At 45.4% G+C, this 115,343-nt stretch carries 97 protein-coding genes and 1 pseudogene (1 of these 98 running past the window's edge); 43 read left to right on the top strand and 55 right to left on the bottom strand.

The window, feature by feature from the left end:
• Nucleotides 1–161: 161 nt before the first annotated feature.
• Nucleotides 162–1,754: a bifunctional phosphoribosylaminoimidazolecarboxamide formyltransferase/IMP cyclohydrolase gene (purH, locus tag OCV30_RS14570; RefSeq protein ID WP_065679752.1), complete on the bottom strand. Its 1,593-nt coding sequence runs from the start codon at nt 1,752–1,754 to the stop codon at nt 162–164.
• 323 nt (nt 1,755–2,077) lie between these two features.
• On the opposite strand from purH, the gene zntR reads away from it, so the two are divergent.
• Nucleotides 2,078–2,518, top strand: a complete 441-nt coding sequence (gene zntR / locus OCV30_RS14565; RefSeq protein WP_009844687.1) for a Zn(2+)-responsive transcriptional regulator — start codon at nt 2,078–2,080, stop codon at nt 2,516–2,518.
• Between the two features lie 47 nt (nt 2,519–2,565).
• On the opposite strand, the gene OCV30_RS14560 is transcribed toward zntR, so the two are convergent.
• The 10 genes from OCV30_RS14560 to OCV30_RS14515 all read right to left on the bottom strand — a co-directional run bounded on the left by OCV30_RS14560 (nt 2,566) and on the right by OCV30_RS14515 (nt 13,516).
• Nucleotides 2,566–3,525, bottom strand: a complete 960-nt coding sequence (locus OCV30_RS14560) for a GGDEF domain-containing protein (protein WP_065679751.1) — start codon at nt 3,523–3,525, stop codon at nt 2,566–2,568.
• A gap of 167 nt (nt 3,526–3,692) precedes the next feature.
• Nucleotides 3,693–3,989 (bottom strand): DNA-binding transcriptional regulator Fis, encoded by a 297-nt coding sequence (gene fis / locus OCV30_RS14555; protein ID WP_004729744.1) that lies wholly within the window; start codon nt 3,987–3,989, stop codon nt 3,693–3,695.
• Nucleotides 3,990–4,012: 23 nt separating this feature from the next.
• Entirely contained in the window at nt 4,013–4,981 is a 969-nt protein-coding gene (dusB, locus tag OCV30_RS14550) for a tRNA dihydrouridine synthase DusB (RefSeq protein WP_009844689.1), read from the bottom strand.
• A gap of 140 nt (nt 4,982–5,121) precedes the next feature.
• A complete protein-coding gene (gene prmA / locus OCV30_RS14545) occupies nt 5,122–6,009 on the bottom strand; it encodes a 50S ribosomal protein L11 methyltransferase (RefSeq protein ID WP_012604987.1) in 888 nt (295 codons plus the stop codon).
• Nucleotides 6,010–6,215: 206 nt separating this feature from the next.
• Nucleotides 6,216–7,559 carry an acetyl-CoA carboxylase biotin carboxylase subunit gene (gene accC / locus OCV30_RS14540; protein ID WP_009844691.1) on the bottom strand — a complete coding sequence of 448 codons (1,344 nt, stop codon included), beginning with the start codon at nt 7,557–7,559 and terminating at the stop codon, nt 6,216–6,218.
• A 15-nt stretch (nt 7,560–7,574) separates the two neighbouring features.
• A complete protein-coding gene (gene accB / locus OCV30_RS14535; protein WP_004729736.1) occupies nt 7,575–8,027 on the bottom strand; it encodes an acetyl-CoA carboxylase biotin carboxyl carrier protein in 453 nt (150 codons plus the stop codon).
• Between the two features lie 74 nt (nt 8,028–8,101).
• Entirely contained in the window at nt 8,102–8,551 is a 450-nt protein-coding gene (gene aroQ / locus OCV30_RS14530; RefSeq protein ID WP_009844692.1) for a type II 3-dehydroquinate dehydratase, read from the bottom strand.
• A gap of 323 nt (nt 8,552–8,874) precedes the next feature.
• The gene (gene acs / locus OCV30_RS14525) at nt 8,875–10,824 is read right to left on the bottom strand and encodes an acetate--CoA ligase (protein ID WP_009844693.1); all 1,950 of its coding nucleotides are present in this window, start codon (nt 10,822–10,824) and stop codon (nt 8,875–8,877) included.
• 218 nt (nt 10,825–11,042) lie between these two features.
• A complete protein-coding gene (locus OCV30_RS14520) occupies nt 11,043–11,675 on the bottom strand; it encodes a 3'-5' exonuclease (protein ID WP_065679750.1) in 633 nt (210 codons plus the stop codon).
• A gap of 11 nt (nt 11,676–11,686) precedes the next feature.
• Complete coding sequence (locus OCV30_RS14515) at nt 11,687–13,516, bottom strand: DUF294 nucleotidyltransferase-like domain-containing protein (RefSeq protein ID WP_065679749.1); 1,830 nt, start codon at nt 13,514–13,516, stop codon at nt 11,687–11,689.
• A gap of 277 nt (nt 13,517–13,793) precedes the next feature.
• On the opposite strand from OCV30_RS14515, the gene OCV30_RS14510 reads away from it, so the two are divergent.
• Nucleotides 13,794–14,990: a 3-phenylpropionate MFS transporter gene (locus tag OCV30_RS14510; RefSeq protein WP_009844696.1), complete on the top strand. Its 1,197-nt coding sequence runs from the start codon at nt 13,794–13,796 to the stop codon at nt 14,988–14,990.
• A gap of 117 nt (nt 14,991–15,107) precedes the next feature.
• Nucleotides 15,108–18,539 (top strand): hybrid sensor histidine kinase/response regulator, encoded by a 3,432-nt coding sequence (locus OCV30_RS14505; protein WP_065679756.1) that lies wholly within the window; start codon nt 15,108–15,110, stop codon nt 18,537–18,539.
• Between the two features lie 85 nt (nt 18,540–18,624).
• On the opposite strand, the gene OCV30_RS14500 is transcribed toward OCV30_RS14505, so the two are convergent.
• The 4 genes from OCV30_RS14500 to OCV30_RS14485 all read right to left on the bottom strand — a co-directional run bounded on the left by OCV30_RS14500 (nt 18,625) and on the right by OCV30_RS14485 (nt 22,596).
• A complete protein-coding gene (locus OCV30_RS14500) occupies nt 18,625–20,010 on the bottom strand; it encodes a class II fumarate hydratase (protein WP_065679748.1) in 1,386 nt (461 codons plus the stop codon).
• 12 nt (nt 20,011–20,022) lie between these two features.
• Complete coding sequence (locus tag OCV30_RS14495) at nt 20,023–20,406, bottom strand: hypothetical protein (protein WP_083994622.1); 384 nt, start codon at nt 20,404–20,406, stop codon at nt 20,023–20,025.
• A gap of 209 nt (nt 20,407–20,615) precedes the next feature.
• Nucleotides 20,616–22,319, bottom strand: coding sequence for a sodium:solute symporter family protein (locus OCV30_RS14490; RefSeq protein ID WP_065679747.1), 1,704 nt, complete (start codon nt 22,317–22,319; stop codon nt 20,616–20,618).
• A 10-nt stretch (nt 22,320–22,329) separates the two neighbouring features.
• Entirely contained in the window at nt 22,330–22,596 is a 267-nt protein-coding gene (locus tag OCV30_RS14485) for a DUF4212 domain-containing protein (RefSeq protein ID WP_009844701.1), read from the bottom strand.
• Nucleotides 22,597–23,023: 427 nt separating this feature from the next.
• Here OCV30_RS14485 and OCV30_RS14480 point away from each other — a divergent pair.
• Nucleotides 23,024–24,775, top strand: a pseudogene (locus tag OCV30_RS14480) (potassium/proton antiporter).
• Here OCV30_RS14480 and OCV30_RS14475 read toward each other — a convergent pair.
• The 11 genes from OCV30_RS14475 to aspA all read right to left on the bottom strand — a co-directional run bounded on the left by OCV30_RS14475 (nt 24,772) and on the right by aspA (nt 39,482).
• Entirely contained in the window at nt 24,772–25,401 is a 630-nt protein-coding gene (locus OCV30_RS14475; RefSeq protein WP_004729724.1) for a response regulator transcription factor, read from the bottom strand. The pseudogene OCV30_RS14480 and the gene OCV30_RS14475 overlap by 4 nt on opposite strands.
• A gap of 212 nt (nt 25,402–25,613) precedes the next feature.
• Nucleotides 25,614–27,461, bottom strand: a complete 1,848-nt coding sequence (locus OCV30_RS14470) for a protein-disulfide reductase DsbD (protein WP_065679746.1) — start codon at nt 27,459–27,461, stop codon at nt 25,614–25,616.
• A gap of 175 nt (nt 27,462–27,636) precedes the next feature.
• Nucleotides 27,637–28,125 (bottom strand): arginine repressor, encoded by a 489-nt coding sequence (locus OCV30_RS14465; RefSeq protein WP_065679745.1) that lies wholly within the window; start codon nt 28,123–28,125, stop codon nt 27,637–27,639.
• Nucleotides 28,126–28,452: 327 nt separating this feature from the next.
• Nucleotides 28,453–28,917, bottom strand: a complete 465-nt coding sequence (gene pyrI / locus OCV30_RS14460) for an aspartate carbamoyltransferase regulatory subunit (RefSeq protein WP_009844706.1) — start codon at nt 28,915–28,917, stop codon at nt 28,453–28,455.
• A gap of 15 nt (nt 28,918–28,932) precedes the next feature.
• On the bottom strand, nt 28,933–29,862 hold the full coding sequence (pyrB, locus tag OCV30_RS14455; RefSeq protein WP_004729720.1) for an aspartate carbamoyltransferase: 930 nt from the start codon (nt 29,860–29,862) through the stop codon (nt 28,933–28,935).
• Between the two features lie 515 nt (nt 29,863–30,377).
• Nucleotides 30,378–31,388, bottom strand: a complete 1,011-nt coding sequence (locus OCV30_RS14450) for an ornithine carbamoyltransferase (RefSeq protein ID WP_009844707.1) — start codon at nt 31,386–31,388, stop codon at nt 30,378–30,380.
• Between the two features lie 195 nt (nt 31,389–31,583).
• Nucleotides 31,584–32,495 carry a carbamate kinase gene (arcC, locus tag OCV30_RS14445; protein ID WP_009844708.1) on the bottom strand — a complete coding sequence of 304 codons (912 nt, stop codon included), beginning with the start codon at nt 32,493–32,495 and terminating at the stop codon, nt 31,584–31,586.
• Nucleotides 32,496–32,567: 72 nt separating this feature from the next.
• Nucleotides 32,568–33,791, bottom strand: coding sequence for an arginine deiminase (gene arcA / locus OCV30_RS14440; RefSeq protein ID WP_009844709.1), 1,224 nt, complete (start codon nt 33,789–33,791; stop codon nt 32,568–32,570).
• 791 nt (nt 33,792–34,582) lie between these two features.
• Entirely contained in the window at nt 34,583–36,031 is a 1,449-nt protein-coding gene (locus tag OCV30_RS14435) for a YfcC family protein (protein ID WP_012604975.1), read from the bottom strand.
• A gap of 510 nt (nt 36,032–36,541) precedes the next feature.
• A complete protein-coding gene (locus tag OCV30_RS14430; RefSeq protein ID WP_009844713.1) occupies nt 36,542–37,849 on the bottom strand; it encodes an anaerobic C4-dicarboxylate transporter in 1,308 nt (435 codons plus the stop codon).
• Nucleotides 37,850–38,030: 181 nt separating this feature from the next.
• Complete coding sequence (gene aspA, locus OCV30_RS14425) at nt 38,031–39,482, bottom strand: aspartate ammonia-lyase (protein WP_009844714.1); 1,452 nt, start codon at nt 39,480–39,482, stop codon at nt 38,031–38,033.
• A gap of 284 nt (nt 39,483–39,766) precedes the next feature.
• Here aspA and OCV30_RS14420 point away from each other — a divergent pair, with 284 nt between their 5' ends.
• Nucleotides 39,767–40,291, top strand: a complete 525-nt coding sequence (locus OCV30_RS14420) for an FxsA family protein (protein WP_012604974.1) — start codon at nt 39,767–39,769, stop codon at nt 40,289–40,291.
• Between the two features lie 139 nt (nt 40,292–40,430).
• Here the strand turns inward: OCV30_RS14420 and trmL are convergent, their stop codons facing one another.
• From trmL to OCV30_RS14400, 4 genes are all read right to left on the bottom strand, one after another.
• Nucleotides 40,431–40,910, bottom strand: a complete 480-nt coding sequence (gene trmL, locus OCV30_RS14415) for a tRNA (uridine(34)/cytosine(34)/5-carboxymethylaminomethyluridine(34)-2'-O)-methyltransferase TrmL (RefSeq protein WP_009844716.1) — start codon at nt 40,908–40,910, stop codon at nt 40,431–40,433.
• A gap of 77 nt (nt 40,911–40,987) precedes the next feature.
• Nucleotides 40,988–41,605, bottom strand: coding sequence for a superoxide dismutase (locus OCV30_RS14410; protein WP_012604973.1), 618 nt, complete (start codon nt 41,603–41,605; stop codon nt 40,988–40,990).
• Nucleotides 41,606–41,681: 76 nt separating this feature from the next.
• Nucleotides 41,682–43,061: an envelope stress sensor histidine kinase CpxA gene (gene cpxA, locus OCV30_RS14405; protein ID WP_065679743.1), complete on the bottom strand. Its 1,380-nt coding sequence runs from the start codon at nt 43,059–43,061 to the stop codon at nt 41,682–41,684.
• The gene (locus tag OCV30_RS14400; RefSeq protein WP_009844719.1) at nt 43,061–43,750 is read right to left on the bottom strand and encodes a response regulator; all 690 of its coding nucleotides are present in this window, start codon (nt 43,748–43,750) and stop codon (nt 43,061–43,063) included. The genes cpxA and OCV30_RS14400 overlap by 1 nt, the downstream gene beginning before the upstream one ends.
• A gap of 179 nt (nt 43,751–43,929) precedes the next feature.
• Here OCV30_RS14400 and OCV30_RS14395 point away from each other — a divergent pair, with 179 nt between their 5' ends.
• From OCV30_RS14395 to pfkA, 3 genes are all read left to right on the top strand, one after another.
• A complete protein-coding gene (locus tag OCV30_RS14395) occupies nt 43,930–44,439 on the top strand; it encodes a CpxP family protein (protein ID WP_012604971.1) in 510 nt (169 codons plus the stop codon).
• Nucleotides 44,440–44,602: 163 nt separating this feature from the next.
• Complete coding sequence (fieF, locus tag OCV30_RS14390) at nt 44,603–45,511, top strand: CDF family cation-efflux transporter FieF (protein ID WP_009848870.1); 909 nt, start codon at nt 44,603–44,605, stop codon at nt 45,509–45,511.
• 316 nt (nt 45,512–45,827) lie between these two features.
• Nucleotides 45,828–46,790 (top strand): 6-phosphofructokinase, encoded by a 963-nt coding sequence (gene pfkA / locus OCV30_RS14385; RefSeq protein WP_009848871.1) that lies wholly within the window; start codon nt 45,828–45,830, stop codon nt 46,788–46,790.
• A gap of 150 nt (nt 46,791–46,940) precedes the next feature.
• On the opposite strand, the gene tpiA is transcribed toward pfkA, so the two are convergent.
• Nucleotides 46,941–47,711: a triose-phosphate isomerase gene (gene tpiA, locus OCV30_RS14380; RefSeq protein WP_012604968.1), complete on the bottom strand. Its 771-nt coding sequence runs from the start codon at nt 47,709–47,711 to the stop codon at nt 46,941–46,943.
• Between the two features lie 249 nt (nt 47,712–47,960).
• Between tpiA and OCV30_RS14375 the strand changes: the two genes are divergently transcribed.
• Both OCV30_RS14375 and OCV30_RS14370 read left to right on the top strand, forming a co-directional pair.
• Entirely contained in the window at nt 47,961–48,308 is a 348-nt protein-coding gene (locus OCV30_RS14375; protein WP_004729703.1) for a 5-carboxymethyl-2-hydroxymuconate Delta-isomerase, read from the top strand.
• A gap of 86 nt (nt 48,309–48,394) precedes the next feature.
• A complete protein-coding gene (locus OCV30_RS14370) occupies nt 48,395–48,817 on the top strand; it encodes a DUF805 domain-containing protein (RefSeq protein ID WP_009848873.1) in 423 nt (140 codons plus the stop codon).
• Between the two features lie 117 nt (nt 48,818–48,934).
• Here the strand turns inward: OCV30_RS14370 and OCV30_RS14365 are convergent, their stop codons facing one another.
• The 3 genes from OCV30_RS14365 to glpX form a co-directional block, all read right to left on the bottom strand.
• A complete protein-coding gene (locus tag OCV30_RS14365) occupies nt 48,935–49,282 on the bottom strand; it encodes a DUF3135 domain-containing protein (RefSeq protein ID WP_065679742.1) in 348 nt (115 codons plus the stop codon).
• A 136-nt stretch (nt 49,283–49,418) separates the two neighbouring features.
• Nucleotides 49,419–50,045: a helix-turn-helix transcriptional regulator gene (locus OCV30_RS14360; RefSeq protein ID WP_065679741.1), complete on the bottom strand. Its 627-nt coding sequence runs from the start codon at nt 50,043–50,045 to the stop codon at nt 49,419–49,421.
• Nucleotides 50,046–50,245: 200 nt separating this feature from the next.
• Nucleotides 50,246–51,253 carry a class II fructose-bisphosphatase gene (gene glpX / locus OCV30_RS14355; protein WP_009848876.1) on the bottom strand — a complete coding sequence of 336 codons (1,008 nt, stop codon included), beginning with the start codon at nt 51,251–51,253 and terminating at the stop codon, nt 50,246–50,248.
• A gap of 324 nt (nt 51,254–51,577) precedes the next feature.
• On the opposite strand from glpX, the gene zapB reads away from it, so the two are divergent.
• A complete protein-coding gene (gene zapB / locus OCV30_RS14350) occupies nt 51,578–51,820 on the top strand; it encodes a cell division protein ZapB (RefSeq protein ID WP_009848877.1) in 243 nt (80 codons plus the stop codon).
• A 109-nt stretch (nt 51,821–51,929) separates the two neighbouring features.
• Here the strand turns inward: zapB and rraA are convergent, their stop codons facing one another.
• The 7 genes from rraA to priA form a co-directional block, all read right to left on the bottom strand.
• Nucleotides 51,930–52,448, bottom strand: a complete 519-nt coding sequence (gene rraA / locus OCV30_RS14345; protein ID WP_065679740.1) for a ribonuclease E activity regulator RraA — start codon at nt 52,446–52,448, stop codon at nt 51,930–51,932.
• A 73-nt stretch (nt 52,449–52,521) separates the two neighbouring features.
• Nucleotides 52,522–53,439, bottom strand: coding sequence for a 1,4-dihydroxy-2-naphthoate polyprenyltransferase (locus OCV30_RS14340; protein ID WP_065679739.1), 918 nt, complete (start codon nt 53,437–53,439; stop codon nt 52,522–52,524).
• 155 nt (nt 53,440–53,594) lie between these two features.
• The gene (hslU, locus tag OCV30_RS14335; protein WP_065679738.1) at nt 53,595–54,935 is read right to left on the bottom strand and encodes an HslU--HslV peptidase ATPase subunit; all 1,341 of its coding nucleotides are present in this window, start codon (nt 54,933–54,935) and stop codon (nt 53,595–53,597) included.
• A gap of 58 nt (nt 54,936–54,993) precedes the next feature.
• The gene (gene hslV, locus OCV30_RS14330; RefSeq protein WP_004729692.1) at nt 54,994–55,542 is read right to left on the bottom strand and encodes an ATP-dependent protease subunit HslV; all 549 of its coding nucleotides are present in this window, start codon (nt 55,540–55,542) and stop codon (nt 54,994–54,996) included.
• A 228-nt stretch (nt 55,543–55,770) separates the two neighbouring features.
• A complete protein-coding gene (locus tag OCV30_RS14325) occupies nt 55,771–56,310 on the bottom strand; it encodes an SPOR domain-containing protein (RefSeq protein ID WP_009848881.1) in 540 nt (179 codons plus the stop codon).
• Between the two features lie 122 nt (nt 56,311–56,432).
• Entirely contained in the window at nt 56,433–57,437 is a 1,005-nt protein-coding gene (gene cytR / locus OCV30_RS14320) for a DNA-binding transcriptional regulator CytR (protein ID WP_009848882.1), read from the bottom strand.
• A gap of 240 nt (nt 57,438–57,677) precedes the next feature.
• Nucleotides 57,678–59,879: a primosomal protein N' gene (gene priA / locus OCV30_RS14315; protein WP_065679737.1), complete on the bottom strand. Its 2,202-nt coding sequence runs from the start codon at nt 59,877–59,879 to the stop codon at nt 57,678–57,680.
• A 330-nt stretch (nt 59,880–60,209) separates the two neighbouring features.
• Here priA and rpmE point away from each other — a divergent pair, with 330 nt between their 5' ends.
• From rpmE to OCV30_RS14300, 3 genes are all read left to right on the top strand, one after another.
• Complete coding sequence (rpmE, locus tag OCV30_RS14310; protein ID WP_009848884.1) at nt 60,210–60,428, top strand: 50S ribosomal protein L31; 219 nt, start codon at nt 60,210–60,212, stop codon at nt 60,426–60,428.
• A 331-nt stretch (nt 60,429–60,759) separates the two neighbouring features.
• A complete protein-coding gene (locus tag OCV30_RS14305; protein WP_065679736.1) occupies nt 60,760–62,067 on the top strand; it encodes a malic enzyme-like NAD(P)-binding protein in 1,308 nt (435 codons plus the stop codon).
• A gap of 143 nt (nt 62,068–62,210) precedes the next feature.
• Complete coding sequence (locus OCV30_RS14300) at nt 62,211–63,533, top strand: IS4-like element ISVbsp1 family transposase (protein ID WP_009845967.1); 1,323 nt, start codon at nt 62,211–62,213, stop codon at nt 63,531–63,533.
• A 146-nt stretch (nt 63,534–63,679) separates the two neighbouring features.
• Here OCV30_RS14300 and metJ read toward each other — a convergent pair whose 3' ends face one another.
• A complete protein-coding gene (gene metJ, locus OCV30_RS14295; protein WP_004729686.1) occupies nt 63,680–64,000 on the bottom strand; it encodes a met regulon transcriptional regulator MetJ in 321 nt (106 codons plus the stop codon).
• 208 nt (nt 64,001–64,208) lie between these two features.
• On the opposite strand from metJ, the gene OCV30_RS14290 reads away from it, so the two are divergent.
• The 3 genes from OCV30_RS14290 to metF all read left to right on the top strand — a co-directional run bounded on the left by OCV30_RS14290 (nt 64,209) and on the right by metF (nt 69,022).
• Nucleotides 64,209–65,390, top strand: coding sequence for an O-succinylhomoserine (thiol)-lyase (locus tag OCV30_RS14290; RefSeq protein ID WP_065679735.1), 1,182 nt, complete (start codon nt 64,209–64,211; stop codon nt 65,388–65,390).
• Nucleotides 65,391–65,392: 2 nt separating this feature from the next.
• Entirely contained in the window at nt 65,393–67,804 is a 2,412-nt protein-coding gene (locus OCV30_RS14285) for a bifunctional aspartate kinase/homoserine dehydrogenase II (RefSeq protein ID WP_065679734.1), read from the top strand.
• A gap of 318 nt (nt 67,805–68,122) precedes the next feature.
• On the top strand, nt 68,123–69,022 hold the full coding sequence (gene metF / locus OCV30_RS14280) for a methylenetetrahydrofolate reductase (RefSeq protein WP_009848888.1): 900 nt from the start codon (nt 68,123–68,125) through the stop codon (nt 69,020–69,022).
• 123 nt (nt 69,023–69,145) lie between these two features.
• Here the strand turns inward: metF and OCV30_RS14275 are convergent, their stop codons facing one another.
• The 3 genes from OCV30_RS14275 to argE form a co-directional block, all read right to left on the bottom strand.
• Nucleotides 69,146–69,685, bottom strand: coding sequence for a PadR family transcriptional regulator (locus OCV30_RS14275; protein WP_009848889.1), 540 nt, complete (start codon nt 69,683–69,685; stop codon nt 69,146–69,148).
• 347 nt (nt 69,686–70,032) lie between these two features.
• Nucleotides 70,033–72,669 (bottom strand): phosphoenolpyruvate carboxylase, encoded by a 2,637-nt coding sequence (gene ppc / locus OCV30_RS14270; RefSeq protein ID WP_170962733.1) that lies wholly within the window; start codon nt 72,667–72,669, stop codon nt 70,033–70,035.
• Nucleotides 72,670–72,920: 251 nt separating this feature from the next.
• The gene (argE, locus tag OCV30_RS14265) at nt 72,921–74,057 is read right to left on the bottom strand and encodes an acetylornithine deacetylase (protein WP_009848891.1); all 1,137 of its coding nucleotides are present in this window, start codon (nt 74,055–74,057) and stop codon (nt 72,921–72,923) included.
• A gap of 153 nt (nt 74,058–74,210) precedes the next feature.
• Here argE and argC point away from each other — a divergent pair, with 153 nt between their 5' ends.
• The 4 genes from argC (at nt 74,211) to argH (ending at nt 79,563) form a co-directional block, all read left to right on the top strand.
• Entirely contained in the window at nt 74,211–75,215 is a 1,005-nt protein-coding gene (gene argC / locus OCV30_RS14260; RefSeq protein ID WP_017099991.1) for an N-acetyl-gamma-glutamyl-phosphate reductase, read from the top strand.
• Nucleotides 75,216–75,227: 12 nt separating this feature from the next.
• Nucleotides 75,228–76,016 (top strand): acetylglutamate kinase, encoded by a 789-nt coding sequence (gene argB / locus OCV30_RS14255; RefSeq protein ID WP_065679733.1) that lies wholly within the window; start codon nt 75,228–75,230, stop codon nt 76,014–76,016.
• Between the two features lie 113 nt (nt 76,017–76,129).
• Entirely contained in the window at nt 76,130–77,341 is a 1,212-nt protein-coding gene (locus OCV30_RS14250) for an argininosuccinate synthase (protein ID WP_009848894.1), read from the top strand.
• Nucleotides 77,342–77,688: 347 nt separating this feature from the next.
• Nucleotides 77,689–79,563, top strand: coding sequence for an argininosuccinate lyase (gene argH / locus OCV30_RS14245; protein WP_009848895.1), 1,875 nt, complete (start codon nt 77,689–77,691; stop codon nt 79,561–79,563).
• A 255-nt stretch (nt 79,564–79,818) separates the two neighbouring features.
• On the opposite strand, the gene OCV30_RS14240 is transcribed toward argH, so the two are convergent.
• Nucleotides 79,819–80,067 (bottom strand): DUF3624 domain-containing protein, encoded by a 249-nt coding sequence (locus OCV30_RS14240; RefSeq protein WP_065679732.1) that lies wholly within the window; start codon nt 80,065–80,067, stop codon nt 79,819–79,821.
• An 87-nt stretch (nt 80,068–80,154) separates the two neighbouring features.
• Here OCV30_RS14240 and OCV30_RS14235 point away from each other — a divergent pair, with 87 nt between their 5' ends.
• Nucleotides 80,155–80,502 (top strand): RidA family protein, encoded by a 348-nt coding sequence (locus OCV30_RS14235; RefSeq protein WP_004729674.1) that lies wholly within the window; start codon nt 80,155–80,157, stop codon nt 80,500–80,502.
• 370 nt (nt 80,503–80,872) lie between these two features.
• Here OCV30_RS14235 and OCV30_RS14230 read toward each other — a convergent pair whose 3' ends face one another.
• Entirely contained in the window at nt 80,873–82,339 is a 1,467-nt protein-coding gene (locus OCV30_RS14230) for a dihydrolipoyl dehydrogenase (protein ID WP_065679731.1), read from the bottom strand.
• A gap of 306 nt (nt 82,340–82,645) precedes the next feature.
• Nucleotides 82,646–83,374, bottom strand: a complete 729-nt coding sequence (locus tag OCV30_RS14225) for a glutathione peroxidase (protein ID WP_065679730.1) — start codon at nt 83,372–83,374, stop codon at nt 82,646–82,648.
• A gap of 221 nt (nt 83,375–83,595) precedes the next feature.
• Between OCV30_RS14225 and oxyR the strand changes: the two genes are divergently transcribed.
• Nucleotides 83,596–84,489, top strand: a complete 894-nt coding sequence (gene oxyR / locus OCV30_RS14220; protein ID WP_065679729.1) for a DNA-binding transcriptional regulator OxyR — start codon at nt 83,596–83,598, stop codon at nt 84,487–84,489.
• Between the two features lie 108 nt (nt 84,490–84,597).
• Here the strand turns inward: oxyR and OCV30_RS14215 are convergent, their stop codons facing one another.
• On the bottom strand, nt 84,598–87,156 hold the full coding sequence (locus OCV30_RS14215; RefSeq protein ID WP_065679728.1) for a penicillin-binding protein 1A: 2,559 nt from the start codon (nt 87,154–87,156) through the stop codon (nt 84,598–84,600).
• 151 nt (nt 87,157–87,307) lie between these two features.
• On the opposite strand from OCV30_RS14215, the gene pilM reads away from it, so the two are divergent.
• From pilM to OCV30_RS14125, 18 genes are all read left to right on the top strand, one after another.
• Nucleotides 87,308–88,333 carry a type IV pilus assembly protein PilM gene (gene pilM / locus OCV30_RS14210; RefSeq protein WP_065679727.1) on the top strand — a complete coding sequence of 342 codons (1,026 nt, stop codon included), beginning with the start codon at nt 87,308–87,310 and terminating at the stop codon, nt 88,331–88,333.
• Nucleotides 88,317–88,931, top strand: coding sequence for a PilN domain-containing protein (locus OCV30_RS14205; RefSeq protein ID WP_065679726.1), 615 nt, complete (start codon nt 88,317–88,319; stop codon nt 88,929–88,931). The genes pilM and OCV30_RS14205 overlap by 17 nt, the downstream gene beginning before the upstream one ends.
• A complete protein-coding gene (locus OCV30_RS14200; protein WP_012604947.1) occupies nt 88,924–89,553 on the top strand; it encodes a type IV pilus inner membrane component PilO in 630 nt (209 codons plus the stop codon). Before OCV30_RS14205 ends, OCV30_RS14200 begins: the two co-directional genes overlap by 8 nt.
• Nucleotides 89,540–90,058, top strand: a complete 519-nt coding sequence (locus tag OCV30_RS14195; protein WP_065679725.1) for a pilus assembly protein PilP — start codon at nt 89,540–89,542, stop codon at nt 90,056–90,058. Before OCV30_RS14200 ends, OCV30_RS14195 begins: the two co-directional genes overlap by 14 nt.
• A 35-nt stretch (nt 90,059–90,093) precedes the next feature.
• On the top strand, nt 90,094–91,812 hold the full coding sequence (locus OCV30_RS14190) for a type IV pilus secretin PilQ (RefSeq protein ID WP_017103612.1): 1,719 nt from the start codon (nt 90,094–90,096) through the stop codon (nt 91,810–91,812).
• Nucleotides 91,813–91,988: 176 nt separating this feature from the next.
• Complete coding sequence (gene aroK / locus OCV30_RS14185; protein ID WP_009848907.1) at nt 91,989–92,507, top strand: shikimate kinase AroK; 519 nt, start codon at nt 91,989–91,991, stop codon at nt 92,505–92,507.
• A gap of 24 nt (nt 92,508–92,531) precedes the next feature.
• Complete coding sequence (gene aroB, locus OCV30_RS14180; protein ID WP_009848908.1) at nt 92,532–93,620, top strand: 3-dehydroquinate synthase; 1,089 nt, start codon at nt 92,532–92,534, stop codon at nt 93,618–93,620.
• 79 nt (nt 93,621–93,699) lie between these two features.
• The gene (locus OCV30_RS14175; RefSeq protein WP_065679724.1) at nt 93,700–95,217 is read left to right on the top strand and encodes an SPOR domain-containing protein; all 1,518 of its coding nucleotides are present in this window, start codon (nt 93,700–93,702) and stop codon (nt 95,215–95,217) included.
• A 69-nt stretch (nt 95,218–95,286) separates the two neighbouring features.
• Entirely contained in the window at nt 95,287–96,147 is an 861-nt protein-coding gene (locus OCV30_RS14170; protein WP_012604942.1) for a Dam family site-specific DNA-(adenine-N6)-methyltransferase, read from the top strand.
• 188 nt (nt 96,148–96,335) lie between these two features.
• The gene (rpe, locus tag OCV30_RS14165) at nt 96,336–97,010 is read left to right on the top strand and encodes a ribulose-phosphate 3-epimerase (RefSeq protein ID WP_009848911.1); all 675 of its coding nucleotides are present in this window, start codon (nt 96,336–96,338) and stop codon (nt 97,008–97,010) included.
• Nucleotides 97,011–97,112: 102 nt separating this feature from the next.
• The gene (locus tag OCV30_RS14160) at nt 97,113–97,799 is read left to right on the top strand and encodes a phosphoglycolate phosphatase (RefSeq protein WP_009848912.1); all 687 of its coding nucleotides are present in this window, start codon (nt 97,113–97,115) and stop codon (nt 97,797–97,799) included.
• A 175-nt stretch (nt 97,800–97,974) separates the two neighbouring features.
• Nucleotides 97,975–98,991 (top strand): tryptophan--tRNA ligase, encoded by a 1,017-nt coding sequence (gene trpS, locus OCV30_RS14155; RefSeq protein WP_010435234.1) that lies wholly within the window; start codon nt 97,975–97,977, stop codon nt 98,989–98,991.
• 384 nt (nt 98,992–99,375) lie between these two features.
• Nucleotides 99,376–101,970, top strand: coding sequence for an ExeM/NucH family extracellular endonuclease (locus OCV30_RS14150; protein WP_065679723.1), 2,595 nt, complete (start codon nt 99,376–99,378; stop codon nt 101,968–101,970).
• A gap of 200 nt (nt 101,971–102,170) precedes the next feature.
• A complete protein-coding gene (locus OCV30_RS14145) occupies nt 102,171–102,749 on the top strand; it encodes an aminodeoxychorismate/anthranilate synthase component II (RefSeq protein ID WP_065679722.1) in 579 nt (192 codons plus the stop codon).
• A gap of 465 nt (nt 102,750–103,214) precedes the next feature.
• A complete protein-coding gene (locus OCV30_RS14140) occupies nt 103,215–104,426 on the top strand; it encodes an aspartate aminotransferase family protein (protein WP_012604934.1) in 1,212 nt (403 codons plus the stop codon).
• A gap of 106 nt (nt 104,427–104,532) precedes the next feature.
• Nucleotides 104,533–105,552: an arginine N-succinyltransferase gene (gene astA, locus OCV30_RS14135; RefSeq protein ID WP_029223029.1), complete on the top strand. Its 1,020-nt coding sequence runs from the start codon at nt 104,533–104,535 to the stop codon at nt 105,550–105,552.
• Nucleotides 105,553–105,591: 39 nt separating this feature from the next.
• Nucleotides 105,592–107,049, top strand: coding sequence for a succinylglutamate-semialdehyde dehydrogenase (gene astD, locus OCV30_RS14130; RefSeq protein ID WP_012604932.1), 1,458 nt, complete (start codon nt 105,592–105,594; stop codon nt 107,047–107,049).
• Between the two features lie 258 nt (nt 107,050–107,307).
• Nucleotides 107,308–108,099 (top strand): DUF1338 domain-containing protein, encoded by a 792-nt coding sequence (locus OCV30_RS14125; RefSeq protein WP_065679721.1) that lies wholly within the window; start codon nt 107,308–107,310, stop codon nt 108,097–108,099.
• 184 nt (nt 108,100–108,283) lie between these two features.
• On the opposite strand, the gene crp is transcribed toward OCV30_RS14125, so the two are convergent.
• The 6 genes from crp to OCV30_RS14095 form a co-directional block, all read right to left on the bottom strand.
• Nucleotides 108,284–108,916 carry a cAMP-activated global transcriptional regulator CRP gene (gene crp, locus OCV30_RS14120; RefSeq protein WP_017036097.1) on the bottom strand — a complete coding sequence of 211 codons (633 nt, stop codon included), beginning with the start codon at nt 108,914–108,916 and terminating at the stop codon, nt 108,284–108,286.
• A 241-nt stretch (nt 108,917–109,157) separates the two neighbouring features.
• Nucleotides 109,158–110,027 carry a phosphoribulokinase gene (locus OCV30_RS14115; protein WP_012604929.1) on the bottom strand — a complete coding sequence of 290 codons (870 nt, stop codon included), beginning with the start codon at nt 110,025–110,027 and terminating at the stop codon, nt 109,158–109,160.
• A gap of 77 nt (nt 110,028–110,104) precedes the next feature.
• The gene (locus OCV30_RS14110; protein ID WP_010435208.1) at nt 110,105–110,317 is read right to left on the bottom strand and encodes a YheU family protein; all 213 of its coding nucleotides are present in this window, start codon (nt 110,315–110,317) and stop codon (nt 110,105–110,107) included.
• A gap of 95 nt (nt 110,318–110,412) precedes the next feature.
• The gene (locus OCV30_RS14105; protein WP_065679720.1) at nt 110,413–111,405 is read right to left on the bottom strand and encodes a hydrolase; all 993 of its coding nucleotides are present in this window, start codon (nt 111,403–111,405) and stop codon (nt 110,413–110,415) included.
• Nucleotides 111,406–111,681: 276 nt separating this feature from the next.
• Nucleotides 111,682–112,152 carry a TIGR02444 family protein gene (locus OCV30_RS14100; RefSeq protein ID WP_009848923.1) on the bottom strand — a complete coding sequence of 157 codons (471 nt, stop codon included), beginning with the start codon at nt 112,150–112,152 and terminating at the stop codon, nt 111,682–111,684.
• Nucleotides 112,149–114,071 carry an ABC transporter ATP-binding protein gene (locus tag OCV30_RS14095; protein WP_017096560.1) on the bottom strand — a complete coding sequence of 641 codons (1,923 nt, stop codon included), beginning with the start codon at nt 114,069–114,071 and terminating at the stop codon, nt 112,149–112,151. The genes OCV30_RS14100 and OCV30_RS14095 overlap by 4 nt, the downstream gene beginning before the upstream one ends.
• A gap of 174 nt (nt 114,072–114,245) precedes the next feature.
• Between OCV30_RS14095 and kefG the strand changes: the two genes are divergently transcribed.
• Nucleotides 114,246–114,830: a glutathione-regulated potassium-efflux system ancillary protein KefG gene (gene kefG, locus OCV30_RS14090; RefSeq protein WP_009848925.1), complete on the top strand. Its 585-nt coding sequence runs from the start codon at nt 114,246–114,248 to the stop codon at nt 114,828–114,830.
• Nucleotides 114,817–115,343 carry the 5' portion of a glutathione-regulated potassium-efflux system protein KefB gene (kefB, locus tag OCV30_RS14085; RefSeq protein WP_029225383.1) on the top strand. Its footprint extends 1,270 nt past the window's final position, so only the first 527 of its 1,797 coding nucleotides appear in the window; the start codon lies at nt 114,817–114,819; the stop codon falls past the right edge of the window. Before kefG ends, kefB begins: the two co-directional genes overlap by 14 nt.

The following is a 115,343-nucleotide window of genomic DNA, read 5'->3' as shown; positions in this document are numbered from 1 at the left end:
ATATCTAAATATTTAAAAAAACAAAGTTATAAGTCTTGCTCAAAGTAGTTGGTGATGTGGCTAGGCAGCAATTGAGCCCATCCCCGGGAGCATAGATCGCTATGTGACCGGGGTGGGCGAAAGCAGCTAACGACGCCACAGTGCCAAATACGAAGAGGAAATTAGTGGCGGAAGTGACGCATGCCAGTAAAGATCATCGCCATGCCGTGTTCGTCTGCTGCTGCGATAACTTCGTCATCACGCATAGAGCCGCCCGGTTGGATAACACACTTGATGCCAGCTTCCGCTGCCGCGTCGATACCGTCACGGAATGGGAAGAATGCGTCTGAGGCCATCACACAACCTTCAACCTGTAGACCTTCGTCTGCCGCTTTGATACCTGCGATTTTCGCAGAGTAAACGCGGCTCATTTGGCCTGCGCCTACACCAATAGTCATGTCGCCTTTCGAGTAAACGATAGCGTTAGATTTAACGTACTTCGCTACTTTCCAGCAGAATAGAGCATCTTTCAATTCTTCAGCTGTTGGCTGACGCTTAGAAACCACTTTCAGGTCATCTTCAGACACCATGCCTTGGTCGCGGTCTTGAACTAGCAAACCGCCGTTAACGCGTTTCACGTCAAAACCAGTTGTCTTAGTTGTCCACTCACCGCACTCAAGTAGGCGTAGATTTTTCTTAGCCGCTACGATTGCTACTGCTTCAGCAGAAACTGATGGTGCAATGATAACTTCAACGAATTGACGTTCAGTGATAGCCGTTGCTGTTGCAGCGTCTAGCTCACGGTTGAAAGCGATGATGCCGCCAAATGCAGACGTTGGGTCTGTTTTGAATGCACGGTCGTAAGCTTCTAGGATGTCTTCCCCTAGTGCTACACCACATGGGTTAGCGTGCTTAACAATCACACATGCTGGCTGGTCGAACTCTTTCACACACTCAAGTGCTGCGTCAGTGTCAGCGATGTTGTTGTAAGAAAGTGCTTTACCTTGAATTTGGCGAGCAGTCGATACTGATGCTTCTTCAGGGTTTGCTTCAACGTAGAAAGCGGCTGCTTGGTGGCTGTTCTCACCGTAGCGCATGTCTTGCTTCTTCTCGAACTGTTGGTTGAACGTACGAGGAAATTTGCTCTCTTCATCGCCTTCCTTGTTCGCGCCGTAGCTAGGAACCATAGTGCCGAAGTAGTTTGCGATCATGCCGTCGTAAGAAGCGGTGTGCTCGAATGCTGCGATAGCGAGGTCGAAGCGAGTCTCTAGCGTTAGAGATTTCTCGTTCGCGTCCATTTCAGCAACAACGCGCTCGTAGTCGTGTGCGTTAACAACGATAGTTACGTCTTTGTGGTTTTTCGCTGCAGAGCGAACCATTGTAGGACCGCCGATGTCGATGTTCTCAACAGCGTCAGCAAGGGTACAACCTTCTTTAGCAACGGTTTCTGCGAATGGATATAGGTTTACAACAACCATATCGATAGGGTTGATACCGTGAGTTTCCATCACGTCATCATCTTGGCCACGACGGCCTAGAACACCACCATGAACTTTTGGGTGCAGAGTCTTAACACGGCCATCCATCATTTCTGGGAAACCAGTGTAATCAGATACTTCTGTAACAGAGATGCCTTTTTCAGCAAGCAGGCGAGCAGTGCCACCGGTAGATAAGATATCTACACCACGGTTAGCAAGAGCTTGTGCAAATTCAACGATACCAGTTTTGTCTGATACGCTGATTAGAGCGCGGCGAATTGGACGAGCGTTATTCATGCTTCCATTTCCTCAAATTCATGGGGTTAAAATAAAGATATTTGCCAAAAAAGAACTTGTTTCTATCTTCTCAGCGTGGAGTATCTTAGATACCAGTAAGAGATAAAATATTGGCCAGTTTTGGTAAAGACCTTTTGGGTGTTCTTATAATCAAGCTATAAGATAACCAACTCCAAATTTGATGGCGCAGATTCTAACTAATTTATTACAAAAAAGCTCGCGCAATCGTTTGGCATCTCAAAATTAATTATGAAAAGTGCCATTTCAGCCTGAAAAGTAACAACAAGGTTAATTGTGGAATGGACGGAACAGTAGGAAAAAACATGTTTCAGATCGGTGAATTAGCGAAAAGATGCGGTGTGACAGCCGATACCTTGCGGTTTTATGAAAAAAGTAACCTGATTGCTCCTGCCAGTCGCAGTGACTCAGGATATCGCTTATATGATGAAAACAATCAAAAACAGGTGACCTTTATTCTTAAATCTAAAGCGTTAGGGCTGAGTTTAGATGAAATTAAGGAATTGCTCGAGATTCGCTTGGAAGCAACGCAGCACAGTTGCTCGGAAGTGAAAGCCATCACAACGGCAAAGCTGACACTTATTGATGAAAAAATCAGTGAACTTGGCAGAATACGCACGGCATTAAAGAAGATTAATGATGCTTGCTGCGGTCATGTAGATGACGATGCGAGCCATTGTTCTATCTTAGGTGCTTTGGCGAGCGAAGATAAACAAAGCTCATGCTGTGCTGCTGATGGTAAATAGCTGAAAAGGTCCCCGTTAGGGAGAGAGGTTTACTACGGTTGATAACCCTAGGAAGCTTGCAGTATTTTGGCTCTTAGTTGAGCGTCAATTTTTAAAGTGGGTAGGTTATTATGGTAAAGCGTGACTTGGTTGCGACCAGTCTGCTTTGAAGAGTACATGGCTCTATCAGCTTGAGCCAATAGTTCTTTTATGGTTTTAAGGTGTGGTGTGTATTCAGCAACACCGATGCTGACTGTTGGGTAGATGATGTGGCCGTCTACGGTACACGGCGTTGATTCAATCGTTTTACGAATCGTCTCCGCAACGTAATAAGCTTCAATGGCACTGGTGTGTGTGAGAATGACACCGAATTCTTCGCCACCCAAGCGACCTAGATAATCATCGCAGTCTATTGACTGTTGGCATAAACTCGCGACTTGAACGATTACCTCATCACCAGAAAGGTGGCCAACTTGATCATTGATCTCTTTGAAGTGGTCTATGTCTATCATCAAACACGTTAAGCTTTGCTTAGGCGATTGACTGAACTCTTTTTCCAACCCAAGTAAAAAGGCACGTCTATTTAAAATCCCAGTTAGCTCATCGATTTCAGCGAGTTCTATCAGCTCAGCTTCACGTTGCTGTGCTTTAGTAATATCTCGCTCTTGCCACAGCACGTATTGCTTTTCTGGCGAGAGATACAATGGCTTTAATGTCGATTCAAAATATCGATCGTCTGATTCTGCAGACTCTTCCCCTTGAGCGAAAAGTTGTTCAATAGAAAGCTGAAGTTGCTGACAGGGCGCAAGAGAGTATTGAATGTATTGAATTTCGCGACTGGAATAAGCTTGCTTTGCCGCCTCTAACAGCTGCTTTTCAACCGCGAGAGGCAACAGTTCTGAAACTGTGTGGTGATTTGGATTGTCAAAGTTTTCAACAATACGTCCGGATGTATCCAACAGAAGATGACGATCAGGCAGTTCACGGATCAGTGTGCTAAGCCATTCTTCCCTTTTCATATCAAGCATGTAGCTTCCAGACGATTAGATTAATGGGTCATTATATCGGTAGTGATTAGGTTATCAATCGTTACATCTAATTAATTGATAATTGTTCGCTTGTTGCCATATAAACAAAAAAAAGCCGAGTTCAATAAAGAGCTCGGCTTCTAATTCAATAAATTACGAAAGAACGATTAGTTCATGCCGTATTTTTTAAGTTTCTTGCGAAGAGTACCGCGGTTAATACCCATCATGGTTGCTGCGCGAGTTTGGTTACCGCGAGTGTACTGCATGATAGTGTCTAGTAGTGGCTGTTCAACTTCAGCTAATACTAATTCGTATAACTCGCTGACTTCTTGACCGTTTAATTGAGCAAGGTAATTTTTCAATGATGCTTTAACTGAGTCACGTAGTGGCTTCTGCGTGATTTGGTCTTGTGATGTAACTGTAGTTACTGTCAATGCTTCTGAAGTCAGATTTTGTTCGAACATATTCGGTCTAGCTCTTCTCGTAATTATGGTGCAACGTTATCAAAAAAACCTTCTAGCGCTTCAAGCTGCAGATCACCTGCTTCGAATGCGTTGAAGGTACGGCGAAACTCACTCGCTTGTTCATGCTCTTTTAGATACCAACCCACATGCTTACGAGCGATGCGAGGGCCTAAAAACTCTCCATAAAATTCATGTAGAGCGAGCACATGACCAAGCATGATGTCTTTCACTTCCGAAATCGGGAGTGGGTCCATCGTGGTGCCGTTTTCCAAATAGTGTAGGATTTCGTTAAAAATCCAAGGACGTCCTTGGGCAGGTCGACCTATCATTAAAGCATCAGCGCCGGTGTACTCCAGCACAAACTTCGCTTTTTCCGGACTATCGATATCACCGTTAGCGATAACCGGAATAGATACTGCTTGTTTCGCTGCTTTAATGTGTTTGTATTCTGCCTCACCTTTGTACATACAAGCGCGAGTTCTCCCGTGAAGGGCAAGAGCTTGTATGCCGCAGTCTTCGGCTATTTTCGCGATTTGGACACAGTTTCTATTGTCTGTATCCCAGCCTGTGCGCGTTTTCAACGTTACTGGAACGTCGACAGCATTTACCACAGCCTTCAGAATGTCTTCAATGAGTTCTGGATGCTGAAGTAGGGCTGAGCCCGCAAGCTTCTTATTCACTTTTTTGGCTGGGCAACCCATATTGATATCGATGATTTGCGCACCGTTAGCAACATTGAATTGAGCAGCCTCGGCCATAAGCTGTGGATCTGCACCAGCGATTTGTACTGAACGAATGCCCGATTCGCCTTCATGTACCATACGCTGCTGAGATTTTGACGTTTTCCAAACTTTCGGATTGGAGGACATCATTTCACTGACTGCCATCCCCGCACCGTAACGAAGACACAACTCACGGAATGGTCTATCCGTTACGCCAGCCATAGGAGCGACGATTAGATTGTTCTTAAGTTGATAATTTCCGATTTTCAAAAATGTCATCACAGTTCTGTACCAGCAAGGGCGCGCATTTTACGCATTTTTTCGCTGCGTGAAAAGACTAATATTTGAGCATTTACAATTTGTTTTTGTAATTCGTTTAAATTTCAGTCAATTAGCGCCCAAAGTCTTACCTAGCCTTGCTTGCGACCAGAGATTCGACACCATTCCTGTTGTTCAATGATTGGATCAATGTGAAGCTCATCACGATAATAAGTTGCAACATCTTCCGCTTGTGTATCTAAAACACCCGACATTGCTAGTACACCATTTGGCTTTACTAGACCTTTAATGATGCCAGAAAGGTCGCGTAATGGACCGGCAAGAATGTTGGCAACAACAACGTCAGCAAGTAAACCTTCAGGTTGATCTTGTGGCAAGAACACCTCTAGTTGCTCAGCAACACCATTGCGTTGTGCGTTGTCTTTTGATGCAAGCAGAGCTTGAGGATCAATGTCGATCCCGACAACTTTTGCCGCGCCAAGTTTGATCGCAGCGATCGCAAGAATGCCAGAACCACAACCGAAATCGATCACGGTTTTACCTGTCAGGTCTAGGCCTTCAAGCCACTCAAGACACAATGCTGTTGTTGGGTGAGTACCGGTACCGAATGCAAGACCGGGATCCAGCATTACGTTTACAGCGTCAGGTTCAGGGATATCGCGCCAGCTAGGACAGATCCATAAACGCTCACCAAACTTCATTGGGTGGAAGTTGTCCATCCATTCACGTTCCCAATCCTTGTCTTCAATTTGCTCTACTTTGTGAGCAAAGTCTGCAGGGAACATGTTGCTTGCTTTAATCTGCGCTAGAACGACACCAGTGTCAGTCTCAGCGTCGTAAAGCGCGAGAATGTCAGTATCACCCCAAAGGCGAGTTTCGCCCGGCAGAGGCTCAAATACAGGGGTATCTTGTGCATCCAGGAAAGTTACAGAAAGAGCACCAGTCTCTTCCATTAACATGTCGCCGATTTGTTCGGCATTTTCATTGGTAGCATTAAGCTTGATTTGAATCCAAGGCATGGCTGCATCTTCTATATGAGAAAAATTGGATGGCGAGTCTAGCAGAAAATATGAGCAAATTCACCAAAACCCCACGGAATATAATGGGGATTATGAATTGATTATTGCGAGTATTTACAAACAAAAATGCTCACCGAAGTGAGCATTTATTACTGTTCTACAGAGAACGTATTATGGAAGACCTGCTTCTGTTGCAGACCAAGCTTCTATTGTAGACCAAGCTTCTTCTCAAGGTAGTGGATGTTTGCCCCACCGTGTTGGAAGTTTTCGTCGTTCATAATAGACAGTTGAAGCTCAGTATTAACGTTAATACCTTCAACAATCATTTCACCCAATGCGTTCTTCATACGAGCGATAGCAACATCACGGTTTTCACCGTAAGTGATCAGCTTGCCAATCATTGAATCGTAGTGTGGTGGCACTGTGTAACCCGTGTAGATGTGAGACTCCCAACGTACGCCCATACCACCTGGAGCATGGAAGCGCGTGATCTTGCCTGGAGACGGTAGGAAACGTACGGGATCTTCTGCATTGATACGACATTCGATTGAGTGGCCGCGCAGCTTAATATCATCCTGTGTGAATGATAGAGGCTGACCAGCAGCAATGCGAAGTTGCTCTTTCACTAGATCGATACCCGTTACCATTTCAGTAATCGTGTGCTCAACCTGGATACGAGTGTTCATTTCGATGAAGTAGAACTCACCGTTCTCGTATAGGAATTCAAATGTACCTGCGCCGCGGTAACCAATCTCAAGACATGCACGAGTACAACGGTCGCCGATGTATTTACGCATTTCTTCAGTGATACCTGGTGCTGGCGCTTCTTCCACAACTTTCTGGTGACGACGCTGCATTGAACAGTCACGCTCACCTAGGTGGATAGCATTACCTTGACCATCTGCAAGCACTTGTACTTCAATGTGACGTGGGTTTTCTAGGAATTTTTCCATGTAAACCATGTCGTTATTGAAACATGCTTTTGCTTCAGCACGAGTCATTGCGATAGCTTCTGTTAGTTCTTTTTCAGTACGAACAACACGCATACCACGACCGCCGCCGCCGCCAGAAGCCTTGATGATTACAGGGAAACCAATGCGCTTAGCGTGCGCTTTGTTTTTCGCTTCGTCGTCGTCAAGAGGGCCGTCAGAACCTGGTACACAAGGTACACCCGCTTTTTTCATTGACGTGATAGCTGACACTTTGTCACCCATCATGCGAATGGTTTCAGCTTTAGGGCCAACGAAGATAAAACCACTGCGCTCTACCTGTTCTGCAAAATCTGCATTTTCAGATAGGAAGCCGTAGCCTGGGTGAATAGCAACTGCACCCGTTACTTCAGCAGCGCTGATGATACGAGGGATGTTCAGGTAGCTATCGATACCACGAGCTGGACCGATACAAATGGTTTCGTCAGCAAGCAGTACGTGCTTAAGATCGCGGTCAGCGGTTGAGTGAACTGCTACCGTTTTGATGCCAAGTTCTTTACATGCTCGCAGAATACGCAGTGCAATTTCACCACGGTTCGCGATTACTAATTTATCTAACATAATGAGTGCTCTCTATTATTCGATAATTACTAGAGCTTGGTCGAATTCTACTGGTTGACCGTCTTCAACTAGGATAGCCGTTACAACACCAGATTTATCAGCTTCGATTTGGTTCATCATTTTCATTGCTTCAACGATACATAGTGTTTCGCCAGCAGTTACAGATTGACCCACTTTAACGAACGGTTTTGCATCTGGGCTTGGAGCGCCGTAGAAAGTACCAACCATTGGAGAAAGAACTTGGTGACCAGCAGGAACCGCAGGAGCTGCCGCTTCTGCAGCTACAGGTGCCGCCGCAGGTGCTGCTGCCGCTACAGGAGCTGGAGCTGCTGCATATTGAATAGGCGCTGCAGATACAGGGCTGTTACGACTGATTCGTACTGACTCTTCACCTTCAGAGATCTCTAGCTCAGAAATACCAGACTCTTCAACCAATTCGATTAGCTTCTTGATTTTGCGAATATCCATTGTTTCTTTCTCTTTATCTGTTGATTGAACTTACTCTTTGACTGAGTAGGTTAGTAATAGTTCGTTGTTTTTATTTACTTTGCGTTGAGCTTGTTGAGCGCAGCTGTCAAAGCAAATTGATAACCTTGGGCACCTAAGCCACAAATCACACCTTCTGCTTTATCAGACAGGTAAGAGTGGTGACGGAATGGTTCACGTGCGTGAACATTCGATAGGTGAACCTCAATAAATGGGATAGCAACACCAAGTAGTGCATCACGCAACGCCACACTGGTATGTGTAAAGGCCGCTGGGTTGATAATAATGAAATCAACATTTTGATAAGCACTATGGATAGCTTCAATCAGCTCATACTCACGATTTGACTGTAAGTGAGATAGCTCAACATCGTGTGTTTTCGCTTGCTCGGTCAATGAGCTAATAATCTGGTCAAGTGTTTGAGAACCGTAGTGTGCAGGTTCTCTAAGGCCTAACAGATTAAGGTTTGGTCCATTTAAAACTAGAATGCGAAACTTTGTAGACATTGTGGGGCTATCTTCCTTTATCGTGTTTACGAACGTGAATGTTGCCATTTTATTGAAAATTTGGGGATAATTTCCAGTAAGAAAAACCCAAATTTAAAAATTAGAACCAGATTATAGCTAATTCAGCGCAAATCGCAGCAATTTACTGGTCTAATCTCCTATTGAGAGAGTGTGAGATTGTTACTAACTTAACAAAAAAGCGCCTTAGCCTTAATTTTGTCGAGGATATTTGAGATCAAGATCAGCCATAAAAAAACCGCCACATAGGTGACGGTTTAGAAAGGCGCTGTTTTAAACAGTAATTACGTAATGTAACGGGTTGCTTATGCCAGTTCCGCTTTCTCTGCAATCAGCTTATCGACCACGCTTGGGTCTGCTAGTGTCGACGTATCGCCTAGGTTGCCAGTATCGCCAGTGGCAATCTTACGCAGGATACGACGCATGATTTTACCTGAACGAGTTTTTGGTAATGAGTCGGTCCAGTGCAGTACATCTGGCGTTGCGATTGGGCCAATCTCTTTACGTACCCAGTCTTTGACTTCTTTATGAAGCTCTGCGGTTGGGAACTCACCATCATTCAACGTGATGTAAGCGTAAATCGCTTGGCCTTTAATATCATGAGGGATACCTACAATCGCAGCCTCTGCGATCTTATCAAATGCGACTAGAGCCGATTCAATCTCAGCGGTACCCATACGGTGACCTGATACGTTCAGAACGTCATCAACACGGCCAGTAATCCAGTAGTAACCGTCTTCATCACGACGAGCACCATCACTGGTGAAGTACATGCCTTTAAAGGTCGAGAAGTAAGTTTGTTCGAAACGGTCATGATCGCCGTGAACGGTACGCATCTGGCCTGGCCAAGAGTCAAGAATCACTAGGTTGCCGTCTGTTGCACCCTCAATGATGTTACCCATGTTATCAACCAGCGCCGGTTGCACACCGAAGAATGGACGCGTCGCTGAGCCCGGTTTTAGGTCTGTTGCGCCTGGTAGCGGTGCAATCAAGATTCCGCCCGTTTCTGTTTGCCACCATGTATCAACAATTGGAGACTGCTCATTACCGATTGTTTTGTAGTACCACTCCCACGCCTCTGGGTTGATAGGTTCACCCACTGAGCCCATGATTCTTAGGCTGTCACGAGACGTGCCTTCAACGGCTTCATTGCCTTTCGCCATCAATGCACGAATAGCTGTTGGCGCAGTATAAAGAATATTAACTTGGTGCTTATCGACCACTTCACTCATGCGGCTTGTGTTCGGGTAGTTCGGCACGCCTTCAAACAGAATGGTTTTTGCACCATTGGCTAGTGGCCCGTAAACAAGGTATGTGTGACCAGTAATCCAACCCACATCAGCTGTACACCAGAAAGTTTCGCCTTCTTGGTAATCGAACACGTATTTGAAGGTCATCGCTGCATAAACGAGGTAACCACCTGTGGTGTGCATAACACCCTTAGGTTTGCCTGTTGAGCCTGAGGTATAAAGGATGAATAGTGGATCTTCTGCGTTCATCTCTTCTGGTGGGCAATCTGCAGATACATTAGCAATAGCATCGTGCCACCACACATCGCGGTGTTCGTGCCATGCAACATCGCCGCCAGTACGTTTGAATACTACAACCTTTTCGATGTTCTTCACTTCAGGATTCGTCAGTGCTTCATCGACATTTTTCTTCAGTGGAACAGCACGGCCGCCACGCACGCCTTCATCGGCAGTGATAACGACTTTAGAATTTGAATCGATAATACGACCAGACAGTGCTTCTGGTGAGAAACCACCAAATACGACTGTGTGAACCGCCCCGATACGGGTACACGCCAGCATGGCTACTGCAGCTTCAGGAACCATTGGCATGTATAAACAAACCACATCGCCTTTGCGCACGCCTTGCTCTTTCAGAGCATTCGAAAACAGGCACACTTCTTTGTGTAGTTCATTAAAAGTTAGAGTTTTGTCATCCGCCGGGTCATCGCCTTCCCAAATAATAGCGACTTCATCGCCGCGTTCAGCAAGGTGGCGGTCGATACAGTTAGCCGAAACGTTAAGCGTGCCATCTTCAAACCAGCGAATATCAATGTGGCCAGGGTCGAAAGAGGTATTTTTTACCTGTGTGAAAGGTTTAATCCAATCAACGATTTTTCCGTGTTCACCCCAAAAGCCTTCAGGGTCAGAAACAGATTGCTGGTACATGGCTAGGTAAGTGTCATTATCCGCGTGTGTAGTTGATTTAATATTTTCTTTTACCGGATAAACGTGGGCTTCACTCATTGCATCTCTCCTTGTGCCTACATTCCTAATGAACTGGCAACTTCCTTTGTGTTCAGTTTCTAGGTCTATTACAGAACCGTCTTTGTGTTATCACTCTCGACTAGGATGGCGATTTCCACAATTAGACTTTAGGATGAGACGCTGCTTTTCACTTACAAAATAGCGAGTTAAGTTCATTTTTGAGATGTTGCTCTCTATGTGAAGCGCCAGTGGTTGAATTAAGAATAAGAAGAGTTGAAACGGGGTAGATCACCATGCTTCAGGCGAACAAAGATCAGGGCGGCGGAGATAGCGTCTTGTAATGCATCATGTTTATTGACGGGGATAGGTAAATCGAGCTGGCGACAGATTGCGTCCATACTGAGATCAAAATAGGCATTGGGCAGCTGCCTTTCGAGCTTGTCTTGATAAAGTTGGCTTACTTCGACTAATCGGTTAGGCAGTGGAAATCCAAGCTGTTTTAAACAGGCACGATCGAGGATTTTTTTATCATAGCGGATGTGATAGCCGACTAAAGGACGATTTCCAATGAAGTTCAGTAGCTCGATTAAAGCCTGTTTTTCTTCGAGGCCGTGCTTTAGATCTTGATGGCGAATACGGTGGATTTTTATTGAATTGCAATCGAGCGATTGAGGGGCGCGCAATCGGACTTCAAAAGGTTGGCTGGTAATGATTCGGTTGCCGATGATCTTGGTTGCGGCAATGGTGACTAATTCTGCCTGATTGGGGTCGAGGCTGGTGGTTTCACAATCGAGAGATACGTATTCGTGATTAGCAGGCGCAGTAAACAGAGGCTGATAAGTAGAGCCTTTGAGTTTATGATGCCAGTAATAACGAACCAATCTATTCATCGTTCAATCGCCTAATCTCGTATCTGATAGTGGTAGCCAAGCCATTGCTTGAATTTTTTGACCACATGCAAGCTATGGCGAAGTAAGTCTCTGTCTGCTCGCTCCATCAATTTGACGTTAATCTTGTTGCTACTGTGCTGCTGAGAAAGTCTTTGGGCTAAGCGCCACTTAAAGAACTGTTTGAGTGCTTCACTAAGGTTATCGGCGGTACTTTGCTCAAGCACTTTCTTACAGACCAACTGTTCAATGCGTTCGAAGGTGTTGTTTACCGTGACACCATGCTCAAGACAGAGTGCCCTCACACCATGCACGATAGGGAAAATACCGCCTTGTTTGATATCGAGCCCTGACTTGGATTGTTTAACATTGCCAAACAGGGTGAGGGGTACTGAGAAGTTCAGAGCCGGTCGGCAGAATTCAGTCAGAATCAATTCTTGTCCGAGCATCAAATCACTTAGGTGCTGCTTTACGGGTTTTAATAACTCTCTATTACCCGCAACGGCGTGTGCATCCGCCATGATCGCGATATCCATCACGGTATCTGGCGTGGCTTTTTTTACCCAACGGGTGAGGGTTTGTTTCCACTCTTGTTCTGAATGCACCCATTTGGGGTTGTTGACCATCACGTTGCCCGGACAGAGTGGATAGCCCAATTGCTGCAATGTGTGAGTGAGGTCGTTCATAGCACTCTGGCATTGATGCCACTCTAAACCATCTTGAATAATCAGCGCGTTGTCTTGATCGGTTTTGAGAATTTGTTCTCCACGGCCTTCGGAACCCAACACGATGAGGCAGCAATGATTATGCAGTGCGGGTGGGATAACCAACTCAAACGCTTTCTCTATTATCTGTTCATTAACGGCTGAAATTAGCTCCATGATGAAGCGCGTGCGAATGCCGTTATTGAGTAGGCTTTCGACCAGTTGACGTTGTTTGTTGGAGGCTAATGCGAGCTCTTCAATGCTGGTGGATCGCGCAATACGCAAAGTGAGCACGTGAGAGTGAGTGGAGAATGCACTGAGGATTTGTGTCATATCCACCATGCCGACAGCATTTAGACCGTCACAAACCATCAACCTTTTTACCCGGTTTCTGGTCATGGTAATCATGGCATTAAATAAGAAATCACCTTGGTTTACGTGCATCACCGGAAATGTTGCAATCTCGCCAACAGGCGTATCCTGTGGGAAGTTATCGAGCATTACAGCGTGCAATAAATTGGTTCGTGTGACGATCCCATACGGTAAGGAGCCTGAACCAAAATCTTTTATGCCTTTGTCGTCTAAATGCACTAGCGCCGAGTCTAAGCCTTGTTCTTTTAGGGTTTGAGTCACTTGGTTGATGGGTTGCCCTGGCTCAAGAATCAGTGGTGGGTGATAGATAGAGTCATCCACTTTGGTCAATATAAACTCGGCAAGGTTTTGTTGCTGCTGAGCGGCCTCAATCAGAGCTTTCCGTGTCGACAGGTTACTATCAAAGTAGGCGGCAAATTGACCATTGGCGTGATAAAGATCGAGAAAAACATCGGTAGGCAGTAGGTAGCTTAAGGTGTCTTCGAGTGCGATATATTGATGTTTGGTGTGAGGTTCAAACTGGCTGCGCACATCAAAAATATCGTCATTGGCGTAATGTGCGTAAATCTCACCATCACTGCTCGCGCGCTCTTCAACGGCTCCTTTGATCAGGATGTGCAGGTGTCTGCTCGGCCTATCTGCTTCCAGTATCACTTCTTGAGAGCGGTAATACACCACGTCTAATGAAGAGCGAAGCTTCAACTGTTCCGTATCGGACAGGCTATCGAAGGGTGGGTGCTGCATATTAAATTTTTCAGGCATAAGCATCACAAGAAGTGGGAGTCTTTAATCAGTCTGACAAAATACCAGCGAAGCTCCAGACGACTTTAGTCTAAATGCAGACTAGATATCGACGAACGTGATATAGCTTGGTGATAAGTGATAAGTGATAAGTGATAAGTGATAAGTGATAAGTGATAAGTGATAAGTGATATCTAGGCTAATTAAATATAGGAATGCTATCCCAGTAATAATTCCCTTTTTCATCCTACTCTAGATAGGCATAATTGGAGCCGCCTTTTTCCGCACACTTTATAGGTTATTTATGTTTAGCCCCTCTCCTTACGGATGGATATCTCAGTATTTTCTTGGTTTCTTTTTTGCGTATGGTGTGTACTTGCCATTTTGGGCGTTGTGGTTTGAAGACCAAGGCGTTTCTGCAGGGGACATCGGTGTATTGATTGGTATTGGTTTTGCGACTCGCTGTGTTGCTAACCTTGTGATTACGCCGCGCATCCATAACGTAGAGAATCTTTTGCCCGCTCTGCGCTGGTTGAGCTTCGCCTCATTGTTATTTGTTGGTTTCCACTTCTTCACTGGAGGCAGTTTTCTATTGATGCTGTTGGCAACAGTATTGTTTAACCTGTGTTGTGGGCCGGTTATCCCTCTTTCTGACGCAATGGCTAACCATTACAGTCGTCTTAAGATGCTTGACTATGGACGCACTCGTTTATGGGGTTCGATTGCTTTTATTGCGGGTTCAACCGTGGTGGGTTATTTAGTCGCACAGTTTGGCACTGATATGATTTTGTATACAGCGCTTGTTGGTGTGCTGTTGTCGTTAGTGTTGGCGATGAGAAACCCTAACGTGATGCCAGTAACGCAATCTGAGAAACAAGCAGTGCGACCAAAATTAGGTGAGTTACTGCGTGAGTCGTCTGTGGTTAAATTTTTGGCCTTGATGGCGTTGCTGCAAGGTAGCCATGCGGCTTACTACAGTTTTAGTGCGATTTACTGGAAAGAAGCCGGTCACTCAGAAGCGATTATTGGTTATTTATGGAGCCTAGGCGTTGTTGCTGAGGTGGCTGTGTTTGCTCTCAGTAAGCGCTTATTCTCTGGCTGGTCAATGCGTACTCTGTTCGTGGTAGCTGCAATCGGTGTGATGGCTCGCTGGGGGATTACGGCATCAACAACGGCGATTTTCGCCTTGGTTATGGTGCAAATGCTGCATGGTGTGACGTTTGCTATGGCACACATCGCAGCCATTCAATACATTCAATCAGAAGAACAGAATAAAATGGTCGCGCTGCAAGCTCTGTATAACGCGATCCCATTGGGAGCTGTTATCGCACTAATGACGACCTTAAGTGGTTGGGGCTATGAGCTTTGGGGGGCAAACATCTTCTGGGGTATGGCCGCGATGGGTGCTCTTGCTCTGTTCATTAAGTTGGACGAGAGAAGTTCAGTGGTTGAGATTAATCAATCAGGTTCGGAACAATTAGAATCTAACAGCAAATGCTGATAATTAGAGTCTGAAGCACAGAATTTAAGCGATTCGATTGAGTTAATGACCCATCCTTAGTTAAATGAAACCTCTCCCTTATGGAGAGGTTTTTTTATGGATGAAAAAGGGTTTTTAATGCAAGGATGGATAGTAATTCCAGTCTCTTTAGCCTATTTGGGCGTGTTATTTCTGATCGCTTGGTATGGAGACAGGCAGGTTCGTTGGCTATCGCGTTGGCGGCCATGGATCTATAGCCTTTCGATTGCAGTGTATTGTACCTCTTGGACTTTCTATGGAACGGTCGGACAGGCGAGCAATAACCCATGGTCCTTTTTACCCATCTACCTCGCCCCCATTCTGGTCTTTACACTCGGGTGGCGGATCTTGGCGCGGTTGATCCTGATTGCAAAGCGTGAACACATCACTTCAATTGCCGATTTTATCGCGGCTCGTTATGGAAAATCTCAGGGCTTGGCTGTTGCCGTCACCGTGATTGCCGTGGTCGGTATTCTTCCTTATATCGCGCTACAGCTGCGTGGTATCACCATGGGGCTAGATATTGTTGCGCCAAACCTAGCGTCTGATTTCGGCTATCAGGATTATCACGTGTCTTGGTTTGTGGTCGGTGCTTTGGCCATTTTTACCATGCTGTTTGGTACGCGGCACATCGATAACACAGAGCATCACCGTGGCATGATGATGGCGGTGGCGTTTGAGTCAATTGTTAAGCTAGCGGCTTTCCTGATTGTTGGCCTGTTTATTATCTATCTGGCGATGAGCAGTGACAAAATTGACTTGTTTGATGTGGCGGCTTCCACCTACGAATCGCCTAATATTCCGACCTTAATTATTCATACCGTTTTGACCATGTTGGCGATTGTCTGTCTGCCGCGCCAATTTCACACCATGGTGGTTGAGAACGAACGTCCTCAAGATTTGCATACCGCTCGCTGGTTGTTTCCACTTTATCTGATTTTGATGGGCCTGTTTGTGCTGCCAATTGCTTGGGCAGGACAAGGGCTGCTCACCGACATGCCGGCTGATACTTACGTGATCAGTGTACCAATGGCAGAAGGTGCGAATCACATTGCTTTGTTAGCTTTCCTCGGAGGTACTTCGGCGGCGAGTGGCATGGTGATTGTCTCGACCATCGCATTAGCGATCATGGTATCGAATGATTTAGTGATGCCATTGCTGCTGCGCCGTATGCGCCTAACTCAAAGAACCCATCGACATTTTTCTGGCATGTTGCTGGTGATTCGGCGTGGGTTGATTTTACTGCTGTTACTTGGTGCTTGGCTGTTCTATCAAGCGCTCGATACCATTCACTCACTGTCGGCGATTGGCTTTCTTTCCTTTGCGGCGATTGCTCAGTTCGCTCCTGCATTAATTGGTGGATTGTACTGGCGTCCCGGAAACCGTAAGGGTGTCTATGTCGGTTTGCTTGTCGGTTCGGTGATCTGGCTGATTACCCTGATGAGTCAAACCAGCATGCTAGCGGGCGATAGCGAAAGTAACTTACTGCTGTGGATTATCACGCCGCCGGAACTGCTGAGAAGTTGGGATGTTAGCAGCTCAAATTGGGGCATAGTGCTGAGTATTTTACTCAATACCTTGTGCTATGCCGTGGTCTCGATGACGACCAGACCAAGCCTAAGTGAGCGTTTACAATCGGCTGCTTTTATTGGCACACCATTACCAGAAAATGAGAACATCAGCCTCTATCAGAGCCGTGTGACGGTCGCTGAATTAGAAATGCTGGCGTCTCGTTTTGTGGGGCGTAAGCGTGCGAAAAGTGCCTTACAGAGTTATTGGCAACAGCACGGGCAGCCGCTACTTCCTAACCAACAAGCGCCCGCAAGCCTGATTCGACATGCAGAACGTGTGCTCGCTGGTGTATTCGGTGCATCTTCAGCTAAGTTAGTACTTACTTCGGCCTTGCAGGGCAGAAATATGCAGCTTGAAGAAGTCGCGACCATCGTGGATGAAGCTTCGGAACTGTACGACTTCAGCCGTGGTTTACTGCAAGGAGCGATTGAACATATTGGCCAAGGCATTGCCGTAATTGACAAACAAATGAGGCTGGTGGCGTGGAATCAACGTTACTTAGAGCTGTTTGAATTCCCTGCTGGCTTGATTCAGGTGGGTCGACCCATTTCAGATGTAATTCGTCACAATGCTGAGCAAGGTTTATGTGGCCCAGGCGACCCAGAAGATCACGTTCGACGCCGTGTTTATCACCTTGAGCAAGGCACGCGACACACCTCATCTCGTATTCGTCCGGATGGTCGAGTGATTGAGGTGCAAGGTAACCCAATGCCTAGTGGTGGCTTCGTCATGAGCTTTACCGACATCACGGTTTTCAGACAAGCAGAGCAAGCGCTAAAAGATGCTAATGAAAGCTTGGAATCGAGAGTCCATGAACGAACTCAAGAGCTCGAGAAGCTTAACCATCGCTTGGTAAAGGCGACGCAAATCTCTGACCAAGAATCACAATCTAAGAGTCGTTTTCTTGCGGCTGTTAGTCACGATTTGATGCAGCCATTAAATGCTGCTCGCTTGTTTGCTTCTTCGCTATCTGAGGTGGCAAAAGAGCAAGAGGAGAAGCAGCTTTCTTCTCATATCGAAAGTGCGTTGGGTGCGGCTGAAGATCTGATTGGCGACCTGCTTGATATCTCGCGATTGGAGTCAGGAAAATTAGAAACCAACATTCACGCGATTGCCGTGCATGATGTGCTGACCAATTTGAATGCGGAATTTAGCGCTTTAGCGACACAGCAAAAAATACAGTTTCAGATGATTCCATCGTCACTGTTTATTCATTCTGACCCTAAGTTATTAAGACGAGTGATTCAGAACTTTTTAACGAATGCATTTCGCTATAACCCTGAAGGAAAAGTGGTGCTGGGTGCGAGACGAGTCAATGGTCAGGTACGAATTGATGTGTGGGATAACGGAACCGGTATCGATGAAGACAAGCAACAAGAGATCTTCGAAGAGTTTACGCGTGGCAGCCAAGTTCGTGCCGATCAGGGGTTGGGATTAGGGTTGGCGATTTCGAAAGGGATTGCTCATGTGCTTGGTCATCAAATCTCGATGCGTTCATGGCCGGGAGAAGGCAGCGTCTTTTCCATCACCTTAGCGAGAGCAGAGCAAGTGGCTCCGGTTGTGCAAGCTTCTACGCCAATGGCGACCAGTGATATCGAGCACTTGAAAATACTGTGTGTCGATAATGAGCGAGAAATTTTGGTCGGTATGGAGAACTTGATAGGGCGATGGGGCTGTGAAGTTAAGACAGCCGTTGATCTAGTCGAAAGTTTGAAGTGTCTCGATGATGATTGGCAGCCGGATGTGATTTTCTCTGATTACCGTTTAGATAATGGCAGAACGGGGCTCGAAGTATTGCAGCAGTGTCGTTTGCGCCTTGGGGACTCTTTTGAAGGGGTCATCATCAGTGCAGATAGAACCGATGACATGTTGGCAGCGATAAAGGCCAACAGCTTTAGCTTTATTGCTAAACCTGTGAAGCCACTAAAACTCAGAGCGGTCCTAAATCGGGTGAGTTAGTTTAATTAACTCTTAGAGATTAAAAAGGCCTCAGGTGAGGCCTTTTTTGTTTCTGTGGATGACTATTCGCTTGTTAATTCAATAACTAACCCGCAATGCCACCCTGTGTCAGTGTGGTTGGATCAAGCAGCTTGCTGAGCTCTTCTCGGCTAAGATCGGTTTCTCTTTCTGCTACATCCAGAATTGGTAGGCCTTCTTTATAAGCTTTCTTGGCAATATCAGCCGCCTTCAAGTAGCCAATCACAGGGTTAAGTGCGGTCACTAGGATTGGGTTCTTTGACAGTGCCAAATCGAGGTTGTCTTGGCGTACCGTGAAGGTAGAAATTGCTTTATCAGCCAGTGCGACTGAACTGTTTGCTAACAACTCTATGCTTTCTAATACGTTATGAGCAATAACGGGCAGCATCACATTCAATTGGAAGTTACCCGATTGGCCTGCAATCGTAATAGTGGTGTCATTGCCAATCACTTGTGCTGCCGCCATTGCAGCTGCTTCTGGAATTACAGGGTTCACTTTGCCAGGCATGATCGATGAACCCGGCTGTAGAGCCTGCAACTCAATTTCCCCTAAGCCAGCCAACGGCCCTGAATTCATCCAGCGAAGATCGTTTGAGATCTTCATGATCGCAACGGCTGCAGTTTTGAGCTGACCTGACAGTGCAACGATCGCGTCTTGGCTGCTGAGGTTAAAAAAGAAGTTTTCACTCGAGGTAAAACTGATCTTTGTCGATTGAGACAGGTTACTTGCAAACTTATCGGCAAAGCGTGGGTCGGCATTAATCCCGGTACCTACCGCTGTACCACCTTGAGCAAGCGCCTTGACTGCTGGCAAGCTGCTTTCTATCGCTTGCTTGGCATGTTCAATCTGAAATTTCCAACCACCAAGCTCTTGAGCAAAGGTAATCGGCATTGCATCCATTAGATGGGTACGGCCAGTTTTGACTACCTCAGCAAGTTCATGCTGTTTTACGGTAAGCGCCGCAGAAAGGTGGGTAAGTGCAGGCAACAGCTTATTTTCTGCCATCAAAGCGACACTGACTTGGATTGCTGTCGGCACGACATCGTTACTGCTTTGCCCCATGTTTACGTGATCATTTGGGTTCACGTCTCCTTGCAGGCTTCTTGAAGCGAGTGTCGCAATCACTTCGTTGGCATTCATGTTGGAGCTTGTACCAGAACCGGTTTGGTAAACATCAATAGGGAATTGCTCGAGGTGTTTACCCTCAATGATCTCTTGGCTAGCTTCGGCTATCGCGTTGGCAATATCACCTTCTAATAAACCTAACTGAGCGTTGGTATCGGCGGCGGCCTGCTTAATCAGCGCCAGTGCTTGAATGAAACTATCTGGCATCTTGTGCGAACTAAACGCGAAGTTATCCACGGCACGTTGAGTTTGTGCTTGATATAGCGCATCAGCAGGGACTTTAACTTCCCCCATGCTATCTTTTTCAATCCGAAATTGTAGGGTCATCTTCTATCCTTGTTAGCTAAGTGGGGCTTGGACTTGTTGTAGTGTTTGGCTGAGATTCAAGAAACGCGCTTGGCCTTGTGGCTGCTGGCAGTAGTGTCGTTTCAAATAAAATAGTGGTGAGTGAATAGAGTCTAGGCAGATATGACGAAAGGCGAAACTGCGTTCTGGAGACTCAATCGCTTCTATCAAATGGAAGAAAACTTGGCGCAGATACAGCTCGCACAACAAGATATTTTCTTGGGCGGCATGCTTTTCATAGTAAGCAGAAAGCGTGAGTGCGCACTCGATATACTCTTGAATCACAAACGGTTCATGGCCTTGAACTTGTTCTAATGAAGCAAAGCGATCCTGTGCTTTGTAAAACCTCGAATAAAGAACCTGCTGCTCTTTCATCATCTGCATCTCAGTAATGAATGTTAATGATAATTATTATCAAATGAGATTTTAAAAACAACCCTTTGTTTCTCTTTTTATAAAGTGAGTAGGAAAAGAAAAAGCCGATACATGACGTATCGGCTTTCTGGAGTCAGTACCTAATCCCTACAATGTAAGTACTGATTCATTTTCTAAGTGCTTATTATCCTAGTCACTAAGTCGCGAGCTTCTTAGTGGTCGTGAGCTTCACCAGCACCTTTCGGGTAACGGATGTTCTCAACCATCTCTTGGACATCTTGTGGCACTTCAGCAGTTACTTTGTTTACAGCAATTGATACTACGAAGTTTAGACACATACCTAGCGTACCGATGCCTTCTGGGCTGATACCAAACCACCAGTTTTCTGGTGTGCTTGCTGCTGGGTTAATGAACTTGAAGTAGATGATGTAGCTTGCTGTGAAGGCAATACCTGACAACATACCTGCAATTGCGCCTTCCTTGTTCATCTTCTTGTAGAAGATACCTAGGATGATCGCTGGGAAGAAGGATGCTGCGGCTAAGCCGAAGGCAAACGCTACTACCTGTGCTACGAAGCCTGGTGGGTTAATACCCAAGTAACCTGCACCTACAATCGCGATCATGGCAGCTAAACGAGCGGCTAACAGTTCCTGCTTGTCGGTCATGTTTGGTCTAAAGCCTTTCTTCAACAAGTCATGTGAAATCGACGTTGAGATTACCAATAGCAGACCTGCGGCTGTTGATAGTGCTGCGGCTAGGCCACCGGCTGCAAGCAGTGCGACAACCCAGTTTGGTAGTTTTGCTAGTTCTGGAGAAGCCAGTACGATGATGTCACGGTTAATCTTCATCTCGTTGCGTTCATCGCCCGAGTAGAACATTTTGCCATCGCCGTTCTTATCTTCCCAACCTACTAGGCCAGTGCTTTCCCAGTTTTTGTACCAGCTCGGTGCGTCTGCTGCGGCGACACCTTGCATGTCAGGGCCGTTGATTGTTTCGATCATGTTTACACGAGCGAATGCTGCAACGCCGGGTGCTGTTGTGTATAGCAATGAGATGAACAGTAGTGCCCAACCCGCTGAGATACGAGCATCACGTACTTTTGGTACCGTGAAGAAACGAATGATTACGTGTGGAAGACCGGCAGTACCTACCATTAGAGCCGCACAGATGAAGAATACATCTACCATGCTCTTGTTACCTTCTGTATAGGCGGTAAATCCGAGTTCTTCGGTCAGTCCATCCAGTTTATCAAGAAGGTAAACATCTGTGCCTGATAGCGTAGAGCCCATACCAACTTGTGGAAGTGGGTTACCCGTCATCATGATTGAGGTAAAGATTGCTGGAACAAGGAAGGCGAAAATGAGGACACAGAATTGAGCTACCTGCGTATAAGTGATGCCTTTCATGCCACCTAGTACTGCGTAGAAGAACACAATACCCATACCAATGATGATGCCTAGGTTAATATCAACTTCTAGGAAACGAGAGAATACAACGCCCACACCTCGCATCTGGCCTGCAACGTACGTAAACGATACGAAGATTGCACAGAATACCGCTACCATACGTGCCGTTTTCGAGTAGTAACGCTCACCGATGAAATCAGGAACCGTAAACTGACCGAACTTACGTAGGTAAGGTGCTAAACATAGCGCAAGTAGTACATAACCACCTGTCCAACCCATTAGGTAAACCGCACCGTCATAACCAACGAATGAGATGATACCTGCCATTGAGATGAATGATGCTGCCGACATCCAGTCAGCGGCTGTTGCCATGCCGTTTGCTACTGGGTGTACGCCGCCGCCAGCAACGTAGAATTCACTCGTTGTTCCAGCGCGAGCCCAGATTGCGATGCCGATATAGACTGCGAAAGTAATACCGACGAGAATAAACGTCCAAGTTTGAATATCCATGTTCTAGCCTCTAGTCTTCCTGTACGTTGTATTTTTTGTCCAGCTTATTCATGCGAACAACGTAAATAAATATCAACGCCACGAAGGTATAAATTGAACCTTGTTGAGCGAACCAAAAACCTAGCTTAAATCCGCCAAATTGAATGGTATTTAGGACATCCACAAATAAGATGCCAGCGCCATAAGACACCACAAACCAGACTGCGAGCAGTGTTCCCATTATTCCCAAGTTTTCCTTCCAGTAGGCTTGAGCATGTTCCGTAGATTCGAACGCCATTGCCTTCTCCTTTAATTCCGTTTTCGTAGAAACCGTTTTGTGAAACCGTTTTTGTAAAATAGCGTGTTAACGTAATGTTACGATTTAGAATGTAGCAAGGATAAGTCAAGGGATCTGTGCAACTTTAGTCGGGACGCTATTAGCGCTAATGTCCTGAAATATGGGAGCTAGGAGACAGAACCATAGAAAAACGTGATGTTGCAATGATGTTAAATTAGCCAAAGGTCTAACAAAAAGGGATGAATTAGAGTGCGAGTCATAAAATTTAACAACTAAATGACTGAGAAACGGTATTTAGTCCTGCCTATGACACGAAGCGAAACATAAGTTTGTTATAGTAACTACGGTACTTTCACCGGTCGTGACTTGCTTAACGGCAGAAGATCAACAGGCTTAAGGCTCGAGTTTTATTCTTTGGGGGGACGAATTGGACGCAATAACCATTAACCACTTATTTTTAACTGGTGCGGTGCTCATCGCCATCAGTGTGCTTTTTTCGCAAGTGTCCTCTCGCTTGGGCGTTCCGATTCTTTTGATCTTCCTTTTCGTTGGCATGTTAGCCGGTGAAGATGGACCCGGTGGCATTAATTTTGATGATTACTCACTGACTTATTTGGTGAGTAACCTCGCGCTTGCCGTGATCCTGCTTGATGGCGGTATGCGAACCAAGGTGGCGAGCTTCAAGGTCGCTTTCTGGCCTTCGCTCTCGCTGGCGACGATAGGTGTCGCATGTACAGCAACCTTAACCGGATTAATGGCGGCTTGGCTGTTTGACTTGTCATTAATGCAGGGCATCTTGGTCGGGGCGATTGTTGGTTCAACCGATGCGGCAGCGGTATTCTCTTTGCTGAAAGGACAGAGTCTCAATGAGCGTGTGGGTTCAACTCTAGAGATCGAATCAGGCACTAACGACCCAATGGCGGTCTTCCTGACGGTGACTTTAATTGCGCTGTTAGGTAACCCTGACGCTGAGATGGGAATGAACTTCCTACTGCAAAGTTTTGCGATGCAGTTTGGTATCGGTACTCTTGTTGGTATTGGTGGAGGTTGGGTTCTATGGAGTCTAAGTAACCGAGTGCAACTGGCGGATGGCCTTTACTCTATTTTGGTGCTCAGTGGTGGTGTGGCGCTGTTTGCGTTCTCTAACATGCTGGGCGGCAGCGGTATCTTATCGATCTACCTTGTAGGCCTGTTCATTGGTAATCGTCCAACGCGTTCTCGACACTCTATTCTTAATGTCCTAGACGGTATGACGTGGCTAAGTCAGATCGTGATGTTCTTGGTGTTGGGTTTATTGGTGACACCATCGACCTTAATGGACATTGCACTTCCTGCGTTAGCATTGGCTTTCGGTATGATCTTGTTTGCTCGCCCGTTGTCTGTTTGGTTGGGTTTACTGCCGTTCAGAAGCTTTACCACCAAAGAACGTTGGTTTGTTTCTTGGGTAGGTTTACGTGGTGCAGTTCCGATCATTTTGGCGGTTTTCCCGATGATGGCTGGCCTGCCAAATGCTCAGCTGTATTTCAATATCGCCTTCTTCGTGGTTATGGTTTCGTTGATTGTTCAAGGCGGCAGCTTAATGAAAGTCGCAAGACTCGCTAAAGTGACTCTACCGCCAACGCCAACACCGATTTCTCGTACCGGTATCGAGATTTATCCGACCAGTGAATGGGAGATGTTTGTCTACAAGCTGAAAGAGGAAAAGTGGTGTGTCGGTGAACCGCTCAAGCGTTTATCGATGCCTGAAGGGACGCGCATTACCGCACTGTTTCGACAAGATGCCTTGCTTCACCCATCGGGCAGTACCATATTAGAGGCGAACGATATTCTCTGTGTGCTTGGTCAAGATAAAGATCTAGATAGCCTAAGTGAGCTGTTCAGTTAGGCACCTTTGGCAGAAGAAGCCGCTCGATTCTTCGGTGACTTCTTCTTAGATGTTGGGTTATCGGTCGCTGCGGTAAGCGATTGTTATGGTATTGAACTTGGCTCGGAAGAAGAGCGAGAAATGACGCTAAAACAATTGGTTGATCAAGAGCTTGGGGCACACCCGGTATTAGGCGACAGCTTCGAGTGGCATGACATCACTTGGGTGGTTGCAGATATAGATGATCATAAAGTCGTCAAGCTGGGTTTATGTTTGCCTAAGACGACTTTAGAAGAGGATGTAAACGAAGCTTAATTGTGGATTTCTTGTAGCAAGATAACTGCTTGAGTTCGGTTTTTCACATCCAGTTTACGGAAGATGGCTGTCATATGTGCCTTGATGGTCGCTTCCGAAACATTCAATTCATACGCGATTTGCTTGTTTAGCAAGCCGTCTGAAAGCATCCCTAGCACCTTGTATTGCTGAGGTGTCAGCGTGGAAAGCTTTTCCGCAAGGTCGCTACAGGCTGCATTATTGGTGATAAGCCCTTCAGGAAAGAACGGGTCGCCATTCAGCACTTGATTGAGTGCACTGACCAATTCACGCATATCACTCGACTTAGGAATGAAACCAAAGGCACCGTGGCTTTTCACTTGAGTGACAACGCTGGCATCCTCGCTGGCTGAGATCACCACGATCGGTAAATCTGGATATTCAGCACGCAGTTGAATTAAGCCCGACATCCCGTTTGCTCCCGGCATTTTAAGGTCGAGAAGTAACAGGTCTGGTTCATCTTCTTTTTTTAGTAGAGTCAGTAAGGCATCGAGAGAATCAGCCTCAAGCAGGTTCGCACCGCTGATAGCCATATGAACTGACTGAAACAGGGCGTTGCGAAAGAGAGGGTGGTCATCAGCAATGATGATGGTATAGGTCGAGTCCATGACGTTCATACTTTTAACAATTTAGTTAATATTTATTATCATCCTGATTGAGTATGTGGACAATATCTATGCATTAAAAGTCTGAACCATATCGACTTTTATCCCCGGAATAAGAAAGCGTTACTCTGAATAGCAAAAAAGCCGCACTGCCATCTCGTTACGGAGGGGCGGTGCGGCTTTCGTTAGTGCTTGTATTTAGACGAATGTCGTCGCTATAGCTGGTGGTTTTGCATATGTTTCAAGAATACATCGGCAGGCATAAAGCCCGTCACACGAGCATTTGGAACATGGTTACCCTCGCCATCCCAGAACTCAATGGTTGGTAAGCCCAGCACCTGTAATTGTTTAAGCAGTTCAATGTCTTGAGGCATGTTTCTCGTTACGTCAGCCTGAAGCAGGACGAAATCAGAAAGCTTGTTCTCAACATCTGCTTGGTGGAAGGTGTACTTCTCAAACTCTTTACATGCCACACACCAATCGGCGTAGAAATCGAGCATCACTGGTTTGCCGAGTTTCTTGGCTTCGATGAGCTGGATTTCTAACTCTTCAACCGTGTTGACGCGGGCAAATTGGATTTGTTGCTCAACCACAACGCTCTTTTCTGCGAACCAGTAATTGAGTGCAGGTTGAGCTGATGCGAACAGGCCAAGCATCGCGATGATACCTACAGCGCTCTGTTTCCAACCACCGAATGGCAGTGCATTCTTGCTATGGTAAAGCCAACCAAAGGCGATGAAGCCAAGACCAGACCAAAGTACCGTTGCCCACAATTCAGGAATAATTCGCTCTAGCAGGAAGATAGGCGCTGCCAGCAAGATAAAGCCGAATACGATCTTCACCTTGTCCATCCAGCTGCCTGCTTTTGGTAGTAGCTTATTACCAAATACCGCAACCAAAATCAGCGGAATACCCATACCCATCGCTAACGCATACAGAGCGATCGCTCCGGTTAATAGGTCGCCACTTTGAGCCACATACAATAACGCGCCTGACAGTGGCGCTGTGGTACAAGGTGAACACACCAAGCCAGAGATAGCGCCCATTGCGAACACGCCCAAGGTATTACCACCTTGTTGTTTATTGCTTTGGTTGTTAAGCCAAGTTTGGATGTTGCTTGGTAGTTGTAGGTTATAAACGCCGAACATCGACATCGCCAACGTCACGAACAGAACACTCAGCGCGATTAATACGTAAGGGTGTTGCATCGCAGCTTGGAACTGCATGCCTGCTGAAGCAACCACTAAACCTAATAAGGTGTAGGTCAGCGCCATGCCTTGCACGTAGATGAAGGACAGCATCAGCGCACGACCTTGGCTGAGCTTGCCGCCACCTAGCACAATACCCGTTAGAATCGGATACATAGGCAGAACACACGGCGTAAAGGCTAAGCCAACACCGAGTGCGAGGAATAATAATGGAGTCCACCAACTGTCACCCAGCTTATCGGCTAAACCTGCTTCTTTTGAAACAGGAGCATTGGTTTGTTGAGTGGTATTGCTTGCTGCGTCAGCGGTAGGAGAAGAGGGTTGCGTAGAAACATCGGTCTCGTTGCTAGCTGAAGATAAAGCTTGTGAGTCACTACCTTGCGAATTAGGAGAACTTGTTGTTGTGAAAGGTTCAATGTCGATGACACGAATCTCTGGTGGGTAGCAGAAACCAGCATCTGCACAGCCTTGATACTTAACGATCAGCTGTGAGCCATCTTGGTAACTCTGTAGAGGAACTTGCACGAATAACGGCTGAGTATAAATGCTCACCTCACCGAAGAATTCATCTTGGTGTGGTTGGCCATCTTCCATTTCAACATTGCCGATAGCGAGATTTTGGCCAGTGAACGAGAGGCTATGTTGATAGAGGTAGTAGCCCTCTTTTACTTGCCAATCGAGAAGGACCTTGCCGTCTTGCTGGTAGTAATTGAAAGGGAAAGCTTGGTCTACAGGGACAAAACCGTTGTTATTGCCTCCGAAGCTTGGCTCGGCGTTGTCGTTTCCAAAAAGCGCCCACGCAGGCTGGGTGAACAGGGAAACACAAACAAAAAGTAATGTGGCAAGTCGTCGCATACTATTTAGTCATCAAAATGGAGTTGAAGGTATCTTAACTCAATCAGACCGTAATAGTTTGTGATTAGTTTCATCGGTAGACAAATATCCCCTAAGGCGGGTGGGCTATTTTCTGGGGCAGTCGAGAGAGTGTCAGTCGCTCAACATGAGTTGTCAGCTTTTGCCAATAAGACATTTAAGCCACTCCTAAGCGTGCTCTTACTACTTGTTCGCAAGCATCTATATTCGTGGTGTCTTTCGGAATAATTAACACCGTGTCATTGCCGCCAACCGTACCGATAATCTCGGTATGAGGGTCGATATCAACCAATCTTGCGACCAACTGTGCGCAACCAGGGTTTGTTTTTACGATCACTATTGCTTGGTTGTGAGTAATTAATTCGATTTGTGATGAGATTGACGCATCGACACGTACCGGTGCGCTTTCTACGGTGATGCAGTAAACCTTTTTGCCACAGGCGTTCTGGATTTTGACAACACCGAGTTGTGACAAAATACGAGACACAGTCGACTGGCTAATGCCTGTATAACCAATGTCGACGAGTTTCTCTCGCAGCTGGTTCTGGGTCGAGAAGCTTTGCTGTTGTAGTAAGCGTTTGCACGCTGCAGTCAGTGTTTTATCTTCAGCTGAATACAAGCAACCGTGCTCAGTGATTTGGTTCATGAACAACTCCTTAAAGCCAACGTGTGGGTATCACTTGTCCATAGCGCAGAACGCACTCCCAAAGCCGTAGAGTACGATTGTTAATTAGGGCTTACCGATGAATCCTGAAATAAATAGGAAGGGTATGCGTGATGTATGATCTTCTATTCATCCAGTCTACCACTAAAGAATAGTTATCTTTTTGAAGGTGATCACCAAACAAAATTCTGGTTATTTGCTTTTTTTGTGGAATTTTATTCTTTAGGTAAGTGGATATTTATTCCGGGTTAGGAATAAATATCCATGTAGTTTGAGCGGTTTCTTTTACGAAGGTAAGAGCGCTAAGGGCTAGCGGATTTCACTCATGATCTCGCGAGAGAATACTTTTTCACAATAGTGACATTTTAGTTGGACGTTTTCGTGTTTTAGCTGCACTTTAAAGCTACTTTCAACGGGTTCACCGTGCGAAATACAGTTGCTATTCGGGCAGGAGTACACACTGTTGATTTGGTCTGGCAGTACTAATGTTAGCTTATTAACCACCTTGTACTCTTCAATCTGATTTACCGTCGCTTGCGGCGCATACAGAGCTAATTGGTTGGCTTGTTCCTTGGTCAGAAATATGTTCTCAATCTTGATCAGATCTTTATGACCAAGCGCAGATGATGGCAGATTCAATCCCATGGTGATGCGTTGTTCTGTTTTGTGTAGCTTAAACAGTTTAAGGATTTTGATACCAAGATGAGCAGGGATGTGGTCAATCACGCTGCCGTTACGGATCGCTTCTACTTGTAGCTGAGTTTGTTTAACCATGACTGTTTCTCCTGCTTATAAAGTGTCGTTAAGAACTAGGGCCAATAGGGCTTCGCGAGCGTATACACCGTTTTCAGCTTGTTCAAAGTAATAAGCGTGTGGCGTTTTATCGACGTCGGTTGTGATTTCATCGACGCGTGGTAATGGGTGAAGCACCTTCATGTTCTGGCGTGCATCTTTCAAGGTATCGGCCGTTAGAATGTAAGCCGACTTCATGTGCGCGTATTCTGACGCATCAAAGCGCTCTTTCTGTACGCGAGTCATGTACAGGACATCCAGTTCCGGTACCACTTCTTCAATGCTGCTGTGGGTGCTGTATTGGATGCCCATCTCTTCCAATTCTTCACAGATGTAATCAGGCATCGCTAACACTTCTGGCGCGATAAAGAAGAAACGCACGTTATTGAATTTTGATAGTGCTTGCGTCAAAGAGTGTACGGTACGGCCATATTTTAGGTCGCCGACGAAAGCCACATTGAGGTTATCGAGCGTGCCTTGCGTTTCGTAAATTGAGAACAGATCCAATAAGGTTTGCGTTGGGTGTTGGTTTGCACCGTCGCCACCATTCACAATTGGCACACCGTTAGAAAATTCAGACGCTAAGCGCGCCGCGCCTTCTTGTGGGTGACGCATCACAAAGGCATCCACGTAAGATGAAATAACTTGAACGGAATCGGCAAGTGTTTCGCCTTTTTTCGCCAGCGATGTGTTGCCGCCATTATCAAAGCCGATGACTGTGCCGCCAAGGCGTTGAACTGCGGTTTCAAATGAGAGGCGAGTTCGAGTTGAAGGCTCAAAGAAGCAGCTCGCAACGACTTTATTTTTCAGCAGCTCAGGGTTTGGTTCTGCTTTGAGTCTTGCTGCAGTATCGACGATAAGCTCCAGTTCATCACGAGATAGCTCTGGAATGGAGATGATGTGCTTGTTAAATAACGAATGCGCCATAACGGGTCTTCCTTTTTCTATGCATACAGTCAAATTGCGGACAAAAAAAAGCCCCCTAAAAATAGGAGGCTTCGAAATGATCAATAGAGCAAAATAAAAATGACACCAACGCCGTTCTAAGGCGTATTGGCTGACAATCGTGTGCGACAGAATTGCGGTTCATTTTTTGCTCTCTTAAGACAAATTGCGGAGGATTATACTCAGATAAAAAGGCCATGCAATACTTTCTGTAAAGTATTCATTTAATGGATTTTTATGCGAGATTGCATCCATTTCAAACTCTCATTTAAGTCTTTGTTGGGGCTGAGACTTACAGGGTTTTTCAGGAAATTATCTCTTCAATCGCATGAAAAAAAATGCGAGCTTTATTCAAGGTCAAAATCCCAAGAACGCCACCCGCATTTCCCTGTCATTGCACTTAACTTATCAACGTATTTCGAACAAGTGAGTGCCTAGCTTCTTAATTTTTAACGTCTTAACTGTTTAGTTTCTTAGTTTCTTAGTTTCTTAGGTAATTAGCTGCCTAATGTCGCAACCATTACTGCTTTGATGGTGTGCATGCGGTTTTCTGCTTCATCGAACACGATAGAGTATTCAGACTCAACCACTTCATCTGTCACTTCTACGCCATCTTTAAGCTGCGGATATTCAGCAGCAAGCTGTTTGCCTACTGTGGTATCTTCGCCGTGGAAAGCAGGTAGGCAGTGCATGAATTTCACATGTGGGTTGCCTGTTGCTTTGATCATGTCCATGTTGACTTGGTAAGGCATCATTAGGTTGATACGCTCAGCCCATGCTTCTTTCGCTTCGCCCATTGATACCCAAACGTCGGTGTATAGGAAATCACAACCTTGCACGCCTTCTTGAACATCTTCTGTTAGCGTGATTTTGCCGCCAGTGTGTTCTGCGATTTCACGACATTGAGCTAATAGCTCTTCTTCTGGCCAGAACTGCTTTGGAGCAACAAGGCGAATGTCCATGCCCATTTTCGCAGCGCCAACCATTAGAGAGTTACCCATGTTGTTGCGAGCATCACCTAGGTAAGCAAACTTGATTTCATGCAGTTGCTTGCCACGGCCGTATTCCGTCATAGTTAGGAAGTCAGCTAGGATTTGTGTTGGGTGGAATTCGTCAGTCAGGCCATTCCATACAGGAACGCCAGCGTAAGCGCCTAGCTCTTCAACGATTTCTTGACCAAAGCCGCGGTATTCGATGCCATCGTACATACGGCCTAGAACGCGAGCGGTGTCTTTCATTGATTCTTTGTGGCCAATTTGAGAGCCAGATGGGCCTAAGTAAGACACGCGAGCACCTTGGTCGAATGCTGCTACTTCGAATGCACAGCGAGTACGAGTTGAGGTTTTTTCAAAGATAAGCGCAATGTTTTTGCCAGTCAGTGTTGGCTGTTCGTAACCGTTGTACTTCGCTTTTTTTAGCTCCATAGAAAGATCTAACAAGTGTTGAATTTCGCGTGGAGTGAAATCTAGTAGTTTTAGGAAGTTACGATTGCGTAGGTTAAAAGCCATGATGTATTCCTTCTTAGATTTAGGCGCTTCCTTGTTACAGGGAAATAAAATTCAAGAAAGCGCGATTCAATTTTTAGTTAAAGTTGTTCGGTTTTTTTTGTTTCGTTTGATTCTGTTTTCGCAAGATTTAAAAGCTTTCAAGACTTAAGCTTCTCAAGCTTTAAGTTTTTCAAGATGATAAAGCTCGCTAGTGCATTAACCTTTGGTGATATTGGTGCCCGCTTGGCCTTGCAGGATTTGCAAACCATCTTCGAGTGCGCCGATACCCACTACTTTGCCGCCTTGCTGAATGAACTCGCACGATGCTTCAATTTTTGGCCCCATTGAGCCTGCATCAAATGTAAATTTCGCCAATTCACTTGGTGTAGTACTGCGCAGTGCGTGTTGAGTCGGTTTGCCCCAATCAAGATAAACAGCGTCAGCATCGGTCAGAATAAGTAGTGCATCCGCATCCAATTGTTTCGCCAAGAAAGCCGCTGACATGTCTTTGTCGATAACCGCTTCAACGCCGACTAATTTGCCATTTTCTTTTTTCACTGGGATGCCACCACCGCCAGTACAAATTACGAGGTGACCTGCATCGATAAGTTGAGTGATCGCTTCGTGTTCAACAATGCCAGTAGGGCGTGGGCTTGGCACTACTCGACGGAAATGTTGACCGTCTGGTTTTACGATCCAGTGGAATTTCTCCGCTAACTCACGCGCTTCTGCTTCTTCGTAGATCGGGCCAATTGGCTTAGTTGGATCTGCGAATGCAGGATCGTTTGGATCAACGGTCATTTGCGTCAACATGCATGAGATGTTGCGGTCAGGCAGGTAGTTTTTGAACTCTTGCATCAGCATGTAGCCGATCATGCCTTGAGTCTCACTGCCCAATACATCCAATGGATACGGGTTTACTTTTTTGTACTCCAAACCTTGCAGAGCAAGTAAGCCAACTTGTGGACCATTACCGTGCACTAGAACCACGTTGTACACTTTCGCGATTTCAGAGATGGTTTTAACAGCCGTTTCAATATTACGGCGTTGAACATCGGCTTCTAACGGCTCACCGCGACGAAGTAGGGCATTACCGCCGAGTGCAACAACAACAGTTTGCTTAGTCATAATTGTGTTCTCTCATTTTGGCCAAGTTGAGATTATTTGAGATCGTTCAACTTGGCCGTTTCGTCTTAGTGATTAGATACCATCACGCTCAATTGGACAGCTCATGCAGCGTGCACCACCGCGACCGCGACCAAGTTCGTCTCCTGGAATCGGAAGAACCGTGATGCCTGCTTTGTCGTATTTTTCGTTGGTGTATGTGTTGCCTTCGTAGCCAATAACAACGCCAGGTTTAACCGTTAGAACGTTGTTTGCATCGTTCCACTGTTCACGTTCTGCATGGAAGTTGTCGCCACCCGTTGTGATTAGGTTTAGCTTGTCTACGCCAAGTGCTTTTTCGATAGCTGTTACGAAGTAGCCTTCTTCTTTCACTTTCACTGCGCCTGACTCATCGCCAGTTAGGTTCCAGCACTGCACGTCTTTACTTACCACTTCAGGGTAAACAGAGAACGTATCTTCGTTCATGTGAGTCATCACGGTGTCTAAGTGCATGCAAGAACGGTGTTTTGGTAGCTGCATTGCGATAACTTGTGTCGCTTGACCGTGTTTGAATAGGCTAGACGCTAAGTGTTCAACACCTTGTGCTGTTGTACGCTCAGACATACCGATAAGAACCGCGCCACGGCCGAGAACAAGAACGTCACCACCTTCGATTGTTGAGTTGTCGTAGTTGATGTTTTCTTCATCACCGAAGTATTTAATGAAGTCTTCGCCTGCGAATGTTGGGTGCCAGCGGTAAATAGCGCGAACGTGGTTTGTTTCACGTTGACGAGCAGGTTTCGCCATCGGGTTGATAGATACGCCACCGTATACCCAGCAAGATGTGTCACGAGTAAATAGGTGGTTTGGTAGAGGTTCGATAATGAAGTCAGTTGGTGCGTGCATGCCTTGCATCATTGAAGATGATTTCATTGGCATTTCAGCGTAAGAAAGACCGCCCGTTAGGATTTTTGCTAGCTCTAAGTTTGGTAAGTCGCCCAAGTAGCAGCGCACATCATTAGCGAATGTTTTACCCAAACGGTAATCAGATACCTGGCAGCTTAGTAGCCAGTCTTTCGCTTCTGGCACTGCTAGTGTGTCTGCTAGTAGGTCAGTAAGAAGAAGAACTTCAACACCCTGATCACGTAGCGTTTTAGTAAATGCGTCATGCTCTTTACCTGCGCGCTCAACAGCCAGTACGTCATCAAATAGTAAATCGTGACAGTTAGAGGGTGTTAGGTGAGTCAGTGCGCGTCTTGGGCGGTGAACTAGAACGCGGCGCAATTGACCTATTTCAGAACCTACATAGAACTTACTCATGATCGTCTCTCTCTTATATATTTGAATTACTTTTATCGCTAAGAGTAATTGTTTATTTTCAGTGGAGAATAATGAATTGTTTTATTCATATCTCTTGTCTGGAATTAATATTACGCCTGCTAGTCAGGTATTCTTAGAGATCTATCACAAATCGTTTTTTATCCTGCAGCCCTTTAAAACTAAGGGTTTTAACAAACTTTATGCACTTTTAGTCATGACGATTACATTCTAAATAGTTAGCTGTTAGGGAACTTTATGCACGCTTTTTTGATGAACCTGCCTAGAATTAAAATTGTTAGGGATTATATGCATAATAGTTTTATTGATAAGAATGTACTTAGCTTGGAAGTATGCAATGTTTCTATTTAGATATTTAATTTTGGATGTGAAATTAATTATTTATTAACAAAATAAATGCGAATAAAGCTGTTGTGGTCACACTTTATAATTGGTTTTTTTTAGCCAGTTTTCTATAAAAATAGCTTTTATTTCCCCTTTGGTTATTACAAGGTTAATAACTTTAAATATAATTAACGTTAATAAGTGACTAAATATTTTTATAAACATAATGGAGAGGAATGGATTATTTTTTATTAGCCTTAACATCAATATTAAAACGTTGATTTACGCTTTGTCGAAGGTGTCCTTGGATTGTTTAAGGTTGACTATAGAGAGGCTTTAAATAGAGTGTGTGCAGCTCGTGAGGTTGTTTTGGGGACTGGTTCTGAGGGTGATAGCAACAAAAAAGCCGCTAAGAAAGCGGCTTTGAACGAGAAGGTGGTGTGCAGGTTTTAGATAAGCGCACCAATACTTAGTACAACGATGCAGAACACCATCAAGATTCCGATTAATGGCATCACCCATTTAACCCAGCGCACGTAAGGGACACGAGCAATCGCCAAGCCGCCCATTACCACTGCAGAGGTTGGAGTGATTAAGTTGACCAAGCCAGATGCTGATTGGTAAGCGGTGATAACAAGGTCACGACCTACGCCAGCAAAATCGGCTAATGGCGCCATGATTGGCATAGTCAGCACTGCTAGACCAGAGGTCGAAGGTACTAAGAATGACAGTAGAATTTCTAAGAAGAACATCACGTTAATGAAGACAACTGAAGAAAGGCCTGTCACCATTTGTTCTGCTGAGAAAAGAATAGTGTCGGTGATCATACCGCGGTCCATTACGACTACGATACCACGTGCGATACCTATGATAAGCGCAACGCCCAGTAGATCTCGAGCACCGTCAATGAAGCTAGTTGTGAACTCTTCCTCGCTCATGCGAGACACAATACCGACAATAATAGTCGCAGCTAAGAACATCGCGGAGATCTCTGCCATCCACCATCCAGCAACGGATACACCGTAAATCATCACAGCGAAAGAGCCACCAAAAATGGCCAGGATCAGTTTGCGAGTCGCGGTGAACTCCAGTTTTTCACCACTTGCGTTGCCAAGGAAGTGCGCTTTGTTCTCTTCGTATTTGTCGTAAACAATCGATGTTGTTGGATCGGCTTGTACCATTCTTGCGTAGCGCATGACGTAGGCGACACAGATACCCCAACCAATAATCAGCATTCCAATACGCAGCGCGATACCGTCGGTAAATGGAATACCAGAGGCGTTGGCAGCAATAACGGTCGCGAATGGGTTAATGGTAGAGCCTAGCACCCCAATGCCCGCGCCAAGCAATACCGTCGCAGCCGCAACTAGAGGGTCAAAGCGAGCTGCCATCATTACTGGTACTAGTAATGTATAGAATGGCAGTGATTCTTCCGCCATGCCGTAGACGGTACCGCCAGCGGCAAACAGTGCCATCAGTATCGGTATCATCAACTCTTCTCGCCCTTCTAAGCGGGCGGTAACGCGCTCGATGCCAGCATCAATGGCACCTGTTTTGGTTACTAGTCCTAAGAAGCCACCAATGATTAAGATGAACAGCGAAACGTCGATAGCCGCGGCTTCATAGCTATTGTGGTCGTAGAAGCCATCAATAGGCGCTAGCAGTACATCAATCACGCCTTGAGGGTTACCTTCTACCGCTTGATAGGTTCCGGTTACGGGTACTTCTCGGCCTAGCTCTTCATTCATTGCACGGTCGTATTGGCCTGCTGGAACAATCCAGGTAAGCAGCGCGACGAACGCAATCAGAATAAATAGAATGGTGTAGGCAGAAGGAAATTTAAAGTTGGCAAAGAAGCCGCCCTTTTTTTTCTCGCTTGGTATCGTTTGAGTTGTCATGGCTATCTCCTTACATCATCTTAAATAGAAGTGATGTGAATTAGCGACTAATGATTTATAGATTGTAAATACACGGACACTTATAAAGCACTCAACGATATAAAGTTGCTGACTTTAAATTAAGGTTGTTTTTATATTTACCAATCCAAATGAAGTTAGATTTAATTTAGCTGCGGTTATTTTATTCCTTACGTCAGTATTTAAGTTTGGTGCTGTTCACAAAAATAATGGCTAATGAAAGGGCTGAAAAATGGCAGAAAATTGGCAAGGTTTTTTGGTTAGTTAGCTTGGATTAATATTCGATGGGGATGACGGTAAATCAAAGGGAGATTGACTGGGTAGGCATTCCTAATTAATGGCCTGAATAATCCTGGAATTTTATTCAAACTTTATTTTTAGTTGGTTTTTGAATTTTATAACGGTTATTTGACGTGTATCAAATAACACATTGAGCAGAAAACAAAAAAGGAAGCCGAAGCTTCCTTTTTTAGTTTAGAACATTAGTGATTACTAGATGAATAGGCCGCCAAATGCGAAGCCGAGTGCAACCGCTGTACTGATTGTTACCACACCAGGAATGAAGAATGGGTGATTAAATACGTACTTACCAATACGCGTTGAGCCTGTGTCATCCATCTCAACCGCTGCCAGTAGCGTAGGGTAAGTTGGAAGTACGAACAGTGCACTTACTGCAGCAAAAGAAGCCACGGCTGTTAGTGGTGCTACGCCAATCGCTAGAGCTGCAGGCATTAGTGCAACTGTTGTTGCGCCTTGAGAGTAAAGCAGCATAGAAGCGAAGAACAAAACAAGAGCCAGCATCCATGGGTAGTCAGCCAGTAGAGCACCTGCTACGTCTTTGATCTCAGCAACGTGTGCGTTTACAAACGTTGAACCTAACCAAGCTACACCAAGTACACAAACACACGCTGTCATACCAGAGCGGAATGTTGGCGCTGAAGAAATCTTCGCAGCATCAATCTTAGTGAACATCACGATAGCCGCTGCTGCTGCTAGCATCACAGACATGATCGCTTCGTTACGACCAAGCGCTGGGTTTTCAATTAGGCCAACAGAGCTAGAGATAGCCGCTGCGTAGCAAACCACGAAACCAATCGCTGCTAGGAAGATGTACGTTGCTCTCTTCGCTGTTGGTAGAATTTCACGTTTCTCTTCTGTCGCCAGTTTGATTAGGCCTTTCTCTAGACGTTCTTGGTAAACAGGATCGTCTTTCAGTTCGCTACCCATGTAGTTAGCAACAACCGCACCAACCATACAAGCGATGAAGGTTGTTGGGATACAAACCATCAATAGCGTTAGGTAATCAACACCAAAGGGTGCCAGCATTGCTGCGAAAGCAACAACTGCAGCCGAGATTGGCGAAGCTGTGATAGCAATTTGAGAGGCGACAACTGCGATAGACAGTGGACGAGAAGGACGAACACCTTGGCCTTTCGCTACTTCTGCTATTACAGGAAGCGTAGAGAATGCTGTGTGACCAGTACCGGCCATTAGTGTCATTACAAAGGTCACAATCGGCGCGTAAAAGGTGATGCGTTCAGGGTGTTTACGCAAAAAGTTTTCTGCAATTTGTACCAACCAGTCCATACCGCCAGCAACCTGCATAGCAGCAATTGCGGTGATAACCGACATGATGATCAAGATTACGTCGATCGGGATGAAAGACTGGCTTGTTGGAACGCCAAGAATCAGTGAAAGGGCAATAACACCAGCACCACCGGCAAAACCAATACCGATACCGCCAATTCTGGCCCCCAAAAAGATAAAGAGCAGGACGACAAATAGTTCTACTGCAATCATAAGTAACACCTCATTTTAGATTTTATTATGTGAACATTCGCCGCTGGAATGTTCACATAATAGTTCTATGGTTTAGATTCTATTTCGCAAAAGTGCAACCAATAGAAATCCACAAAATTAACATGGTTAACCGTATTGGAGCCTAAAAAAGGGCTCCGTTTGGAGCCCTTTTTCGCTAACGTTATTCGTAGCGTTTTGCTTTATACTGAGGATGCATCAAATTTTCAACAGAGAAAATGTCATCAAGTTCTTCTTCGGTTAATAACCCGCGCTCTAGAACTACATCACGAACGCTTTTACCTGTTTCAGCACAGATCTTACCAACAACATCACCCTCGTGGTGGCCAATGTATGGGTTTAGGTAAGTGACGATACCGATAGAGTTAAATACGTGAGATTCACACACTTCTTTGTTCACAGTAATGCCGTCTACACACTTGTCGCGTAGGTTCACACATGCGTTTGTTAGAATGTCTAGAGACTCAAACATGCTTTGTGCGATAACAGGTTCCATTACGTTCAGTTGAAGCTGACCGCCTTCTGCTGCGAAAGAAACCGTGTTGTCGTTACCTAGAACTTTAAAGCAAACTTGGTTTACTACTTCAGGCACAACTGGGTTTACTTTAGCTGGCATGATTGAAGAGCCAGCTTGCAGTTCAGGTAGGTTTAGTTCGTTAAAGCCAGTGCGTGGGCCTGAAGAAAGAAGACGTAAGTCGTTACAAATCTTAGACAGTTTAACCGCTAGGCGCTTAAGTGCACCGTGCGTCATTACGTATGCGCCACAGTCAGATGTTGCTTCGATAAGATCTTCAGCCGCTACACACTCTAAGCCAGTTACTTCCGCTAGGTGTTTCACTGCTAGGCCTTGGTAACCCGGTGCTGCGTTCAGACCAGTACCGATAGCCGTTGCGCCTAGGTTAACTTCAAGCAATAGCTTTGAAGTGTATTCTAGGTTCTTGATTTCTTCATTGATGGTTACAGCCCAAGCGTGGAACTCTTGGCCAACCGTCATAGGAACAGCATCTTGAAGCTGAGTACGACCCATCTTCAAAATTGTGTTGAATTCTTGGCTCTTAAGCTCGAATGCGCCTTTTAGGTATTCGATAGCGTCAATCAGTTTACGAACGCTGTTGTACACAGAGATACGGAAACCAGTTGGGTAAGCACAGTTTGTTGATTGGCTGCGGTTTACATGGTCATTCGGGTTGATGAACTCATATTGGCCTTTTTCTTTGCCCATAAGTTCAAGTGCCACGTTTGCCACAACTTCGTTAGCATTCATGTTTACAGAAGTACCAGCACCACCTTGGAATACATCCGATGGGAACTGATCCATGCACTTACCAGTGTCTAGAATGAGGTCACAAGCTTCGATGATGTATTTAGCTACTTCGCTTGGGATTACACCTAACTCTTTGTTTGCTAAAGCCGCTGCTTTCTTTGTCATCACCATACCGCGAACGAATTCAGGTACATCTGAGATCGTTACATTTGAGATGTTGAAGTTTTCAACTGCGCGTAGAGTGTGGATGCCGTAGTAAGCATCAGCCGGAACATGACGTTGACCTAGTAGATCTTCTTCGAGACGAGTAGCTTGAGGAGCTTCAACTTGAGCTTCTGATAGATTAGCCATAACAGGATCCTTAGAGAATTATTCTGATTATATAGTTAGTTATTAGCCTATTCTGTGTGCAAATACTCCGTTCGCTAGAATATTGGGCTGATAAATCCGTCCTGACTTATGTGGCACATGATACTGTACTTAGCGCATAAAAATATTAAGTTGATCACCTTTTTCGGTTTTGTTTCGTCAATATTTTGCAAAGTTATTCTCGGTCAATAAACACGCTTATTTACAGGATAAATTTGAGATTGATAGGGCTTTCAGCGTAAACTGGATGTAACAAAGGAGGGCGTGTGTTTCCTATCTTATTATTACTATTTATCTTCGTACCCATCATTGAGATTGGGCTATTTATTCAAGTTGGTGGCTTCTTAGGATTGTGGCCAACTATTGCGTTGGTTTTGATTACTGCATTTGTTGGTGCATCGCTTGTTCGTAGCCAAGGCATTCAAACACTTATGTCTGTGCAAGGTCGATTACAACAAGGCGAAATGCCAGCACAACAGATTCTTGAAGGCGTGATGCTTGCGGTTGCTGGTGTATTGCTGCTGACTCCTGGCTTTATGACGGACGCACTCGGTATGTTGGTATTGCTACCAGCACCAAGAGCGATGATTGCTAAGAAAATGATGGAAAAAATGGTGGTGACCAATATGTCTGGCGGTTTCCATGCGGGTGGACAGGCTGGTTTTGGTCAGAGTCCATTTGGACAAGACCCATTCAATCGCGATCCCTCCGACCAATCAAAAGACGGCAACACCTTTGAGGGTGAATTTGAGAAGAAAGACGATGACAACGATCGTAACCGCTTAAACTAATCCGTTTTTTCTCTTCTTTGTTTTTATCTCTTCTTTATATAGAGGGAAAAACAGAAAAGGCTCTTACCTTTATCCTTCGCAAGAAAGTGATAATGGTAAGAGCCTTTTTTATTGCTAGCAGGGGGGGGGGAGCTTTCGGTTATACCGCGCCTTCAAAGCCCATTTGTCGCCACGCTTCGAATGCAATAATAGCAACCGCGTTAGATAGGTTGAGGCTACGCGCATCTGGCATCATTGGAATACGAATGCGTTGTTCCATTGGCATGCTTTCGATGAACTCTGCAGGCAGGCCACGTGTCTCAGGGCCAAACATCAACACATCACCTTGTTGGAATTTCGCATCCACGTGGTGACCTGTGGTCTTTGTCGTGCAAGCAAAGATGCGGAAGTCACCCTCGCGTTCATTCTCTAGATACTCAAGAAAGGCTTCTAGGTTCTTGTGACGCTTAACACGCGCTAGGTCGTGGTAATCCAAGCCAGCACGACGAACTTTCTTCTCTTCAAAATCAAAGCCAAGCGGCTCAATCAGGTGCAGGTTTGCGCCGCAGTTAGCACATAGGCGGATGATGTTACCCGTATTGGGCGCAATTTCAGGTTCGTATAGAGCGATATCAAACATGTTGGTTCACAAGAATAATCAAAGATAGCCAGAGTATACGGTGGCAAGCTGAGTGAGTACAGTTCACCACCATTGGCTTACGCTTTATTCGCGAGTGCTTGTGCGTAGTTTTCAGAAACCGCATTCCAATTCACCACGTTCCACCATGCATTGATGTAATCAGGGCGACGGTTTTGGTAGCTGATGTAGTAGGCGTGTTCCCAGACATCCAGTGCAAGAATCGGCTCACCGTTGCTGGCGATGGTATCCATCCACGGGTTGTCTTGGTTTGAGGTCGAGATGATTTTCAGTTGTCCTTCTTCTACTACCAACCAAGCAAAGCCTGAACCGAAGGTATTGATTGCCGCTTGAGCGAACTGATCTTGGAACGTCTCGAAATCTCCGAAAGTACTTTGGATCGCGTCGCCAAGTTTACCTGCCGGTTCACCCCCGCCATCTTGAGCCATGCAGTTCCAATATAAAATATGGTTGTAGTAACCGCCGCCATTGTTGCGAACGGCAGGGCTGTGCTGAGAGATGTTAGCGAAGATCTCGGTTAGAGATTGCTGCTCAAGTTCACTGCCAGAAATCGCCGCAACAAACTTATCGTAGTAGGTTCTATGGTGCTTGCTGTAATGCACTTCCATCGTCTTAGCGTCAATGTAAGGTTCTAGGGCGTCGTAGGCGTAGGGTAGAGCAGGAAAAGAGTGTGACATGGTAAATCCTCCTTAATTAGAGGACTTACCATAATGATAATGGAAATCATTATCAACTGTGATCTTTGTAGGGGTATTACACTGGCAGGATAGGCAGGGTGATTTTGAGTTGTAATCCACCGAGCTGGCTACGGCTTGCAATGATGGTTCCGCTGTGTTGACGAATCGCACTTTCTGTAATGGTAAGCCCAAGCCCTGTGCCGCCGGAGTTACGATCACGAGCGGTTGAAACGCGGTAGAAAGGCCTAAAGATTGAATCTAGCTCATCATCAGGTACACCATCACCGTTGTCATTGACGCAAATCGTCAGCCGATCTTGGACAACATCGAATTGCACATCGACTTGGTCTTTCCCGTAATAGATGGCATTACGCGTAATATTGTCCAAGGCACTCATCAGCAGCTTAGGATTACCCGAAATAGAACGCTCTGGGATCTCTGAAAACGTCAGTAATTTACCCATCTGTTCAGCTTCAAATTCTGCATCTTTTAAAATCTCTTCCCATAAGCTCGAAATAGGCTGAACCTCACGAGTAATATGGCTGTCGACCTGCATGCGTGATAGCGTCAGTAGTTCACTGATCATTTGCTCTAAACGCTGAGCTTCCATATCGATACGTTCTAACTCTTGGCTCTCACCTTGTTTACGAATCGCAAGTGCATTCGCCATGCGTAGGCGGGTCAATGGCGAACGTAGCTCGTGTGAGATATCTGAAAGTAGGCGTTGTTGCCCTGAGATCATCTGGTTCACTGCTTCGACCATTTGGTTAAAGCTCTCACCCGCTTGTCTGAATTCTGAGGTGCCTTTTTCGAGTGTGGGATCGACCTCAAACTGACCTTTCGCCACACGTTGCGCTGCGCGTTCAAGTCTACGAGCAGGTTGGCTCAATGCCCAAGCTAACCATAATAGCAGTGGGGTACTTGCTAGCATTACCGCAAGCAATAACTGTAAAGGTCTATCAAATAAGCGCAGCAAAAATGGAGGAGGTTGGTTCCATTTTACTCCGGCATACATCAGTAATTCTTCTCCAGCGAGTGTGATAGGGACTGGCCCTGCTACCATGTAATGTCCGTATAACTTTTGCTTGGGTAATTCAGGGTTATCTATCGAGGTAACAAAATTACGAATCGCTTTAAGTTTGTAATTTGAGTGTCTTTTCGATGTAAGGACCGCGCCTTCAAGGTCGGTTAGGTAAATACGAGCACGAGAATCCTTGCGGCTACGCGGTGCCTCAAGTTGGAACACTATTTTTCCCAGGTTAGATTCTTTGGCGTAGCGCTTTTCTGTGAATTTAGCGATACGTTCGAGTTTATCGAGATGATCGGCAGGCACATCGCGCGCCACTCGCGGGTCTAAATGGGGAAGTGACAGTACCGACAAAAGCACCAGTAACATGGTGAACCAAAAGATAGCAAAGATACGTCCATATAAGCTGGTGATTTTAGGGATACGCATTAATCTTCCTCTACCAATAAGTAACCACGGCCTCGTAAGGTTTTGATGCGAGATTTACCGTCACTGCGTTCTGGAATTTTTTTACGCAGGTTGGATATGTGCATGTCTATCGCACGGTCAAATGCTGCAAGCCTTTTACCCAGAACATCCAAACTCAACGCTTCCTTGGTGATCACTTGCCCTGGGTTCTGGATTAGGTGACTCAGCAAAGCGAACTCGGTGGTGGTAAGATCGATAAGCTGGCCATTACAATAAGCTTCTTGTTTACCTGGAAATACTTCAATGTCTTGATATTGAATCTTATCACTGGCTGCTTTAGGAGCGGTGTTGATCTGCGTTCTACGTAAGATGGCACGAATACGAGCGAGCAGCTCTCGGTCACTGAAAGGCTTTGGCAAGTAATCATCTGCGCCAAGCTCAAGGCCAATAACACGGTCGATCTCTTCACCTTTAGCTGTCAGCATCAGTACTGGCGTTTCCCAATTTTCTCTTAGTTTCTTTAGCGTTTCCATACCGTTAAGGCGCGGCATCATCACGTCCAAAAGAATCAAATCTATCTCATCATTGATAGCTTCCAACCCCGCATAGCCGTCGTTGGCTTCGGAAACAGTGAATCCCTCAAAGCTCAGTATGTCTTTAAGTAAGCCGGTTAGCTCGGTGTCGTCATCAATAAGAAGAATGTTCGCCATTGGGAAGCCTTAATCAGTTGTTTATAGGTTAATAATACTGCTAATTATTCGTCAACTTTCACTCTTTACGATTCTTTACGCTTTCTAAACGTCGCTTTACGAGGGAAAGACTAATCTATATCTAAGCGCTGAAAACAAACGCAACACATGACTGATTATACCGAATTGAGGCAAAAATTATGAAAATGACTAAGAAACTTGTACTAGTAGCTGCGGCACTTCCACTTATGTTAGGTACAGCAAGCGCGTTCGCATATGGCGGTGGCGATAAAGGTGACCACAAAGGCATGCACGGCAAGTGTGGCGGCTTTGACAAAAAAGTGATGCGTCAACTGGATCTGACGGATGCTCAAAAAGCAGAGCTAAAAGAGATGCGTGAAGCGAACCGTGCAGAGATGAAAGCAAAACATTCAGGTAATAAAGCGGACAAGATGGCGCAGATGAAAGCGCACCACGAGAAAGTTCAAGATTTAGTTCTAGCCGATACCTTTGATGAAGCGGCGGCAAACGACCTAGCAAGCCAAATGGTAGAGAAGCAAACAGAGCGTCGTTTAACCATGCTGAAGAAGCAACATCAAATGATGAGCGTACTAACACCTGAACAGAAGACTCAACTGAAAGAAATCCAGCAAGATCGCATGGCTAAATGTGCGGACAAAATGGAAAAACGCATGAACAAAGATAAGTAATTCATGGTTTGAAAAAGCTGAATTGATTGAAAGTGTTTAGAAAGAAGCGGCCTAGTGCCGCTTTTTTTGATCTTTAAAATGAATGTATTAGATCCTAGCTGTCATATTCAATCGGTGTTTTGCGGGTTATACTTTGTGCTATCAGTCACTTTATAGCCAATTTATGAAACAAGAATACGCACGTTTAGTTACGCTCGCCGCTTGGGCTGCCACCATCATTGCCTCCATATTATTGGTTGTGAAGGTTGCAGCGTGGTGGGTGACAGGCTCAGTCAGTTTATTAGCTTCTGTTGTTGACTCACTGTTGGATATCGCCGCTTCTGTCGTCAACCTTGTGGTGGTTCGTTACTCTCTGCAGCCAGCTGATAAAGAACATACCTTTGGTCATGGCAAGGCCGAATCTCTTGCTGCATTAGCACAAGCGATGTTTATTTCTGGTTCAGCTTGTTTCCTTATTCTTAACGGTATTGAACGTTTCTTCCGACCGCATGAGCTGAACTCTCCTGAAATTGGTATTTATGTCAGCTTGTTCGCAATGGTCATGACCTTCGGTTTGGTTCGATTCCAAAAGCATGTTGTGAGCAAAACGGGTAGCCAAGCAATTGCGGCTGACTCACTGCATTATCAATCTGACCTCTATATGAATGCGGCGATTATGCTGGCGCTAGCACTGAGCTGGTTTGGTATCGGTCAAGCAGACTCGGTATTCGCGATTGGTATCGGCATCTACATTCTTTACAGTGCTTACCAAATGGCGATGGAAGCGGTGCAATCTCTACTTGATCACAAGCTACCCGATGAAGAGCTCAAGCAAATTAAAGAGGCATCGTTGAGTGTGGAAGGGGTACTGGGTGTACATCAACTAAGAACGCGCCGTTCTGGGCCTGTTCGTTTCATTCAATTGCATTTAGAACTCGAAGATAATATCCCACTGATTGAAGCACACCGCATTTCTGACGAAGTAGAGGACAAGCTTATTTCAGTGTTCCCTGATGCTGATGTATTAATTCATCAAGATCCATATTCGGTGGTGTTTGGCCCGGAGAAGCAGCAGAAATTCCATTCTTGGTAATAGGTGGGAAAAGCAGCCTGCAAATGGTAAGTGGGTGGATTTTGAACTAAAGTGAGTAAAAATTGCTAACTCAAAGGTGATTCAAAAATCACCTTAGTAACAATTAATGTTGATTCTGATGTGAATCAACAAAGTTATTGAGTAAAACTGTAATACTCTTACAGAAGTAGAAATGTTACATAATTTTACGTGATTTAAGTGCTATTCCTGTTGAGGAAATGTAACATAACGTACAAATATAGATTTAAAATCTTGTTGATATACAATCAGCAAGAACAAGAATTGAATAATAGATTCCCAAAAATCGAGGGTGAGCATGATTAAGAAGATCGGTGTTTTGACCAGTGGTGGTGACGCTCCAGGCATGAACGCAGCAGTTCGCGGTGTAGTTCGTACTGCGCTATCAGTTGGCATTGAAGTTTACGGCATTTACGACGGCTACCAAGGCCTTGTGGAAGACCGTATCGAAAAGCTTGACCGTTCAAGCGTATCTGACGTGATCAACCGTGGTGGTACTTTCTTAGGTTCTGCACGTTTCCCTGAGTTCAAAGACGTGGCTGTTCGTGAGAAAGGCATCGAGAACCTTAAGAAGCACGGTATCGAAGCACTTGTTGTTATCGGTGGTGACGGTTCTTACATGGGTGCTAAGAAACTGACTGAGATGGGTTACCCATGTATCGGTCTTCCAGGCACAATCGATAATGATATCGCGGGTACTGATTACACTATCGGTTACCTAACTGCGCTTAACACTGTTATCGATTCAATCGACCGTCTACGTGATACGTCTTCTTCTCACCAACGTATTTCTATTGTTGAAATCATGGGCCGTCACTGTGGTGACCTTACGCTTATGTCAGCAATCGCGGGTGGTTGTGAGTACATCATTACACCTGAGACTGGCCTAGATAAAGATCAGCTAATCAGCAATATCCAAGATGGTATTGCGAAAGGTAAGAAGCACGCAATTATCGCTCTAACTGAGCTAATGATGGACGCGAACGAACTGGCTAAAGAGATTGAAACGGCAACAGGTCGTGAGACTCGCGCAACCGTTCTTGGTCACATTCAACGTGGTGGTCGTCCTACTGCATTTGACCGTGTTTTAGCTTCTCGTATGGGCAACTACGCCGTTCACCTTCTTCAAGAAGGTCAAGGTGGTCGTTGTGTTGGTATCGAGAAAGAAGCTCTTGTTCACCACGATATCATCGACTGTATCGAGAACATGCAGAACCCAGACCGTTCTGAGTTGTTCCGCGTTGCAGAAGAGTTATTCTAAGCCAAGCTTAGCGTTCGCTTAAAAAATATTAAAAACCGCTGATTGTTCAGCGGTTTTTTTGTGCCTGTCGTTTGAGTTTTCACAAACGGCAGGCACAAAAAAGGCCAACCTAAGTTGACCTTTCATCTAATCTAAACGGTGAAGTTTAAATTAAGCTTTTGCTTCAGCTGCTGCTTTAGCGATAGCTGCGAAGCTTTTCGCGTCAAGTGCTGCGCCGCCAACTAGAGCACCGTCGATGTCTGGTTGTGCGAAGTAAGCTGCTGCGTTTTCTGGCTTAACAGAACCGCCGTATTGGATAACAACTTTCTTAGCAACGTCTTCAGATTTCTCTGCGATGTGTGCACGGATTTGAGCGTGGATGCGCTGTGCATCTTCAGCTGTAGCTGCTTTACCAGTACCGATAGCCCAGATTGGTTCGTAAGCGATGATAGCGCCTTCAAGAGCTTCAACACCTTGAGTGTTGATAACAGCGTCAAGTTGACGAGCACATACAGCAACAGTTTCGCCTGCTTCGTTTTGTGCTTCAGATTCACCGATACAAAGAACTGGAGTTAGGCCGTTCTCTTTTAGGAATGCGAATTTCTTAGCAACGAATTCGTCAGACTCAGCGTGGTATTCACGACGCTCAGAGTGACCGATGATGATGTGAGATGCGCCGAACTCTTTAAGCATTGCTGGAGACATGTCGCCAGTGAATGCACCGCTGTTGTTTAGGTCAGAGTTTTGAGCACCTAGAATGATAGCGCTGCCCGCTTCAGTAAGCGTACGCTCAGCAAGATCAACGAAAAGTGCTGGTGGAGCAACTGCTACGTCTACGCCTGTTACGCCTTCAAGTTCAGCGTTAAGACCGTTTAGTAGATCAACAACCATTTCTTTGCTGCCGTTTAGTTTCCAGTTACCCATAACTACAGGATGACGCATAGGAATATCTCCAAAGTATTTAAATAAATCGAATGTAAAAAAGTAAACTTTATTACGAAATAATATAACAGAATAATATCAACAGATCATGACTGTGGTCATGACTTTCTTGGATCTTACTCAATGGTCAGAGTAGATTTTGAGCAAATATCAGTGATCCGGCAGACAGAATAATAGCTAACTTCTCGGATTTTTCATCGTTAGTTGCTATTAAGGGACAAACGATTGCGTTAACAATAGGAAGTAATAATGCCGAATCTAGTTCTAGAGTACTCAAATTCAGTGGATGAGCGAGTGAATATCCAAGGTTTACTGGAAGACCTTCATCAAGTTACATTAAACTGTGGTTTGTTTGATGTACCTTCTGTGAAGTCTCGTTCACTACGCTGTCATAACTGGTTGGTCGGTGATGAAGAGGACAATGTAGATTTTGTTCATATTAGCTTCGAGTTACTTTCTGGACGTACTGAAGAACAGAAAAGAGAATTGTCGCGTTTGTTAATGCAAACCTTACAAGAACAGGCAAGCCATATCCGTAGCCTAACGGTCAACATACGGGATATGGATAAAAGTTGCTTTCAGAAAGTGATTAACTAGCTAAAAATAATCAACTAACTAAAAGTGATTCACTAACTATTTGCTGCTAACTTTTTGGTAGCGTATTAATTTTTGAGTGTTTTAAGATGTCGATGAAAGATTTACTGCTCTCTTTCAAAGGGAGAATTGGTCGTAAGACTTACTGGATTTGGAATATTTTCTACTACATAGCGATTACTGGTTTTGCTTCTGGTATCTCTGTGTTGTTCCCTGCTTACTCTTACATCCTACTGCCAGTATTCCTATTGCTGCTAGTGATCCCAGATCTTGCGGTCACCGCTAAGCGCTGGCACGACCGCAATAAGTCGAATTACTGGTTACTACTAAATGTGCCCCTAGTACTGGGTCGTTTGGCTTCGCCAATGGCTGCGACTACCACTGAGCCGGTATCGCCAATCCATATGGTTGCGACCGTTGCAGCGTTAGTGTGTGGCTTATGGATTCTGATTGAGTGTGGTTTGTTGAAAGGCACAGAAGGCCGTAATGATTACGGTGAAGATCCAGTTTAAAGATTGGATAATTCATCAGTAAAAAGGGAGCATTGCGCTCCCTTTTTTCTTTTTGATACTTTTCTACTTTTCTACTTTTCTACTTTTCTACTTTTCTACTTTTCTACTTTTCTACTTTTAGTACATTTTGGGTTCAGTATTCGGCCTGAAAGGCACGACATTTTCAGGTTTAGATTCTTCAAAACTACAGCGACCTTCGAGTGCTTCTTGGAATTTACAGACCTGACAACGAAGCTCTTGCATGAGCACGACATTAACATGATGTGGGTTTTTACAGCGACCGACCACCAAATCGATGTGACTTTGCTGAGCGCGTAGCCTGTCTCGCATAGTTTCTGAGGCCGAACAGATCATCTGTTCGCACATTTCGTGTTTGAATTGATTGAATGCTTTCGGATCGCTTTTGGCGAGTTGGACCAGTTCATCAAAGGGGGGCAGTTTTTGATTTGGCTGTGGCTGTGCCATGATTCCTTCCTTAGCATTAAGCGTGTTTCATATGCTTTAAGCTTAAGAAATAAATTTGTACAAATTTTAATCTATTCTCATTTTCTCAATATTGAGACGGAATCGGTGGGTTGGGACTAGCCCTTAGCGCTTGGTATTACGATAAAGGCGTGGGCGTTAAGGTATAAGTACAGCGTCTCTCGCCGGCAATAATGTGTTCAGTGCGGCTTACATGACACTCATTTTTGAGCAGTTCAGTGAAAACATTGAGCTCAGATTGGCATAGGCTAGGGCAACGAGTTGCTGCTTTGCAGATGGGGCAGTGGTTCTCAATTAAGATGTAGTGCTCATCATACTCTTGAAGTTCAGCCATGTAGCCTTCTTCTTCGCGAAGCTGTGTGAGTTTTTCAAGCTTACTCATGAGCGAATCACAGCCAGACAGTGCAGATTGATACTGCTTCAAAGTGTGTTGTTCTCGCTCGGCAGCAACCTTAGCCAACCCTTCTTTACCGAATAGATTTTCTACGGCATCAATTACTTGAATAGTGAGTTCACCGTGTCGGTCTGAAAACTGGCTATGGCCTTGTTGAGTCAGGGACCAGTGGCGAGTCGGGCGACCCACTTTTACTTTCACATCATGAAACGCGAGAATACCGTCATCTTCCAGACTTTGCAGATGTTGCCTTGCACCCATTGTCGTCATGCCAAACTCTTCTGACAGTTGTTTCGCGGTTACCGCGCCTTGACGCTTAATGGTCTGTAAGATTTTGTCGCTTGTTTTCATACTATCCCTACCTCATCAACCTCACTATTATGAGGCAAGGTGTTTATAAAGCAAACCATTTACTATATTGATGGGGATTTACTATATAGACAGCGTTTTACTCTAGCGACAGCAAATGGTGAGATTCTGGTGCACTAATAAAACAAAAGGCTGATACTTGGTATCAGCCTTGGAACATTTCTGTTAGAGCTAGTTTAGGTCTACAGGATGTGACCGATTACTTCTGGGTCTTTACGCTCTAGGTAGTGGATAGATTTGATGCGGCGAATCGTACGACAGCGACCACGGATAAGCAGAGTTTCTGTGGTTGCGATATTGCCTGTGCGAGTGATGCCCTCTAGAAGATCACCCTTAGTAATACCTGTTGCCGAGAATACAACATTATCGCTGCGTGCCATGTCTTCCATTTTCAAGACGATGCCTGCCGTTACGCCCATTTCTGCACAACGCTCTAGTTCAAGCTCACCGTGCTTGCGGTTCTCTTCTGTATCGCCTTTTACTTCATGACGAGGAAGAAGACGAGCGTGCATGTCACCGTCGAGTGCGCGAATAACAGCAGCAGAAACGACACCTTCAGGCGCGCCGCCGATGCAGTACATTACGTCTACTTCGCTGTCTGGCATACACGTTAGGATAGAAGCAGCAACATCACCGTCTGGCACAGCAAATACACGAACGCCCATGGCTTGCATGTCGGCAATGACTTGATCGTGACGAGGCTTAGCCAGTGTGGTTACTACTAGCGTATCGAGTGTTTTACCTAATGCTTTAGCGATGTTTTCTAGGTTTTCTGTTAGTGGCAGCTCTAGGTCAATCACGCCTTTAGCGCCAGGGCCAACAACCAATTTTTCCATGTACATGTCAGGCGCTTTAAGGAAGCTGCCTTTTTCGCCTGCAGCCAATACCGCCAATGCATTTGATTGACCCATAGCTGTCATGCGAGTCCCTTCAATTGGGTCTACGGCGATATCGACAGCATCGCCGCCCACACCGACGTTTTCACCGATATATAGCATAGGTGCATCATCGATTTCACCTTCGCCGATAACAATCTCACCGCTAATTTCGGTTTTGTTTAGTAGGCTACGCATTACTTCTACAGCAGCGCCATCTGCAGCGTTTTTATCGCCACGACCAAGCCACTTGTAACCAGCTAGTGCTGCACCTTCTGTGACACGAGAGAATGACATTGCTAAATCGCGTTTCATGCGGACTCCAAAATTATCAAAGGGGGAATAGAAATTTCGCGGCGAATTTTACCATATCCCAAAGGAAACGTTTGCTTTTTTGTTTTTTGGAGATTGCTCTCGATCAATTCGCAGTGGAAAACAGTTATTATTCATCAAAATAATCGGTTTGCCCTTGTGGCGGTAATCACTCACGTCAATATTCGGTAAAAAGCGCTGTTTTTTTCATCGAATGGCGCAAAATATCGAATATATTGAGTGTTTATCCTTGCTCTGCTGAGTAGAATGGGGAAATAAGTGGAGTGAACCTTCACCATCAAACGGATAACTTAAAGGTAGGCCAGAATGTCTTTTGAAGTACTAGAGCAGCTAGAAGCAAAAATTCAAACAGCAGTAGATACAATTGCACTTCTTCAAATGGAAGTGGAAGAGCTTAAAGAAGAGAAACAAGCACTAGCAACAGAAGCTGGTGAGCTTAAAGCAAGCCGTCACGAGCTAGAGCAAAAAACTCAGCAAATGCAGGAAGAGCATTCAGCATGGCAAGATCGCATCCGTAACCTTCTTGGTAAAATGGATGACGTAGAGTAATCGACTCTTCAGATTTAAAAAAACGCCCGCTACTCAGTAGCGGGCGTTTTCGTTTGTATTCTTATGCTTTGTGTTCTATGGCTTGTTTTATTATTTGAAGCTGAGTGAGTTACTCTGCCTCTTCTTCTTCAACATCCAGATCGAGTTCTACATCCAAAGGCTCTGCCGAAAGAATAATGCCAGTGTTGTCTGCATAGAGGTAATCTTCCGGTAAGAAGGTCACGCTGCCAAAGTTCACAGGTACATCCAATTCGCCGACACCTTCTTGGCTTGCACCCACAGGAATAGAGGCTAAAGCCTGAATACCAAGATTCATGTCTTCTAGCTCATCGACTTCGCGTACGCAGCCGTAAACCACAATACCTTCCCACTCATTGTCTTCAGCAAGTAGGGCAATCTCAGCATCGATCAGCGCTTTACGCAGTGAGCCGCCACCATCGATTAACAACACACGCCCCAAACCATCTTGTTCTAATACGGAGCGAATTAAAGTATTGTCTTCAAAACACTTTAATGTCGTGATCTGTCCTGCGAAGGATGCACGTCCACCGAAGTTGCTGAACATTGGCTCCACGACATCAACTTGATCCAAATATATGTCGCACAGTGCTGAAGTGTTGTATTCCATTAGTATACCTTTTGAACAATGAGCTTACTTTGAGTATATCGGTGCTTGATCCCTTTGCAATGATTAGTCTCATTTAACTCAATAGAGTTTGAGCTACGACAACCCCTGCAAACAATAGGTTAGTGACCAGTGAACATTTCACTATCACGGGCATCATTGGTGCAATCTGCGCTGGCTTTTCGGTTTCCCAAACGGCCTTACCGTGCTTATAAACAATAATAATGCTTAGTACAAACGGCAGGCTGATCCAGACCGGTTTTTCTTGAATCAGTAGGTAAATAGCGAAAGAGGCAAGGGCGAGCCCAAGCAGTGCAAAATGATAGTGCTTGGCTTTGCGTTGCCCTAGGCGAACCGCCATGGTGCGCTTACCACATTCGCTGTCGTTTTCGATATCACGCATGTTATTGATATTGAGTACCGCAACCGCCATCAATCCGCAGCCTAGTGCAGGCAGAAACAGGCTTGGTTCAACATGGCCAGTGTGTAAGAAATAAGTCCCTGAAACGCCTAACAAACCGAAGAAAATAAATACCGATAAGTCGCCAAGGCCAATATAACCATAAGGTTTATTGCCGACGGTGTAAGCGATGGCTGCAACAATGGCTAATACGCCCAACGCAATGAAAGATAAAATACTCTCAATCGAGGTTAAGGCATGAAAGATAAGAATCAGCCCAGCGAGCATGGTAAATACGATGTTGAGGATGATCGCTTGCTTCATGGTTTTCGCGGTCACCGCGCCAGATTGCATTGCACGTGTTGGCCCTAGACGGTTTTCGTTGTCTGTGCCTTTTACCGCGTCGCCATAGTCATTGGCTAAGTTCGACAGAATCTGTAATAGAGTGGCGGTTAAAAAAGCCAATAGTGCGATTGATAAAGAAAAATGACCACCAGCGAACGCTAAACTACTTCCTGTAAGAATAGAGACAAGTGCTAGAGGCAGAGTTTTTGGGCGTGCGGCATCAAGCCAAATCAGTAGAGATTGTTTCATCGTAGGTCTAATTCTTTGTAAGTCTTCGTTTCATACTGTGATTTGAGTATACGCCCATTTTTCGGGTAATAAAAAGCCCACTCGAAAGTGGGCCTTGAATTCGCTTATTAGCTGCTATTTCTTTGAGATAGAGCAATAAGTTGGAGTTTGGTGTGCTACAGGATGAAGCGGCTTAGGTCTTCGTCTTCTACGAGCTCGCCAAGCTTAGATATTACGTAAGCTTCATCAATCACCAATTTGCTGCCTGCTCGGTCTGTTGCGTCGAATGAAATCTCATCCATTAGGCGTTCCATGACGGTATGTAGACGACGCGCACCGATGTTTTCTGTGGTTTCGTTCACACGCCATGCTGCATCAGCAATTTGGTTGATGCCATCTTCAGTGAACTCAATGCTAACTTCTTCTGTTTTCATCAGAGCGATGTATTGCTCAGTCAGAGACGCTTTTGGTTCAGTCAGAATACGTTTAAAATCATGTGCTGATAGTGCTTCAAGTTCAACACGGATTGGCAGACGACCTTGCAATTCAGGGATCAGATCCGATGGCTTAGCCACTTGGAATGCACCTGAAGTGATAAACAAGATGTGGTCAGTTTTAACCATACCGTGCTTAGTTGATACTGTGCTGCCTTCGATAAGAGGGAGCAGGTCACGTTGAACACCTTCACGAGATACGTCTGGGCCAGAGCTGTCGCCACGCTTACAGATTTTGTCGATCTCATCGATGAATACGATGCCGTTGTTTTCAGCGTTGAAGATCGCGCTCTCTTTTAGCTCTTCCTGGTTCACAAGCTTCGCAGCTTCTTCTTCCGTTAGTGCTTTGAATGCGTCTTTGATTTTCATCTTACGCTTTTTCTTGGTGTCGCCAGCGAGGTTTTGGAACATGCCTTGTAGCTGGTTAGTCATCTCTTCCATGCCTGGAGGTGACATGATCTCAACACCCATTTGTGGCGCCGCTACATCAACTTCAATCTCTTTGTCGTCTAGCTTACCTTCACGCAGTTTCTTACGGAAAATCTGGCGAGTGTTTGAAGATGTGGTGTCTTCAGTTGATTGCTCGTTCTGACCCCAAGCATCACGCGCTGGTGGTAGAAGGGCATCAAGAATACGTTCTTCAGCTTGTTCTTCAGCGCGGTATTGTACTTTTTCCATCGCTTGCTGGTGCGTCATCTTGATCGCAACGTCCGTTAGGTCACGGATGATGGTTTCAACTTCTTTACCTACGTAGCCCACTTCAGTGAACTTAGTCGCTTCTACCTTGATGAAAGGCGCGTTTGCTAGTTTCGCTAGACGGCGAGCAATTTCAGTTTTACCTACACCGGTTGGGCCAATCATCAGGATGTTTTTTGGCGATACTTCAACACGTAGGCTTTCTTCAAGCTGCATACGGCGCCAGCGGTTACGAAGAGCGATAGCCACTGAGCGCTTAGCGTTGTCTTGGCCGATAATGTGGCGATTGAGTTCGTGAACAATTTCGCGAGGAGTCATCTCAGACATGGTTTTTCCTTAATTCTTTAATCACTGTTGAATACAACGTTATTGATGGAAGCGGTCGTTACTCTGGTTTTGGTAGCTCAACGGTGCTTTCTAGTTCTTCAATAGTGTGGTGATGGTTGGTGAATACACAGATATCGCCCGCAATGTTCAGCGACTTTTCTGCGATTTCACGCGCATCTAAATCTGTATTTTCTAATAGTGCAGTGGCTGCTGCTTGAGCGAAGTTACCGCCCGAACCGATAGCAATCAGGTCGTTCTCTGGTTGAACTACGTCACCGTTACCTGTGATGATCAATGAAGCAGTTTCATCCGCTACTGCTAGCAGTGCTTCTAATTTACGTAGAGCACGGTCGCTACGCCAATCCTTCGCCAGCTCAACGGCAGCTTTGGTTAGGTGGCCTTGGTGCATTTGCAGCTTGCTTTCAAATTTTTCGAATAGCGTGAAAGCATCTGCGGTACCGCCAGCAAAACCAGCCAGTACTTTGTTGTTGTATAGGCGACGTACTTTACGGGCATTGCCCTTCATTACGGTGTTGCCTAGAGATACTTGTCCATCACCCGCGATGACGACTTTATTATTACGACGTACAGATACAATGGTAGTCACGAGTAGGGCCTCTTAATATTTCTTATCTTTGGGTATAAAAAGTATATGAGGATGGTGCTCGGATAATTCAAGGAAGGTCGAGTGATGTCGCGCAACTTATCGGCGGAAGTTGTAAGGAAATTTGGCTAAAGGGTGTAGATAAAAGAAAACCTCCACAATGGGAGGCTTTCGGTGTTTGGTTTCCGGCTTTTGCTAAGATTAAGACTACGACTGCCGCTGAATCTAAAACTACTCGGTGTCTTTCCAAATAGCACAAGGTTCGATTTTCGCTCGCTGTAGCTTATGGCGATCTCGCTCTGCATCACGCTTCAATTTATATGGCCCTAGAACCACACGGTACCAGCTACTTCCATCCTTTTTACGGATTGAACTCGAGATACCTTGGAAAGCAATATCCAACTTACGTGCTTCAGCTTGGCTTGAGGTTTTGTACGCGCCACATTGCATTATGTAAGGGATCTTCGAGATCTGTTGCTCTTTGGCTTTTACTTCAATCTCACGACTTGGCAAGGTTTCAACGTAATCCCACTTCTCCTCTGGAGGTGGCGGAATTACTTTTGCTGGTTTCGGCTTAGGCTTTGGTTTGGTTACCACTGGAGTCGGTGCTGGCGGCTCAGGATCATTACTCAATAGGTAAAGGCCGTAACCAAAACCACCGGCAAGGAGGATCGCCAAAAGACCACTACGCCATGGTTTACGGCGAGGGGCTTGTTTCTTGGTCGGTTTTTTTGTGCCACGACCGCGCTTTACATAATCTCTATTAGCCACAAGACAATTCAATAGTTGCTGATTCTGCTCTCATGGTAATCCAGATTGAGCGAGGATAACAGTGCAGAAATGGAAGCGGCACATCAAAATGTGCCGCAGAATTATAAGGATATTTCTTCAGATTAGATTCGAGGCGGCGCTGTACTACCTCGAACGACTAATTTGGCTTCAAGCAGACGCGACCCTGCTTGTACATCGTTGCCTTTAAGTACGTCGAGCATCATCAACATTGCTTGGCGCCCAATCTCATAACGAGGCTGAGAAATAGTGGTTAGCGGTGGATCGCAGTATTGAGCGAATTGGATGTCATCAAAGCCGACAATCGATAGATCTTGAGGAACGCGTAAGCCTAATTTTTTCGCTTCTTGAATCGCGCCGATGGCCATCGCATCGTTATGACAGAAGATCGCTGTAGGCTGTTCAGGAAGAGCGAGTAATTGACGAACTGCTTGAGCGCCCGCTTCAAAGGTAAAGTCACCGACAGTGCTGTAGGCAGGATTCATTGATACCCCTGCACGACGTAGCGCTTGTTGGTAGCCTTGTTGTCGGAACTTACAAAGCGTTGCCGATATGGGCCCTGAGATTTGAGCGATACGTTTATGACCTAACTGAGCTAGGTAGTTCACCGCTTCAAATGCCGAGGTCAGGTTATCGATGTGTACGGTAGGGAGTTCAAGCTCTGGGGCAAACTCACACGCCATCACCATCGGCGGTAAATTTTTTTGTTCAGGCTTACTGACATCAAACGGGTGGTCGGTGCCAAGTAGTAGCATGCCGTCAGCTTGTTTCGTGAATACTAAGTTAACAAATGAAGACTCACGCTTCTTCTGTTGGCCGCTATCACCCAGTAAAACGAGGTAGTCATTTTCTACTGCGGCATCTTCGATACCACGAATGATCTCTGCGAAATACGGGTCACAGATATCAGGAACAATAGTGATGATGGTTTTTGATTCGTTGCGACGTAAGTTTCTAGCTAATGTATTGGGTGAGTATCCAGCTTCAAGTACTGCTGTCTCAACTCGCTTACGAGTAGAAACCGAGACTTTTTCAGGGTTCATCAATGCACGTGATACCGTGGCTGTTGAAACGCCTGCTAGCTGGGCAACATCCTTCATTGTCGCCATAAATTAAACCCTCTTTTTAATTCCTTTGCTGCCTAAGTATCTAAGGCATGAATAATAAATGTAATCGAATAGATATTGTGAAAGTGTTGCTAACACTTTTTTTATTGCAATATTTTATTCGTTTCACCCATGTAAAGTTACGGCTAGATTAACAAAAATCACATGACTAGTGTGAAGTTGCTCACGAGAAATATGAAATATTTGTGAACAAACTTATCATTAGTTTTAACCCAAGTGGGTTTAGCTCAGATCTTGCGGCTCAATATCGAGTGACCAACGGACTTTTTTCGCAGCGGGTAACATATTGATTGCTGGCTTGGCGCTCATTAATAGCTTTTGCATCAACGAGCGAGTCTGTGTTTGTAAAATAAGCTGCCAGCGAGATTTACCTGCTCGTTTGGCTAGTGGTGCAGGGGTTGGCCCTAGCACCATACAATATTGGTCAAATAACGGATGCGATTCCAATGTGTGGCGCACTTGACGCAAAAACTCTTCCACTAAGCGAGTGTCATTGGCTTCCGCTCTAAACAGAGTCATGAAGGTATAAGGCGGCAACATCGCTTGTTTACGCTCTGCTAATGCAGTCTGAGCAAAGTGGTTGTAGTTTTTGTGCAGTAATGCCTGTAATAAGCCGTGTTCTGGATGGTGAGTTTGTAAGATCACTTCCCCCGGCTTACTGGCTCGTCCTGCTCGACCGGCGACTTGAGTAAACAATTGGGCCAATCGCTCAGAGGCGCGGAAGTCACTGCTATATAAAGAGGCATCAACGTCCAGCAATGCCACAAGTGTGACATCTGGGAAGTGATGCCCTTTAGCAAGCATCTGTGTACCAATCAGAATTTGGTATTCACCTTTACGAATCGATTCTAACGCGCTTTCTAAACTACCTTTGCGGCGAGTGCTGTCTCGGTCAATGCGAATGGTTTTGTATTCAGGGAATAGTTGACCCAGTTGAGCCTCTAACTGTTCGGTACCAACCCCCACGGTTACTAAGTTCGCTGAACCACAACCTTGGCAATGATGCACGATATTCTGCTGTGAGCCACAGTGGTGGCAGCGCATCTCATTGCTGTATTGATGATAGGTGTAGTAGGCATCACAACGCTTACATTCTGCTGTCCAACCACAATCGTGACACATTAATGCGGGAGAAAACCCACGACGATTGAGGAACAACATCACTTGGTTGCCTGCTTTGAGGTGTCTTTGCATTTCAGCAATCAACGACGCAGACAAGCCACTTTCTAGATATTCACCCTTAACGTCCAACACTTTATTGGTGGTCGGCAGCGCGACACCTGCGCGTGAGGTCAGGGTGAGGTAACTGTATTTACCGATCTGAGCGTTGTGCAGCGTTTCAAAGGCCGGAGTCGCCGAGCCTAACACAACCGGAATCTGCGCTTTATGAGCACGCATGATGGCAACATCACGAGCGTGGTAGCGTAGGCTATCTTGCTGCTTATAAGAGGCGTCGTGCTCTTCATCGACAATAATAATGCCCAGATCCGCGAACGGTGTGAACAGAGCTGAACGAGTACCGATCACAATGCCCGCTATTTTATCACGCGCCGACAACCAAGCATTTAGTCGCTCAGAATCGTTTAAACCAGAATGGATAACCTCAACTGGAACATTAAAGCGTCGCTTAAAGCGGTTAATCGTTTGAGGGGTTAGACCGATCTCGGGCACTAACACTAACGCTTGTTTACCTTGGTCGAGAATCGGCTTGATCATATTCAGGTAGACTTCGGTCTTACCTGAGCCAGTTACACCCTCTAGCAAGAAGCAACCAAAGTCGGTTTGACTATTTACTGTCGCTATTGCTATAGCCTGTTCTTCATTGAGTTTTGGCTTATCTTGATCGTTTTCGAGCTCAACTGGCCACGGCTGGCGCTTCGGCTTTTTCTCTACTGATTCAACCCAGCCTTTCTCTTCCAACGTCTTAAGTACCGCGCTGCCCACTTCTTCATCAATGAATTCTTGATGGGGAACTGGGCCGTGCTCAAGCATGTGCATTACTTTGGCTTGTTTGACGGCACGGCCAAAGCCCTGCATCAGTTGATCTCTACCTGACGAGGTCAGTTGCCATTCAACAAGCGTCGCGAAGTCGGCCGCTTTGCCCTTTCGTAAGGCGCTTGGTAGTGCGTTGGCCAAGGTTTCACCTAGTGGATACTGATAGAACTGGCTGCACCATACCAAGAGTGAGTAGACCGATTCCGGCCAAACGGGTTGGTTGTCTAGTAAGGCTTTAATGGGCTTGAGTTTGTCTAACTCGAATTCAGATTCGTTAACCAGAGCCGTAACAATGCCTGTTAAGGTTTGTCGTCCAAAAGGCACAGAGACTCGACCGCCAATAATCGGAAATAGGTGGCTAGGAATCTTGTAATCGAACTGCTTGTCGAGTGGAACAGGCAGTGCCACACGGGCAATCATTGGACGCATAAAGGGACGGCTTTATCTGAGTTGACGAGAGCGAACAGTCTAATGGATAAGGGCGTTAAATTCGAGGAGCAGTTTAGATGACAGAGCTTACTTGAGGCTTGAATGCTACTGGAGCCAGAAAATAACGCTTAATAGAAGGTTTAAGGACAGTGTTGGTGAAAAATGTATCAAATCAGTTGATCCTACCTCACAGATTCATTACTATACTGCGCCTTAAAGGTATGGCTTTATCGCGGTTTAGTGATACAGCGGTGTCTTTATTTATTTTTTAACTACGTGTGGTGTCCGGCTTAGAATCGGATGGCGACGCGGCCTAATTGAGGTTTTCCCATGAAAGTTGGTATCCACCCAGAATACAAAGCAGTTTCTGCAACTTGTTCTTGCGGCAACACATTTGAGTTCAACTCAACGCTAGCAAAAGAATCAATCCACCTAGACGTATGTGACAAATGTCACCCGTTCTACACTGGTAAGCAACGTATCGTAGATACAGGCGGCCGTGTTGATCGCTTCAACAAGCGTTTCGGTGCTCTTTCTAGCAAGAAGTAATTCTCGCTATTTAGACATAAAAAGGACACTTCGGTGTCCTTTTTTGTTGCCTGAAATTTGAAAAAATACTGAATCGTATTTCATTATTAGCTCATTTAAAGTGGTAGGTTACTGGCGTAAATTTTATTTCATCGCTTACCCCAACACTCCTTCCTCGAAATTCGCTCTAAAGTTGAGCAGGCGACAGTAATTTCAACTGCCCACTGGTCTTATTAGTAGTGAAATCTCGTTTTTTAATGATACAGATGCTTCAACCACCTAGGAACTTTGAAGTACATCCATTAACATGAACAAGATCCCCCAAATAATAATATCCTAGGAACCTACACCTATGTCTGAAGACAGCCGCCAAGATCAATCCTCTCAAGCGTTATCATCTGAAAAATCGTTATCGCCTCAAGAACAATTCCGTCAGCAAGCTCTTGATTATCATGAGTTCCCAATTCCAGGCAAAATTGCCGTAGAACTGACGAAGCCTGCAAACTCTGCAGAAGACCTAGCACTGGCATACAGCCCTGGCGTAGCTGAGCCTGTTCGCGAGATCGCACAGAATGTCGATAATGTTTATAAGTACACAGGTAAAGGCAACATGGTTGCAGTTATCTCTAACGGTACTGCAATTCTTGGCTTAGGTAATCTTGGTCCTATTGCTTCTAAACCAGTTATGGAAGGTAAAGCGCTACTGTTTAAGCGTTTTGCTGGTTTAGATTCTATCGATATTGAAGTAAAACACCGCACAATCGATGAGTTCGTTGATACGGTTGCGAATATTGCAGATACATTTGGTGGTATTAACCTAGAAGACATCAAAGCACCAGACTGTTTTGAAATCGAGCGTCGCCTGATTGAGCGTTGTGATGTACCTGTTTTCCATGATGATCAACACGGTACTGCGATTGTAACGGCAGCGGGTATGCTTAACGCGATCGAGCTTCAAGGTAAGAAACTGGAAGAGTGTAAGATCGTTTGTTTAGGTGCTGGCGCAGCAGCGGTTGCTTGTATGGAGCTACTGATTAAGTGTGGCGCTCAGCGTGAGAAGATCTACATGCTTGACCGTAAAGGTGTGATCCACACTCGTCGTGATGACTTGAATGAATATAAAGAGCTGTTCGCAAATAACACCGACAAGCGCACGCTTGAAGATGTTATCGAAGGCGCTGACCTGTTCTTGGGTGTATCGGGTCCTAATCTGCTACCAGCTAAGGCACTTACGCTGATGGCTGATAAGCCTGTTGTGTTTGCATGTTCAAACCCAGATCCAGAGATCAAGCCTGAGCTCGCACATGAAGTTCGTTCTGACCTAATCATGGGTACTGGCCGTAGTGATTACCCAAACCAAGTAAACAACGTACTTTGTTTCCCATTCATTTTCCGTGGTGCACTAGACGTGCGTGCGAGCGAAATCAATGACGAAATGAAGCTAGCGGCGGTTAAAGCGATTCGTGAGTTAGCAAAAGAAGAAGTTCCAGCTGAAGTACTGGCAGCTGCGGGCGAGACTGCACTGGAGTTCGGTAAGGGTTACATCATTCCTAAGCCAATGGACCCGCGTCTGCTTCCTCGCGTTGCAAAAGCAGTTGCTGAAGCGGCTGTTGAGTCTGGCGTTGCTCGAATTGAGATGCCTGCCAACTATATGGCTTAATGCCTTAATAGCTGTTGCTCTATTGAGCGAAAAAGAATAATAAAAAACCGACTCATAGGAGTAATGCCGATCGTTTAAGAAGACTTGAACGATCTTGCAGTTAGCAGATAATCCCCATCAACAACGTTGATGGGGATTTTTTTATGCTTGAACAAGAATTAGCAATGGCACACGAGACCATTGAAGATGCCGACAATTATGAATCTGTTGTCGACGCCATTCAGATTGAGTGGATAGAACAAGCTCTTCTTGAAACCAATAAAGCGAGCATAAGACGACGTCGGCTTCCCGCTCAGCAAGCTGTCTGGTTAGTTATTTGGATGGGGCTGCAACGCAACATGTCTATCAAAGAGGTGTGCAGTTCATTAGACATTGCACTTCAGCCTAAACCTGAAGATAGCTGGTCTCGTGTTGCACCCAGTGTCCTAACTGATTCACGCCGACGTCTAGATGAGAGTCCGTTAGCGGCTCTGTTTCACACAACGGTAAAGGCTTGGAATGGAGATATCCTTCAACAAGACAAAGACTTAGAGCTTAATGTTCTTGCTGTCGATGGGACAACATTTAGGTGCCAAGATTCCCCAGAGAACGCTGAAGAATTTGGGTTCATCTCTAAAAAATTGAAACCTTACCCTCAACTTCGTTTAGTCGCTTTGATGTCAACAGAAACTCGAATGATTATGGGGGCGGCTTTTGATGGCTGTCATGTCGGTGAAACGACCTTAGCTAAGCGCCTATTCAATGATATCCCCGCACATTCATTGACCTTATTTGATCGTTGTTATTTCTCGGCAGACCTCTTGTTGTCGTGGCAAGAGAGTGCGGAAAATGCTCACTGGTTAATGCCTGCAAAGCGTAAGCTACGCTATGAAGTGTTGGAGAAATATGCGGAGAACGACATGCTCATCTCAATGCCCATCTCTCCTCAAGCTCAACGGCAGAATCCGAATTTACCCGCACGTTGGGAAGCCAGATTAGTCCTATATCAAGAGCCAAAAGGTGAGATAAAAGGTTTTATTACTTCACTTACAGACCCTAGTAGATACTCGCTAGAAAGCCTGCTGCGTATTTATTGGCAACGCTGGGAGATAGAAGAAGGTTATGGTGAAATTAAACAGACTCAACTGCAAAGTCACGTCACTTTACGAAGTCGTTTTTCTGCCGGTGTGAAGCAAGAGCTGTGGGGCGTATTACTTGCCTATAACTTAGTGCGATTAGAGATGGTTAAGATAGCTTCAGAAGCCGGGGTTCGAGCGACTAGGGTCAGTTTTACCGCCGCAATTAACCTTATTGATGCGCAATTACGTTGGTTAGCTTTAAGTCCAGACGGAACTCTACCTGTAAAACTGAAAAGGATGAGAGACAGTTTGAGTCACTTCATTCTTCCAGATAAAAGAAAGGACCGAACGTTTCCACGTTCAGTCCTCTTTGTCCCAGCCAAATATCCGTTCAGGTTCAAGCAATAATGCTTATCCGAACGGCATTAGACTCATAGGAGTCGGTTTTTTTATGTCTATCATTCACAGCGCAGCTACAGATAACGTAGTGGGTGATGTGACAAATAGGGTTCAGCTATAGCGAATCAATAATGAAGGCGGTGACTGAGTTGTTTTTATTCTTCGTCAAACGCTTCGAACTCGATGCCCATCTCTGTCATCAGTTTTTTGACTTCAGTCGGGATGTCGTCTGGACGATCTTTACGAAGGTCTTCATCCGTTGGCAGTGGTTGGCCTGTGTACGCATGTAGAAAGGCTTCGCACAGTAGCTCACTGTTTGTTGCATGGCGTAGGTTATTGATCTGGCGGCGAGTGCGCTCGTCAGTAAGAACCTTTAACACTTTTAGAGGGATAGAAACTGTAATTTTCTTTACTTGTTCGCTTTTCTTTCCATGCTCAGCATATGGGCTTATGTATTCACCATTCCAGTCGGCCATTGCGTACCTTCATCACTTTAGTTGTTAGAATAAATTAATAGTGCTGATTTTAGCGGGATTTACTGCCATAAGCAAAGACATATAGACGTCCGGAAGTGTTGACGTCTCACGTTTATGAAAGTAAAGTGAGTAACATATATCTAACACAGCCACAAAATGCCGACAAGCAGCTGTGATTCTCAGACGCAAAACTTGTAAGGAAGCACCTATGAGCAGCCGGAAGCCAGCAACCATCGCAGTACGTACTGGCATCGAGTCAGACACGCAACACCATGCCGTTGTCCCACCTATTTATCTTTCGACTAACTATGGGTTTCCCGCTTTTGGTGAAGTGCCAAAGTATGATTATACCCGCTCTGGTAACCCAAACCGCGGTCTATTAGAAACGGCACTGTTTGAGCTTGAGTCTGGTAAAGGTGCGGTTGTCACTAACTGTGGTACGTCGGCACTTAACTTATGGGTATCCGCTTTCTTAGGTGGCGATGATCTTATTATTGCACCGCACGACTGCTATGGCGGTACTTACCGTCTGTTTAACACACGTTCACTCAAAGGTGACTTCAAAGTTCTGTTTGTTGATCAATCGGATCAAGCTGCACTGGATGCGGCGATCGCGCTTAAGCCAAAGTTGATCTTAATCGAAACGCCATCGAATCCATTGGTTCGTGTGGTTGATATTGCAGAAACTTGCCGTAAAGCGAAAGAAGTAGGTGCTCTGGTTGCTGTCGACAACACGTTTTTGACGCCTGTGTTCCAAAAGCCTTTAGAGCTGGGTGCGGATTTTGTTATCCACTCAACCACTAAATACATCAACGGACACTCAGATGTCATTGGTGGTGTTGTAGTTACTAAGACAGAAGAGCACGCTGAAGAGCTAGCATGGTGGGGTAACTGTATTGGTGCAACCGGCACACCATTTGATAGCTACATGACGCTACGTGGTATTCGTACGCTAGGTGCGCGTATGCGTGTTCACGAAGAGAGCTCACGTGAAATTCTGACGGCTCTGCAACAACAAGATCTGGTGGGTACGATTTACCACCCAAGCCTGACTGAACACCCGGGTCATGATATTGCCAAGAAACAGCAATCAGGTTTTGGCTCAATGTTGAGCTTTGAATTTGCGGGTTCATTCGAGGCACTTAAATATTTTGTGGATAAATTAGAGCTATTTTCTTTGGCGGAATCATTGGGCGGTGTTGAAAGCCTGATTTGTCATCCAGCGTCGATGACTCACCGTGCTATGGGCGAAGAAGCATTGGCAGAAGCGGGTGTTTCTCAACAATTACTGCGCCTTTCTGTTGGCCTTGAAGATGCAGAAGACTTGATTGATGATCTCAAGCAAGCGTTTGAAAAAACACAAGGCTTTATCGCAGAAGGGGAGGTTTAATAATGACAACCTTTCGCCAGCTACATAAATTTGGTGGCAGCAGCTTAGCGAACCCTGAATGTTACCAACGAGTGGTCAACATTCTTAGAGAATACTCATCAGCAACTGATTTAGTGGTTGTTTCGGCTGCGGGTAAAACAACTAACCGCTTGATTGAGTTTGTTGAAGCGCTCGACAAAGATGGCCGTATTGCTCACGAATGTCTACAAACCCTTCGTCAGTTCCAACTTGAGCTGATTGAAGCGCTGCTTGAAGGTGAGTCTGCGGCTCAGCTAACGGCCACTATTCAACAAGAATTTACTGCTTTGGGTGAGCTAACTGCTCCTCTAAGCGAATCGCAAAAAGCACAGGTGTTAGGACACGGTGAGGTTTGGTCTTCACGTTTGTTAGCCGCTCTGTTGTGCCAACATGACTTACAAGCAGTTGCTCAAGATGCGCGTGCCTTTTTACGTGCAGAAGCGGGTGCTCAACCCGAAGTGGATCGCGCGCGTGCTTATCCTCTGATTAAAGAAGTTTTGGCTCAGCATACGCATTGCCGAGTGGTGATTACGGGCTTTATGGCTCAGAACTGCGAAGGCGAAACGGTACTGCTAGGTCGTAACGGCTCGGATTACTCAGCAACTGTGATTGGCGCCTTGGCTGAAGTTGAACGTGTGACGATTTGGAGTGACGTGGCGGGCGTATACAGCGCTGACCCTCGTTTGGTTTCGGATGCGTGTTTACTGCCTCTGCTTCGCCTTGATGAAGCGAGTGAACTCGCTCGTCTGGCGGCTCCAGTGCTCCATAGCCGAACGCTACAGCCTGTGGCTCAAAGTGCTATGGATCTCAGCTTGCGCTGCAGCTACCAGCCGGAGGCGGGCTCTACACAGATAGAGCGTGTACTGGCATCGGGTCGTGGCGCAAAAATCATTACCTCTCTGGATGAAGTTCTGATCGTTCAGCTGACCTTTGGTCATGGCCATGATTTTGACCGCTTAGAAAGTGAAGTTCTTGAAGGTCTTAAGCGAGCTCAACTTGAGCCGCTTGCTTATGAGCTTGAACCCGATCAGCACTGTTTGCGCCTTGCTTATACAGAAGAGATCGCTGGTGGCGCTTTAGAATATCTACAAGATCACGCGATTGAAGCGGAAATTAAGCTTAAAGAAGGCTTCTCTCTGATTGCGGCGGTGGGTGCTGGTGTGACTAAGAACCCGAACCATTGTTATGGATTCTACCAACAACTCAAGAGCTCACCGGTTGAGTTTATCTCAGAAGCAAACTCTGGCTTGAGCTTAGTGGCTGTGATTCGTAAGAGTGAAACATCAAGCCTAGTGAAAGGCATTCACTCTCAACTGTTCCAAGCGCAGAAGCGTGTTGCGATTGCTTTATGTGGCAAGGGCAATATTGGTTCAAGTTGGTTAAGCCTGTTTGCTGAGCAAAAAGCGGAACTTGAAAAGCGTCGTGGAATGAACTTTGAATTGGTTGCGGTGGTTGATAGCCAAACTTATTGGTTCGATGATCAAGGCATTGATGCGACTTCTGTGAGCAAGCGTTTTGATGATGAAGCGATTGCCAATAACGGCAACGACTGGCTAGAGCGTTTGGGTTCTATTCAGGGCTACGATGAAGCGGTTGTGTTAGATGTTACGGCAAGCCCGGTGCTTGCTGCAAAATACCTGCAAGTCGCACAACAAGGTATTCACCTGATCTCGGCTAACAAGGTGGCAGGTTCTGCATCAAGCGAGTATTACCATCAGGTACAAGATGCTTTCGCTAAGATCAGCCGTCATTGGCTGTACAATGCGACAGTGGGTGCTGGCTTACCGATTAACCACACGGTACGTGACCTGCGCGAAAGCGGTGACGATATTATTGCTCTGTCAGGTATCTTCTCGGGCACTCTATCTTGGTTATTCCAACAGTTTGATGGCACTGTGCCGTTCAGCGAGTTGGTTGATTTAGCGTGGCAACAAGGCCTGACGGAACCGGATCCTCGTGCTGACCTCGATGGCTCTGACGTGATGCGTAAGCTAGTGATTCTGGCGCGTGAATCGGGTTTAGATATTGAGCCTGAAAACGTCAAAGTAGAATCATTGGTACCTGAAGAATTACAAGATCTGTCAGTGGATGACTTCTTTGATAAAGCTTCTGTACTGAGTGAAGAGTTGGCCGAGCGTTTAGAGAAAGCGCAGTCTCAACAGAAGGTCCTTCGTTACGTAGCGCGTTTAGAGAAGAATGGTAAGGCAACGGTAGGCGTTGAAGCGTTATCTAAAGAACACGCTCTGGCGAACTTACTGCCTTGCGACAACATCTTTGCGATTGAGAGCAAATGGTACAAAGATAATCCATTGGTTATTCGTGGTCCAGGTGCTGGTCGTGAAGTGACAGCTGGTGCAATTCAGTCTGATTTAAACAGAATGTCTAGCCTGTTTTAATATTTAGAGCGGTTGGCTTAATAGTCAGATCAATTGCTTTAATACTCAGATTAATTGTTTAAATGCGTAAATAGCATACTATCCACTAAGATAAATAAGGCTGAAAGCACGATGTGTTTTCAGTCTTTTTTCTACATTATTTCTTCTTTGCGACCCACCTATCGGCTTGAGCTTTTCTCACTATCTACTTGAAAAAAATTCATAATGGATCTGTTGACATTAAATCGTATTCAATTCATTCTGGAGACATATAGACGTCTAAACGTCGCTAGGGATTTGAGATTATTTAGTGGTTGCTTTTGCCACAGGGAGAGTAAGATGGGATACACACACGCAAGTCATATCGACGCTTTAAATCAGAATATTGCAGAGCTTTCTGACAACATCAATGTGTCATTTGAATTTTTCCCACCAAGCAGTGAGAAGATGGAAGAGACCCTGTGGAATTCTGTTCACCGTCTTAAAACACTTCAACCTAAATTTGTATCAGTAACCTATGGTGCAAACTCGGGTGAGCGTGATCGTACCCACTCAATCATTAAAGAAATTAAGAACCAAACAGGCTTAGTTGCTGCACCACACTTAACTTGTATTGATGCTAGCCGCGAAGAGCTGATTCAAATTGCCGACGATTACTGGGCAAATGGTATTGAAAGTATTGTTGCGTTGCGCGGTGATATTCCAGCAGGCGGTGGTGCGCCAGATATGTATGCGTCTGATTTAGTCGAGCTGCTTAAATCTCGTCACGACTTTGATATATCAGTAGCGGCATTCCCTGAGGTTCACCCTGAAGCAAAAAGCGCTCAATCTGATCTTATTAACCTAAAGCGTAAAGTGGATGCGGGTGCAAACCGTGCAATCACTCAGTTCTTCTTCGATGTCGAAAGCTACTTACGTTTTCGTGACCGTTGTGTGGCGGCTGGCGTTGACGTAGAGATTGTACCGGGTATCTTGCCGGTTTCTAACTTCAAGCAAGCGTCTCGTTTTGCTGCGATGAATAACGTAAAAGTACCAGGTTGGATGGCGAAGCAGTTCGAAGGCTTGGATGATGATCCAACAACTCGTCAGTTAGTCGGTGCTAGCCAAGCGATCGATATGGTTCGAACGCTAAGCCGTGAAGGTGTGAAAGATTTCCACTTTTACACGCTAAACCGTGCAGAAATGACTTATGCACTTTGCCATACGCTAGGTGTTCGCCCACAGGTTGCTGCGCTTTAAGTAAAGTCTAGGAAGTAAAGCCCAAGCGCTTGTAAAAGCTTCTGGTAGTAGCATTTCAAATCCTATAGATACAAAAAAGGCTTGGACTCTAAGAGTTCAAGCCTTTTGCTTTTCTAGCTTAAATTAAGCAAGAGCGCCAAGTTCAAGCAGTACTTCGTCAGCCCATACAATCCATGCTTCACGGATCAGTAGGTTACGACGAAGCGTTAGACGCTCTAGGCGTGCTTGCTTGTCTAGTGTAGATGGCGTTGCGTAGTAAGCCGCTTCGATTTCTTTGTAGTGAGAAACCAGTTTGCGAGACTCTTCTACTAGTTCAGCAAGTTGTACACGGTACGCATCAGAAGGTTGTACAGCACAAGCGATTAACTTAGCTGAGAACTCGTCACGAACTGTTGGGTGTGCAGTTGGTTGTTCAAACCATTCACCTAGCGCGCCACGGCCAGCATCGGTGATAGAGTAAACTTTACGATCAGGTTTGCCTTCTTGAGGCTCAAGTACGCAAGTTACCTGGTCGTTCTGAGCCATTTTATTTAGCTCGCGGTAAACTTGTTGGTGGCTCGCTTTCCAGAAGTAACCAATGCTTGCGGAGAATTCTTTTGTGATATCGTAACCAGTAGCATCGCGTGTACTTAAAACGGTTAAAATTACGTGTGGTAATGACATGTCTGAAATCCAAATGGTAAACAGTAAACAAATACTTGAACAACAAGTGTGCTTCTATGGCACGTTATATTGGTTATGTTCAAGTAGCACCAACTCAATCGTTGGTTATGTCACCTTACAAAGCCGTTTATCACCTAGGTTGACCAGTTTATTGGTCGAGTGCCGCAGATTATTATTTTGGAGTGTTTCTGCAGCGGAGCAGTAGTATATCTAAATAATAAGCATAAAGTAGAATACATGGACAAAATAACCCAAAAAACTGACAAAATACTCACTAGTGGTCATTTGGTAAAATAAAAAGGCCGCCAATGGCGACCTTTTGTTTCTTTTGTAGATGAAATCACTAATTAACCAGTGTTTCGCATACCTGCTGCAATACCTGCAATCGTCACCATTAGCGCTTCTTCTAGCTCTGCTGGTGGTGTTTCACACTTACGAGTACGGTAAAGCAGTTCCGCTTGAAGCATGTTTAGTGGCTCAACATAGATGTTACGTAGACGAATTGACTCAAGTCCCCAAGGGTCGCTTTGCATCAAGTTCTCGTTATTTTCTACATTCAGCACCGCTTTGATGTCTTTTTGCAGCTGTTCACGCAGTAACTCACCCAGAGGTAATAGCTCTTCGTCAACAAGTCGCTGGTCGTAGTACTTAGCGATTTCCATGTTGCACTTCGAGTACACCATTTCCAACATACCTAGACGAGTCGAGAAGAATGGCCATTCACGACACATCTCTTCAAGTAGCGCTTGATGGCCTTGATCGACAGAGTATTGAATCGCTTCACCAGCGCCTAACCATGCAGGAAGTACCAAACGGTTTTGGCTCCATGAGAAGATCCATGGGATCGCACGTAGGCTTTCTACGCCGCCGTTCGGGTTACGTTTCGCAGGACGAGAACCTAGAGGTAACTTGCCTAACTCTAGCTCTGGCGTCGCTTGGCGGAAGTAAGGAACAAACTTCTCTTCACCACGAACGACGTTGCGGTAAGCTTCGCAAGATACTTCAGACAGCACTTCCATTAGGTCGCGCCATTCTTGTTTTGGCTCTGGTGGTGGCAGAAGGTTCGCTTCTAGAATCGCACTTGCGTATAGGTTGAAGCTATTAACTGCAACATCTGGCAAGCCAAGTTTAAAGCGGATCATTTCGCCTTGTTCAGTTACACGTAAGCCGCCTTTCAAGCTTTTAGGTGGCTGAGAAAGAAGAGCTGCGTGCGCTGGCGCACCACCACGACCAACCGTACCACCACGACCGTGGAATAGAGTTAATTCAATGCCTTCTTCTTCACAAGCCTTAACTAGCTTGTCCATTGCATCGTATTGCGCCCAGCCTGCAGACATTACACCGGCATCTTTAGCTGAGTCAGAATATCCGATCATCACCATTTGGTGGTTCTGGATAAAGCCACGGTATAAATCGATGCTCATTAGCTGTTTCATTACGGCTTCTGAGTTGTTCAAGTCGTCTAGCGTTTCGAACAATGGACATACGTCCATGCGGTACGGGCAACCACATTCTTGTAGAAGCAAATGTACAGCCAATACATCCGACGCAGTACGAGCCATAGAGATCACGTAAGCACCAAAGGCTTCTCGAGGTTGAGCAGCAACGACCTTACAGGTGTCTAAAACCTCTTTGACCTGCTCAGATGGTTCCCAGTCGCGTGGTAACAGTGGGCGCTTTGAGCTTAATTCATTGGTTAAGAAAGCAACCTTATCTTGCTCGCTCCATTGGTCGTAATCACCAATGCCTAGGTAGCGAGTCAATTCAGATAGCACATCTGAGTGACGAGTACTTTCTTGACGAACATCGAGACGAACCAAATGCACGCCGAATGCTTTTAGGCGGCGCAGGGTATCAAGTAGAGAACCGTCCGCGATGACGCCCATGCCACATTCGTGCAGTGATTGGTAACATGCGTAAAGTGGTGTCCAAAGTTGGTCTATGTTCTGTAGAGTTTCTTTCTTCGGCACTTCTGCGTCGTGCAGTTTTGCATCAAGCACTTCTAGCGTGTTGTTGAGCAGAGTACGTAGGCTCTTCAGGATTGCACGGTAAGCTTCGTGCTCATCGCCAGCCAATTCACGAACGGCATCATTACACTTGGTCATCGACAGTTCGGTAATCAACTCGTTCACGTCACCTAGGTATAGATCTGCGGCTTTCCAGCGAGACAGACGCAGTACTTCTTTGGTGATGGTGTGCGTTACGAATGGGTTACCATCGCGGTCACCACCCATCCAAGATGAGAAATGAACAGGGCGCGCATCAATTGGCAGGCCTTCACCAAGGTAACCTTTTAATCGACCATCCATTTCACGTAGGAAATCAGGCACAGCTTCCCAAAGTGAGTTTTCGACAACTGCAAAGCCCCACTTAGCTTCATCAAGTGGAGTCGGACGTTGCTGACGAATCACATCAGAGTGCCAACCTTGAGCAATAAGTTGCTCTAGGCGGCGTTCGGTTTTCACACGCTCTTTGTGTGATAGGTCGCTTAATTCTAATTTAGACAGACACTCGTTGATCTTTACCAGCTTGTTGATCATGGTGCGACGAGTGATTTCTGTTGGGTGTGCAGTCAGAACGAGTTCAATGTTCAGGTCGCGAACGGCTTGAGCTGCGTCTAGCTTGCTGATGTCATTCTGATTTAATTTGGAAAATAGAGATTGCAGCACATCTGGTTCACAAACATGCTCCTCACAGTGGCGAGAGATCGTATGGTATTGCTCTGCCATGTTGGTGAGGTTGAGAAATTGGTTAAATGCACGAGCAACAGGAGTGAGTTGTTCGTTCGGCAGGTTTTTGATTTCTTCAACTAGGCTGTCACGGTCAGCTTTGTTGCCTGCGCGGGCGGATTTGGAAAGTTTACGGATAGTCTCCACTTTCTCTAAGATAACGTCACCATGTGCATCTTGGATTGTGTTACCTAGCAAGCGTCCCAGCATGCTTACGTTACTCTTGAGAGCGGCGTATTTCTCGTTCATTGTCATCCTGCCTCGTAAAAAAATTACATCCATTGTTCCTTGTTAAGTACACAATCTAGCGAAAAGTGCTGTATCTAGTCAAATAAAGCATTCTAAGTTTGCAATTATTAGGTTTAAAAATGCGGGAGAAGTAAATTTTTCAAAACTTAGGGAAAAAGTGAAATTTAATTACAAGATCGGGCTGTGTCAGGGATAACAGAATAAAAGCCACCTTTTCGGGTGGCTTTTATACGAAAATATCGGAAGGAAAGTAATAACTAGAAACAATATTTACGGATCGATTTACTCAGAACATCAATTGTAGGGTCAATAAAATCGAAGCTTAAGAACTCATCCGGTTGGTGAGCTTGGTCGATTGAGCCTGGGCCTAACACTAAGGTTGGACATAACTCCTGAAGGAAAGGTGCTTCAGTACAATAGTTCACAGTTTGAGATTCGGTTTCACACACTGATTCCATGCCACCGATAAATGGATGATCGTGCTGACATTCGTAACCCGGAATCGGCTCATGCAGGGGAGTAATCTCAATCCTGCCCGGCCATTTTGCTTCTACTTCCTTGAGCGCGCTGCGTAGCATGTTATCCAAACCATCTAAGCTGATGCCCGGTAAAGGACGAACGTCGTAGTGTAATTCACAACAACCACAGATTCGGTTAGCGCTATCTCCTCCGTGAATATGCCCAAGATTTAGAGTAGGGCTTGGAATCGCGAAACCCGGGTGATGGTACTCTTTGACTAACTTGTCACGCAGCTGCATTAAAGCAAACAGCACTTCATGCATGATCTCGATGGCGTTAACGCCTAATGCAGGATCAGAAGAGTGACCTGATTTACCCGTTACTCGCACAGCATTAGCGACGTGACCTTTATGACCGCGAATAGGCACTAGGCTGGTCGGCTCACCAATAATGCAGTAGTCCGGTTTAAACGGCGCATTTTCAGTGAAATGACGTGCACCTAGCATAGTGGTTTCTTCGTCACACGTAGCTAAAACATAAAGCGGCTTGGTTTGCTTGCTCCAATCCATTTTCTTAGCAGCTTCATAAACGAAGGCAAAAAAGCCTTTCATATCGGCGGTGCCTAATCCGTAGAAGCGGTTGTTGTGTTCTGTCAATGCGTGAGGGTCGAAGTTCCAACGTCCTTCATCGAATGGCACGGTGTCGCTGTGTCCTGCAAGCAATAAGCCCCCTTCGCCAGAACCCATCTTTGCGACCATATTATGCTTGCCGGGTTCGACTTCCACGACCTCAACGCTAAAGCCTACGTCTTTAAACCATTGAGCCATTTTTTCGATCACTTTCTCGTTGCCATGATCCCAGCTTGGATCTGTTGAGCTAATGGAGTCGGTGGAAATTAGGCCTTTATAGACCTCAAGGAAACTCGGTAATTGCATAATATCTTCACTTCTACTATTGACAGGAAAACCATAAGTCGGTAAAACACATATTAAATCATATTTAATGCATAAGAAATCAAATATAGCTAAAAATTAAGTATGAATAGTCAAATTTGAAATGTAACTTACCTCAAGAATGGATGTGTTGAGATGTTGAAAACCACGATCATTGGTGCAAGCGGCTATACAGGAGCAGAACTGGCTCTAATGATAAACAGACACCCTGAGCTCACGCTATCAGGTTTATATGTCTCAGCCAATAGTGTAGATGCGGGCAAACCTATCGCTGCACTGCACGGTAAGTTAGCTGGCCTGATTGATATGCCAGTACAACCTTTAACAAATCCGGAAGAAGTGGCTAAACAGTCTGATGTGATTTTTCTAGCAACGGCACACGAAGTCAGTCACGACCTAGCGCCCATTTTTCTAGAGAACGATTGCCAAGTTTTCGACCTATCGGGTGCATTCAGAGTTAAAGGTGAAAACTTCTATCAAGAGTTTTACGGTTTTGAACATCAACACGAACAATGGCTAGACAAAGCGGCTTACGGTTTAGCGGAATGGAACGAACAAGAAATCAAAGAAGCTCAGCTTGTTGCGGTAGCGGGTTGTTACCCAACGGCATCACAACTGGCGATTAAGCCTTTGGTTGAAGCCAAGTTACTTGATGAGAACCAATGGCCAGTGATTAATGCAACTAGCGGTGTGACTGGTGCAGGCCGCAAGGCGACCATGGTTAACAGCTTCTGCGAAGTAAGCCTGCAAGCTTATGGCGTCTTCAATCACCGTCATCAACCTGAAATGGCCGCACATTTAGGATGTGATGTGATTTTCACCCCGCACCTCGGCAACTTTAAGCGTGGCATTTTAGCGACCATTACCATGAAACTGGCTGACGGTGTGACAGAACAACAGATACAAGATGCCTTCGAGCAAGCTTATCAAGGTAAGCCAGCTGTGAGATTGCTCGAAGAGACATTGCCAAGAATTCAAGATGTAGAACAGACACCTTTCTGCGATTTAGGCTGGAAGGTACAAGGTCAGCACATCATCGTTGTTTCGGCGATTGATAACTTATTAAAGGGTGCATCTAGCCAAGCGATGCAGTGTTTAAATTTACGTTATGGTTTTGCGCCATTAACTGCGTTAGTGTAAGGAAATCTAGATATGAGCCTTAATAATCAACCATTAATCATAAAGTTAGGTGGCGCTGCGCTATCTTGTGGTGAAACACTTAGCAAGTTATTTGGTGCGATTTCAGCTTACCAACAACAGGCACAGCGACCAATCGTGATTGTTCACGGCGGCGGTTACCTTGTTGATGATTTGATGAATAAGTTGAACCTCGAAACCGTTAAGAAAGAGGGGCTACGTCTTACTCCTTATGATCAGATCCCTGTTATCGCTGGCGCGCTAGCGGGCACGGCCAACAAACTACTTCAAGGTCAGGCAATTAAAGACGGTATCAATGCCGTTGGTTTGAGCCTTGCAGATGGTGGTTTATGCAAAGTGAGCGAACTGAACCCTGAACTGGGCGCGGTAGGAAAAGCGGAGCCGGGCGACTCAACCGTTCTGCAAGCGATTCTTAATGCGGGCGCACTGCCAATTATTAGCTCAATTGGTCTGACTGAGCAAGGCCAACTGATGAATGTGAATGCCGACCAAGCTGCGGTTGCCGTTGCAGGCGCGCTTGATGCTGAACTGGTACTGCTTTCTGATGTAAGTGGTGTGTTGGATGGCAAAGGTCACCTGATTCCAAGCCTTAATCAACAACAAGCTGATGACCTTATTACAGGCAAAGTGATTACCGATGGCATGATCGTTAAGGTTCAAGCCGCACTAGAAGCCGCTAACGACCTTGGACGACCAATCGAAGTTGCCACTTGGCGATACCCAGAAAAGCTAACACAACTGTTTTCAGGTAAAAGCATAGGAACGCAGTTTTTACCTCAGTAGACCTCACCACGAGTCACTACTTAAAGAATTTAGACAAATAAATTTAACACATAATAATGAAGTCATTTCCAACGCTGACCGCCATGTGCAGTATGGAAACTAGGAGAAAGAAAATGAGCAAAGTTAACGTAAAGAAAGTTGTAGTAGCCTACTCTGGCGGTCTAGACACATCAGTAATTATTCCATGGTTGAAAGAGAACTATGATTGCGAAGTTATCGCATTTGTTGCAGATGTAGGCCAAGGCGATGAAGAGCTGATTGGTATCGAAGAGAAAGCAAAAGCTTCTGGTGCATCTGAGTGTTACATCGCTGACCTTAAAGAAGAGATGGTGGCAGATTACATCTACCCAACGCTAAAAACGGGCGCTTACTACGAAGGTAAATACCTACTAGGTACTTCAATGGCTCGTCCAATTATCGCGAAAGCTCAGGTTGAGGTTGCACGTAAAGTCGGTGCAGACGCACTGTGTCACGGCTGTACAGGTAAGGGTAACGACCAAGTTCGTTTTGAAGGCGCATTTGCTGCCCTCGCACCAGACTTACACGTAATTGCACCATGGCGTGAATGGGATCTAGTGAGCCGTGAAGAGTGTCTAGATTACTTAGCTGAACGTAACATCCCTTGTACGGCTTCTCTTACTAAGATCTACTCGCGTGATGCAAACGCATGGCATATATCTACAGAGGGCGGCGTGCTAGAAAATACATGGAACGCACCGGATGAAGATTGCTGGGCTTGGACTGTAGACCCAGAGCAAGCGCCAAATGAATCTGAAACTGTGACGCTTAAAGTTGAAAAAGGTGAAGTGGTAGCGGTTGATGGCGAAACAATGACGCCATACAACGCACTGGTTTACCTAAATGAGAAGGGGGCGAAGCACGGTGTTGGTCGTATCGATATCGTAGAAAACCGTCTTGTTGGCATGAAGTCTCGTGGTTGTTACGAAACTCCAGGTGGCACAATCATGATGGAAGCACTACGTGCAGTAGAGCAGCTGGTTCTTGATAAAGCGGCATTCGAATTCCGTGAAGAGCTAGGTGTTAAAGCTTCTCACCTTGTATACGATGGCCGTTGGTTCACTCCGCTATGTAAGTCAATTCTTGCAGCAACAGATGAACTAGCACAAGACGTAAATGGTGAAGTGGTTATCAAGCTTTACAAAGGCCATGCAACGGTGACTCAGAAGCGTTCTGACAACAGCCTGTACTCAGAAGAATTTGCAACCTTTGGTGAAGATGAAGTTTACGACCAAAGCCACGCTGAAGGCTTTATCCGTCTTTACTCGCTATCAAGCCGTATCCGTGCTCTGAATAGCCAAAAGTAATCCGAACAATGAGTTAGTGAGCTAGCCTTTTACGAATAACGGAAGGCTAGCAAATAGACATTATTATGCAAAGCCCATCCACTATTGATTAGTGAATGGGCTTTTTTCTATCTATTAGTCTAATAAATCAGCTTCGGTTTTTATCATTGAATGGCATATAATTCGCGAATCACGCTGAAAATAAATAGTGGATTAAATTACTGGTGAATAAATATGTTAAAATAATGAATCAATACTTTATTTTCATTTTGAATTGCCGTAAGTTTAAACCATCAGAAAAATACTGAATTTTAATCAGAATTATCATTTGCAAAAACAGTGAGCACTGTGCAATTAGGAGATACACAATGGCATTATGGGGCGGTAGATTTACCCAAGCAGCAGACACCCGGTTTAAAGATTTTAACGATTCTCTTCGTTTTGATTACCGATTGGCTGAGCAAGACATTGTGGGCTCAATTGCCTGGTCTAAAGCTCTACTGTCGGTCAACGTATTAACCGAAGAAGAGCAACAGAAGCTTGAGTTAGCGTTGAATGAGCTAAAACTTGAGGTGATGGAAGACCCTGAACAGATTCTACGTTCTGATGCAGAAGATATTCACAGCTGGGTCGAGCAACAACTTATCGGCAAAGTCGGTGACTTGGGCAAAAAACTTCACACTGGCCGTTCTCGTAATGACCAAGTGGCGACAGACCTTAAACTATGGTGTCGTCAGCAAGGTAATCAACTGCTGCTAGCGCTTGATCGCCTGCAAAGCCAAATGGTGAACGTTGCTTCTCAGCATCAAGAAACCGTGCTTCCTGGTTATACTCACCTTCAACGTGCTCAGCCGGTAACTTTTGCTCACTGGTGCTTGGCTTACGTTGAAATGCTTGAGCGTGATTATTCTCGTTTGAATGATGCGATTAAGCGTCTAGATACATGTCCGCTGGGTTCTGGTGCCCTTGCAGGAACCGCTTACCCGATGGACCGTGAAGAGTTAGCTCACAACTTAGGTTTCCATCGTGCAACGCGTAACTCTCTAGATTCAGTTTCTGACCGTGACCATGTGATGGAGCTGATGTCGATTGCATCTATCTCAATGCTTCACCTTTCACGTCTTGCAGAAGATATGATTTTCTACAACTCGGGTGAATCAAACTTCATCGAGTTAGCCGATACAGTGACGTCAGGTTCATCTCTGATGCCACAAAAGAAAAATCCAGATGCGCTAGAGCTTATACGTGGCAAAACTGGCCGTGTATACGGTTCATTAGCCGCAATGATGATGACAGTGAAAGCTCTGCCTTTGGCGTACAACAAAGACATGCAAGAAGATAAAGAAGGTCTGTTCGACGCTTTAGATACTTGGAATGATTGTATGGAAATGGCAGCACTCTGTTTTGACGGTATTAAAGTGAACGGCGAACGTACGCTTGAAGCAGCAAAACAAGGCTACGCGAACTCAACAGAATTGGCTGATTACTTAGTAGCGAAAGGCATTCCTTTCCGTGAAGCTCACCATATTGTTGGTGTAACAGTCGTCGCGGCGATTGCTAAAGGCTGTGCATTAGAAGAGTTAACCATCGCAGAGATGAAAGAGTTCTCTGAGGTGATTGAAGAGGATGTGTATGACATCCTGACTATTGAATCGTGTCTTGAAAAACGTAGTGCGCTAGGTGGTGTATCACCACAACAAGTGGCTTACGCGGTTGACCAAGCAGAGAAGCGTTTATCACAGCGTGATACTTCTATCGTTAAGGTTCGTTCTGCTCGTCTGACCGATATTGAAGCGTTGGAAGGCATGGTGGCCTACTGGGCGAATATGGGTGAAAACCTGCCTCGTTCTCGTAATGAACTGGTGCGTGATATTGGTTCGTTTGCCGTCGCAGAGCATCATGGTGAGGTGACAGGTTGTGCATCACTCTATGTGTATGATTCTGGTTTAGCGGAAATTCGTTCGTTAGGTGTTGAAGCTGGTTGGCAAGGCCAAGGGCAGGGCACCGCGATTGTGCAGCACTTGGTTGATAAAGCGCGACAAATGGCGATCAAGAAGGTGTTTGTGCTGACTCGTACCCCAGAGTTCTTTATGAAGCATGACTTTTTACCGACATCAAAATCTCTGTTGCCTGAGAAGGTACTGAAAGATTGTGATCAGTGTCCTCGCCAACATGCATGTGATGAAGTGGCGTTGGAAGTGAACTTGGTTGAACAGATCATCGCAAAGGTAAATGTTGCATAAGGCATTGATTTTATGGCGCCTAAAAAAAAGATCAAAAATCTGATCTTTTTTGGGAACAAACTAAGAAAAGTCCGGTCTATTAAAGTACCACTGCTTTTTCTTAGAATTTTCTAAGAAAGCCCTAGAACCGATTGGTTCTGGGGCTTTTTTCTATCTGCTGTTTGGGAAATGATGATGGCTCGATAATTATGACGAATTATCGGATTATTTAGCTCTGTATCTAATCACTACTCTTTATCCAGTAAAGATTTCCAGCTAACGCTTTTTGTTCCTTAAAGGCAGCACGAAAAATTTCATTATCCAATGCAACCACAACAACCCACTGAACGCGAAAGCGGCCATCATCAAGGCGATGGCATTGATGGTTTTTGGGTCTTCTTTGAAAAAGAACCACCACGCTCCCCAACTTAAAATCGACAACACCATCAGTTGGTTCATACAACGTTGGCAGCGGCCGAGTTTGTTACGGATTTTTTCACTTTTATTGCAATGAATGCATGTCATCTTAGGTTTGATTCGCGTTATGCTTGTTGCCCTGATAATAACACGTCACAAGATATTGGATCACGGTGACACAGAGAGAGAAAGTCGATGATTGAGCGCCAAGAAACCAAACAACGCATGAGCCGTATTGTTAAACACAACGGCACTATCTACCTATGTGGCCAAGTGTGTGCTGATGCAACTAAAGACATCACAGAACAAACACAAACGATGCTAGATAAAGTGGAAGCCCTACTTGAGCAAGCGGGCAGCGATAAAGAGCATATGCTGTCAGCAACGATTTACTTGAAAGATATGAAAGACTTCCAAGAAATGAACGCAGTATGGGATGCATGGGTTCCTGAAGGTCACGCTCCAGCTCGCGCATGTGTGACTGGCGACATGGCTCGTGAAGCGCTACTGGTTGAGATCTCTGTGATTGCTGCTGAGAAGTAATTGTTAAGTCTTTAGATACAAGCAATGGCATTAAGAGATTCCAGATACCTCGTTCCTCGGTTCTGGAATGACGAGTTTGGCTTCGATTTAATTGTGTATCACACAGCGTCGTCATTCCCGGTAGCGACGAAGGAGCGTGGTCGGGAATCTCCGTTTGTGGGCTGAGATTCCAGATACTTCGTCCCTCAGTTCTGGAATGACGGGTTTGGCTTCGACTTAACTGTGTATCACACAGCGTCGTCATTCCCGGTAGCGACGAAGGAGCGTGGTCGGGAATCTGTTATTTGCTCGAAGCCAAAACAAAAAGGAAAGCCACTGGCTTTCCTTTTTAGTATCTAGCGTTTGTTAACTGACTAACGATAGCCTGAGATTAACAACCAGGACCACAATCTAGACAGTGTTTCACCATCTCTGGACCTAGGTGCAGTTTCGCATTGAGGTCACGTAGCGCTGTTCGCACACCTTCTTCAATCACTGGGTGGTAGAACGGCATATCCAGCATTTCAGAAACCGTCATCTTGTTTTGGTGTGCCCAAGCTAATAGGTGAGCCAAGTGTTCTGCGTTTGGTCCCATCATTTCAGCACCAAGGAAGCGGCCTGTACCTTGCTCGCCGTATACGTGCAGAATACCTTTGTTGCGCAGCATCACTCGTGAACGACCTTGGTTCTCGAAAGACACTTCACCTGTTGCGAAACAACCACATGTGCCTAAGCGTGTGGTGATCTCTTTGTAAGTTTCACCCACCATCGCGATTTGTGGGTCAGAGAATACCGCTGAGATTTTAGAACGGCGTAGGCCTGCACGAATCTCTGGGAAGCGACCTGCGTTATCACCCGCAATACGTGCTTGGTCTGCTGCTTCATGTAGTAGAGGCAGTTGGTTACTTGCGTCACCGGCAATAAATACTGATGGTAGCGATGTTTGTAGTGTGTAGTGGTCTGCGATAGGAACACCACGTTCATCAAGTTCTAGAGAGGTATTCTCTAGGCCAAGCTTATCAGTGTTTGGACGACGACCTGTTGCTGCAAGTACATATTCAACGACGTTAGTTTCTAGTTCACCTTCTTTATTGATGAACTGGATCTCGACGCGATCTTCACCCGAGTCAGTAGTAATACGTTTCATGCTTTCGATTTTTACGTCGGCATCAAGGTAGAATTCTTCATTGAAGGCTTTGTCTGCGTAAGCCATGATCTCTGGGTCGGTTACCGGGCCTACTTGACCACCTAAACCGAACAGTTTTGTTTTTACACCCAAGCGGTGCAGTGACTGACCAAGCTCTAGGCCAATAACGCCCGGGCCAAATACTGCCACTGATTCTGGTAAATCATCCCAGCTGAATACGTCATCATTAATGATTAGACGGTCGCCAAGTTCATTCCAAACTGCAGGGTAGGCAGGGCGAGAACCTGTTGCGATAACAATACGCTTAGCCGTCACAACCGTGTGGTCATCGATTTGTAACGTGTTGTCGTCTAAAAACTTTGCGTAGCCAGAGATCTTGTCTTGCTCTGGGATTTCATCAACGCCTTCTAAAACAAAACCAACAAAACGGTCACGTTCAAACTTCACTCGGTCCATCACTTCACGGCCGTTAATCACGATATCACCTTGTGGGTGAACGCCAAAAGCCGGAGCTTTCTCAATTTGGTGTACACTTTCAGCCGCTGCAATAAGCAGTTTAGATGGCATACAACCAACACGAGCACAGGTTGTACCGTAAGGGCCGCCTTCAATCATCACAACACTGTCAGTGTGTGCTTTTGCAGCGCGGTAAGAACCTAAACCTGCCGTACCGCCCCCGATAACTGCTACATCTACATTGACTTGTTTCATAATAATTTTCTCGCAATAGCTAAATTTAGTTTGAACGAACCCCTCCAACTCTGGTGATTTTTTAAGAGTCAGGATTGCGGGTCAGTTTTGTGATTCTGTTTTATTAGGTTTAGCTTGTAGCTCTGCCTTTATTGCTATCTGCTTCTTGTTACTAACTATAGGTTAGTTAAAGACGGGCGAGTCACAAGCTATATTCTCTTTCCAAAGCTCAGATAAGAGTATTTGGAATAGCTAACCCACAAGAGGGTGGGTTAGCTGATATTGCTTAGTTCACTTAACGATTAAGCTTATATCGATGGTAAGTCATTAACCTAGGAAAGCTTCAAGTTCTTCGCTACCACCGATGTGTTTGCCACCGATGAATACTTGTGGAACCGTTGTACGACCAGAGATTGCACGTAGGCTTACTGTTGTCGCGTCTTTACCTAGTACTACTTCTTCGTAGTTCAAACCTTTGTCGATTAGGTTCTGCTTCGCTTTCATACAGAAAGGACAGCCTGGCTTAGTGAATACTGTGATTGACTCTTGCTCTTTGTGCTCAGGAGCAATGTAGTTAAGCATAGTATCTGCATCAGAAACCTTGAACGGGTCGCCTGGTACGTCTTCTTCGATGAACATTTTTTCTACCACGCCGTTTTTAACCAGCATGCTGTAGCGCCATGAACGTTTGCCGAAGCCGATGTCGTTTTTCTCAACTAGCATGCCCATACCGTCTGTGAAATCACCGTTACCATCTGGGATGAATGTGATTTTTTCAGCTTCTTGGTCTGCTTTCCAAGCGTTCATTACGAATGTGTCGTTTACTGAAACACATAGAATGTCATCAACACCGTTTTCTTTGAATACAGAATGTAGCTCGTTGTAACGAGGTAGGTGGCTTGAAGAACATGTTGGTGTAAACGCACCTGGTAAGCTGAATACGATAACTGTCTTGTCTTTGAATAGCTCTTCCGTCGTTACGTTAACCCATGTATCACCTTGGCGAGTTGGGAATGTTACTTGAGGGATTGATTGACCTTCTTTAGATGCAAACATATTGATTTCCTTAAATAGTATTTTAAATTTTGTTCTATCAGAGCTTAACGTTTTTCTTTGCTCTGTTTCGTTTCGTTGAGCCCATTATTAGACAAATCCTTTGATAGCTCTAATCGTTTGATGTTATGGTTTTGATAGGTAAATTCTATCAAGAGCATTTTTCTTTTAAATGTTTCTATGAAACCCCTTGTTCTTATTAAACCAGAGGTAAGAGACTGATCATGAACATTCGTGACTTTGAATACTTGGTGGCGCTCGCAGAGCATAAACACTTCCGAAAAGCGGCAGAAGCGTGCTTTGTCAGTCAGCCGACACTAAGCGGTCAAATACGCAAACTAGAAGATGAAATTGGACTTCAGTTAACCGAGCGTAGTCCAAGGAAGGTCATATTTACAGAATCAGGGTTACAACTTGTTGAACAAGCCAAGCGTATTCTCAATGAAGTAAAGACTTTTAAGGATATGGCAAGTGGACACGGTGAAGCGATGACGGGGCCGATGCACATTGGTTTTATTCCGACCGTTGGCCCTTATATTTTACCTAAGATCATACCTCACCTTAAAGAGAGCTTTCCTGATCTTGAGCTTTACCTGCATGAAGCGCAGACCCATCAGCTAGTGAGTCAACTTGAAGATGGTAAGCTTGATTGCTTGGTATTGGCTGCAGTTGATGAAACGGCGGCGTTCAAAGAGATTGATGTGTATGACGAACCATTAAGCGTTGCCGTTCCATGTGATCATGAATGGGCACAGCAGGACGCTGTCGATATGCTGCAGTTAAATGGACAAACCGTACTTGCGCTAGGTGATGGTCACTGCTTACGAGACCAAGCTTTGGGCTTCTGTTTTGCTGCGGGTGCAAAAGATGATGAGCGCTTTAAAGCGACCAGTTTAGAAACGCTGCGTAACATGGTAGCGGCAGGGGCGGGTATTACCTTGCTTCCTCAGCTATCGGTACCGAAGGAAAAACAGAAAGACGGTGTGTGTTACGTGCCTGCGGTGAATCCAACACCTTCACGTCGCATTGTTGTTGCCTACCGACCGGGTTCTCCTTTAAAGGGGCGCTTTGAGCAACTGGCGGAGACGATTCGCACTCAATTGGAAAAAACGGCTTAGCACTCGAGTTTAGAGCGGAGTTCGTTCAGATATATATAAAAAAGGGTTGATATGAATTCATATCAACCCTTTTTATTGGTTCATCTTACTCGGTTCAACAAACCCTAGCTAGAACAGCTCTTCTACCGCTTCGCCTGATGACGTTGAATAGATGTCATCATTGAAACGTTCAGTGATGTACTCGGTTGGCTCTGTGCCTTTCTCGAAGTACTCGAACATTGATGAGCTATCGAACTTGTTGGTTAGCAAGCCAGTTTCACGGTCGATACGAACGCGAACGATATTTTCTGGAAGTTCTTTACGTTGTGCAGGAACGCCTGCTAACGCTGTGCCCATGAAATCAACCCATGCTGGCTCCGCTGTTTTAGCACCCGCTTCTGCACCGGTAATCTGGTTTTTGCCAAGATTAGAGTTCGCTTTAGTTCGACCTAGATTACGGTTGTGGTTATCAAAGCCAACCCATACCGTTGCAACCATGCCAGGGCCGTAGCCGCTGTACCAAGTATCTTTTGAATCATTGGTGGTACCGGTTTTTCCGCCAATATCACGACGCTTCAACGGCTGAGCACGCCAACCTGTGCCATTCCAACCAGTGCCTGCACTCCAGTCACCGCCGCCCCAGATATTGCTGTACATCATTTCACGAACAAGGAACGCGTTCTGCTCAGTGATAACTTGTGGTGCGTACTGTACTTGGGCATCCACATCTTGCTCTGCAAACTCATCAGCCATTGAATCTGAGGTCATAGGCTGTTGGCAATCGTCTTTACACACAACTTTCGGTGTCGCTTGGAATTCAGTCTCACCAAATGGTGTTTCAATGCGGCTGATGTAGAAAGGTTCAACGTAGTAGCCGCCATTCGCAAATACTGAGTAACCTTGAGCTACCTTCATTGGCGTTAAGCTACCCGCACCCAGAGCAATGGTTTCAGAGCGCGGTACTTCGTCAATATCAAAACCAAATCGAGTTAGGTAGTTACGAGTATCATCCAAGCCCACTTCGCGCAGTACACGTACCGCCATTACGTTTTTAGATTGAGCTAAGCCAATACGTAAACGAGTTGGACCCACATAGGTCGGTGGTGAATTCTTTGGTCGCCATGCCGTACCTTGGCTCTTATCCCATTGATTGATAGGCGCATCGTTGATCAGTGAGGCCAACGTTAAGCCTTTCTCAATAGCTGCTGAGTAAATAAATGGTTTGATACCAGAACCAACCTGACGGATAGATTGGGTCGCACGGTTGAATTTGTTGTGTACAAAGTTAAAGCCACCCACCATCGACAATACTGCGCCGTTGTTAGGGTTCATTGCAACAAACGCGGTGTTTGCATTTGGTACTTGGCTTAGTCGCCATACAACCGGTGTTTCAGGTTCAGTTGTTGTTTCTTCGGTAGGCTCTTCAGATACTTCATCGCCTGTTACTGCTTCATGGCGAACCCAAACTTGCTCACCAACAGCCAAAATCTCCTTCGCTTGAGAGGGTGCTGGTCCTTGGCGATTATCCGTTAGGAATTTACGAGCCCAGTTCATGCCTTGCCACTCGATAGTGCCTTCGCCTTGGTTCTTAACCCAAACTTGAGCGCTTTTCGAATCAACAGCGGTTACAACTGCTGGGACTAAGTCACCATAGGTTGGTTGAGACTTAAGGTGTTTAATTATCTGTTCTTGATCCCAAGCCGATTGCGCCGTTTGCCACAATACTTTTTCAGCACCGCGGTAGCCGTGACGCTCATCGTAGCCAAGGAGGTTTTTAATCGCGGCTTGGTTCGCTGCTTTTTGCAGTTTTGAATCAACGGTGGTGTAGACCTTCATGCCTGATGTGTAGGCGGCTTCACCGTAGCGTTCCACCATCCAAGCTCGTGCTACTTCAGCAACATACGGCGCGCTCAGTTCAATCTCAGCACCGTGGTATTTCGATACTAACGCCTCATTACGAGCTTCATCAAACTCTGCTTGAGTGATGTATTTCTCGTCTAACATACGACGCAATACAACGTTACGACGGTTAGTCGCGCGCTCAACAGAGTAAATAGGGTTCATTGTCGAAGGTGCTTTTGGCATACCCGCAAGTGTAGCAAGTTCACTTAAGGTGAGATCCGGAAGGTCCTTACCAAAATAAACACGCGCTGCTGCGCCAAAACCATAAGAACGGTGACCAAGGAAAATCTTGTTTACGTAGAGTTCCATGATCTCTTCTTTGCTAAGAAGTTGTTCAATGTGGATCGCAATGAAGATCTCTTTGATCTTACGCATGATCTTTTTCTCATTAGATAAGAAGAAGTTACGCGCAAGTTGCTGAGTAATGGTACTCGCCCCTTGCTTTGCTGAACCCGACATAGCGACCACGAGCGCTGCTCGAGTAATACCGATTGGGTCAATACCAGGATGCTCGTAGAAGCGGCTATCTTCGGTAGCAATCAAAGCCTCAACTAAGTGGCGAGGAATCTCGTCATAAGTCACGGGATTACGACGCTTTTCACCAAATTGAGAGATCAATTTACCGTCTTGACTGAAGACTTGCATTGGCGTTTGGAGTTCTACGTCACGCAAAGTGGCAACATCAGGCAACTCTGGTTTTACGTAATAGTAAAACCCGAAAATTGTACTGACTCCAAGAATCATGCAAATCAATGTAAATATGAATAATCGCTTTATGAACTTCACCGGATAATCCCTGATTAGTTAAGGCTGATAAGCAGCAAACCCTTGTACTCTAGGTTAAAAACTTAGCTTTCGTTTATTAACGCTTATTTAACTAATAATCACAACCCCTAGATAATCAACGAAATGCTTGGCACTTCAGGAGCTAGGTCACATGGGTTCATCATTAATTACAGGTATAGATATAAATCATCACAGCATCAAAGCCGTGGTACTAAAACCCGTGGGGGAGTTGTATGCCCTAGTGGGATACAAAGAGCTGCCGATTTCGGACGACATTTTTACAGCTAACCATACTTTGGAGTATCAGAAAACTGTTAAGAAACTTAAAGAACTTAGGAAAGGACTGCCTTTTGGCTGTCGCAACGTCGCCATTTCGGTACCCGATAACACGGTGATCAGCAAAGTACTGCAAATAGAGAGTGACTTAGAAGACAGAGAAAAGGAGTTTTCTATCTATCAAACCTTTGCTCATCAATCTCCCTTTCCTATCGAGGATCTGAGTTTAGATTTTGTAAAGCTGGAAGACAAACGATTTGGTAAAGGATCGACAAGTAGCTATCAGATATATGCGACTCGTAAGGAAGTTGTAGACAGTCGAGCAGATGCTTTAAATAAAGCTGGGTTTAAACCTGTTGTCATCGACACCCAAGCACATGGTCTGCTCAATATTTGGCAGTTGGCTTCACGCCTTTATCCTGAAAAAAGTAACTGGTTGCTGGTGGACGTGGGACTTGACCAAACGTCGTTAGGCATTATCCCGCAGGATTCAGCACCTTTCTATAAAGACATCGCCTTTGGTACTCAAGATCTTCGTGGCACTGACTGTCCGAGTTATACAGAAGGTGTGTTCGGCAACGCAGAGGAGACACATCGGTTTATTGTCAATTTGGTTGAAAAGCTTAAGCGACAGTTGCAACTCTATTCCTCAGTGAATGCACTTGAGCCGATATCCGGGATCTGGCTGATGGGCGAAGGAGCCTGTATTCCGATGGTGGCTGAAGATCTAGAGCGCCATTTTCAGATGAGTTGTGAATCGCTCAATCCTTTATCGTTATTTGAGAACAAGGTGGCGAAGCGGCACCAACTGCCGATGAACTGGCAACATTTCGGCATTGCCGCGGGTATGGCGATGAGTGGACTCAAGTGGCAAGGAGAGAAGCATGTTGCATCAAATTAACCTGCTGCCGTGGCGTGATGAGATTCGCGCTCAGCACAAGAAGCGTTTTATTCACCTAGTCATTCTTGGCGTCATCATTGCACTTACAGGGCAATGGGCGGTTGGTCACTATTTTCAAGATCAACAAGCCAAACAGCAAGCTCGCCTCAATTATCTTAATCAATACATTGCCGAGCTCGACCGACAAATTCAATCGTTAAAAGTTGCAGAACAAGAACACAAAGCCATTCTGACTCGACTTGATGTCGTGGAGTCGTTACAGCTTGGCCGTAATAAGACCACCGACTTTATGAATCTAATGCCGGAGCTGATTCCTGAGGGCGTGTATGTCGACAAGATAAAGATGAATGGTCAGGAGATTGAGATGGCAGGTATCAGCGACAGTACGGCTCGCCTCGCCACAATGTTGGACAATCTAGAGCGTTCTGATTCTCTTAAAGGGGTCGAGATGCACTCTATTATCCATAACCGAAAGCGCTTCAATAAAGAGTTTCAGACCTTCAAGGTCTCTTTTGTGTTTAGCCCTGTTTCTTTAGAAAACACAACCGCAGAGAGCGCAACCGCGAGCAGAAAAGAGAAGGGGGCAAATCATGGCTAACCTTCAAAGTAGGATTAGCTGGCAAAATAGTGTGAGCTTGCAAGATCTCGATGCTGATGAGATCACCGAATGGCCGTTGTTGCCTCAGCTGCTCGTTATCCTGTTGCTGATGATATTAATCCAAGGTGTCGGGACTTGGCTGTATGTGCTGCCATTAGACGATGAACTGCAGCAGATGAAGCAGCAAGAGCAGACTTTGAAAGCAACGTTAAGGATAAAAGCGAACAAGGTTGCGGCTTTGCCTAAGCTTCAGAGTCAGTTGGATGAGCTAACCAGTCGCTACGACTATCTGTTAGAACAGTTGCCAGTTCAAAAGGAGCTCGCCAGTATGTTGGCCTCAGTGAATGAACTTGGTCTGGATAATGCGCTGACCTTTACGCGCATTGATTGGGGTCAAAAGCAGAACAAGGAATTCCTCTATCGGTTACCCCTCAATATTGAGCTAACCGGTGATTACCACGAGATTGGCGATTTCTCCGCGGCCATCGCAAAACTGCCACGCATTATTAGCTTCGATGATGTGAATTGGCAGCGAGTCAGTCAAGAAAGCAGCACGCTACATTTCAGGGTTCGAGCTTACACCTATCAGTTTAAATCGGAGGTGAATGATGAAATTCAGTAGCGTCCTTTTGTCCCTATTGTTACTGCTTGTGCTTTCAGGCTGTAAAGCCAGTCAGGATTCGTTAGAAGATTTTGTGAGGCAAGTTGAAGCTAAGGCGAGAAAAGAGGTAGAAAAACTTGTCCCAGAAACGGAGTTCTTAGCCGCAACTTATCAACGCCACGCCTTTCGCCCTCCCTTTGAACTTCCTAAAGAAGCCATGGTTCAAAATCAACCCTTGGTGAAGAAAGATTGTTGGCAGCCAAGCGCACGCTCTCGCAATGGCAAGCTAGAAAAATACCCGCTGAGTAAGCTGCGTTTAAGAGGCGTAATGGGCAGTGGAACAAGCGTTTCAGGGTTAGTACAAACCCCAAAAGGGAACGTGGTCAATGTGAAAAAAGGTCAGTTTATTGGCTTAAACAATGGTCGAGTTACTAAGGTGACGAGCCAGTATGTACAGATTAATGAAACCCTTCCAGATGGTTTAGGTTGTTGGCATAAGCGCAACGTTAAGCTCGCTCTGAAGTAAACCAATGTCACATGATGTGGATATGAGATGTAAATATGATTAAAGGACTAAGTAAGTTAATAAACAAAGGGCTGCAAAGCCTAGTTGTGTCTGTGATGTTGGTGGTTAGCGTGTTCAGCTATGCCGAGAGCTTGCCAAATCAATTGGAAAATATTGATTTTAGGGTCAACAAGGAGAAAGACGCCGTCATCATTATCGAATTGGCAACCAGCACTGCTGTGGTGGATGTTCAACGTGCTCAGGAAGGTTTAAGTATCGAGTTACTCAATACTCAGGTGAATGACGATAAGCTTTACCTCCTGGATGTGAAGGACTTCGCGACCTCAGTTGAAGGTATTGAGGTGTATAAGGAAACGCCCAGTACGCGATTGTTGGCAACGATCGCTGGTGACTATCAATATGAATACAACTTAAAAGGTCGCTTTATTGAGGTAGTGATCAGTAGGCCTACTATTGATGAAGTGACAATAGAGAAAAATGTTTTAGAAAAAGAAGGCAAGGTGATATCGATTAACTTCCAAGATATCCCTGTACGTAATGTTTTGCAGCTTATTGCTGATTACAACGATTTCAATCTCGTTGTTTCTGATTCAGTCACGGGTAATCTGACTTTACGTTTAGATGGTGTGCCTTGGCAGCAAGTTCTCGACATTATCTTGCAAGTTAAGGGATTGGATAAGCGTGTTGATGGCAACGTTATCTTGGTGGCACCTAAAGCTGAGCTCGACCTTAGAGAGCAACAAGCGCTAGAGAAATCTCGTTTGGAAGAAGAGCTAGGTGAACTCAAGTCGGAAATCATCAAGATTAACTTTGCCAAAGCCACCGACATTGCCGACATGATTGGTGGGGAAGGGGCGGTAAGCATGTTGTCCGAGCGAGGCTCGATTACCATTGATGAGCGAACTAACTCCCTGTTGATCCGTGAATTGGAAGAAAACATTGCGGTGATACGAGGTATTATTGAATCGCTAGACATTCCCGTGAAGCAAGTTCAGATAGAAGCACGTATTGTCACTGTTACTGAGGGTAATCTTGATGAACTAGGAGTGCGTTGGGGCGTTTCCTCGACCAACGGAAGCTTTAAAGTTGGCGGCTCGATAGAGGGCAACCATCCATCGCAAATTACACCGTATGACGATAATGGTGGGAATAGTGCGATTGACGATTTCCTCAACGTTAATTTAGGAGCAACTTCCCCGAGCGCGTCGAGTATTGCGTTTCAGGTAGCCAAGCTGGGTTCTGATACCTTGCTTGATCTTGAATTGTCAGCACTGCAACAAGAGTCGAAAGCAGAGATTATTTCTAGCCCACGCTTAATTACCACCAATAAAAAACCCGCTTATATTGAGCAAGGTACTGAAATCCCTTATTTAGAGTCTTCTTCAAGTGGTGCTACTTCAGTCGCATTTAAGAAAGCGGTATTGAGTCTCAAGGTGACTCCGCAGATCACACCCGACAATCGTTTGGTATTGGATTTGAGCGTGACTCAAGATAGGCCGGGGCAAGTGGTGAAAACCGGCACCGGTGAAGCTGTCGCTATTGATACGCAAAGAATTGGAACGCAAGTACTTGTTAATAATGGTGAAACGGTCGTGTTAGGTGGTATTTTTCAACACAGTGTGAGCAGCCAAGTTGATAAAGTTCCACTGTTAGGAGACCTTCCTGTTCTTGGCGCATTGTTCCGTCGTAGCTATGAAAATGTAGGCAAAAGTGAACTACTTATTTTTGTTACACCTAAAGTTGTGATTCAGTAATGAGCAATTAGATTAAAAATAAAGTTGCATTAGTGGCACCTAACCTTGATAATTTCGGGTCTTATCACGAATTATCTGTGAGGAATCGGTGCCACGGGCCTTTTAATTTCAGTACTTGTACTGACCTACCTTGTGGCGATGTCATTGAATTAACGTTGTAAATTACTGCTAAAAACATGGCTGAGAAACGCAATATTTTTCTTGTTGGCCCAATGGGCGCCGGCAAAAGTACAATTGGTAGACACCTAGCTTCCCAACTTCATATGGAGTTTCTAGACTCTGACACTGTGATCGAAGAGCGCACTGGCGCAGACATCGCATGGGTTTTTGATGTTGAGGGCGAAGATGGTTTCCGTAAGCGCGAAGAATCTGTAATCAACGATCTGACAGAAGAACAAGGTATTGTTCTTGCGACAGGTGGTGGTTCAGTGCTGAGCAAAGAAAACCGTAACCGTCTATCTGCACGAGGCATTGTTGTATACCTAGAGACAACAATTGAAAAGCAACTTGCTCGCACTAACCGCGACAAGAAACGCCCTCTACTTCAAACAGACAACCCGCGTGATGTGCTAGAAGATCTAGCTGTATCTCGCAACGCACTATACGAAGAAGTGGCGGACTACACAGTTCGTACTGACGACCAAAGTGCAAAAGTGGTAGCCAACCAGATCGTAAAAATGCTAGAAGAACGTTAAGTTCATTTTTCGGAGAGCAAACCCATGGAACGGATTACGGTCAATCTAGCTGAGCGTAGCTACCCTATCTCTATTGGCGCCGGGTTATTTGAAGACCCGGCGTACCTTTCTTTTTTATCAGGTAAGCAGAAAGTTGTTGTTATCAGTAATGTGACAGTAGCGCCTCTTTATGCTGATAAAATTTTATCGCTATTGGATCAAGTCGGCTGTCAGACATCTCTTTTAGAGTTGCCAGACGGTGAGCAATACAAAACACTTGAAACGTTCAACTCAGTGATGAGCTACATGCTTGAAGGAAATTACAGCCGCGATGTGGTGGTGATTGCTTTGGGTGGTGGTGTTATCGGTGATTTGGTCGGTTTTGCTGCCTCTTGCTACCAGCGCGGTATTGATTTCATTCAAATCCCGACGACCCTTCTTTCTCAAGTGGACTCCTCTGTAGGTGGTAAAACTGCAGTGAACCATCCCCTTGGCAAGAATATGATCGGCGCTTTTTACCAACCAAAATCTGTCATCATCGATACTAACTGCCTATCAACGCTTCCAGAGCGTGAGTTTGCAGCGGGTATGGCTGAGGTGATCAAATACGGCATCATTTACGATGAAGCCTTTTTTGGCTGGTTGGAACAGAATCTAGAGAAACTGTATCAACTTGATGAAGACGCACTGATTACCGCGATTGCTCGTTGTTGTGCAATTAAGGCTGAAGTGGTTGCTATCGATGAAAAAGAGTCAGGAATCAGAGCGTTATTGAACCTAGGTCATACATTTGGTCATGCGATTGAAGCAGAACTAGGCTATGGTAATTGGCTACATGGTGAAGCTGTGTCGTCAGGCACTGTAATGGCAGCAAAAACCGCCCAATTACAGGGACTGATTTCTCAGCAGCAACTTGAGCGAATTATTTCTATACTCAAGAATGCGAAACTACCAATCCATACGCCAGAAAGCATGTCTTTTGAAGACTTTATGAAGCACATGATGCGCGATAAAAAAGTGCTGTCTGGTCAGTTGCGTCTGGTATTACCAACAAGTATTGGTACTGCTGAAGTGGTTGCTGATGTACCTCAAGACATCATTAAACAAGCGATTGATTTCTGCCGTACTCTTTAAATTCGGTTGTGAGGTTGCCTAGCTAAACTCTAGGCAACTCAAGCGCTTTACAGATCGAACTTATCAGTAGGGATCCCCAATGAGTTTGGCTCATGATTTAAGAGTATTGGAGTTAGAGTCTCAAGTTGAGTTGCTAGAGCGTTTACAGCTTTTAACTAACTTTGGTTCAAACTTTGTAAATGTTGCTGGTAAAACGGGTTCTGGCCGATCTTGGTTAGCTCAGCGTTATCTTGAAGCATGGTCGACAGAAAAAAATCAGTGTTTACTGCTTTGTCACCCAAGCCAAGACGATCAACAGCGCCGCGCACTTATTCTTAGTCAGATTGTTTCTGACCCACTCTTTAATCAACATGATTCTTTATCTGATAGCCTTGCTAGGTTACTGGATGGAGATACGTGTAATGTGCTTATTGTCATTGATGACGCCCACCGATTGTCTGAGCTACTGGTATCAGAATTATGGATGTTGGTACTTGAATCTCAATCAAACCCTCAATGGACGATTAATATCGTTCTGTTCTCGCAAACTGGTCACCTAGACACGCTATTAACACGACTTAGTTACGGTCAGCCGCACAAACCTATCGCCCTTGAGATCGATGATCTTTCGCAACCAGAAGCTGAACATTTCTTTGAGTCACTGGTGATTCGATATGTCGATGATGAGTCAGAATCTCGGGTGAGAAATGCATTTAAAAAAGCGCAACCTTTGCCCGGTGAGCTAATGGCCTTAGGAGAATTGAAAGTGGAAAAAAGGATTATTATTCGCTCAATCATTGGTTCACCTATCAATATTGCGATTGTGGTGGCGTTGTTGTTGCTTGTTATCGGCGGCGGTTACTGGTGGATGTTTAATCAACCAACGCCTGACGATAAAGCGCAATCTATTATCGCCCCTATTGAGCAGACAGTTATTCCAACGTTGGAAGTGGAAAATGTAACTGAGCAAGCCACAATCGACGGAACTGTCGATTCTGAAGCCGAAGTTGATATGAGTTATCAAGGTGCTGACGATGACAGCTCTTCTCTGCCGCCGGTCGTGGTTGAAGAGACAGCCAGTGTTGGTCAGGTAGAACAAGACCAGCAACGTGTGGTGATCACCTCTGATGTGGTCGATGCTTTGCTTGATGATAAACCTGAGAGTGTTGATACCAGTGCAATTGAAGCTGTAGTTGAAGAAAAGACAGATGCAGTCGTTATCCCGCAGCCTGATGTTGTGGAACGTGAGTCATTGCCGGCAACGAATGAAGGTTCAGAGCTAACACAATCAGCACCTCCGATAAAAAAAATCACATTTTCATTTGCACGCGAAGAGCTACAAGCTATCTCGCCGCGCGCTTATACCCTGCAGTTGAGTGCGATGACATCATTGGAAGATGTACAATCTTTCATTGAAGAGTATGAGCTTGAGAACAAGGTTCGTATTTACCCAACACTTCGTAACGACACCAAGTGGTTTATTATCACTTATCAAGATTACCCAACGATTCAAGTGGCGCGAGATGCGGCAAGTGCGTTATCAAAACCACTTCAACAGTTGGAACCTTGGGCAAAATCGATGAATCAAGTGCATCGAGAGATAGAACGTGCGAAATAACCCTGAGCTTAGCCTCAAAATATGTTACATTCCGCAGCCTTATTTTTGAGTTGATAGATAGAGCAGTAAATGAAAAAGCAGCGTGCCTTTCTAAAATGGGCTGGTGGTAAATATGGCCTAGTTGAAGACATCCAACGTCACCTGCCACCTGCTCGTAAATTGGTAGAACCGTTTGTCGGTGCCGGATCAGTATTTCTGAATACTGATTTTGAACAGTACCTACTTGCAGATATTAACCCTGATCTTATCAACCTATACAATCTACTTAAAACCGATCCTGAAACCTATATCACTGAAGCGAAGCGTTGGTTCTGTCCGGAGAATAACCGTAGAGAAGTGTTCTTAGATGTTCGCGCTGAGTTCAATGGTACAGATAACGTTATGTATCGCTCGTTAGCTTTCTTGTACATGAACCGATTTGGCTTCAATGGCTTGTGTCGTTACAACAAGAAGGGCGGTTTTAACGTTCCGTTTGGTTCTTATAAAAAACCTTATTTCCCTGAAGCCGAGCTAGAGTTTTTTGCTGAGAAAGCGAAAAAAGCCACCTTCGTCTGTGAGGGGTACCATGAAACCTTTAGCCGCGCGCGTAAAGGTTGCGTGGTTTACTGTGATCCTCCATACGCACCGCTGTCGAACACGGCTAACTTTACCTCTTACGCAGGTAATGGTTTTAGCTTAGATGACCAAGCTGCACTGGCGGATGTCGCTGAAAAAGCGGCGATGGAACGCGATATTCCTGTCTTGATTTCAAACCATGACACCACCTTAACGCGCCGTTTATACCATGGTGCGGAACTGAACGTGGTCAAGGTTAAGCGCACGATTAGCCGGAATGGCGCAGGGCGCAATAAAGTTGATGAGTTACTGGCGCTTTTCCATAAAGAGAAAAACCAGCAACACGCTTCAACAGAATTGTCGTCGTCAGAATAATCCTCTAACTCATTAAATTGAGTGACCCACGGGTACTTTCTTAAACTAATCTTTCGAACTGCTAGGATCTGCTTAGGTGCTTAGGTAGAATTGCACACCAAATAGTCTTGGGATTGAGTCTTGTACTTGTGTATGAGAGGTCACAAGGCGGTGATATTCGCAATTTACTCACTCTTAAGAGGTTTGGTATGAAAGATTTTCTAATCGCTCCATCGATTTTGTCTGCAGATTTTGCTCGTCTTGGTGAAGACGTCGAAAAAGTACTCGCAGCCGGTGCCGACGTTGTGCACTTCGATGTGATGGATAACCACTACGTACCTAACCTGACTTTTGGTGCACCGATCTGTAAAGCATTGCGCGACTACGGCATCACAGCTCCTATCGATGTTCATCTAATGGTTAAGCCAGTAGACAGCATCGTACCTGAGTTTGCCAAAGCTGGCGCATCAATGATTACCTTCCACGTTGAAGCGTCTGAGCACGTTGATCGCACTCTACAGTTAATCAAAGAACACGGCTGTAAAGCGGGTGTCGTACTTAACCCAGCAACGCCACTTTCTTGCCTTGATTACATCCTAGACAAAGTCGACATGATTCTACTGATGTCAGTGAACCCTGGCTTTGGCGGTCAATCTTTCATTCCTCATACTCTTGATAAGCTGCGCGCTGTTCGTAAACTTATTGACGAATCTGGCCGTGATATCCGCCTTGAGATTGATGGCGGCGTGAAGGTTGATAACATCCGTGAAATTGCAGAAGCGGGTGCAGATATGTTCGTTGCGGGTTCCGCTATCTTCAATCAACCAGATTACAAAGAAGTGATTGATGAGATGCGTTCAGAGCTTGCAAAAGTAAACGCATAATCGTAAAACTACAGATAGATTGAATATTAAGGGGCTCATTGGCCCCTTTTTTACGTCTTGGAGCTCAACTCATAAGACGAACATAATAAATAGGAAAGTAAGATGTCATTAAGCTCAATAAAACTGATTGCCTTTGATTTGGATGGAACCTTGTTAGATAGCGTGCCTGATTTGGCTGTTGCCGCTGATCAGGCTTGTCAGGAACTGGGTTTTTCTTCTGTAAGCGAAGAGCAAGTTCGCGACTACGTGGGTAATGGTGCTGACGTTCTTATCGGGCGCTCACTGAGCCGCAACTTGACGGTTGATCCAAACCTAGAGCCTGAACTGCTAAAGAAAGCGCGTATCTTGTTTGATGATTTTTACGAGCAGAGTGGCCATAAGCTGAGCCACCTTTACCCATCAGTAAAAGAAACGTTAGCTGAGTTGGATAAAGCGGGCTTCACCATGGCGCTTGTAACAAACAAGCCATCGAAATTTGTACCAGCCGTTCTGGCGCAACACGATATTGATAAGTACTTTGTTGATGTGTTGGGTGGCGACTCTTTCCCAGAGAAAAAGCCGAATCCAGTGGCGTTGAACTGGTTGCTAGAAAAGCACAATGTAAAAGCTGAAGAGATGCTGATGGTTGGCGATTCAAGCAATGACATCAAAGCGGCTAAGAATGCTGGCTGTCACTCGTTTGGTCTGACATACGGCTACAACCACGGTGAGTCGATTTCAGTATCAAACCCTGACTATGTCGCAGACAATATTGCGCAATTACTAGATGTCGTTCTAGTTTCAGCATAAAGCGGATAAAAGTTAGCTAACCTACTAGCAAAATACTTATCAATGAGTACACTGGATGAGCCGTGCAGAAGAGCTGTACGGCTTTCTATTTTAAAGTTAAGAAGCTAAGTTTTTCAGATACTAGGTTAAGAAACTAAGTTAACGAGCTTAGCTAACAAGCAAAGGAATTAAAACCATGAGCAAGCCCATCGTATTGAGTGGTGTTCAACCATCTGGTGAACTAAGTATCGGTAACTACTTGGGTGCTCTACGTCAATGGCAACAGATGCAAGATGATTACGATTGCCAATACTGTGTTGTAGACCTTCATGCAATTACGGTTCGCCAAGATCCGAAAGCACTGCACGAAGCGACTCTAGACGCATTAGCAATCTGTCTTGCTGTCGGTGTTGATCCAAAGAAGAGCACGCTATTTGTTCAGTCACACGTACCAGAGCATGCTCAACTTGGTTGGCTTCTTAACTGTTACACGCAAATGGGTGAACTGAGCCGTATGACTCAGTTTAAAGATAAGTCTGCACGTCACTCAAACGACGTAAACGTAGGCCTATACGACTACCCAGTGTTGATGGCTGCAGACATCCTGCTTTACGGTGCTCACCAAGTGCCAGTAGGTAGCGACCAGAAACAACACTTAGAGCTAGCGCGTGATATCGCAACTCGCTTTAACAACATTTACGGTCCTGAAACGCCAATCTTCCAAGTACCAGAACCTTACATTCCAACAGTGAATGCACGTGTAATGAGCCTGCAAGATGCGACGAAGAAGATGTCTAAGTCGGATGACAACCGTAAGAACGTGATTACTCTGCTAGAAGAGCCTAAGTCGATCATCAAGAAGATCAACAAAGCGCAAACCGATGCAGAAACGCCACCACGTATTGCTCACGATTGGGAAAACAAAGCAGGTATCTCTAACCTAATGGGTCTTTACTCTGCGGCGACGGGTAAAACGTTTGAAGAGATCGAAGCGCAGTACCAAGGCGTTGAAATGTACGGTCCATTTAAGAAAGATGTAGGCGCAGCATTGGTTGAGATGCTTGAGCCGATTCAATCTGAATACCACCGTATCCGTGCTGACCGTGCTTACATGGACGCAGTAATGAAAGCGGGTGCCGAAAAAGCCTCTGAGCGTGCTGCAGTAACACTGAAAAAAGCATACGAAGCGGTAGGTTTTGTTACTCGCCCATAGGGTTTACTAAAACGACTCGTTTAGAAATTCAAGCCCAAAGTGACTTTGTTTACTTTGGGCTTTTTATTGCCCGCTCCATTTACCTTCCCAGTAAATCTCTTGTTTGAATTGATAATTTAAGCATTATCTAGCTAACACATTCATCATACTAATGCTGTGCAGGTGATCTTATTTGGTATCCTCAAGCTTTATAAAGTCACTCTTGTTTCTATATATGTTGGAAATATAAAACGTGCCAAACAATTGATGATTCCAAAGTGATAAGTTCCTCATTTTCTTGCCAACTGACTTATTCCTTTCATAAATAAACCTGATAGTTACCACAAAATACATGACTGCCCATAGATGGCAGTGACTATAAATCGATGAACTTAGGTGAAACGGATGGCTCTTTTACATAAACCTTCATTGCTAGCAGTGGCAATTGGTAGCTTGTTAACCACAAGCGCACACGCTGATTTGTTTATTTCACAATATGTGGAAGGCGGCAGCTATAACAAAGCGGTTGAGATTGCCAATAACGGCGATAGCAGCATTAATTTAGATGGTTACTCGTTGGCGAAGTCTGCGAATGGTAATGGATCATGGGGCGCCACTTTACCTTTGAATGGCCACGTTTTAGCGCCCGGTGAAGTACTTGTGGTTGCGCACACCAGCGCAAGTGACGAAATTAAAGCGGCGGCTGATATTCTTAACGCGTCGATTGCTAATCACAATGGTGACGATCCGCTGGCTATCTTGAATTCAGATGGTTCGGTGCACGATGTTGTCGGTTTGATGGGCGATGTGGACTGGGGGAAAGATGTTACTTTGGTTCGTGCTAAACAAACACCTTCTGCGGCGTTTGATGCTTCGCAATGGGTATCGTTACCTAAGGACAGTATTGAAGGGCTAGGTTCACTAGACAATGTAGAGTTGCCTGACGCGTTTGCCTGTACACAAGATGGCTCTGACCCAGTATTCACCACCATTCAAGAAATCCAAGGCGAGGGTGCAACATCACCATTCATTGATGGCTACCCGTACATCACTGACGATGAATACTTCGTCAAAGGTGTGGTAAGTGCAGTCACTACTGGCATAACCAAAGGTTTCTACCTGCAAGCACTTGAGGATGACTTCAATTCAAGCACTTCTGAAGGTCTATTTATCCACACCAATCAATCGAGTTCAGAACTGGCTGCGGGCGATGTAGTGTGTGTGAAAGGTAAGGTTCAAGAGTATTACAGTCATACTCAGTTTAAAGTTGAAAACAACCAATGGCTTAAGCAGGGCGAGCAACAAGCGCCTGAAGCGACAGCAATTGAAGCCTTAGACAGTGACGAGAACTTCGCTGTAACGCTTGAACGCCATGAAGGCATGTTGGTGAAAACAACCGAAGCGCTTGATATGCGTGTAACGCGTACCTTTGGTTATGACTACGCAGGTCGTCGTAACAACATGGTACTGGCACATGAGCGTATTAACATGCAGCCGAACCAGTTATCTGCAGCTGGCTCTGAAGATGCGAAACAGCAAACTAAAGATAACGCAGGCCGTCGTCTTTTTGTTGAAACCGATCAAAAAGCCGGTGACGGACAGGTTCCTTTCTATCCAGACTTTGGCCGTACCGATATTGACCAAGATGGTTCAACAGAAGACTACATCCGTATCGATGACACCATTGTTGGCCTAGAAGGTGTACTGACCTACAGCTACGGCGAGTATCGCTTAGTGACAACCAACCAGATCTCGGCTGAGAACTTTGTACGTAATGACCCACGTACTGACAAGCCTGATATGGATGAAGGTGATCTACGTATCGCGACCTTCAACGTATTGAACTACTTTAACTCTCCATTTGGCGGTGACGCGAACCAACACGGCAACAACCGTGGCGCGAACACCATCACTGAGTTTGAGATGCAGCAAGAGAAGATTGTGAACGCGATTCTTCGTCTAGATGCCGACATCATTGGTTTGATGGAAATTGAGAACAACGGTTTTGGTGAAGGCTCTGCCATTCAGCAGCTTGTAAATCAACTGAATGATCGCATTGAGCGTAAGAAAGACCGTTATACCTTTGTGGCAGTGGACTCTAACGAAGATGGCGTAACCGACGAGATGGACTCGATTGGTACTGACGTCATTACAACAGGTGTTATCTACCGTAAGAAAGTGGTTAAGCTTAAAGACAGCCGTGTTATCGCGATGCCAAGCCAACAAGCGCCAGAAGTGTTAGACGATTCAGGCAAGGTGATTGAAGACGGTAAGAACTATCAACGTGACTCATTGGCGCCAACTTTTAAAGTGAAAGGCACCAAAGAGAAACTGACCGTTGCGATTAACCACTTTAAATCGAAAGGTTCTAAGTGTTGGGAAGATGCAGCCCCTGTCGAACAGGGCGGCCAAGGTGGTGTTGACGCCGATAAGCAAGGCTCATGTGAGAACTTCCGTGTGGCTGCTGCGGTTGCACTGGGTGAAGCGCTAGATGGCATCAAAGGCCATAAAGTGATTCTGGGTGATATGAACTCGTACGGCATGGAAGACCCAATGCTGGTACTGACGGATTACTCTGAAGAGAAATACGGTAAGCAAATCAAAGCGGCGCGTAACACTTACATTGACGGTGTCGAGCAGTTTGGTGATAACGGCGCGGTGATTACTAAGAACTACGGCTACATTAATGCTGTGGCTCAAAAGCACCCAGACAGCTGGAGCTACTCATACAATGATGAGGTTGGCGCTTTGGATCACCTGTTGATCAGCGACAGCCTGAAAGACATGGTGGTGGATGCGACTGACTGGCACATCAATGGCGGTGAATCGAAGTTGCTTGATTACAACGAAGAGTTCAAAGGTGATCTGCCGAAGTACCAAGATCACTTCCGTTCATCGGATCATGATCCGGCAGTTCTTGAGCTTAAGGTCGGTGGTTCATTCGGCTTAGGTGCCCTGATGTCACTATTTGGCTTAGCAATGTGGCGTCGTCGCAAATAGCTCAATCACAAATAGATTGGCTTGCCATACAAGTAAGCCAATTCAGATAACTTAACGCTATCTGTAAACAATTAAGGTCAACTTAGGTTGGCCTTAATTATTGGCGAAATGCAGTTTCCACTTGCCTTTCGCCATGGGTATTGCACAATACCGCCCCTATATCTTCCAATCATTTAGTATTTAGCAAACGATTTCGACCCATGTTACTTATCATCGATAACTACGACTCTTTTACCTATAACTTGTATCAGTATTTCTGTGAGTTAGGGGTAACTGTAAAGGTTGTACGCAACGATGAGATTGATATCGCGGGCATCGAGGCGCTGAATCCTAGTCATCTTGTTATCTCGCCGGGTCCTTGTACGCCGGATGATGCGGGTATTTCTCTGCAAGCGATTGAACACTTCGTTGGCAAGTTGCCGATCTTAGGTGTGTGTCTTGGTCATCAAGCCATTGCTCAAGTCTTTGGTGGTGAGGTGGTGAGAGCCAGACAAGTGATGCATGGTAAAACCTCTCCGATCCGTCATAACGGTAAGAGCGTTTTTCAAGGTCTCAATAACCCTCTAACTGTGACTCGTTACCACTCCTTAGTGGTGAAAAACGGCACATTACCAGACTGTTTTGAACTCACGTCTTGGACTGAATTTGAAGATGGCAGCATGGATGAAATCATGGGTTATCAACACAAAACCTTGCCGATTGATGCGGTGCAATTTCACCCTGAGTCGATTAAAACAGAGCAAGGACACCAGCTTCTCGCTAACTTCCTAGCACGCTGAGTGTTTAAATTTGACTCTTTCTGCGTCTAAATAAGCCAGTTAAACCTGTTACCCCATTCGTTAAGCGTTTAAATTCGGGCGCTACGCGTCTCTTACTCCTCTGACGCCGATCACTTTTTATAACATTTCTCTATCTTCAGGCTAAGTTTTTAGCCTATGCAAAATTATTCGCCTTATTTCGTCTCGAACCCTATATACCGCAATGCCAGTAAGGGTTTGCTATTGCTGGTTATGCGTTTAGGTAAAAAAAGCTTCATAAAACAGATTAATTGATGCATAAATAGTCATAGGTAGTGACGTTTAGCTGGTTGTTAGGGATGGCTAAAGAATAATCTACTATTGAAAACGTTAATTAAATGTAAATATAATGCTACAGCGGGATTATGGCGAGAGAAAATATCTTTGTCTCACTTATGAACCAGTACGCTTATTTGCGAAGCTTGCGGTATCGAAAAGGAATGTACGATGACAGTGGAAAAAAAAGTAGAACGTAGTCTGTTTAATGAGGTGATGGTGCCTTGTTATAACCCAATGGAAATGATCCCGGTAAAAGGGGAAGGCGCACGCGTTTGGGACCAACAAGGCCGAGAATATATCGACTTTGCTGGTGGTATCGCTGTGAGCTGTTTGGGTCACTGTCATCCAGCAATGGTTAACGCAGTTACTGAGCAAGCAAACAAGATTTGGCATTTAAGTAATGTCATGACCAACGAACCTGCATTGCGTCTAGCGAAGAAGCTAACCGACGTATGTTTTGCAGAAAAAGTATTCTTTGCCAACTCTGGTGCAGAAGCGAACGAAGCAGCCTTGAAGCTAGCTCGTCGTTGGGCTGCGGATGTTCACGGTCCTGAGAAATCTGAAATCATTGCATTCAAACAAGGTTTCCACGGTCGTACTTTCTTTACTGTAACTGTGGGTGGTCAAGAGGCTTACTCTGATGGCTTCGGTCCTAAACCGGGCGATGTAACTCACCTGCCTTACAACGATATTGCAGCGCTAGAAGCGCACATCTCAGATCGCACATGTGCAATCATGATGGAACCTCTGCAAGGCGAGGGCGGTATCATCTCTCCAACATCTGAGTTCGTGAACACGGTTCGTGAACTGTGTGACAAACACAATGCGCTGCTTATCTTTGATGAAGTGCAAACAGGTAATGGCCGTACGGGTAACTTTTACGCTTACCAAGGCCTAGGTGTAACACCTGATATCCTAAGCACTGCGAAATCACTAGGTGGTGGTTTCCCGATCGGCGCAATGCTAACAACGTCTGAACTTGCAACACACCTAAAAGTGGGTACGCACGGTTCGACTTACGGTGGTAACCCACTGGCGTGTGCCGTTGCTGAAGCGGTTGTTGACGTAGTAAGCCAACCTGAAACGTTGGCTGGCGTGAAAGAACGCGAAGCACTATTCCGTGATGGTTTAGCTAAGATTAACGACAAATACCAAATATTCAGTGAAGTTCGCGGTAAAGGCCTATTGCTAGGCGCTGCGCTTAATGAAGCATGGCAAGGTCGTGCTCGTGATGTATTAGTAGCAGCAGGCGAACAAGGCTTGATGGTACTGGTTGCGGGTGCAAACGTGGTTCGTTTCACGCCATCACTGGTTATTACTACACAAGAAATTGAAGAAGGTTTATCAAAACTAGACAAAGCAATCGCTACGTTAGTTTAGCCTGAGCGGCGTCATAGGATGGTCGCCATTAGAGCGATCCCATGACGTACTGCTAAAGGCCCAAGCTTCTGGTTTTGGGCCTGTTTTGCATCTGGAGGGAATATTGATGCTAGTTGTTCGCCCAATAAAATTATCTGATTACGATGCGCTGCATACCTGCGCGGTTGAATCTGGTCACGGATTCACATCTCTTCCGGTTAACGAAGAACTGTTAACTAACCGAATTACTCACTCTGAATACAGTTTTGCCAAACAAGACGTGACTGAACCCGGTGATGAAGGCTACCTAATGGTTGGCTTCGACACTGAAACGGGAGAAGTCGCAGGTACCACCGGCATCGAAGCCTCAATTGGCTGGGATGTTCCGTTTTACTCTTACCACATCAGCAAAGTGGTTCACTCATCGCAAAAGCTTGGCGTGAATAACGTCGTTAAGCTGCTGACTTTCGGTAATAACTACACCGGATGCAGTGAGATCTGCACACTGTTCTTGCGTCCAGCTTTCCGTGGTGGATTGAATGGTCGTTTGATGTCGAAGTGTCGCTTCCTGATCATGTCTGAACACCCAGAGCGTTTCTCGAAAACGATTTTCGCTGAGATGCGTGGTGTATCGGATGCGGAAGGTAACTCACCTTTCTGGCAATGGCTGCAAGAGCACTTCTTCTCAATTGATTTCACGCTTGCAGATTACCTCACTGGTATCGGTAAGAAAGGCTTCATTGCTGACCTAATGCCAAAGCTGCCTATCTACGTGAACCTACTGAGCAAAGAAGCTCAGGCGGTGATTGGAGAGGTACATGATAATACACGCCCAGCACTTAAGTTGTTGGAACGTGAAGGTTTCACTAACCGTGGTTATGTCGACATCTTTGATGCAGGCCCAACGGTTGAGTGTGATTTAAGAAACATTGAATCAGTGCGTCATGCGATTCGAGCTCAGGTGAAAATTGCAGAGCACTCCAGCTCTAAAGACTTCCTAATTGGTAATACCTCATTTGAGAACTTCCGCGCAGTAGCCGCGAAAGGCGCGTATGACCAAGCAAGCGACACAGTGATTTTATCATCTGAAGTAGCAAGCGCTCTTGAAGTAAAAGAAGGCGAATTCGTTCGTATGTTGGCTCAATAAGAGCGGCGATTATCTGTCGAAGATTTTAAGGATAGAAGTATGACTCAGTGGATAGCAGGACAGTGGGTGGCAGGTCAAGGCGACGCCATGACATCAGTAAGCCCATACAACAATGAAGTCGTGTGGCAAGGCGATAGTGCAACACCAGCGCAGGTTGAATCTGCAGTAGCAGCGGCTCGTGATGCGTTCTTAGTTTGGAAGAAACTGAGCTTTGCAGAGCGTGAAGCGATCGTGTTGAACTTTGCTGAGAAAGTAAAAGAGAACAGCGAAGAGATAGCACAGATTATTGCAAAAGAGACGGGTAAACCGATTTGGGAAACTCGTACTGAAGCGGGCGCGATGGCGGGCAAGATCGCTATCTCTATTCGTGCATATCACGAACGTACTGGTGAAGCTTCACGTGAAGCGGCAGGTAACCAAATCGTACTGCGTCATCGTCCATTAGGCGTTATGGCGGTATTTGGCCCTTACAACTTCCCAGGCCACCTACCTAATGGTCATATTGTTCCAGCACTGCTATCGGGTAATACCGTGGTATTTAAGCCGTCAGAGCAGACACCTTGGACAGGTGAATTTGCGATGAAGCTATGGCAAGAAGCTGGCCTTCCTGCTGGCGTGATCAACCTAGTGCAAGGCGCTAAAGAGACAGGTATCGCACTAGCCGATGCTAAAGGTCTTGATGGCGTGCTATTCACGGGTAGCGCGAATACTGGTCATATCCTTCACCGTCAATTCGCGGGTCAACCGGGCAAGATGCTGGCACTAGAGATGGGTGGCAACAACCCGATGGTGATCAGTGACCAATTTGGTGATGCTGACGCGACGGTTTATACCATTATCCAATCGGCTTTCATCAGTGCAGGTCAACGTTGTACATGTGCTCGTCGTTTGTATGTTCCTGTTGGCGAGAAGGGCGATCAACTGCTCGATAAGCTTGTTGCGGCTACTTTGAAGATTCGTGTTGATCAGCCATTCGCTGAGCCCGCACCCTTCATGGGCCCACAAATCTCTGAAGCGGCGGCTAAGTTCATTTTGGACGCGCAAGCTAATCTGCAATCACTAGGTGGTGTAAGCCTAGTTGAAGCAAAAGCGGGCGAAGCGGCGTTTGTTTCTCCGGGTATTATCGATGCAACCAACATTGCTGAGTTGCCAGATGAAGAGTACTTCGGCCCATTGCTGCAAGTGGTTCGCTACCAATCGCTAGAGCAAGCAGTTGAACTGGCTAATGACACGCGCTTTGGTTTGTCTGCTGGCCTAGTTTCAACCGACGATTCGGAGTGGGAATACTTCGTTGACCATATCCGTGCGGGTATTGTTAACCGTAACCGCCAGCTAACAGGCGCAAGTGGTGATGCACCATTTGGTGGCCCGGGTGCTTCAGGCAACCTACGCCCAAGTGCTTACTACGCGGCTGACTACTGTGCTTACCCAATGGCGTCAATGGAAGGTGGTGAAACTCAACTGCCAGCTACGTTTAGCCCAGGTATTGAGCTGTAGTTTTGGTTCTTAAGCTTTAACTTGATGAATCATAAGCTTATGAGCTCTAGGTTCATGAGTAACAGATTCATTGATTGATTGTGTAATAAGGAAGCGGTGTTATCGCTTCCTCTTTTCACCCACGTCCGACACCTCGATTGGGCGGTAGATAATAATAGAACAAGTATGTCACAGGCTGATGGCTGCTGACTCTATGTCCAGCCTCTCCCTTTCTAATCCAAATTACTAGCTTGCTAGAACCTCTGACAAGGAGTCACCATGACGCCCGATCTACTCTTTAAATCACTATGGGACGATTACATTCACAGGCTTTGTCCATCGGCTGAGAAAGTACATCACTTGCTGAAAGAAGACGAAGCCCTGATTAACGATCACATTGCACTGCGTACTTTCAATGTTGCACCGCTAGGTATTGAAACACTGGCTAAACCTTTCCTTGAGTTAGGTTACAAGGCGTGTGGCGATTACTTATTTGAGAGCAAGAAGCTAGTGGCTAAGCACTACGAGCACCCAGATCCAAACCAACCAAAAGTGTTCATTAGTGAGTTGAAGGTCGAAGAGTGTTCAAGTGACCTGCAACAGATCGTTGCTAAGTTGGTTGAGCAAGTGGATGCTAGCAAACTGCAAGGTCATGAATTCTTGTTTGGTGGTCGTCTTTGGGATTTGAGCTTCGCAGATTTCCAAGTGCTAGCAAAAGAGAGTGAGTACGCTTCTTGGCTAGCCGCTCATGGTTACGGTGCAAACCACTTTACGGTGAGTGTGAACCAGTTAAATAAGTTCGATGAAGTGCAGGCCGTGAATGACTATCTGAATGAGTCGGGATTCACTATCAATGTATCTGGCGGCGAGGTGAAAGGCTCTCCAGAGGTCTTATTAGAGCAATCATCAACAATGGCAGATAAAGTCCCAGTTTCATTTGTTGAAGGCAATGAGATGATTCCTGGCGGCTTCTATGAGTTCGCTAAGCGTTATGCGATTGCCAATGGTGAGCTTTATACCGGATTTGTCGCGGCATCAGCTGACAAGATCTTTGAAAGCACCAACGGTTAAAGAAAGATACGAGCACGGGCTTTGCCCTAGAGGTGCGGGTACGCTTCGCTTCGAGATACTTTAGAATAGTGAAGTCCGATTTCTAACTTTGCTTCCCGCATCTGTTCTCTAGATATTTAGAAAACAAAAAAGCCACCAAATTCGCATTTGGTGGCTTTCAAATTTTTGGCTCAGTTAATCGAGATTAACGAGTGCCGTATACCACGATAGTCTTACCGTGTGCAGAAATTAGGTTCTGCTCTTCTAGCATCTTCAAGATACGACCTACGGTCTCACGAGAACAACCAACAATCTGGCCAATCTCTTGACGAGTGATCTTGATTTGCATGCCGTCAGGGTGAGTCATTGCATCTGGCTGTTTTGCTAGGTTTAGTAGCGTTTGAGCGATACGACCTGTTACGTCAAGGAACGCTAAGTCACCAACCTTTTGGCTAGTTACTTGTAGACGGTTTGCCATTTGCGATGAAAGACGCATTAGAATATCTGGGTTCACTTGGATAAGTTGACGGAATTTCTTGAAAGAAATCTCAGCCACTTCACAAGGAGATTTTGCACGAACCCATGCAGTACGCTCTTGGTCTTCTTCGAACAAGCCAAGCTCACCGATGAAGTCGCCTTGGTTTAGGTAAGAAAGAATCATTTCCTTACCTTCTTCGTCTTTGATAAGAACTGCCACAGAACCTTTAACAATGTAGTACAAGGTTTCTGCCTTTTCACCAGCATGAATCAAAGTACTTTTTGAAGGGTACTTATGAATATGACAGTGTGAAAGGAACCACTCTAATGTTGGATCGGTTTGGGGTTTACCTAGAACCATAATATCTTACTTCCTCTGCAGGGTATGCTTGCCGCTTTCCATATTTTAGCTAAGCCTGAATTGACGTAGCTAGGATAAGAGCACTCGTTGAGTGCTGCAAGCTATCTTGTGTTTCGTTTAAGAATAGTATCCTTTTTCAGGTACTATTTCTTGATTTTAATCGTGACCAAGCTACGATTTTTTACGCAAAATTGTGCACATGATCACGGTATGAAAAGTAATCAACCAGAATGTTGTTTTGTTAGCCTATTTTACCGGTTTCTATAAGTTGTTGCAGGATCGGCCTTACAATGAGCTCCATAGCAAAACTCATCTTGCCTCCTGGCACCACAAGTGTGTTATGACGTGACATAAATGAGCCATCAATCATAGCCAACAAGTAAGGAAAATCGACGTTTTTGATGCCGCGCAAACGTATAACCACGAAGCTTTCGTCTAAACTTGGGATCCCTTTTGCATTCAGTGGATTTGATGTATCTACGGTAGGGACACGCTGAAAGTTGATATGAGTTCGCGAAAACTGCGGGGTAATGTAGTTAAGGTAATCATCCATTGAGCGAACAATAGAATCCATCACCGCTTCGCGAGAGTGACCACGATCGCGTGTGTCACGAACGAATTTCTGGATCCACTCCAAGTTTACGATAGGTACCATGCCGATAAGCAGATCGACGTGTTGAGAAACATTGATGTCACCATCGACTACGCCACCGTGAAGACCTTCGTAGAACATCACATCCGAGTTTTCAGGGATCTCTTGCCATGGCGTAAAGGTGCCGGGCATTTGATTGTAAGGCACGGCTTCATCGAAGGTATGCAGATAGCTACGGACTTTTCCCGTGCCTTCATTGCCGTATTGACGGAAGAAATCTTCTAATGCACCAAAATCGTTAGCTTGTGGACCAAAGTAGCTGATGTGCTTACCTTGCTCGCGCGCCTTACGGATCTCGACATCCATCTCTGGTCGAGTGAAGCGATGGAAACTATCCCCTTCAACCCAAGCTGCCTTCACGTCCATCATATTGAACATTTTTCGGAAGGCTTCTGAGGTAGTGGTGGTGCCGGCTCCAGATGAACCCGTCACCGCAATAATTGGATGTTTAGCGGACATGACAACCCTTGTCTTTTGAGTAACTTACTTGTTAGCAATCGTTTACCACTATAACACGGCTCCTTTATGAGCGCAGCTTAGAAGCGTTTTGTGACTTGAATATCAACGGTTTCATGCAGTTCAGAAAACACGATACTCACTTCTCCTGAGGCTAATTGATGTTTCACTTGGTCAATTTTGTTTTGCAGTGAAACTTCTACGTCACCATAGTCTGTACCTTCACGCAGTACGAATTCTTTGATGAGGTTTTCCAGTGTCTCTGGCGCAATGTCTTGCCACGGGATGATCATAAATACTTCTCTCTTTTATGTTCATGGATAGGTTTATTGTTGTAGAAATGAGTGAGCTTAGTAATATCTTTACTGCTATTTACTAAGGCTCGTCATTATGCCGAATCTTGTAGACTTTTATAGTAGGCGGGTAATGCTTCTTCTAACCAAAATCTTGGCTTGAGTGTGCTGCCAGTAATGAACCCCACATGACCGCCTTTTTGAAACAGTCGATAATCGATGTTATCAGGCAGAACGAACTTTGGAATCACATCATCGGTCATGAAAGGATCGTCCTTGGCATGAATGATCTGAGTTGGTAGTTTGATCTTCTTGAGTTTAGGCAGTGCGGAGCATTGTGCATAATAATCTTGGGCATTTTTGAACCCATGCAGAGGCGCCGTAATTTGTTCATCAAACTCATACAGTTTGGTGATCTTCTTAATGGTTTCCGCTGTGACCCCCAGCTTTTCCTGTAGCAGGTTAACTTTTTTCAAGGCGTTTGATTTTAGAGAGTTGAGTAGATACTTCTTATAGAGCTTGGAGAAGCCCTGCTCAATGCGACTAGAACAACAAGCCAAGTCAAATGGAGCTGATACTATGGTCGCCGCCGACAGCAATGGGTCGTCGGCATACTCAGCCAAATAATTCGCCAGCATGTTACCACCCAAAGAGATACCAACTGCAACTTTGGGGTTGCTGGGGAACTGCGCGTGCAGATGCCTTAGGAAAAAGCGCGCATCTTCGACTTCACCTGAATGGTATGCACGAGCCAAGCGATTTGGTTTTCCGCTGCAACCTCTAAAGTGCATCATCACTGATAGCCAACCATCTTTAGCAAATGCATTCATCAGCCCGTTGGCGTAAGGGCTCTCAAAGCTCCCTTCTAATCCGTGGAATAGAACGAATATTGGCTTGTTACTTTTATCATCATTGCTTGGCGTGTCACCGTCTGGCGATTCACTCCATGCAAGGTCTAGGAAATCGCCGTCGGGAGTTTCTAAGGTCTGCCATTGAGGAGCAAACAACGCCTGCTTTCTAATAAATCTTGGCACTAAGGTTTGTAAATGTGGATTCGACAGGCCAGCGGCAGCGGTAAATATTGTCATAAAAACAGTCCATGCTTCTTTTATGGGCTTTGATAAAGTGTTGAGCTTTTAGCGAAACGCCCACGTTTTTATTTGAGCTTGGTTGATTCTTAGCATAAGCGCAAGGGTTTCACTGATATGATCGACCAAAACAGGTGATGGGTAACTGGTTGAATAATATCAAGGTTGGGCGTATTAAAGACTCCCCCAGATGTGTTTTAGTCAGCATGCGATCATGGTAACGAGCGAGCGCAGTTAAGCTTGGAGCTTGATTGAATAAAAGGAAAAGGAAATGCGTTAGGGCTGTGGTGCTGGTTCAGAAAAAGCGTCGTAGAGATTTTCCGCCCCTAATAAACGACAGTACTGTAAAGCGAGCGGTGATTGTTGGTTCGCTGTAAGTTGAAGAGACTTAATGCAGTCGACGAGATCGGATTGCTGTTGTTTCTCAAGCTGCAGCTCAAATTGTAAGGCTTCACGGTAGAGTGAATCAACAACGTGTGCTTTGAGGTGTTTACGCAGCTCTCGATAACTATGAAGCAAGGTTTCAGAGCGACTTAAGCATTGTTGCACCTTGTGCCACTCCTCCTCAGCGAAAGAGAGTTGCTGCTCATCAAGCCATTTGAGAAGCAGCAGTAGATTGACGTTGCCATGGAATTGGTTTTGCAAAGCTAAGCACGCATCCTTAACACCGCGCACACTGTAATACTGAAGGCTAAATTGCCATAGTCGTTCCAGTGTTAGTGATATTGGTGCGTGCTCTGGGCTCATAAGCTATCCATATCCAGTTCCATCTGCTCAAGCTCTTCTTGAGTGGACATCCAATCCATTTCAACTTCTTCTAGCTGTGACTTACTGCTCGCTTGTAGAGCGAGTACTTTATTCAGTTTAGCCTTATTTTCAGCTTCATACAGTGAAGTATCGGATAATTCTTGCTCGGCTTCTTCAAGAGCCAACGTTAATTTATCCATCTGCTTTTCAAATTGAGTCAGCTTTTTACGAATTGGTGCCGTTAGTTTACGGAACTCTGCTTCTTTACGTTTCTGATCTTTTTTTGCTGCTGCACTGTTGGCGCCATCTTTTGCTGGTGCCAATGCTTGTGCTTCTTTTCGCTCAACTTTCTGTTGTTCGGTTAGCCACTTGTAGTAATCGCTAAGGTCACCATCAAACGGTGCAACTTGACGGTCGTGTACAAGGTATAAATCATCAGTAGTGGCACGAAGTAGGTAGCGGTCGTGCGATACGATAACCATCGCGCCTTCAAACGTCTGCAATGCAAACGTTAGTGCCTGACGCATATCGAGATCCAAGTGGTTGGTTGGTTCATCGAGTAGCAACAGGTTCGGTTTTTGCCATACCAGTAGCGCCAGAACTAAACGCGCTTTTTCACCACCAGAGAACGGTGCCACTTTATCGAGCGCTTTTTCACCTTGGAAGCCAAAGCTACCTAGGTAGTCACGCAGTTGTTGCTCGGTGTGTTTTGGCGCAATCTGCATCATGTGCTGAAGTGGTGTCTCTTCCGGGTGCAGCGTCTCTAATTGGTGTTGGGCAAAGTAACCCATTTTAACGCCTTGTGAATAGCTTAGCTCGCCACCTTGTTGTTTCAGTTCACCTGAAAGCAGCTTAATCAGCGTCGATTTACCGGCACCATTTCGACCAAGCAAACCAATACGGCTGCCCGGTACTAGGTTTAGGCGAATCTTCTCTAGAATCAGATTGTCATCGTAACCTGCAGAGACTTCGTCCATCATCATGATTGGGTTTGGTAGTGCGTCTGGTTCTCTAAATTCAAAGCTGAAAGGGTTATCAAACTGAGCGGGCAGTACTTGTTCCATTTTCTCTAGCGCTTTAATACGGCTTTGCGCTTGGCGAGCTTTTGAAGCTTTATAACGGAAACGGTCAATGTAGCTCTGCATGTGAGACATTTGTTTCTGCTGCTTTTGGTACATCGCTTGTTGCAGAATTAGCTTTTGCGCTCGTTGGGTTTCAAACGACGAGTAGTTACCGGTGTATTCATTGAGCAGTTGATTTTCAACATGCACGATGCGGTTGACGATAGGATCCAAGAAGTCCCTATCGTGTGAGATAAGAACCAGTGTGCCTGGGTAGTTTTGTAACCAGCGTTCTAGCCACATTACAGCGTCTAAATCCAAGTGGTTGGTTGGCTCATCGAGTAACAGTAGGTCACTGCGACACAGTAGGGCTTGCGCTAGGTTCAAACGCATACGCCAACCCCCTGAAAATTGAGTCAGGTTCCATGTCATTTGTTCTTGGCGAAAGCCCAGGCCGTCTAACAGCTCAGCCGCGCGTGCTTTGATGCTATAACCACCAATGGTTTCAATCTTGCCATGGATCTCTGCGACTAATGTGCCGTTGTCGGCTTGTTCGGCTTTCTCCAGTTGATCTTCAAGGCCACGGTATTCGCGGTCGCCATCAATCACGTATTCAATTGCTGTTCTTTCTAATGCAGGTGTTTCTTGAGCAACCCAAGCCATTTCCCAATGGGCTGGTTTACTGAATGAGCCAGCATCAATAGACAGTTCGTCCTTAATTAGGGCGAACAGCGTAGATTTACCACAGCCATTCTTACCAACCAAACCGATCTTGTCGCCAGGGTGAAAAGTCGCAGATGCTTGGTCGAGGAGTGGCTTACCGCCGCGTAGCAATTGAATATCAGAGAAAGTAATCATAATTGAAATAGCATAGAAATTAGAGGTGAACAGACGCCTGCATAGTAGGCTGAAACCAGATAAAAGTCGATCACAATGCAATTTGCGTTATGATGCCAATAACATATTAGTAACTTTTGCTTAAATTCTAGTGGCCTTGCCACCGTTTAGCCTTCAAAGGAATGTTTCAAAGGAATGAGTAATACTCCCTCGACAGACAACCCCGTGCCCAAGGTGCTGGTCATCTATGCGCATCCAGAGCCACAAACCTCTATCGCTAACCAGATCATGGTTAAAAAGATAGAGTCGCTTGGGAATGTCAAAGTCCACGATCTCTACGCCATCTATCCTGATTTCTTTATTGATGTGCCTTCTGAGCATGCATTGCTGCTTGAATATGATGTGATCGTGTTCCAACACCCTTTGTTTATGTATTCCTGCCCATCACTGCTTAAAGAGTGGTTTGACCGAGTCTTAGGCAAGGGTTTTGCGTTTGGTGAGCAAAGTGCGCTTAAAGGTAAACACTGGCGCAGTGTGATTACTACCGGTGGTAAAGAAGAGGCGTTTGGTGCCGCAGGCTATAATAAATATCCATTACAAGAGATTTTGCAACCATTCGAGCTAACTGCTGCTTTGTGTCAGATGCACTGGATATCCCCTTTGGTTTTACACTGGGCACGAAATGTCACCGATATGACGCGTTACCAACACGCAGAAGCGTATCGAAATTGGTTGCGAGACCCGCTACAAGATATAGGAGCGAATGATGGCTCTGACTAACGATTTTCTACAAAGTAGCGTTATATTTTTAGCAGCTGCTGTGGTTGCGGTTCCTATCGCACAGCGCGCTGGCTTGGGTTCAGTACTCGGTTACTTATTAGCGGGTGTGGCGATTGGCCCGTGGGGGCTTGGTTTAATCAGTGATGTAGAGGCGATTCTACACTTCTCCGAATTCGGGGTGGTACTGCTGCTCTTCTTGATTGGTCTCGAACTTAATCCGAAAAAACTGTGGCAGATGCGAGCCCCCATTCTCGGACTCGGTGGCGCTCAAGTGCTGATCACCACTCTGATTATTACCGCCATCGCGTGTATGTTTGGTTTAACTTGGCAAACTAGCTTAGTCATCGGCATGGGTTTAGCTTTGTCTTCGACCGCTATTGCGTTGCGTGTTATTGAAGAGCGAGAGCTTGGTGGCAAAGAAGCAGGGCAGTCAGGCTTTGCGGTATTACTTTTCCAAGATATTGCCGTAATCCCTATGTTGGCGATGCTGCCTTTGCTTGCTGGCAATACGGG

Source organism: Vibrio atlanticus, assembly GCF_024347315.1.
GTDB classification, from domain to species: Bacteria; Pseudomonadota; Gammaproteobacteria; order Enterobacterales; family Vibrionaceae; genus Vibrio; species Vibrio atlanticus.
The sequence above is the reverse complement of the archived record's forward strand: the minus strand, read 5'-3'. Positions and strand labels throughout refer to the sequence as shown.

Bases quoted from the DNA above. Each gene is read 5' to 3' on its own strand.
- OCV30_RS14560 (WP_065679751.1), bottom strand. From the start codon at position 3,525: ATGCTTGATATGAAAAGGGAAGAATGGCTTAGCACACTGATCCGTGAA.
- tpiA (WP_012604968.1), bottom strand. From the start codon at position 47,711: ATGCGTCATCCTGTAGTTATGGGTAACTGGAAACTAAACGGCAGCAAA.
- OCV30_RS14285 (WP_065679734.1), top strand. From the start codon at position 65,393: ATGACAACCTTTCGCCAGCTACATAAATTTGGTGGCAGCAGCTTAGCG.
- aroB (WP_009848908.1), top strand. From the start codon at position 92,532: ATGGAACGGATTACGGTCAATCTAGCTGAGCGTAGCTACCCTATCTCT.
- OCV30_RS14490 (WP_065679747.1), bottom strand. From the start codon at position 22,319: ATGGATATTCAAACTTGGACGTTTATTCTCGTCGGTATTACTTTCGCA.
- metF (WP_009848888.1), top strand. From the start codon at position 68,123: ATGGGATACACACACGCAAGTCATATCGACGCTTTAAATCAGAATATT.
- argE (WP_009848891.1), bottom strand. From the start codon at position 74,057: ATGCAATTACCGAGTTTCCTTGAGGTCTATAAAGGCCTAATTTCCACC.
- OCV30_RS14505 (WP_065679756.1), top strand. From the start codon at position 15,108: ATGCAAGGATGGATAGTAATTCCAGTCTCTTTAGCCTATTTGGGCGTG.
- OCV30_RS14290 (WP_065679735.1), top strand. From the start codon at position 64,209: ATGAGCAGCCGGAAGCCAGCAACCATCGCAGTACGTACTGGCATCGAG.
- aroQ (WP_009844692.1), bottom strand. From the start codon at position 8,551: ATGTCTACAAAGTTTCGCATTCTAGTTTTAAATGGACCAAACCTTAAT.
- OCV30_RS14435 (WP_012604975.1), bottom strand. From the start codon at position 36,031: ATGACAACTCAAACGATACCAAGCGAGAAAAAAAAGGGCGGCTTCTTT.
- OCV30_RS14400 (WP_009844719.1), bottom strand. From the start codon at position 43,750: ATGGCGAACATTCTTCTTATTGATGACGACACCGAGCTAACCGGCTTA.
- fieF (WP_009848870.1), top strand. From the start codon at position 44,603: ATGAAACAAGAATACGCACGTTTAGTTACGCTCGCCGCTTGGGCTGCC.
- hslU (WP_065679738.1), bottom strand. From the start codon at position 54,935: ATGTCTGAGATGACTCCTCGCGAAATTGTTCACGAACTCAATCGCCAC.
- OCV30_RS14200 (WP_012604947.1), top strand. From the start codon at position 88,924: ATGGCTAACCTTCAAAGTAGGATTAGCTGGCAAAATAGTGTGAGCTTG.
- OCV30_RS14300 (WP_009845967.1), top strand. From the start codon at position 62,211: ATGCTTGAACAAGAATTAGCAATGGCACACGAGACCATTGAAGATGCC.
- OCV30_RS14240 (WP_065679732.1), bottom strand. From the start codon at position 80,067: ATGACATGCATTCATTGCAATAAAAGTGAAAAAATCCGTAACAAACTC.
- OCV30_RS14105 (WP_065679720.1), bottom strand. From the start codon at position 111,405: ATGACAATATTTACCGCTGCCGCTGGCCTGTCGAATCCACATTTACAA.
- oxyR (WP_065679729.1), top strand. From the start codon at position 83,596: ATGAACATTCGTGACTTTGAATACTTGGTGGCGCTCGCAGAGCATAAA.
- aroK (WP_009848907.1), top strand. From the start codon at position 91,989: ATGGCTGAGAAACGCAATATTTTTCTTGTTGGCCCAATGGGCGCCGGC.
- OCV30_RS14395 (WP_012604971.1), top strand. From the start codon at position 43,930: ATGAAAATGACTAAGAAACTTGTACTAGTAGCTGCGGCACTTCCACTT.
- OCV30_RS14410 (WP_012604973.1), bottom strand. From the start codon at position 41,605: ATGTCACACTCTTTTCCTGCTCTACCCTACGCCTACGACGCCCTAGAA.
- OCV30_RS14175 (WP_065679724.1), top strand. From the start codon at position 93,700: ATGAGTTTGGCTCATGATTTAAGAGTATTGGAGTTAGAGTCTCAAGTT.
- cytR (WP_009848882.1), bottom strand. From the start codon at position 57,437: ATGGCGACAATGAAGGATGTTGCCCAGCTAGCAGGCGTTTCAACAGCC.
- rpmE (WP_009848884.1), top strand. From the start codon at position 60,210: ATGAAAGTTGGTATCCACCCAGAATACAAAGCAGTTTCTGCAACTTGT.
- OCV30_RS14520 (WP_065679750.1), bottom strand. From the start codon at position 11,675: ATGAATAGATTGGTTCGTTATTACTGGCATCATAAACTCAAAGGCTCT.
- OCV30_RS14225 (WP_065679730.1), bottom strand. From the start codon at position 83,374: ATGTTTGCATCTAAAGAAGGTCAATCAATCCCTCAAGTAACATTCCCA.
- OCV30_RS14500 (WP_065679748.1), bottom strand. From the start codon at position 20,010: ATGACCCTACAATTTCGGATTGAAAAAGATAGCATGGGGGAAGTTAAA.
- OCV30_RS14235 (WP_004729674.1), top strand. From the start codon at position 80,155: ATGATTGAGCGCCAAGAAACCAAACAACGCATGAGCCGTATTGTTAAA.
- OCV30_RS14250 (WP_009848894.1), top strand. From the start codon at position 76,130: ATGAGCAAAGTTAACGTAAAGAAAGTTGTAGTAGCCTACTCTGGCGGT.
- OCV30_RS14510 (WP_009844696.1), top strand. From the start codon at position 13,794: ATGTTTAGCCCCTCTCCTTACGGATGGATATCTCAGTATTTTCTTGGT.
- pyrI (WP_009844706.1), bottom strand. From the start codon at position 28,917: ATGGTTAAACAAACTCAGCTACAAGTAGAAGCGATCCGTAACGGCAGC.
- OCV30_RS14125 (WP_065679721.1), top strand. From the start codon at position 107,308: ATGACGCCCGATCTACTCTTTAAATCACTATGGGACGATTACATTCAC.
- kefG (WP_009848925.1), top strand. From the start codon at position 114,246: ATGAGTAATACTCCCTCGACAGACAACCCCGTGCCCAAGGTGCTGGTC.
- astA (WP_029223029.1), top strand. From the start codon at position 104,533: ATGCTAGTTGTTCGCCCAATAAAATTATCTGATTACGATGCGCTGCAT.
- pfkA (WP_009848871.1), top strand. From the start codon at position 45,828: ATGATTAAGAAGATCGGTGTTTTGACCAGTGGTGGTGACGCTCCAGGC.
- OCV30_RS14515 (WP_065679749.1), bottom strand. From the start codon at position 13,516: ATGCTTATGCCTGAAAAATTTAATATGCAGCACCCACCCTTCGATAGC.
- OCV30_RS14450 (WP_009844707.1), bottom strand. From the start codon at position 31,388: ATGGCTTTTAACCTACGCAATCGTAACTTCCTAAAACTACTAGATTTC.
- OCV30_RS14145 (WP_065679722.1), top strand. From the start codon at position 102,171: ATGTTACTTATCATCGATAACTACGACTCTTTTACCTATAACTTGTAT.
- OCV30_RS14115 (WP_012604929.1), bottom strand. From the start codon at position 110,027: ATGTCCGCTAAACATCCAATTATTGCGGTGACGGGTTCATCTGGAGCC.
- fis (WP_004729744.1), bottom strand. From the start codon at position 3,989: ATGTTCGAACAAAATCTGACTTCAGAAGCATTGACAGTAACTACAGTT.
- OCV30_RS14375 (WP_004729703.1), top strand. From the start codon at position 47,961: ATGCCGAATCTAGTTCTAGAGTACTCAAATTCAGTGGATGAGCGAGTG.
- OCV30_RS14305 (WP_065679736.1), top strand. From the start codon at position 60,760: ATGTCTGAAGACAGCCGCCAAGATCAATCCTCTCAAGCGTTATCATCT.
- OCV30_RS14195 (WP_065679725.1), top strand. From the start codon at position 89,540: ATGAAATTCAGTAGCGTCCTTTTGTCCCTATTGTTACTGCTTGTGCTT.
- OCV30_RS14095 (WP_017096560.1), bottom strand. From the start codon at position 114,071: ATGATTACTTTCTCTGATATTCAATTGCTACGCGGCGGTAAGCCACTC.
- OCV30_RS14430 (WP_009844713.1), bottom strand. From the start codon at position 37,849: ATGATTGCAGTAGAACTATTTGTCGTCCTGCTCTTTATCTTTTTGGGG.
- zapB (WP_009848877.1), top strand. From the start codon at position 51,578: ATGTCTTTTGAAGTACTAGAGCAGCTAGAAGCAAAAATTCAAACAGCA.
- OCV30_RS14365 (WP_065679742.1), bottom strand. From the start codon at position 49,282: ATGGCACAGCCACAGCCAAATCAAAAACTGCCCCCCTTTGATGAACTG.
- trmL (WP_009844716.1), bottom strand. From the start codon at position 40,910: ATGTTTGATATCGCTCTATACGAACCTGAAATTGCGCCCAATACGGGT.
- aspA (WP_009844714.1), bottom strand. From the start codon at position 39,482: ATGGCTAATCTATCAGAAGCTCAAGTTGAAGCTCCTCAAGCTACTCGT.
- argH (WP_009848895.1), top strand. From the start codon at position 77,689: ATGGCATTATGGGGCGGTAGATTTACCCAAGCAGCAGACACCCGGTTT.
- arcA (WP_009844709.1), bottom strand. From the start codon at position 33,791: ATGAGTAAGTTCTATGTAGGTTCTGAAATAGGTCAATTGCGCCGCGTT.
- OCV30_RS14485 (WP_009844701.1), bottom strand. From the start codon at position 22,596: ATGGCGTTCGAATCTACGGAACATGCTCAAGCCTACTGGAAGGAAAAC.
- pilM (WP_065679727.1), top strand. From the start codon at position 87,308: ATGGGTTCATCATTAATTACAGGTATAGATATAAATCATCACAGCATC.
- trpS (WP_010435234.1), top strand. From the start codon at position 97,975: ATGAGCAAGCCCATCGTATTGAGTGGTGTTCAACCATCTGGTGAACTA.
- ppc (WP_170962733.1), bottom strand. From the start codon at position 72,669: ATGACAATGAACGAGAAATACGCCGCTCTCAAGAGTAACGTAAGCATG.
- accC (WP_009844691.1), bottom strand. From the start codon at position 7,559: ATGTTAGATAAATTAGTAATCGCGAACCGTGGTGAAATTGCACTGCGT.
- OCV30_RS14230 (WP_065679731.1), bottom strand. From the start codon at position 82,339: ATGAAACAAGTCAATGTAGATGTAGCAGTTATCGGGGGCGGTACGGCA.
- acs (WP_009844693.1), bottom strand. From the start codon at position 10,824: ATGAGTGAAGCCCACGTTTATCCGGTAAAAGAAAATATTAAATCAACT.
- OCV30_RS14160 (WP_009848912.1), top strand. From the start codon at position 97,113: ATGTCATTAAGCTCAATAAAACTGATTGCCTTTGATTTGGATGGAACC.
- OCV30_RS14100 (WP_009848923.1), bottom strand. From the start codon at position 112,152: ATGAGCCCAGAGCACGCACCAATATCACTAACACTGGAACGACTATGG.
- OCV30_RS14190 (WP_017103612.1), top strand. From the start codon at position 90,094: ATGATTAAAGGACTAAGTAAGTTAATAAACAAAGGGCTGCAAAGCCTA.
- argC (WP_017099991.1), top strand. From the start codon at position 74,211: ATGTTGAAAACCACGATCATTGGTGCAAGCGGCTATACAGGAGCAGAA.
- argB (WP_065679733.1), top strand. From the start codon at position 75,228: ATGAGCCTTAATAATCAACCATTAATCATAAAGTTAGGTGGCGCTGCG.
- accB (WP_004729736.1), bottom strand. From the start codon at position 8,027: ATGGATATTCGCAAAATCAAGAAGCTAATCGAATTGGTTGAAGAGTCT.
- OCV30_RS14275 (WP_009848889.1), bottom strand. From the start codon at position 69,685: ATGTCATTACCACACGTAATTTTAACCGTTTTAAGTACACGCGATGCT.
- OCV30_RS14370 (WP_009848873.1), top strand. From the start codon at position 48,395: ATGTCGATGAAAGATTTACTGCTCTCTTTCAAAGGGAGAATTGGTCGT.
- OCV30_RS14140 (WP_012604934.1), top strand. From the start codon at position 103,215: ATGACAGTGGAAAAAAAAGTAGAACGTAGTCTGTTTAATGAGGTGATG.
- zntR (WP_009844687.1), top strand. From the start codon at position 2,078: ATGTTTCAGATCGGTGAATTAGCGAAAAGATGCGGTGTGACAGCCGAT.
- purH (WP_065679752.1), bottom strand. From the start codon at position 1,754: ATGAATAACGCTCGTCCAATTCGCCGCGCTCTAATCAGCGTATCAGAC.
- priA (WP_065679737.1), bottom strand. From the start codon at position 59,879: ATGCGTCCAATGATTGCCCGTGTGGCACTGCCTGTTCCACTCGACAAG.
- OCV30_RS14340 (WP_065679739.1), bottom strand. From the start codon at position 53,439: ATGAAACAATCTCTACTGATTTGGCTTGATGCCGCACGCCCAAAAACT.
- rpe (WP_009848911.1), top strand. From the start codon at position 96,336: ATGAAAGATTTTCTAATCGCTCCATCGATTTTGTCTGCAGATTTTGCT.
- astD (WP_012604932.1), top strand. From the start codon at position 105,592: ATGACTCAGTGGATAGCAGGACAGTGGGTGGCAGGTCAAGGCGACGCC.
- OCV30_RS14465 (WP_065679745.1), bottom strand. From the start codon at position 28,125: ATGAACCAAATCACTGAGCACGGTTGCTTGTATTCAGCTGAAGATAAA.
- OCV30_RS14475 (WP_004729724.1), bottom strand. From the start codon at position 25,401: ATGGACTCGACCTATACCATCATCATTGCTGATGACCACCCTCTCTTT.
- glpX (WP_009848876.1), bottom strand. From the start codon at position 51,253: ATGAAACGCGATTTAGCAATGTCATTCTCTCGTGTCACAGAAGGTGCA.
- crp (WP_017036097.1), bottom strand. From the start codon at position 108,916: ATGGTTCTAGGTAAACCCCAAACCGATCCAACATTAGAGTGGTTCCTT.
- OCV30_RS14150 (WP_065679723.1), top strand. From the start codon at position 99,376: ATGGCTCTTTTACATAAACCTTCATTGCTAGCAGTGGCAATTGGTAGC.
- cpxA (WP_065679743.1), bottom strand. From the start codon at position 43,061: ATGCGTATCCCTAAAATCACCAGCTTATATGGACGTATCTTTGCTATC.
- arcC (WP_009844708.1), bottom strand. From the start codon at position 32,495: ATGACTAAGCAAACTGTTGTTGTTGCACTCGGCGGTAATGCCCTACTT.
- metJ (WP_004729686.1), bottom strand. From the start codon at position 64,000: ATGGCCGACTGGAATGGTGAATACATAAGCCCATATGCTGAGCATGGA.
- OCV30_RS14495 (WP_083994622.1), bottom strand. From the start codon at position 20,406: ATGATGAAAGAGCAGCAGGTTCTTTATTCGAGGTTTTACAAAGCACAG.
- prmA (WP_012604987.1), bottom strand. From the start codon at position 6,009: ATGCCTTGGATTCAAATCAAGCTTAATGCTACCAATGAAAATGCCGAA.
- OCV30_RS14360 (WP_065679741.1), bottom strand. From the start codon at position 50,045: ATGAAAACAAGCGACAAAATCTTACAGACCATTAAGCGTCAAGGCGCG.
- pyrB (WP_004729720.1), bottom strand. From the start codon at position 29,862: ATGGCGCATTCGTTATTTAACAAGCACATCATCTCCATTCCAGAGCTA.
- OCV30_RS14205 (WP_065679726.1), top strand. From the start codon at position 88,317: ATGTTGCATCAAATTAACCTGCTGCCGTGGCGTGATGAGATTCGCGCT.
- OCV30_RS14110 (WP_010435208.1), bottom strand. From the start codon at position 110,317: ATGATCATCCCGTGGCAAGACATTGCGCCAGAGACACTGGAAAACCTC.
- OCV30_RS14170 (WP_012604942.1), top strand. From the start codon at position 95,287: ATGAAAAAGCAGCGTGCCTTTCTAAAATGGGCTGGTGGTAAATATGGC.
- rraA (WP_065679740.1), bottom strand. From the start codon at position 52,448: ATGGAATACAACACTTCAGCACTGTGCGACATATATTTGGATCAAGTT.
- OCV30_RS14470 (WP_065679746.1), bottom strand. From the start codon at position 27,461: ATGCGACGACTTGCCACATTACTTTTTGTTTGTGTTTCCCTGTTCACC.